Annotated in this window: 77 protein-coding genes and 1 pseudogene; 40 read left to right on the top strand and 38 right to left on the bottom strand. The window is 37.4% G+C overall.

Features of this window, described 5'->3' with window-relative positions:
• Positions 1-132 precede the first annotated feature (132 nt).
• On the top strand, positions 133-729 hold the full coding sequence (locus ASG21_RS17605) for a hypothetical protein (protein WP_056083686.1): 597 nt from the start codon (positions 133-135) through the stop codon (positions 727-729).
• A gap of 107 nt (positions 730-836) precedes the next feature.
• Positions 837-2,948, top strand: coding sequence for a prolyl oligopeptidase family serine peptidase (locus tag ASG21_RS17600; RefSeq protein ID WP_056083683.1), 2,112 nt, complete (start codon positions 837-839; stop codon positions 2,946-2,948).
• A 49-nt stretch (positions 2,949-2,997) separates the two neighbouring features.
• On the opposite strand, the gene ASG21_RS17595 is transcribed toward ASG21_RS17600, so the two are convergent.
• Positions 2,998-3,831 carry a hypothetical protein gene (locus ASG21_RS17595; RefSeq protein WP_128414350.1) on the bottom strand — a complete coding sequence of 278 codons (834 nt, stop codon included), beginning with the start codon at positions 3,829-3,831 and terminating at the stop codon, positions 2,998-3,000.
• 94 nt (positions 3,832-3,925) lie between these two features.
• Between ASG21_RS17595 and scpA the strand changes: the two genes are divergently transcribed.
• The 3 genes from scpA to ASG21_RS17580 all read left to right on the top strand — a co-directional run bounded on the left by scpA (position 3,926) and on the right by ASG21_RS17580 (position 7,347).
• Positions 3,926-6,043, top strand: a complete 2,118-nt coding sequence (gene scpA / locus ASG21_RS17590; RefSeq protein ID WP_056083677.1) for a methylmalonyl-CoA mutase — start codon at positions 3,926-3,928, stop codon at positions 6,041-6,043.
• Positions 6,044-6,159: 116 nt separating this feature from the next.
• Entirely contained in the window at positions 6,160-6,402 is a 243-nt protein-coding gene (locus tag ASG21_RS17585) for a hypothetical protein (RefSeq protein WP_056083674.1), read from the top strand.
• Between the two features lie 441 nt (positions 6,403-6,843).
• Positions 6,844-7,347: a hypothetical protein gene (locus tag ASG21_RS17580; RefSeq protein ID WP_056083671.1), complete on the top strand. Its 504-nt coding sequence runs from the start codon at positions 6,844-6,846 to the stop codon at positions 7,345-7,347.
• Positions 7,348-7,400: 53 nt separating this feature from the next.
• On the opposite strand, the gene ASG21_RS17575 is transcribed toward ASG21_RS17580, so the two are convergent.
• The gene (locus ASG21_RS17575; RefSeq protein WP_056083669.1) at positions 7,401-9,599 is read right to left on the bottom strand and encodes a S46 family peptidase; all 2,199 of its coding nucleotides are present in this window, start codon (positions 9,597-9,599) and stop codon (positions 7,401-7,403) included.
• 85 nt (positions 9,600-9,684) lie between these two features.
• Here ASG21_RS17575 and ASG21_RS17570 point away from each other — a divergent pair, with 85 nt between their 5' ends.
• Positions 9,685-10,119 (top strand): META domain-containing protein, encoded by a 435-nt coding sequence (locus tag ASG21_RS17570; protein ID WP_056083666.1) that lies wholly within the window; start codon positions 9,685-9,687, stop codon positions 10,117-10,119.
• Positions 10,120-10,210: 91 nt separating this feature from the next.
• Here the strand turns inward: ASG21_RS17570 and ASG21_RS17565 are convergent, their stop codons facing one another.
• Genes ASG21_RS17565 through ASG21_RS17555 form a run of 3 tightly spaced genes read right to left on the bottom strand, consistent with a single transcriptional unit; the run spans position 10,211 to position 13,670 of the window.
• Positions 10,211-10,630 carry a hypothetical protein gene (locus tag ASG21_RS17565; RefSeq protein ID WP_056083664.1) on the bottom strand — a complete coding sequence of 140 codons (420 nt, stop codon included), beginning with the start codon at positions 10,628-10,630 and terminating at the stop codon, positions 10,211-10,213.
• A gap of 6 nt (positions 10,631-10,636) precedes the next feature.
• The gene (locus ASG21_RS17560) at positions 10,637-13,186 is read right to left on the bottom strand and encodes a hypothetical protein (protein ID WP_056083661.1); all 2,550 of its coding nucleotides are present in this window, start codon (positions 13,184-13,186) and stop codon (positions 10,637-10,639) included.
• Positions 13,187-13,190: 4 nt separating this feature from the next.
• Entirely contained in the window at positions 13,191-13,670 is a 480-nt protein-coding gene (locus ASG21_RS17555) for a T9SS type A sorting domain-containing protein (protein WP_128414349.1), read from the bottom strand.
• Positions 13,671-13,820: 150 nt separating this feature from the next.
• Between ASG21_RS17555 and ASG21_RS17550 the strand changes: the two genes are divergently transcribed.
• Positions 13,821-15,824, top strand: coding sequence for a HAMP domain-containing sensor histidine kinase (locus ASG21_RS17550; RefSeq protein ID WP_056083654.1), 2,004 nt, complete (start codon positions 13,821-13,823; stop codon positions 15,822-15,824).
• On the opposite strand, the gene ASG21_RS17545 is transcribed toward ASG21_RS17550, so the two are convergent.
• Positions 15,804-16,511, bottom strand: coding sequence for a LytTR family DNA-binding domain-containing protein (locus ASG21_RS17545; protein WP_056083651.1), 708 nt, complete (start codon positions 16,509-16,511; stop codon positions 15,804-15,806). The two genes, ASG21_RS17550 and ASG21_RS17545, sit on opposite strands and share 21 nt — an antisense overlap.
• A 226-nt stretch (positions 16,512-16,737) precedes the next feature.
• On the opposite strand from ASG21_RS17545, the gene hflX reads away from it, so the two are divergent.
• From hflX to ASG21_RS17500, 9 genes are all read left to right on the top strand, one after another.
• Entirely contained in the window at positions 16,738-17,955 is a 1,218-nt protein-coding gene (gene hflX / locus ASG21_RS17540) for a GTPase HflX (RefSeq protein ID WP_056083649.1), read from the top strand.
• 12 nt (positions 17,956-17,967) lie between these two features.
• Complete coding sequence (locus tag ASG21_RS17535) at positions 17,968-18,594, top strand: DUF4919 domain-containing protein (protein WP_056083646.1); 627 nt, start codon at positions 17,968-17,970, stop codon at positions 18,592-18,594.
• A 15-nt stretch (positions 18,595-18,609) separates the two neighbouring features.
• On the top strand, positions 18,610-19,899 hold the full coding sequence (locus tag ASG21_RS17530) for a sodium:proton antiporter (RefSeq protein ID WP_056083643.1): 1,290 nt from the start codon (positions 18,610-18,612) through the stop codon (positions 19,897-19,899).
• Between the two features lie 6 nt (positions 19,900-19,905).
• Positions 19,906-20,616, top strand: a complete 711-nt coding sequence (locus tag ASG21_RS17525; RefSeq protein ID WP_056083640.1) for a DNA alkylation repair protein — start codon at positions 19,906-19,908, stop codon at positions 20,614-20,616.
• A gap of 48 nt (positions 20,617-20,664) precedes the next feature.
• Positions 20,665-21,300, top strand: a complete 636-nt coding sequence (locus ASG21_RS17520) for a hypothetical protein (protein WP_241773525.1) — start codon at positions 20,665-20,667, stop codon at positions 21,298-21,300.
• A 12-nt stretch (positions 21,301-21,312) separates the two neighbouring features.
• Entirely contained in the window at positions 21,313-23,421 is a 2,109-nt protein-coding gene (locus ASG21_RS17515) for a hypothetical protein (RefSeq protein WP_056083635.1), read from the top strand.
• Complete coding sequence (locus ASG21_RS17510) at positions 23,422-24,642, top strand: hypothetical protein (protein WP_056083632.1); 1,221 nt, start codon at positions 23,422-23,424, stop codon at positions 24,640-24,642. It abuts the gene before it with no gap.
• 17 nt (positions 24,643-24,659) lie between these two features.
• Positions 24,660-24,998 (top strand): DUF6122 family protein, encoded by a 339-nt coding sequence (locus ASG21_RS17505; RefSeq protein ID WP_056083629.1) that lies wholly within the window; start codon positions 24,660-24,662, stop codon positions 24,996-24,998.
• A gap of 65 nt (positions 24,999-25,063) precedes the next feature.
• The gene (locus ASG21_RS17500; RefSeq protein WP_056083626.1) at positions 25,064-26,134 is read left to right on the top strand and encodes an ionic transporter y4hA; all 1,071 of its coding nucleotides are present in this window, start codon (positions 25,064-25,066) and stop codon (positions 26,132-26,134) included.
• Positions 26,135-26,174: 40 nt separating this feature from the next.
• Here ASG21_RS17500 and ASG21_RS17495 read toward each other — a convergent pair whose 3' ends face one another.
• Entirely contained in the window at positions 26,175-26,555 is a 381-nt protein-coding gene (locus ASG21_RS17495; RefSeq protein WP_056083623.1) for a group III truncated hemoglobin, read from the bottom strand.
• Positions 26,556-26,785: 230 nt separating this feature from the next.
• Between ASG21_RS17495 and ASG21_RS17490 the strand changes: the two genes are divergently transcribed.
• A complete protein-coding gene (locus tag ASG21_RS17490; protein WP_056083819.1) occupies positions 26,786-27,274 on the top strand; it encodes a YkgJ family cysteine cluster protein in 489 nt (162 codons plus the stop codon).
• A gap of 40 nt (positions 27,275-27,314) precedes the next feature.
• Complete coding sequence (locus tag ASG21_RS17485) at positions 27,315-27,962, top strand: hypothetical protein (RefSeq protein WP_056083619.1); 648 nt, start codon at positions 27,315-27,317, stop codon at positions 27,960-27,962.
• Between the two features lie 338 nt (positions 27,963-28,300).
• Here the strand turns inward: ASG21_RS17485 and ASG21_RS17480 are convergent, their stop codons facing one another.
• On the bottom strand, positions 28,301-28,669 hold the full coding sequence (locus ASG21_RS17480; protein ID WP_056083617.1) for a DUF1801 domain-containing protein: 369 nt from the start codon (positions 28,667-28,669) through the stop codon (positions 28,301-28,303).
• Positions 28,670-28,803: 134 nt separating this feature from the next.
• Between ASG21_RS17480 and ASG21_RS17475 the strand changes: the two genes are divergently transcribed.
• A complete protein-coding gene (locus ASG21_RS17475) occupies positions 28,804-29,259 on the top strand; it encodes a hypothetical protein (protein WP_056083615.1) in 456 nt (151 codons plus the stop codon).
• Between the two features lie 135 nt (positions 29,260-29,394).
• Here the strand turns inward: ASG21_RS17475 and gdhA are convergent, their stop codons facing one another.
• The 3 genes from gdhA to ASG21_RS17460 all read right to left on the bottom strand — a co-directional run bounded on the left by gdhA (position 29,395) and on the right by ASG21_RS17460 (position 32,858).
• Positions 29,395-30,753 carry an NADP-specific glutamate dehydrogenase gene (gdhA, locus tag ASG21_RS17470; protein ID WP_056083612.1) on the bottom strand — a complete coding sequence of 453 codons (1,359 nt, stop codon included), beginning with the start codon at positions 30,751-30,753 and terminating at the stop codon, positions 29,395-29,397.
• A 191-nt stretch (positions 30,754-30,944) separates the two neighbouring features.
• Positions 30,945-32,054, bottom strand: coding sequence for a DNA-processing protein DprA (gene dprA, locus ASG21_RS17465; RefSeq protein ID WP_056083816.1), 1,110 nt, complete (start codon positions 32,052-32,054; stop codon positions 30,945-30,947).
• 30 nt (positions 32,055-32,084) lie between these two features.
• Positions 32,085-32,858 (bottom strand): rhomboid family intramembrane serine protease, encoded by a 774-nt coding sequence (locus ASG21_RS17460; protein ID WP_056083609.1) that lies wholly within the window; start codon positions 32,856-32,858, stop codon positions 32,085-32,087.
• A gap of 233 nt (positions 32,859-33,091) precedes the next feature.
• Here ASG21_RS17460 and ASG21_RS17455 point away from each other — a divergent pair, with 233 nt between their 5' ends.
• A complete protein-coding gene (locus ASG21_RS17455; protein ID WP_056083607.1) occupies positions 33,092-34,024 on the top strand; it encodes a DUF3078 domain-containing protein in 933 nt (310 codons plus the stop codon).
• A 67-nt stretch (positions 34,025-34,091) separates the two neighbouring features.
• Here ASG21_RS17455 and sufD read toward each other — a convergent pair whose 3' ends face one another.
• The 5 genes and pseudogenes from sufD to ASG21_RS17430 all read right to left on the bottom strand — a co-directional run bounded on the left by sufD (position 34,092) and on the right by ASG21_RS17430 (position 38,887).
• Positions 34,092-35,399 (bottom strand): Fe-S cluster assembly protein SufD, encoded by a 1,308-nt coding sequence (gene sufD, locus ASG21_RS17450; protein ID WP_056083813.1) that lies wholly within the window; start codon positions 35,397-35,399, stop codon positions 34,092-34,094.
• Between the two features lie 114 nt (positions 35,400-35,513).
• Positions 35,514-36,257 carry a Fe-S cluster assembly ATPase SufC gene (sufC, locus tag ASG21_RS17445; protein ID WP_056083605.1) on the bottom strand — a complete coding sequence of 248 codons (744 nt, stop codon included), beginning with the start codon at positions 36,255-36,257 and terminating at the stop codon, positions 35,514-35,516.
• Positions 36,258-36,373: 116 nt separating this feature from the next.
• Positions 36,374-36,759: pseudogene (locus tag ASG21_RS17440) on the bottom strand (GxxExxY protein).
• 140 nt (positions 36,760-36,899) lie between these two features.
• Positions 36,900-38,348 (bottom strand): Fe-S cluster assembly protein SufB, encoded by a 1,449-nt coding sequence (sufB, locus tag ASG21_RS17435; RefSeq protein WP_056083602.1) that lies wholly within the window; start codon positions 38,346-38,348, stop codon positions 36,900-36,902.
• 209 nt (positions 38,349-38,557) lie between these two features.
• Positions 38,558-38,887, bottom strand: coding sequence for an iron-sulfur cluster assembly accessory protein (locus ASG21_RS17430; RefSeq protein ID WP_056083599.1), 330 nt, complete (start codon positions 38,885-38,887; stop codon positions 38,558-38,560).
• Between the two features lie 145 nt (positions 38,888-39,032).
• Here ASG21_RS17430 and ASG21_RS17425 point away from each other — a divergent pair, with 145 nt between their 5' ends.
• The 4 genes from ASG21_RS17425 (at position 39,033) to ASG21_RS17410 (ending at position 41,732) form a co-directional block, all read left to right on the top strand.
• Positions 39,033-39,890 carry a GLPGLI family protein gene (locus ASG21_RS17425; RefSeq protein WP_056083597.1) on the top strand — a complete coding sequence of 286 codons (858 nt, stop codon included), beginning with the start codon at positions 39,033-39,035 and terminating at the stop codon, positions 39,888-39,890.
• Positions 39,891-40,043: 153 nt separating this feature from the next.
• Positions 40,044-40,625 carry a hypothetical protein gene (locus tag ASG21_RS17420; protein WP_241773524.1) on the top strand — a complete coding sequence of 194 codons (582 nt, stop codon included), beginning with the start codon at positions 40,044-40,046 and terminating at the stop codon, positions 40,623-40,625.
• 68 nt (positions 40,626-40,693) lie between these two features.
• Positions 40,694-41,242 (top strand): DUF3575 domain-containing protein, encoded by a 549-nt coding sequence (locus tag ASG21_RS17415; RefSeq protein WP_056083595.1) that lies wholly within the window; start codon positions 40,694-40,696, stop codon positions 41,240-41,242.
• Between the two features lie 55 nt (positions 41,243-41,297).
• Entirely contained in the window at positions 41,298-41,732 is a 435-nt protein-coding gene (locus tag ASG21_RS17410; RefSeq protein WP_056083592.1) for a nucleoside deaminase, read from the top strand.
• Positions 41,733-41,827: 95 nt separating this feature from the next.
• Here ASG21_RS17410 and ASG21_RS17405 read toward each other — a convergent pair whose 3' ends face one another.
• Positions 41,828-42,586: a type III pantothenate kinase gene (locus ASG21_RS17405; RefSeq protein WP_056083589.1), complete on the bottom strand. Its 759-nt coding sequence runs from the start codon at positions 42,584-42,586 to the stop codon at positions 41,828-41,830.
• A 212-nt stretch (positions 42,587-42,798) separates the two neighbouring features.
• A complete protein-coding gene (locus ASG21_RS17400) occupies positions 42,799-43,647 on the bottom strand; it encodes a neutral zinc metallopeptidase (protein ID WP_056083584.1) in 849 nt (282 codons plus the stop codon).
• Positions 43,648-43,711: 64 nt separating this feature from the next.
• On the opposite strand from ASG21_RS17400, the gene ASG21_RS17395 reads away from it, so the two are divergent.
• Genes ASG21_RS17395 through ASG21_RS17385 form a run of 3 tightly spaced genes read left to right on the top strand, consistent with a single transcriptional unit; the run spans position 43,712 to position 45,540 of the window.
• Positions 43,712-44,038 (top strand): hypothetical protein, encoded by a 327-nt coding sequence (locus ASG21_RS17395; RefSeq protein WP_056083579.1) that lies wholly within the window; start codon positions 43,712-43,714, stop codon positions 44,036-44,038.
• The gene (locus ASG21_RS17390) at positions 44,038-44,370 is read left to right on the top strand and encodes a hypothetical protein (protein WP_056083577.1); all 333 of its coding nucleotides are present in this window, start codon (positions 44,038-44,040) and stop codon (positions 44,368-44,370) included. The genes ASG21_RS17395 and ASG21_RS17390 overlap by 1 nt, the downstream gene beginning before the upstream one ends.
• A 9-nt stretch (positions 44,371-44,379) precedes the next feature.
• Positions 44,380-45,540 carry a glutathionylspermidine synthase family protein gene (locus ASG21_RS17385; protein ID WP_056083573.1) on the top strand — a complete coding sequence of 387 codons (1,161 nt, stop codon included), beginning with the start codon at positions 44,380-44,382 and terminating at the stop codon, positions 45,538-45,540.
• A 31-nt stretch (positions 45,541-45,571) separates the two neighbouring features.
• Here the strand turns inward: ASG21_RS17385 and ribH are convergent, their stop codons facing one another.
• From ribH to ASG21_RS17330, 11 genes are all read right to left on the bottom strand, one after another.
• Positions 45,572-46,087, bottom strand: a complete 516-nt coding sequence (ribH, locus tag ASG21_RS17380) for a 6,7-dimethyl-8-ribityllumazine synthase (RefSeq protein WP_056083570.1) — start codon at positions 46,085-46,087, stop codon at positions 45,572-45,574.
• Between the two features lie 3 nt (positions 46,088-46,090).
• Positions 46,091-46,801, bottom strand: a complete 711-nt coding sequence (locus ASG21_RS17375; RefSeq protein WP_056083567.1) for a tetratricopeptide repeat protein — start codon at positions 46,799-46,801, stop codon at positions 46,091-46,093.
• A gap of 82 nt (positions 46,802-46,883) precedes the next feature.
• Positions 46,884-47,420: an adenine phosphoribosyltransferase gene (locus tag ASG21_RS17370; protein WP_056083564.1), complete on the bottom strand. Its 537-nt coding sequence runs from the start codon at positions 47,418-47,420 to the stop codon at positions 46,884-46,886.
• Positions 47,420-48,598: an NTF2-like N-terminal transpeptidase gene (locus tag ASG21_RS17365; protein WP_056083561.1), complete on the bottom strand. Its 1,179-nt coding sequence runs from the start codon at positions 48,596-48,598 to the stop codon at positions 47,420-47,422. The genes ASG21_RS17370 and ASG21_RS17365 overlap by 1 nt, the downstream gene beginning before the upstream one ends.
• Before the next feature lie 128 nt (positions 48,599-48,726).
• Positions 48,727-49,743: a hypothetical protein gene (locus ASG21_RS17360; RefSeq protein ID WP_056083559.1), complete on the bottom strand. Its 1,017-nt coding sequence runs from the start codon at positions 49,741-49,743 to the stop codon at positions 48,727-48,729.
• A gap of 261 nt (positions 49,744-50,004) precedes the next feature.
• The gene (locus ASG21_RS17355; protein ID WP_056083557.1) at positions 50,005-51,336 is read right to left on the bottom strand and encodes a hypothetical protein; all 1,332 of its coding nucleotides are present in this window, start codon (positions 51,334-51,336) and stop codon (positions 50,005-50,007) included.
• 8 nt (positions 51,337-51,344) lie between these two features.
• Positions 51,345-52,046, bottom strand: coding sequence for a cytochrome c (locus tag ASG21_RS17350; RefSeq protein ID WP_056083554.1), 702 nt, complete (start codon positions 52,044-52,046; stop codon positions 51,345-51,347).
• On the bottom strand, positions 52,039-52,560 hold the full coding sequence (locus tag ASG21_RS17345) for a DUF3341 domain-containing protein (RefSeq protein ID WP_056083551.1): 522 nt from the start codon (positions 52,558-52,560) through the stop codon (positions 52,039-52,041). Before ASG21_RS17345 ends, ASG21_RS17350 begins: the two co-directional genes overlap by 8 nt.
• Positions 52,547-53,944 carry an NrfD/PsrC family molybdoenzyme membrane anchor subunit gene (gene nrfD / locus ASG21_RS17340; RefSeq protein WP_056083549.1) on the bottom strand — a complete coding sequence of 466 codons (1,398 nt, stop codon included), beginning with the start codon at positions 53,942-53,944 and terminating at the stop codon, positions 52,547-52,549. Before nrfD ends, ASG21_RS17345 begins: the two co-directional genes overlap by 14 nt.
• 26 nt (positions 53,945-53,970) lie before the next feature.
• The gene (locus tag ASG21_RS17335) at positions 53,971-57,042 is read right to left on the bottom strand and encodes a TAT-variant-translocated molybdopterin oxidoreductase (RefSeq protein ID WP_056083546.1); all 3,072 of its coding nucleotides are present in this window, start codon (positions 57,040-57,042) and stop codon (positions 53,971-53,973) included.
• Positions 57,043-57,065: 23 nt separating this feature from the next.
• Positions 57,066-58,430, bottom strand: coding sequence for a c-type cytochrome (locus ASG21_RS17330; protein ID WP_056083542.1), 1,365 nt, complete (start codon positions 58,428-58,430; stop codon positions 57,066-57,068).
• Positions 58,431-58,615: 185 nt separating this feature from the next.
• Here ASG21_RS17330 and ASG21_RS17325 point away from each other — a divergent pair, with 185 nt between their 5' ends.
• Complete coding sequence (locus ASG21_RS17325) at positions 58,616-59,149, top strand: hypothetical protein (RefSeq protein ID WP_056083540.1); 534 nt, start codon at positions 58,616-58,618, stop codon at positions 59,147-59,149.
• Between the two features lie 57 nt (positions 59,150-59,206).
• Here ASG21_RS17325 and ASG21_RS17320 read toward each other — a convergent pair whose 3' ends face one another.
• The 5 genes from ASG21_RS17320 to ricT form a co-directional block, all read right to left on the bottom strand.
• Complete coding sequence (locus ASG21_RS17320; protein WP_082482464.1) at positions 59,207-60,478, bottom strand: DUF6080 domain-containing protein; 1,272 nt, start codon at positions 60,476-60,478, stop codon at positions 59,207-59,209.
• A 69-nt stretch (positions 60,479-60,547) separates the two neighbouring features.
• Positions 60,548-62,092, bottom strand: coding sequence for a protein adenylyltransferase SelO family protein (locus ASG21_RS17315; protein WP_056083537.1), 1,545 nt, complete (start codon positions 62,090-62,092; stop codon positions 60,548-60,550).
• 77 nt (positions 62,093-62,169) lie between these two features.
• Positions 62,170-64,545: a transglycosylase domain-containing protein gene (locus ASG21_RS17310; protein ID WP_056083534.1), complete on the bottom strand. Its 2,376-nt coding sequence runs from the start codon at positions 64,543-64,545 to the stop codon at positions 62,170-62,172.
• Between the two features lie 6 nt (positions 64,546-64,551).
• The gene (locus ASG21_RS17305; RefSeq protein WP_056083531.1) at positions 64,552-65,013 is read right to left on the bottom strand and encodes a gliding motility lipoprotein GldH; all 462 of its coding nucleotides are present in this window, start codon (positions 65,011-65,013) and stop codon (positions 64,552-64,554) included.
• Positions 65,006-66,523 (bottom strand): regulatory iron-sulfur-containing complex subunit RicT, encoded by a 1,518-nt coding sequence (ricT, locus tag ASG21_RS17300; RefSeq protein WP_056083527.1) that lies wholly within the window; start codon positions 66,521-66,523, stop codon positions 65,006-65,008. Before ricT ends, ASG21_RS17305 begins: the two co-directional genes overlap by 8 nt.
• Positions 66,524-66,805: 282 nt before the next feature.
• Between ricT and ASG21_RS17295 the strand changes: the two genes are divergently transcribed.
• From ASG21_RS17295 to ASG21_RS17275, 5 genes are all read left to right on the top strand, one after another.
• Positions 66,806-68,041 (top strand): outer membrane protein transport protein, encoded by a 1,236-nt coding sequence (locus tag ASG21_RS17295; RefSeq protein WP_056083524.1) that lies wholly within the window; start codon positions 66,806-66,808, stop codon positions 68,039-68,041.
• A 13-nt stretch (positions 68,042-68,054) separates the two neighbouring features.
• A complete protein-coding gene (locus ASG21_RS17290) occupies positions 68,055-69,590 on the top strand; it encodes a G-D-S-L family lipolytic protein (protein ID WP_056083521.1) in 1,536 nt (511 codons plus the stop codon).
• A gap of 83 nt (positions 69,591-69,673) precedes the next feature.
• Positions 69,674-70,612 (top strand): ribose-phosphate pyrophosphokinase, encoded by a 939-nt coding sequence (locus tag ASG21_RS17285; protein ID WP_056083518.1) that lies wholly within the window; start codon positions 69,674-69,676, stop codon positions 70,610-70,612.
• A gap of 55 nt (positions 70,613-70,667) precedes the next feature.
• Positions 70,668-71,306, top strand: coding sequence for a 50S ribosomal protein L25/general stress protein Ctc (locus ASG21_RS17280; protein ID WP_056083516.1), 639 nt, complete (start codon positions 70,668-70,670; stop codon positions 71,304-71,306).
• 158 nt (positions 71,307-71,464) lie between these two features.
• Positions 71,465-72,685, top strand: coding sequence for a cysteine desulfurase (locus tag ASG21_RS17275; RefSeq protein WP_056083513.1), 1,221 nt, complete (start codon positions 71,465-71,467; stop codon positions 72,683-72,685).
• Between the two features lie 153 nt (positions 72,686-72,838).
• On the opposite strand, the gene ASG21_RS17270 is transcribed toward ASG21_RS17275, so the two are convergent.
• Positions 72,839-75,034 (bottom strand): glutamine synthetase III, encoded by a 2,196-nt coding sequence (locus tag ASG21_RS17270; protein WP_056083510.1) that lies wholly within the window; start codon positions 75,032-75,034, stop codon positions 72,839-72,841.
• A gap of 323 nt (positions 75,035-75,357) precedes the next feature.
• Here ASG21_RS17270 and ASG21_RS17265 point away from each other — a divergent pair, with 323 nt between their 5' ends.
• From ASG21_RS17265 to ASG21_RS17255, 3 genes are all read left to right on the top strand, one after another.
• Complete coding sequence (locus ASG21_RS17265; RefSeq protein WP_056083507.1) at positions 75,358-77,862, top strand: hypothetical protein; 2,505 nt, start codon at positions 75,358-75,360, stop codon at positions 77,860-77,862.
• Positions 77,863-78,261: 399 nt separating this feature from the next.
• Positions 78,262-79,953 carry a hypothetical protein gene (locus tag ASG21_RS17260; protein WP_056083503.1) on the top strand — a complete coding sequence of 564 codons (1,692 nt, stop codon included), beginning with the start codon at positions 78,262-78,264 and terminating at the stop codon, positions 79,951-79,953.
• A gap of 222 nt (positions 79,954-80,175) precedes the next feature.
• Positions 80,176-80,670: a hypothetical protein gene (locus ASG21_RS17255; protein WP_056083499.1), complete on the top strand. Its 495-nt coding sequence runs from the start codon at positions 80,176-80,178 to the stop codon at positions 80,668-80,670.
• 75 nt (positions 80,671-80,745) lie between these two features.
• On the opposite strand, the gene ASG21_RS17250 is transcribed toward ASG21_RS17255, so the two are convergent.
• Complete coding sequence (locus ASG21_RS17250; protein ID WP_056083496.1) at positions 80,746-81,423, bottom strand: GldM family protein; 678 nt, start codon at positions 81,421-81,423, stop codon at positions 80,746-80,748.
• A 33-nt stretch (positions 81,424-81,456) separates the two neighbouring features.
• On the opposite strand from ASG21_RS17250, the gene ASG21_RS17245 reads away from it, so the two are divergent.
• Positions 81,457-83,298, top strand: a complete 1,842-nt coding sequence (locus tag ASG21_RS17245; RefSeq protein WP_056083805.1) for a M1 family metallopeptidase — start codon at positions 81,457-81,459, stop codon at positions 83,296-83,298.
• Positions 83,299-83,396: 98 nt separating this feature from the next.
• On the opposite strand, the gene ASG21_RS17240 is transcribed toward ASG21_RS17245, so the two are convergent.
• Positions 83,397-84,125: a DUF6261 family protein gene (locus ASG21_RS17240; protein WP_056083493.1), complete on the bottom strand. Its 729-nt coding sequence runs from the start codon at positions 84,123-84,125 to the stop codon at positions 83,397-83,399.
• A gap of 598 nt (positions 84,126-84,723) precedes the next feature.
• Between ASG21_RS17240 and ASG21_RS17235 the strand changes: the two genes are divergently transcribed.
• A complete protein-coding gene (locus ASG21_RS17235) occupies positions 84,724-85,146 on the top strand; it encodes a hypothetical protein (RefSeq protein WP_241773523.1) in 423 nt (140 codons plus the stop codon).
• 69 nt (positions 85,147-85,215) lie between these two features.
• Here the strand turns inward: ASG21_RS17235 and ASG21_RS17230 are convergent, their stop codons facing one another.
• Positions 85,216-86,049, bottom strand: coding sequence for a M23 family metallopeptidase (locus ASG21_RS17230; RefSeq protein WP_056083490.1), 834 nt, complete (start codon positions 86,047-86,049; stop codon positions 85,216-85,218).
• A 242-nt stretch (positions 86,050-86,291) separates the two neighbouring features.
• On the opposite strand from ASG21_RS17230, the gene ASG21_RS17225 reads away from it, so the two are divergent.
• Entirely contained in the window at positions 86,292-86,732 is a 441-nt protein-coding gene (locus tag ASG21_RS17225; RefSeq protein ID WP_056083486.1) for a DUF6646 family protein, read from the top strand.
• Positions 86,733-86,832: 100 nt separating this feature from the next.
• Positions 86,833-88,311, top strand: a complete 1,479-nt coding sequence (gene rseP, locus ASG21_RS17220) for an RIP metalloprotease RseP (protein ID WP_056083483.1) — start codon at positions 86,833-86,835, stop codon at positions 88,309-88,311.
• Positions 88,312-88,388: the final 77 nt, after the last annotated feature.

Genomic DNA, 88,388 nt, shown 5'->3' with positions numbered 1-88,388 from the left:
TGGTTCAGAGCATCTGGTTTACACCCAGAGGGTCGGGGGTTCGAATCCCTCAGGGCCCACAAAAGTCTTCTAATTTATTAGGAGACTTTTTTTGTTCCCGGAACTTTCCTTATTTTTGAGAAACTCAAATTTATGATTAGAAAAGTTATTGTATTTTCAATTTTAATATTTTTATCAGCATTTTGCAAAGCTCAGAAAACAAAGAAGATAAAAGGAATTGGATCTCCCCAAAAGACATTAAATCCTGACACTCCTTATATTTACAAAAAAGGATACCTGAATTTTGATATTGTACCGACACCCGTTGTCCAGAATAATGATACAATAAGTCTGAATTTACTTAAATTTAATGCTGTATTTTCAGCAATGTATACACAAAAAGTTATGTATGACAAATTTGGAAAATGGACTAAAGAATTAAGACCAAATAATGAAAGGCATCCCATTTTAGTATGGAGCAAGGTAAAACTTTTTGAGAACAAAAATGAGCTATTTACTATTTATGCCAATGGTGATGAGAGTTGGGAAGAAATATATGCTTCTGTTCTGGTTTTTGATGAAAATGGCAAAGATTGTTTGTCTGAAAATAATACTAATAAGTCCGAAATCATACGTTTTTTTTCTGAAGGCATTAAGATTTTGAATAATAGTGAAAAATTTTACAAAGTCTATTTGGATGCTATTGACAGTTACAAAGTAAATCCAAAATTAAAAAGATTAAATCCTTAATCCTGTAATACAAATTCTTAAAACGAAGATATTGCATAACAAAAAAGCCTCTATCAAAGCTTTTTTTATTCCCACAACATTCCTTATTTTTGAGAAAATCCTTCATCATGAATTTTAAACCCATTTTGCTAACTGCTGGAGTATTGTTTTCAGCAACAATTTATTCTCAGAAAATGAATTATCCTAAAGCTATAAAAGGAAATCAAACCGACACTTACTTTGGAACTGCCGTTGCAGATCCGTACAGAGATTTGGAAAACGACTCCCAACCCACCAAAAAATGGGTGGATGAAGAGGTGGCTTTCAGCCAGAATTATTTATCTAAAATTCCGTTCAGACAGGAAATCGCAAAACAACTGACAGACATCTGGAATTACGAAAAGATCGGTGCACCTTTCAAAGAAGGAGATTGTACGTATTACTATAAAAATAACGGACTGCAGGCACAATCTGTTTTGTACAGAACAGATAACAAAACCAAAACAACAGAAGTATTTTTAGACCCAAATAAATTTTCTGAAAAAGGAACAACATCACTTTCAAGTCTGTCTTTTAATAAAAAAGGAAATCTGGCAGCTTATGCCATTTCAGAAGGTGGAAGCGACTGGAACAAGATCATCATCATCGACGCAATTACCAAAAAGCAAATCGATGAAACCATTGTTGACGTCAAGTTCAGCGGCGTTGCGTGGCAGGGCGATGAAGGCTTTTATTACTCAAGTTATGATAAACCGAAAGAAGGAACAGTGCTTTCAGGCATGACAGATAAACATAAGGTTTACTATCATAAATTAGGTACAAAACAATCTGCTGACCAATTGATTTTCGGAGGAGAAAAAACACCGAGAAGATATTTAGGAGCGTACCTGTCTGAAGACGAAAGATATTTGATTATTTCTGCAGCCAATGCAACCAATGGAAATGAAGTTTATATTAAAGATTTAAAAAAGAGTGGCGATTTCTTACAGATCAACAGCGGTTTTGATATCAATGCCAATATTGTGGATACAGACGGCGATAATCTCTACATTTTTACCGATAAAGATGCACCCAATATGCGTTTGGTGAAAACTACCATCCAAAATCCAGCTCCGGCAACCTGGAAAGACGTGATCCCTGAAACAGAAAATGTGTTGGGAATTTCTTCAGGCGGAGGATATTTCTTTGCAACGTACATGGTTGATGCGATTGACAAAGTTAAACAGTTCGACAAAACTGGAAAACTTATCCGGGAAATTGCTTTGCCTGGAAAAGGGAATGTTGGTGGATTCGGTGGTAAGAAAAAGGAGAAGGAAATGTACTATTCTTTCAGCAATTATATTACACCGGGAACGACTTATAAATTTAATGCAGATACCGGAAAATCTGAGGTGTATCAGAAGCCAAAAGTAAAATTCAATCCTGAAGATTACGTTTCTGAACAGGTTTTTTACACATCAAAAGACGGCACAAAAGTTCCGATGATGATCAGCTATAAGAAAGGAATTAAGATGGATGGTAAAAATCCGACAATGCTGTATTCTTACGGTGGTTTCAACATCAGCTTACAGCCTTCCTTCTCCGTTGTCAATGCGATCTGGATGGAAAATGGCGGAATTTATGCCGTTCCAAACATCCGTGGTGGTGGAGAATACGGAAAAAAATGGCACGATGCAGGAACGAAAATGGATAAGAAAAATGTATTCGAAGATTTCATAGCAGCTGGAGAATATCTTCAGGATAAAGGCTATACTTCAAAAGATTACATGGCACTTTCAGGAAGATCAAATGGTGGACTTTTGGTTGGGGCAACGATGACGATGCGTCCTGATTTAGCAAGAGTTGCTTTCCCGGGAGTTGGTGTTTTAGATATGTTGAGATACAACAAATTTACTGCCGGTGCAGGCTGGTCTTACGATTACGGAACTGCTGAAGACAACAAGGAGATGTTTAATTATTTAAAATCCTACTCTCCGGTTCACAATGTAAAAGCAGGCATCTGTTATCCATCAACGATGATTATCACGAGTGATCACGATGACAGAGTGGTTCCGGCGCACTCGTTTAAATTCGGGGCAGAATTGCAGGAAAAACAGAAATGTGCCAACCCAATTTTAATAAGAATTGAAAAGAATGCAGGTCACGGTGCAGGAAGAGCAACCGACCAGGTCATCAGTGAAAATGCAGATTTACTTTCTTTTGCGCTGTATGAAATGGGTGTGAAAAAATTGAAAAAATAAATTTTGTTATCAAAAAAAAGAGCGTCAAATTTGATGCTCTTTTTTTAAACTATTTTAAGATTAATTTATAAGTTGAAATAATAGTATTGTCAACGTTCATTTTTACTGTACCAGCAACACTACTGGTCATGTTAATTGTCATCTTTTCCAATTCTATATATTTATCTTTAAGGTTGTAAACCATTTCGCCAGTTCCGCTTCCTTTAAGATTTATTTCTGAAGATTTATTACTATTTTGAGTAATGGCAATTGAAAATAACGCAGAATTATCTTCAATTTTCGTTAAAGTATATTTTAAAATTCCCGAAACAGAAGCTCCTCCATTTTTACTTTCCATTGATCGATCAGTGGTAAAAGAATCTCCAACTTTCATATTCGTTATCTTAGGAAAGTTGTATAAGAAATATTTTGGAAGATCATTTGCAGCCTGAACATCAGAATTTTGAACAACTACAGGTTTTCCATCAATGTAATTTCCCTTAATAATAGCATTTGGAAAGCCGCCTTCCCTTTTTTGTTTTTTCCCATCACTGTCAATATCATAGCTAACATTGCTATAATAAAATTCAAAAGGAAAAGAATCTGTAAGTTTTTTCCCTGTCTTGTAGACCGACGAGTAATCTACTACATATTTCAGTTTTCTAATTTGATTATAACCAGCCTTTTTCAATGAAGCAATTTCTTGAGGCGAACCGGTAATTTTCATTGTACCAGAAGTGTTTGTGCTTTGCTCAATTACGAAATTAGAATTTTCAGGATAACTGAATTCAAAATCAATCGTTTTCTGTCCGTAAGCAAGAATCTGAACGAGAGAAAAACTAAAAGTTAAAAGTATTTTTTTCATCATAAAGTTAGTTAGAGCAAATATAAATATTTTAATCAATCAGTTCATCATGATAACTTCTTATATGTATTGAAAATCAGCACCAAAACATTCCATCAAAAATGCTTACTTTTAAAATCTTAAATCAGAAAGCATGAGAAGGGAAATTCAGAATAAAAATCCCCAATTTACCATATCAGGAAAACATTTGGAAGTCTATCAGTTCGAGAAAGACGGTCTTGAATTGAAATCAAAATACACTACTGAGGATATTAAAGATCAGTCTATCAGCGATTCTTCACCGGGAATTGCTCCTTTTTTACGGGGACCTTACTCCACAATGTATGTTCAGAAACCGTGGACGGTGCGTCAGTACGCAGGTTTTTCAACTGCTGAAGAATCCAATGCTTTTTACAGAAGAAATCTGGCAGCCGGACAAAAAGGACTTTCTGTAGCTTTTGATTTGGCAACCCACAGAGGATATGATTCTGACCACGCAAGAGTAGTCGGTGACGTTGGTAAAGCCGGTGTTGCGATTGATTCTGTTGAGGACATGAAGATTTTATTTAATGAGATTCCTCTGGATGAAATCTCAGTTTCGATGACGATGAACGGTGCCGTTTTGCCGATTCTTTCTTTTTATATTGTCGCAGCAGAAGAGCAGGGCGTTTCTCAGGATAAGCTTTCAGGGACGATTCAGAATGATATTTTAAAGGAATTTATGGTGAGGAATACTTACATTTATCCGCCGACACCTTCCATGAAAATCATTGCTGATATTTTTGAATACACCTCTAAAAATATCCCGAAATTCAATTCAATTTCCATCTCAGGCTATCACATGCAGGAAGCCGGAGCCACGCCGGTTTTGGAAATGGCCTACACTTTAGCCGACGGTCTGGAATATGTAAGAACTGGAATAAAAGCAGGAATGAATGTCGATGACTTCGCTCCAAGACTGTCTTTTTTCTGGGCAATCGGAATGAATCACTTCATGGAAATTGCTAAAATGCGTGCTGCAAGATATATTTGGGCAACTTTGTTGAAGCAGTTTAATCCACAAAATCCAAAATCTTTAGCTTTAAGAACCCATTCTCAGACTTCCGGCTGGTCTTTGACGGAACAGGAACCATTTAACAATATCACAAGAACTGCCATCGAAGCTTTATCTTCAGCTTTGGGAGGAACTCAGTCTTTGCATACTAACGCTTTGGATGAAGCCATCGCACTCCCGACGGATTATTCTGCGAAAATTGCGAGAAATACACAGATTATTCTTCAACAGGAAAGCGGAATCTGCGATGTCGTAGATCCGATGGGTGGAAGTAATCTTGTAGAAGCCTTAACTCAGCAGATGATCGAAGAAGCGATGAAATTCATTGATGAGGTAGAAAAAGAAGGCGGAATGACCAAAGCCATCGAAGCAGGAATTCCAAAAATGAGAATTGAGGAAGCTGCCGCAAAAAAGCAGGCAAAAATCGACAGCGGCGAAGAATTTATCATTGGTGTCAATTCATTCAGATCGAGTTTAAAACAAACGCCGATTGACATTTTAGATATTGATAACACGGAAGTCCGCAGAAAACAAATCGAAAGACTTGAGTCTATCAAATCAACCAGAAAGACCGAGGCAGTCAGCCAAATTTTAAATGATATTAGAAATTGTGCTAAAACTGGGAACGGAAATCTTTTAGAACTTTGCATCGAGGCAGCCCGCAGAAGAGTCACTTTGGGCGAAATGAGCGATGCTATGGAAGAAAGTTTCGGACGTTACAAAGCCAACATCAGAACAATACAGGGAGTTTACGCTATGAATGCAGGTAAAAACGAATACTTTGGAAAAGCCCTTGAGCTTACCCAAAAATTTGAAGAAGAGGAAGGCCGCCGCCCGAGAATTATGGTGGCAAAAATGGGTCAGGACGGTCATGACCGCGGTGCAAAAGTAGTTGCAACGGCTTTTGCCGACATGGGATTTGACGTGGATGTTGCGCCATTATTCCAAACTCCTGAAGAAGTAGCGAAACAGGCGGTGGAAAATGACATTCATATTTTGGGTGTGTCGTCTCTGGCGGCAGGTCACAAAACTTTGGTTCCGCAGGTTGTTGAAGAACTGAAAAAACTCGGTGCAGAAGATATTACAATTGTCGTAGGTGGCGTAATTCCACAACAGGATTATGAGTATCTGTATGCGAATGGTGCTGATTTTATTTTCGGTCCGGGAACGAATTTACCTAAATGTGCGGTGGATATTTTGAATCGGTTTTTAGATTAAGTCCAAAACGATTATTTATATTTTTATAAATTTAATTTTAAATAAAATGAAAGCACTTACTCACAAAAAATATTTCAGATAAAATAAAACTTATCCCAGACTATCTTTCTGATGAATTGTCGGACTTTGTAGATTACTTACTCTTTAAAAAAGAAAAAGACTGGGCTGAAAATTTATCAGAAGAAGAAAAAAACAGTATTGAACAAGGACTTGAAGACATCAAAAATGGACGTCTGCATTCTCATGAATCTGTAATGGATGAGATCTCAGAATACATAAAATCCGGAAAAAATGACTTAGGTCGTATGGTCGGATTTAGCGAAAAGAAATTTCAGAAAGACAATCGATTATTTATTTGAAAACTGGAGTTTAAAAGAGGTGGAAAGCTTTAAATCTAAGATTCAATTCTGACAGACAATATTTCAGCTAACACTTCAATTTGCCCAAAATCTAAAATTTTAAACTTGAGAAAGTGCTTTGTAGATAAAAATAATTCTCTGATATATTTATTTGAAAATAACATTATTTAGAGCCTGTTTAAAAATGATTAAAAACAAATTTTCAATGAATTTTTCTTTTCCCCAACCCTAAAGGGTGGAAAAATGCATTGAAAATTTCATCAAAATTAACTCCCTTTAGGGTCGGGGAAAATTAATTTTGATGAAATTTAAACAGTCTATTATATTGTGACAATTTTAAACAGCAAATCATAAAATCAATATTGAAGTTATTTTAACATTTCGTTAGACTGTAAATTGCACACCATTTGCATTTAAAGCCATAACCAAAAACAAAATATTATGGCTTATACAGTAATTTCAGTATTTCCGCCGGCAACTGACACCGAGGAAGTAAAATCACAATTAAGGAGCGAAGGATTTTCAGATGAAAATATTATCGTTTCAAAATCTAAAGTAGATGTTGATTCTGCAAATGATCTTGAAGATGATGAAAACACAAGACATTTTTGGGATCACATGTTTGCCAACGACACCGAAATGCTTGATGCCTACAGCAAAAAAAGCAGAGGAAACACCACCATCGTTCTGTACACCAGCAGCTACGATGAAGCACAGAGAGCAAAATCGATTCTCGACGGAAAAGGTGCTATCGAAATCATAAAACAGCGGGAAGGTGAAACCATCAGAAAGGAGGTTCCGGACGACATCCCTCAGGATGTAGAAAGAGGAATTATTGCTAAGGCAAAACACAATTTATACTTCCTTGGTTCAGAAAGAAATTACACCACTACACCAGAACAGGGTATGGGAGATACAATGGATGGATTGGGATCTAAAGATTAAACAAAAAAAACCGGTATGAAAAACATACCGGTTTTTTTATGAAATAATTTTGATTACTTCTTCTTTTTTGCAGGAGCTGCAGTAGGAACTTTAGATTTTCCTGTGTCTGCAGGAGTGTTTTCGTCCTTCACCAGTTTCAGCTCATCTACGATTCTTCTTGCACCGGCATACTTGTCGATTGTCCAAAGTACAAAACGAACGTCTACGCTGATGGTTTTCTGCCATTCTTTTTCGAAAACGATATCACCGCTTAAAGCTTCGCTGTTTCCGTCGAATGCAATACCGATAAGGTTACCGTCACCGTCGATAACCGGAGAACCTGAGTTTCCACCTGTAATATCGTTATCTGAAAGGAAGTTTACCGGTAAATATCCTGCTTTGTCAGCATACATTCCGTAATCTTTAGCTCCCTGAAGTGCCAAAACTCTCTGAGGAAGATCAAATTCTTCATCCTTCGGCTTGTACTTCCCTACTAAACCTTCCATTGTAGTATAATAGTTATCTGTAACTCCGAAATAGTTTCTGTCGTCTCTTACAGGCAATGTTGTAATCTGTCCGTAAGTAAGTCTCATTGTAGAGTTTGCATCCGGATAGAATTTTTTCTCAGGCATAGCTTTCATTAATCCAGCTAAAAACAGTCTGTTGTTTTTTGCAAAATTATCATCAATTTTTACAAATCTTTCAGCTGAAGCTTTTTGATCTGCCATAATTCCTTTTGCAATTTTCAATAAAGGATCTGCATCCAGCTTCACTCGGTCAGGATTCTGAAGGAAATTGGTAGCTGAAGTTTTATTGGCAAAAATTGAAGAAAATGCAATATTAGAAAGATTCTTAGCATCAAGAGCCATCAATGTCGGCGATGCAACATCTGCTTTCACTTTTGTCTGGTAAAGGTTTACCATAGAATTCATCATTTCACCTTCAAGCTGTGTGTTGATGCTTTCGTAAGTCTGCTTGATTGCATCTTCTACTTTAGGTTTCATAGCTACTCTGCCAGCGAGATCCTGAGATGCATAACTGTTGAATAAGCTTGAAAGCTGAAGTGCTACTGAGAAATATTTTGAATTTCTTGTTAAAAGAGAAGCATAGTTTCTTTCAACATTTCTGTCTGAAGTCTGCTTGTAATAGGTTTTAATTTCGTCTAAAACCATTTCATTCTCAAGATTTGCAGGTTGTATTGCCCATGTTCTGAATGTATTTTCTACATTCTGTTTGTCAGTAATTGTTCCGTTTTTGATTACGGCATCAATTGTTCCCTGTCTGTTTTTCCAGTAGTTGGCTACTGAAGCATATTGTGAAGCGTATGCCAACTGTGTGGTTTTGTCCTTGTCCATATACTTCTTCATAACGTCCATCGCCAGTTTTGAAGCTTCTACCCAAGCCGGATAGTCTTTGTTCACCATCTGATCGATACCGTAAGAAGTAAGGTAACGGTTGGTTCTTCCTGGGTAGCCTAAGATCATTGAGAAATCACCCGGCTTAATTCCTTTTAAAGAAACCGGAAGTGAATGCTTTGGCTTCAAAGGAACGTTGCTTGGAGAATACTCCGCAGGATTCCCCGCTGCGTCAGCATAAACTCTGAAAACTGTGAAGTCTGCAGTGTGTCTTGGCCATTCCCAGTTGTCTGTATCTCCACCGAATTTACCTAATGATGAAGGTGGTGCACCCACCAATCTGATATCTTTATAATCCTGATATACAAAATAGTAGAACTCATTTCCGTTGAAGAAATCTCTTACTACAACTGTATATTTTCCGTTCTCTGAATTTTCTGTCTGGATTGCTTTTGATTCGGCATCAATTACTGCTTTTCTTTCAGCAGCAGACATCCTGTTGTTTAATTTTGAATTGATTCTCTGCGTAGCATCATCCATTCTCACTAAAAATCTTACGTAAAGATCTTTAGCATTAAACTCATCTTTATCTTTCATTGCCCAAAAACCATCTTTCAGATAATCTTTGGCAGGCGTTGAAGCAGCAGCGACAGCACCATATCCACAGTGGTGATTGGTAAAAATAAGACCTCTGTCTGAAACGATTTCTCCTGTACAGAATCCTCCGAAGCTTACGATAGCATCTTTAAGACTTGAATTGTTTACAGAATAAATCTCTTCCGGAGTGAGGTGAAGACCTTCTTTCTGCATGTCAACACCGTTAAGTCTCTTGACAAGCATCAGAAGCCACATGCCTTCATCAGCTCTCATCTGAGCGAAACTCAGTAAAAAAGTGAATAGTAAAAGTATTCTTTTCATTTTCTAAATAATTTTTGTGTGGCTAAATTACTAATTTTTACGCTATCTACTGCTTAAATGGTATGAAAATGGACAGATAAAGCGAATGAAAAAGACAATATCAATATTTATAGGGTTTCTGTGTTTGGGATTGATCTTAAACTGTTCATCTGCAAAGATTAATAATGCACAAATCCAAAGACAGTGGATGTTGGTTTCATTTAAAAATTTCACTAAAGAAGAACTGGTAAATAGCAAGGCTGAAATCAATTTAACATCGGAAATCAAAGACAGAAAAATACAGGGCGGTGCATTCATGGGCTGCAACAGAATGTTTTTCACTGCTGAGATTAAATCTAAAGACAAAATAGAAATCTCCGGAGTCGGATCCACTTTAATGGCCTGTGAAAATATGAAACTGGAAAATGAATTTTCAAATGAATTTAAAAAAGTGAAATATTATCTGGTGGAAGGTCATTTTTTAACGCTGACCGATGATCAGGGTAATCAAATGAAGTTTGTAGCAGCAGACTGGGATTGAATTTAATTATAATTCAGGTAAAAAACAAGTCCGCCTCGAAAAGCGGACTTATTCATGAAAAGAAAAATGGTTATTAGTTTTTGTGTTTAGTTTAGTTTTTTGGAATTGTTTTTTTAATGTCGTAAACAGTCATTTCCGGCGTCAATACAAATCCTTTTGTTTCGGTTTTCGCAGTATTAGCCTGTTTCGCTTTTGTCACTTTCCTTCCCGGCATTGCCGCTAAAACTTCTTCCAGACTAGCCGTATTGGGCAGCAACTTTCCCGAGTTATCCTTTGGCGTTTCAGCTTTTATGTTTTTTTGCTTTTCAGCTAGCCCCTGCTCCGAAGCCAGTTCTACCAAGGGTTTCTTACTCTGATTTTCTTTCGCTTCCTGCATCATTTTCGATTCAAAGGTTTTCGATTCTTTGTATGATTCAGCTTCCTGAGTCAGATTTTCAGTAGACTTTTTATTTTCCTGAGCGTAAATATTTAAACTTAAAGCTAGAAATGGGATGATATATAGTGATTTCATAATAGTTTATTTAATGTTTACCAATACTTTAATTTTACCGATTCCGTTTTGATCGTAATCCTGAAGGGCTTTCCCGATGACCTGCCCTATTTTCACTTTTTTAGGATTGCCTTTCATTGCTATTCCTGATTTTGATGAGGTTACAATAAAATCGCCTCTCTTGATTTTTCCTCCTTCAAGACAAACTTTCGTCGGAATAACGCCTACAACTCCCATCGGAACTTTACCAATTAACTCAGAATCTATATTTTCTTCTGTTAAAAGTACGCCTGGTTTTGTAGCATAAACCCCTGCAACCAAAGTAGAATATGCTTTTGAAGATTTCTCTACTGTTCTGTCTGTGTCTGTAGAAATCACAAGAATGTCTCCCGGCTCGTATTCTGAAGTATTTCCTTCCACATCAAAAGCTTCCGCTAAATCGGCACCGCTGTTTTGTGTTCCGCCATTAAAAAATGCCTGTCCTGTTTTATTTATTCTGGCTACATTCGCACTTCCACTCTGAAATACAGCAATATTCCCTGAAGGCCCCTGATGGTTGACCAATAAGGTTGAACCGGTTCCTGTTGTAGTTACATGAACTACCGGCTGTCCGTTTGCGTTATTGAAGTTTCTGAAATATCCTGCTCTACCGGTTCCGAAGTTGGGAATCCAGCCATATATCGCAGAACCTGTTCCATCTGCTGTAGCCTCCACACCATCACCGTTTCCGCCTGCATTGGCAGTAATTCCATTTCCTGCACCCTCAGTTAAAGCCAATAAAGCCGGTCCGTTCCCTGTTGTGTTTGATGCGTAGAATAAACCTGCGTATCCACCTGTTCCTGATGATAATCCATACACGCCCGCAGTTCCGAAGTTGGCAAAAATGGAATTTACCTCGCCTTTCAATGCTGCAGAAGTTCCTGTTGTTCGGTCTACTAAAAAATTCCCGGCAATACCGTTGCCCACGGTTGTTGAGGTAATTACATCGCTTGTATTTGCGGTGTTGAAATTATTAAATTTTCCGGCCCGTCCGTTTGCGAATGTAGGAACCCAGGCATACAGGGCATTCCCGTTTCCGTCGATGTTTGTTTCTACCCCATTCCCATCTTTTCCTGCGTTGGCGCGGATGGCATTTCCATTTCCTTCAGTGATGGCTACCAAAGCGGCTCCATTTCCGTTGATATTTGATGCATGAAAAAGTCCGCCAACCCCTCCTGTTCCAGATGATACTCCAAAGATACCCGCTGCACCGAAGTTTCCGAAGATGCTTTTTACTTCTCCTCTAACCCCGGCACTTACGCTGTTGGTATTGGTATTGAGAAAAGAGGAAACATTTCCTGATGTATTATCCGGAATATTACCTGCACCATTAGATTCTACTTCAAAAGTATTTCTGTCGTTATTGGTATTACTGTTTACAAAACGTCCGGCTCGTCCTTTCCCTGAGTTAAGACCTACCTGACCAAATACCCCAACGCTTGTTCCTGAAGTATTTCCTGAGACAAAACCTCTTACACCATAACCACCCCCATCGTTTCTGCCCACTACTGCGCCGGCAATATCACTTGTGTTTCTACCTACAACTGCTTCCCCGGCACCGTTATTATCAGCGATGACCCCGGCAGAACTTTGTGCAGATGTAATTCCGTGAACAGCGAAACCGGCTCCTGTATTACTTACAACACCTGAACCTGAACCAGTAGTAGATACATTGACTACTATTCCGTTTCCTAAGCTGTTGGCATTGATAACATTATTGTTGTTGGCATTATTGGATATTGCAATATTTGCTGCGATACCATTTGTACTTGTGGCATGCAGACCTGTTCCTGTATTGCTGTTTGCATAAACACCATATCCTGCGCCTGAAGAATTTCCGTAAACCCCCAAACCTGCCGGCGATACACCATAAACTCCCCATCCGCTTCCGTTTTGAGAACCCCAGACACCGATTCCCAGACCACCGGTACCGTTATTGATTCCCCGCACCGCAGAAGAAAACCCTCCCGGAGCTGTATTGTTAACCAAACCTCTTACGGCTGCAATGCTGGAGGTGGCTGTATTATTGGTTCCTTCCAGAGAAGCTCCGTCACCGTCATTATTGATTGAAAATAAGTTACCTGCATTATTCACAGTTGCTGTGTAAGGTAAAGTTAATGCCCCACCGGAAGTTCCTCCTGCTGTCTTCGCATACATTGCATATGGTACACTCAGAAGCTGACTTGTTCCGGCAATCGAATATGTTGTTCCTCCAAGTGGATCTGTTTCAGTTTTCAGATAATAATTTCCTGAAGCCCAGTTGATGCCTGCAAAAGTTCCGGATAAGACAGTGCCTGAACCAATTTCGAGGCTTACCAATCCGTTGGCATTGGTAGTACCTGTAAGTCTTTCAGAAAATACCACCGTTCCTGTTGGCGTGCCTTGAAGTACACTTACGCGTACAGCGATATTCTGATTTAAAAGAAGTTGCCCTCCCGAATTTCTCATTACAGCCTGATAGCTCATTTTTTCAGGAGCCTGAGCAGACACCAGAATGGAGCCCAGCACAAGCCCGGCTGTTAGTAAAAGTTTTTTCATGGTATTATTTTTTGATTATTTTGAATGATTTGATGCCTTTCCCTTTTTCTACGATGTTGAATAAATACATCGCTGAAGGAAGTGATGAAAAATTAAATTCAGATTTGGAATTTTGAATCTTCTCTGTTCTTAAAAGTTTGCCGGAAGAATCAAAAAGTTGAAATTCTGCATCCTTATAATCTTTTACAGGAAAATCGAGATAGATAAAATCCTGAAACGGATTTGGATAAAGCCTGATGTCTTCTGTATTGGCAATGGCGCTGTTAACCGAAAGTGAAATAATCTCATAGCTTTGCTGCACACCTTCCATCATCGGAAGACCACTGCCTTTCTGATTAAAATCTATTTGACCAACGCTGTAGGAAACTGAACCATTGCTTCCCGTTGCACTAGTTCCCGTTGCAAGAACCGCTTTCTGAGCCTGAAGACCAATGCCCGAAAGTACAAAGAGCGGAATCAGTTTTAGAGTGTAAAAAATTTTCATGGTTATTAGTTTTATGATTATGATCAGTGTTTTGGTGGAGCTAAATTAGTTCACCGATGAAGCCCTTTCAGAAAAAATAGATAAACGACCTAAAAAATCGACAAATGACAGATGAAATGTTTGTATCTTAGTCATAAGCAAGTTATTACCATGAAATTCAGGCTGTTCATACTTACTCTTGTTCCGTTTGCACTGTGTGCACAGAGCTCACTGAAGACGGCTAATCATCAGAAGCCTCCATCCTGGCAGATTTCAGATGAAAGAAAATTTGAAATTCAGCAAAAACTTGTCGCTGTTTACAGAACTTATAATCCCGACAGCTGTCTTATATACACCAGAAAAAATCTCGAACTGATAAAAAAAAACAACTGGCAAAGCAAAAAAGGCAAGGCGCTGCTGGGTTTGGTTAGTTATGCTACCGAAAAAAATCAGATTAATGACGGCTTGAAATTCAATAAAGAATCTGAAAAACTTAACCTTAAAAACAAAGACAGTTATTCTCTGGCAGACAATTATTACATGTACGGCAGACTTTTTCATTTGAAAGCAGATCACAAAAATGCGGTAGCGAATTATTTAAAAGCTGTAGACCTTGGAGAAAAAAGCAAAAATTACCGCATTGTGAGCAGTGCCTACAGGAGTCTCGCATTCCTTTACCTGGACGAATCTGATGAGAAAAAATCATACGAAAACATCAACAGAGCCATAAGATCGGCTGAGAAAGCAGATAATTCTGATGAGCTGGGGTTTTGCTACGGTGTTTTGGCAGAAATGGAGAGAAATTTAAATAGGAAAGATAATGCACAGAAAAATTTCCTTTTAGCCGAAAAGTATTTTAAACAGAATCACAATGAATACGGCCATGCATGGCTGCTGACCAACTGGTCTCTTCTCGACATTTCTGATGTTGACAAAAGCTACTGCATGCAAAAGGAAGCACAGGAAATCTGGGACAGAATTTCACCTCATCATTACATGTCTGTAGCCAATCATTACAACACAGGATTTTCTTACATGGATTTTTACCTAAACTTTTCGGTCTACAGCAAAAAACATGGTTTTTCTAAGAAAGAACTGCTTGAAAAGGCAATGCAGGAATTTAAAATCAGTAAAGAAATTGCACAGAAAAATAATAACCAACAGTGGGTAATGTTCAATTATTTGGGAATGTCTGAACTCTATAGAATCACAAAAGATATTGATAATTACGCCAAAAACATCAACGAATACCACACTATAAAAGATTCGGTTTATTCACAGGACAGAAAAAATGAAATAGCAAAACTTGAAAGCAGAAAAGTGGTAGAACAAAAAAATAAAGAAATTGCCTACAACAGACTCGTCATTAAAAATAAAGAGAGAGAAAAACTGCTGTCACTGGTGGGTCTCGGTTCAGTAACGATTATCGTAATTCTCCTTTTCTTTCTGTACCGCCAGAGCAAAAAGAACACAGACAGACTCACGAAACTCAATAATGAACTGGAAACCGCCAATAAAACAAAAATTAAATTTTTCGGAATTTTAAACCATGACCTGCGAAGTCCCGTTTCCGGACTCATACACTTTCTGCATCTCCAAAGAGAGGCACCGGAACTGATGGATGACGAAACCAAACTCCGGCTTGAAAACAAAACGATGGATGCTGCAGAAAAGCTTCTTCTGCAAATGGAAGATCTGCTTTTGTGGAGCAAAGGGCAAATGGATCATTTCTCGCCGGAAATATCAGAAATACCAGTGCAGGAAATTTTTGATGACATAAAAGATAATTTCACGTGGGTCGAAAATATTTCTTTCAAATTTGACTTTCCTCAGGAATTAAAAATAAAAACCGATCCCGAATATCTGAAAACCATCACCCGAAATCTCACCAACAACGCCGTAAAAGTGCTGGAAGAAAAACAGGGCGAAAAAACAATCTGCTGGAAAGCTGTGGAAAAACCTGAATACATCTGCCTAACCATTTCAGACAACGGTCATGGCGCGTCTCAGGAAAAATTTAAGGCGCTTTTCGATGACAGAATTGCTGTCGGAATTAAAAAAGGCCTTGGCCTGCACCTCATCAGAGACATGAGCAAAGCCATCGGCATTTCGCTGGAAGTTCATTCTGAAAGCGGTACCGGAAGTGAAATCTCCTTAAGGATTAAAAAAATCTAAATTAGCCTTAAAAGCCCTGCCGATGGGAAGTTTGATCTGCTGAACGATCTCAATTTCGTGAGCAGATTTTTTTCTGATATGATGTTTGGGAATTGCAAAACTTCGGTGGATGCGTATGAAGTGACTGAAATGCTCCTTCTGCAAAAGGTTCCCGATGGAATCTAAAATACAGTGTTTTTTGTCTGTCGTAATGATTCTGGTGTAATCCTTTAAGGCTTCAAAGTACAGAATATCACTTATTTTAATCTGAAAAACTTCGTTTCTGTCTTTAATTTTAACAATATTTTCGCCAATCAGAGCATCAAAACTTTCTGACTTTTCTTTCATTTCAAAAAAATCGCCGAGTTTCTGCATCGCATATTCGAAGCGGGTTGCTTTTAATGGTTTGCTTATAAAGTCTAATGTGTCCAGTTCAAAAGTATCAATGGCATATTCCGGATGCGAACTGATGAAAATACATGCAGGAATGTTTTTAAAATTTTTCCGCAGTTCAATACCATTCATTTCCGGAAGATCAATATCTAAAATTAGGAGATCCACATCTGGGTTTAAAGAAGAAACCGCAGTTTCCGCCGAGGCAAAAATACCCGACACAATTATATGAGGATATTTTTTCAGATGTTGCTGAAGAACCAGCCGGTCCAGCTCGTCATCTTCTACTATGATACATTTGATTTCCCTTTTCATCTCGGTTTGGTTATAATTTTTTTTATCTGAAAAGAATTAGCAGATTAAAGATAGACATTTAATAACAAAAATTTATTTGAACAAACCCGATTTTGATGAAAATTTAGACGTCGTTCTCATATGAAAAACTCCTCTTAGCAAAATGCAAAGCTATTTTACGGACTCTTTTTTGCATCTGAAGATAAAAAATGTTATCTTGTAAATCTTATAAATTATACAGAATTTAATGCTAGAAAAGAAACAACATAATTACGAAAAGGCCATTTTGGTCGGCGTTGTTACCCAAAATCAGGATGCAGAAAAGCTGCAGGAATATATGGACGAGCTGGAATTTTTGGCTCATACTGCTGGTGCTGAAGTGGACAGACGTTTTACACAAAATTTAACTCAGCCTGACTCCAAAACCTTTGTAGGAAGCGGTAAAGCTCAGGAAATAAAAGAATACGTAAAAGAAAACGGGATTGGTACTATCATTTTTGATGATGAACTTTCGCCGTCACAGCTGAAAAATCTTGAAAAAGAAATTGAAGTCAAGATCCTCGACCGAACCAATCTGATCCTTGATATTTTTGCACAAAGAGCACAGACTTCGTATGCAAGAACCCAGGTTGAATTGGCGCAATATCAGTATTTACTTCCCCGCTTGAGCAAAATGTGGTCTCACCTTGACAAACAGAAAGGGGGAATCGGGATGCGTGGTCCCGGTGAAACAGAAATTGAAACCGACAGAAGGATCATCCGCGACAGAATCAGTTTGCTGAAAGATAAACTGAAAATCATCGACAAACAGATGGCGACCCAGCGGAACAACCGTGGAAAAGTAGTTCGTGCTGCTCTTGTAGGTTACACCAACGTTGGGAAATCTACCCTGATGAATGCCATTTCCAAGTCTGATGTTTTTGCCGAAAATAAACTGTTTGCAACGCTAGATACGACCGTGAGAAAAGTGGTGATTGGAAATTTGCCTTTCCTTTTAACGGATACGGTTGGATTCATCAGAAAATTACCTACTCAGCTTGTAGAATCTTTCAAATCTACTTTGGATGAGGTACGTGAAGCTGATCTCCTGATTCACGTTGTGGATATTTCTCACGAAAGTTTCGAAGATCACATCGAGTCTGTCAACCAGATTTTAATGGAAATTAATGCGCATCAGAAACCGATGGTCATGGTTTTCAATAAAATTGACGATTTCAGCTATGAGAAGAAAGATGAAGACGATCTTACTCCTTCATCAAAGAAAAATATTTCTCTGGAAGAATGGAAGAAAACATGGATGGCAAGATCTAAATATCCTACCGTTTTCATTTCGGCTTTGACGAAGGAAAATTTCCCTGAAATGAAAAGAATGATTTACGATGAGGTGATGAAAATTCACATTTCGAGATTCCCGTACAACGATTTTCTTTTTGAATATTTTGATAATGATGAAGAAAACAACTAAAAATATATTCAGATGAAAAAATATTTCATCCTTTTTCTGATGCTTGGTTTTGGGTTGTTTTCTGCTCAGAAAGCAACCATCGACCTCAAAGATATTAAGAAAAATCTTCAGAATAAAAAGTCAGATTTCCACTACGACAAACTGATTTTCAAATACAAAGGTCTTCCAAAATCTTTAGACAGTCTGGAGGCTCAGCATCTGTATTACGGAAGAAATTATCAGAACATCATTTCCACTTCAAGCGATGAATTTAAGAATCTTGCCAATGCTTTCAGAGATAAAGATGTTGACAAATCTATCACGCTTGGAAAGGAAATTTACGGGAAAGACCCGACCAATCTTGATGTCTTATTAATTCTGCTTCGTGGCTATGAGATGAAGCAGGACATCACCAATTTTTCGCACCACATGAATCAGCTCCGAAGCTTAACCGATGCTATTAAAAGTTCGGGCGACGGAAAATCTGAAAAAACAGCTTACGTTGTTAACTCTGTGGGTGACGAATACATTCTCCTCAACATGCTTCAGATCGGGCAGGATTACTCGCGCGGTTCTCAGGCCGCCAATGGCGCGATGTACGATGTTTGGTCAAAAGGAGATCAGAAACTCTATATAAAAGTACTTTACACAGGCTTTTAATCTTAAAATTTTTTAATGGAATTATACTATTCATTTTCAGCACTTATCGTTTTAGCATCTATATTCGCCTACATCAATTACAGGTTTTTAAAACTTCCGAGCACCATCGGAATTATGGTTATTGCCATTGTGGTTTCTATCATTCTGGTATTATTTGGTGAAAATTTTCTTCCAAAAACATTCAGTCATTTAAATGATCTGATGAACAGCATCGACTTTACAGAAGTCCTGATGGGAGCGATGTTAAATTTCCTTCTTTTTGCGGGAGGAATTCACATTAACATCAATGATTTAAAGGAACAGTTCCGGCCGGTGCTGATATTTTCCACAGCCGGCGTTATCATATCGACCTTCATTGTCGGTTTTGGAATGTTTTACCTCTTGCCTTTGGTAGGTTTGAAAATACCGTTTATCTATTGTCTGGTTTTCGGAGCTTTGATCTCTCCAACCGACCCTGTGGCAGTTTTAAGTGTTTTGAAGCAGGCCAATGTCTCAAAAGCTCTGGAGACAAAAATTGCCGGCGAGTCACTTTTCAATGACGGTATGGCGGTCGTGGTTTTCACCGTTGTATTGCAGCTGGCTATAGGAAAAGAAGTTGATTTGGGTATAGAAAATATAGGAATTTTACTCCTTCATGAAGCAGGCGGAGGTCTTCTTTTAGGAGTTGTTTTAGGATGGGTAACTTCAAGACTGATGCGTGAAGTGGATGATTACATTATTTCAGTTTTGGTAACACTTGCAGTGGTGATGGGTGGTTATCTTGTTGCACGTCAGATGCATGTTTCAGGACCGTTGACTATGGTTGCGGCGGGACTATTTATGGGTAATTTCAATGTTAAATTTAAAATGAAATCTGTCACTCAGGATTATTTAATTAAATTCTGGGAACTGATTGATGAGATTCTGAATGCTGTTCTATTCCTGTTTATCGGGTTTGAACTGTTGATGATTAAGGATTTAAATCATTTTGTCATTCCTGGTTTGATCGCTATTGTAGTTGTATTGGTTGCGAGATTTGTTTCGATTTGGGGACCCACGAAATTCATGTCTTTCAGAACAAGATTCAGTCCGCAGACGATAAAAGTTCTGTTTTGGGGTGGAATTCGTGGCGGTGTTTCCATCGCACTTGCAATGTCTATTCCGAAAGGAGAATACCACAACACGATTTTAAGTATTACTTATTTTGTGGTTGTGTTTTCAATTATCGTTCAGGGACTTACAATTGCCAAAGTCGCCAACCCGAAAAAGATTGCTGACGAAGAAAAAAGTCTTGAATCTACTGCGATGGCAGAAAATCAGAATTAATTTCTCATGCTTAAAGAACTGAAAACCGCCCTTGCAGAACTTGCCATTCCTGAGAAAGCAGCTTTTCTTCCTAAATTTTTCAAAATCGGGAAAGGTGAATACGGCGAAGGCGATCTGTTTCTGGGCGTAAAAGTTCCAGACCAGCGGGCGGTAGCGAAAGAGTTTTACACCAAGATTTCTTTAGATGAAATCGCAGAACTTCTTACCTCGAAATATCACGAGCACCGATTGACAGCACTTTTCATGCTGATTTTAAAATTTGAAAAAACAAAGGATAATTCTGTAAAAGACCAAATCGTTCAGTTTTACCTGAATAATCTTAAAGGAATCAACAACTGGGATTTGGCAGACACGAGCTGCTACAAAATATTAGGCCGCTATGCTTTTGAAAATCAAAAAGATGACCTTCTGATCAACCTCTCTGAGTCCGAAGATATGTGGCACAAAAGAATTGCAGTTGTAGGCACCATGCATTACGTAAAAAAAGGTAATTTTGAGCTTACAAAAAAACTGGTTTTGAGAAACCTATTTCACAGCCACGACCTGATGCACAAGGCAAATGGATGGCTTTTGCGTGAAATGGGAAATAAAAATGAAACTGAATTAATCCAGTTCCTGAATTCTCACTACAGAAAAATGCCCCGAACTAGCCTTCGTTACGCGATTGAGAAATTGGATGAAAACCTGAGGCAGGATTATTTAAAAGGAAAAATTTAGACATCAACACGGATTTTTTATATGAAATTAAAATACTTTTTGTTCCTGATGCCACTGCTGCTTCTTACAAGTTGCTTTGATATCTTAGACAAAGTCAACATCAAGGCCGACGGAAGCGGCGATTATACTTTGATTTTAAATGCCAGCAAAAGCAAAACAAGAATTGCTTCCCTGTCTAAAATGGAAACCGTGAACGGCAAAAAAGTTCCCAAAAGATCTGAAATTGAATCTAAAATCAGTCAGGCGGCTCAGATTTTTAAAACCACTCCCGGAATTTCTAATGTGAAAACATCGATGGATTTTGACAATTACATCATTAAACTCAGCTGCAGTTTCAAGAAAATTGAAAACATCAACACCGGACTGGAAAATTTAAAGGCTAAGAATATCATCGGAAAAATGATTCCTACGAATATGTACAGCCAGAATATTCAGAACAAAACATTTACGCGAAATAAAATTAATACTTTCAAAGAAGATTACAACAAGCTCAGTGCGGCAGACAAAGAAGTTTTTGCTACGGCAAAATACGTTTCTGTAATGCAGTTTGAAAACACCATTAAATCCCAAAGCAACAGTCTTTACCAGCTTTCGCCCAACAAAAAAGCGTTAAAGCTTGACGGAAATATTTTAGATTTCATCCTTCAGAAAAAACAGTTCCACAACAATATTCAATTTCAATAAACCAAAAACTTCATGAAAACATATTTAATAAAAACACAGAAGATCTTTTTCCTGCTCTTCGCGTTTGCATATCTCGGGGCACAGCAGAGCCCGAAGTTGCCAAAAGACGCACTTTTCTACATGGAAATCAACGGGAAGCAGCTTAATAAAAAAATAAACTGGGAGAAAGTAAATCCGTTTTTCAAGGAACTTTCAAAGGATAATGACAAGAAAACCGCTTCGTGGAATGACTTTTCCAAAACCGGAATAAAATACGACGCAACACAGTATCACTACGCTTCGGCAAATGATTCCATTTACGCTTACACCACTTACTTTACTTTAGACAACACTTCAAAATTTACCGAATTCATTAATTCTGTGAAGAAAAAAGGTCAGGAAGTCACCAAAAAAAGCAATTACGAATTTGTAGACATCGACGACAATATTTTTGTAGCGTGGAACGACAAAAAAGCCGTTCTCAAAATGATGAACTACAGCAAACCATACGATTATGATGTGTATGCAGACAGTACAATGGCAGTGGTAGACAGCGCGGCAGCAGCCGTAGACAGTGTGGCGGTGGATGCAGATTACGAAATAGAAGCAGAAAAACCGTTTGATTACAAAGAGGAAATTCAGAACCTAAAAGATGAAATTTCCTACATCAAACAAAATATCAAAGACAACAATGCTGAAATTGTGAAACTTCAGAAAGACATAAAATATCTTGAAAAGCACAAGAAATATCCTGAAGAAAAAACGATGGAAGCCATCAGAGACACCACCTATAAAGAAGGCAGCTACGAGGAGGAAATTCCGCCTCCGCCGCCTGTAGGACCACGGAAATCTGGTGAAGAGGAAGACCAGACAGAAGAAATGGATGACTATGATTATGAAGCAGAAGCCGTTGCCGACTCACTCTTCATGAAGGAAATGGATTCGATTAATATCGAGACTTTCAAAATGGTGAAGAAATTTGCAGAGGCTGATTTCGACAAATATTTCAGTTCAAATCTTGAACTTGAAGTTGCAAAAGATGTATTGAGTTTCAGAGACAGCAATTCTGACGTATTTATTCATACAGATTATGGCAAAATTTTCGGATTAAAATCTTACAGAAGCTTTTACAGAGAGTTTGATATTGAAAATCTTGTAGGAAAAATGTACAATTCCAATTCGTCATATAATCTTTATTTCGACGACGATAAGGTGAGGCTCATCAACAATTACCAACACAAAGACAGCAACATCAACAACAGTTTTGCCGCTGTGTACAAAGGTAAAAAGAACAAAAAACTCACTGCTCTCATCAATGATAAAAGCATTGGATATTATGCGATGAACCTCAACGGCTACAAATATTTTGACCTCATCTACACTTTATTTGAAAACACTGGTGACGGAAAATATCAAAAAGAAATTCAGCTGATGATGGAAACGGTGAAAATCGTTCTGGACGAAGAAGCCATCTCTAAAATCGCTTCCGGAAACGGTATTTTTGTTCTGAATGAGTTGAAATCAAAAAAAGTAGAATATACAGATTTTGAGTACGACGACGATTATAACGAAAAGGAAGTCACGAAAACCAAAGATGTAATGGTTCCGGATTTCACGTTTGCATTTGCAACGGAAAACGAAAAATACTGGAGCAGAATTTTCGACATGCTTGTTTCAAACAAAGAAACAAAAGAAAAATTCATTAAAGAAGGTGATTTCTACAGATTCAAAGAAGGAAAAAATCAGGGACCGGTTGATCAGCTGTATTTTACTGTAAAAGACGGTATTGTTTATCTGACGACGGCAAAAGAAAACATCAACCCGAAATCTCAGACAGAAATTTCAAAAAAATGGATGAAAGATTCTGAAAAATATGCAGTTTCAGGAAGATTTGACCTTCAGAAATTACTCATCGGTCTCAATCAGGAATTCAAGGATTCATCTGAAATAAAATTGCTGAATTTAATGAAGAAAAATGCCGGAGAATTCAATTACAAAAGTGAAGTGAAAGGCAACAGCATACAGACTGAGATTGACTATAAAATTAAAACGTCTGCTGAAAACAGTCTGATGTATTTCTTTAATCTGGTAGATGAAATCTATAAAATATCTGAGTCTGAGAAAAAAAATCAGCCCTTGTAAATGAAAAGACGGCTTCTTTTTCTGGTGTCTGTTATCGTACTTTTGGCGGTGTATTTCATTCTTTATCATAAAAACAAAGAACTGAAATACATTCCAGACGGTGCAGATGCTGTGGTTTTGATTGATGTAAAAAATTTCACAAGAAAATATCTTTCTGAAACAGTTCTGCATCCCTCAGTCTGGTTGAAAGAAGGTGATAAAAAAGACGGGATTTCATGGAAAGATGCCGGAATTAAAATTCCGGATTTTGTGCAGCTTTTCCATCTTAAAAATGAAAGTTTTTCAAACTGGTACACGGTTTTAGAAATTAAAAACGGGAAAGAATTTAAATCTTTTTTAAAAGACCAAAATTTTCAGACAAAAGACAACAGTCTTTATACCAACGGAAATATTTTCCTGAAGATCAACGGAGAAATCTGCATCGCCGGAACATCTCAGAGATCATTTGAAACCATTGAAACCTCTTTAAAATCAAACAAAATTCTATGGAATGCGGATGATTTTATGACTGATGGAATTGGAAGTTTAGGAATTATTAATGGAAAAAATATCGCGAAATACGCTATTCATTTGAATGATGACAGCGCTGAAATATCCAATTTTTCGGATTTAAAAAAGGCAGAAACAATACTTACACAAAATTCGGCGAACACCGATTTTATGATTGCTCAGCTTGACCAGAAAAATATTCGAACCATTTCAGGAATTTTTAAAACTGAAATTTTTTCTCATCCTGAAATCAATTCGGTTGAAATGAATGCTGATTTAAAACAAATTACAGACACCATCATCAGCTATGATTACGATGATAATTTCAATGAAGTTGAAAAAGTCAGCTATCAGAAGATCGTTCAGCCAGAGTATCTTATTCAGATTAAAACCAAAAATTCCGATGAAGTATGGAATTATTTTGAACAGAAAAAATTCATCAGTCCGCAAAAGCAGTTTACAGCGATTCCTTTTCTGCCCAACAAAATTTCGAGAGATGAGAACGGAATTTTAATTAACACTGTAAACCATCCAAAAATCAAAAACAGTTCTGATGCGAATTTTATTTTAATTAAAAACAACCCTTTACTGCTTTCATCATTTAAAAGCTTATCTCCCAAAATCACAAAAAAGGTACGTGAGCTGGAATCTGTACTGTACTGGAATGATAAAAAGCAAACTTTGGTACGGTTTCAGTTTAAGTCTGGCAATCTCCCATTAATCCTGAGATAAAACTTAAATTATATCCGATGAATGCCGATGATCTCGCTCTAATCAGAACTTTTACGCATTATTTTTTACATCTAATTTTTCCTGCTGCCATCGCGTATCTTTTCTTCCAACCTCACTGGAAAAAGGCTTATGTTATCATGCTGGCCACCATGCTTGTAGATCTCGATCATCTACTGGCCAACCCAATTTTTGATCCCAACAGAATGAGTGTCGGTTTTCACATTCTTCACTCCTACCCTGCGATTGCGGTGTATTTTTTGATGCTTTTTTTTAAAGGAAATATCAGAATTGTTGCTGTTGGTCTGCTCTTTCACATGCTTACAGACTTTCAGGACTTTATGTTTTGGCAACATTAAAATTTGATTAATGTTTTCTTTTAATATTGCCCTTTCAATAGATTTTTTGTATTTTAGAGACTGTTATGAAGCTAAAAGAATTTTTACACTACACCTACATTTTCCCTGTGCTGGCGGTAATTTATTACTTTCTGGGATTTATGGGAACCGGAGTTATATCTGACGTTATTGCCGGAATTCTTTTAACCGGAAGCGTACTGTCTGCAGTTCACCATGCTGAAGTTGTAGCACACAAGGTCGGCGAACCTTACGGAACGATCATTCTCGCACTCTGTATCACAATTATTGAGGTCGCACTGATTGTTTCTCTAATGGTAGCTGGTGGCGAACAGGCCATTACCCTCGCCCGTGACACTGTTTTTGCAGCGGTGATGATTATTCTGAACGGTATTATCGGTATCTGTGTATTGGTGGGAGGTGTGAAATATTTCGAACAGTTTTTTGCCCGCACTTCAGCAACAACTTATCTTGTGAGTATTGTCTCAATTCTTGTGATCACACTGGTACTCCCGAATTTTACCTCAAGCGTTAACGGACCTTATTATAATAATGCGCAGCTGGTATTTGTTTCTATTGCGTGTCTGGTTATTTACGGGGTTTTCCTGATGGTTCAGACGGTAAGACACAGAAGTTATTTTGTCCCGGCGGATGGTAATGCAGAAGAGTATTATATTCCTAGTAAGGCTCAGGCAATTAACAGTTTTATCTTTTTGGTCATCTGTCTTGTGATCGTTGTTTTATTAGCCAAAGGACTTTCGGGAACCATTGAAGATATGGTACAGAGCATGGGCGCTCCGAAGTCATTGGTAGGTGTTATTATTGCAGCGGTCGTGTTGCTTCCTGAAGGACTTGCCGCAATTCGTGCAGCAAGAAATAATCAGATACAGTCGAGTTTAAATTTAGCCTTGGGATCGGCTTTGGCGAGTATCGGTTTAAGTATTCCTGCGATTTCTGCGGTAAGCATTATGTACGATATTCCACTTGTTTTAGGTTTGGATAAGAAAGATATTATTTTACTTACTCTATCCGTGTTTATCGTGATGTTGTCGTTGAGCAGAGGGAAAACGAATGTGCTGTATGGAACTGTGTTGCTGGTTAATTTAGCAGCTTATATTTTTACGGTGATTGTGCCATAATTCAGGTTAAGGTTAAGGTTAAGGTTAAGGCAAAATTAAGTTAAAGTTTTCTGTCCATTTCCATTTTATAAGCCATAAGTCTAGCAATATTCTCCGATTTTGTAATCGCTATATCAGCATTTTCTCCGTCGAAATTTTCTTCGATGGTTTGCTTCCATAGTTTTAACCACTGCTCGAAATGATGTTTTTCCATGGCTTCCAATCGGTTGATCGGAAAATGTACCGCCATCGGATTTCTTTTGTAACTCATCTGTCCGAATAAAATCGTTTGCCAGAAAGAATACATTTTAGGCAGATGCTTTTTAAAATCAACATTCACAATATCATTAAAGAAAAAACCAATCGTTTCATCCTTCACAACTTTATCATAAAACGAATTGACTAGCAGTTCGATGTCTTCTCTTGATTCTAATTTTTTCATTTGATTTAAATTAAATTTAAACTAAAAATCGTCTGTCAAATTTAGTTTAATTCTTAATCGTAAAGTAGATTTTATGATTGATAAGTTTCATATAGTGATTTTTAAATTTTAAAAACGAGACCTGCAAACGCTTAAAAACCTTATGCTTCTACATTTTTAATTCATGACAGTTTCATAAAAACAATGTTTTATCTTTGCACTCTGCTTTTCAGCATTTTAAAATTAAAAAATTGAATTTAGACTTTTATAAAACCCAGGCTTTACAGAAACAGAAAGAACATAAAAAGTTTCTGGATGGTTTAAAAAAGAAACCGCCCAAAAACTTAGATTATGCCGTTCAGGAAATACATGAGGAAGTTTTTGAAAAAGTAGACTGCCTTCAATGCGCCAATTGCTGTAAAACCACTGGTCCTCTTTACACCGAAAAGGATATTGAAAGAATTTCAAAACACCTCCGCATGAAACAGGCTGATTTTGAAGCCAAATTTCTGAGAGTAGATGAAGAGAACGACAAGGTTTTACAGAATCTTCCATGCTATTTTCTGAATGAAGATAACACCTGTTCGATTTATGATGTCCGTCCAAAAGCATGCAGAGAATATCCTCATACAGACAGGAAAAAGATTTATCAGATCAATGATTTGATGATCAAAAACACCGTGATTTGCCCGGCAGCATTTGAGTTTGTAGAAAAGATGATGACGAATTTGGGTAAGTAAATACTAAAGCGATTTTTCGAGAGTTATTACAAAAATACCCATGAGAACATTACTTATTTTTCTGTTGATTTTAACATTTATTTTTAGCTGTAAAACAAAAACAACTGCAACTGTTCCCCATTTGAAAATTCAGACAAAAGAAGTTGATCGCCATTCATTTGTTTTGGAAACTGAAAAAGATTTTGACACGATTGATAAAAATTATATCATTTACATCAAAATGAATCATGGAAGTAGAAAATCAAATTTGGACTGTGACAGTAGTGAAATTGAAGAAAAATATATTTTATTCAAAAAGGAAGATAGTTCCTATATTCAAAAAGTTGTTGATGTGGCGGTTTATTATCCGACACCACTCAAATCAAATGACATAATCAACTTATATATTAATTTATTTTCAGAACTAAAAAATGAAAGAATTAAAAATTTCAGAACCATGCAAAAAAGTCAGATACTTGGTTTACATAGCATTCACAAAAATTACATATTTGTAGTTGAGCAAAACCACCCTGTCACTATTTCGTTTCCTGAATATGATTTTAAAAAAGATTATGCTGATGAAAAAAATGCAAGCTACGAATACAATAAAAATTTAAAACTTTTCAAAATTGACAGTTTACTGAACTCAGAAATTGATGAACTCAACAGACAAAATGCTTTCAGTTTCAGGAAATGCCGCAAGAATTAATATCGATCTTTAAACGTCTGCAATCTGACTTTGAACAAATAAAGTTGAGTGATGAATTTCTACTTATAAAGACATTCGAAAAGCTATCATCCCATTGATCTGATGATTAAAAACGCGATGATTGCCCGGCTGCATTTGAGTTTGTGGAAAGTATGATGAAAAAACTGAATAAATAATTTTAATCTTAAAAGGTTTTAAAATCTTTTAAATTGAGTTAAAATAAAAAAGAAAATATAATTTTATTTCTGTCCCTGCGTTTCAGAATTAAATCAATGCAAATTGGTTTGCACATAGAAGTAGTTTTTATATATGTAAATGGAGTCCTGAAATGTAATATTTCAGGATTTTTTATCTTCAATTTCTGCAATTTTATATTTCACCATTCTTTCAACCAGATCCAAAGGCAGATCTTCATTTAAAGGAAACTGTACTGCTCCTTTGGAGAATTTAAATTTTCTTACGATAAAATCCTTTTCAAAATTTTTCATTCCTTCTGAGGCAGGGTAAAAACCAATGTGATTTTTGTACGCAGCAAAGTAAACCAAAGGCTTTTTGTTATACCTGAACGCCGGCATCTTATAGCCGATGTATTCCTCCAGTTCTGGAGTCTGGGCGTGAACGGTTTTTCTTAAAGCTTCAAGCTTAGTCTGAACATCTTTGGGGAAAAGAAGAAAATATTCTTCAAAATTTGTAAATGTATTTTTCATTGCAAAGTTTTTATTAAAAATAAAAAATATGAAATTCTAAATCATTAAAAAATTAAAAAAATTATTAATTTGATTAATGATCACAGAGTTGTACGCTATTTGTATAGTATTGATTATCACCAAAATATTATATTATGAAAAAATTAATTTTAGCAGCTTTTGCTATGGGAGGTATATTTGCTGTATCTGCACAGACAACACCTCAGAAAACAAATACAGGTTCAAGCACTGTTACAACTCCATCAACAACTCAGAAGGGTATGACTATTCCCCGAGGAAACCTTAACTCAGATGTGAGAGCGTTGGATAATAATCAATTAGGCACCGGGAATAATCTGCAGGGAACTGTGAATAACAATATGGGCACCATGAATAACGGAACCATCAATTCTCCCAACCCAAACGGAACTCTTCCTTTGAGTACAGGTACTGTCGATAATAAAATTTCATCGCCTGGTACGGTCAACATCGGAACTACAGGCAGTCTCAATACAAGCGGAAATGTAAATACGGGTGTTAATAAGCCTATGCCGGGCTCAGGAACTGTTAACACCACCAGTCCGACCACACCTGTAAAAAAGACAAAATAAGACAGTTTTGTATCACAAAAAAAGCATTGAACTGGACATTCAATGCTTTCACTTTCACTATTACTTTTTCCCATTTATAATCCCGGGACAGGCTTTATGAAAAAAGGCCGGGAAAACTTCCCAACCTTTATATTTCTATACTACACCCTGAGCCAACATTGCTTCAGCTACTTTTACGAAGCCGGCGATGTTTGCACCTTTCACATAGTTTACATATCCGTCTTCTTCTTTACCGTAGTCTCTACAAGCTTTGTGAATTCCGATCATAATTTCTTTCAGTCTTGCATCAACTTCTTCTGAAGTCCAGTTGAGTCTGATTGAATTCTGAGTCATTTCCAAACCTGAAGTAGCTACACCACCTGCGTTTGAAGCTTTCCCTGGAGAGAATAATACTTTATTCTCAAGGAAATAGTTGATAGCTTCCAGTGTTGAAGGCATGTTAGCAGCTTCAGTTACACAAAGACAACCGTTTTCAACCAAAAGTTTAGCATCCTCAAAATCAAGCTCATTCTGAGTTGCAGAAGGAATTGCTACATCACACTTCACTTCCCAAGGACGTTTTCCTGCGTGGAAAACAGCCGAAGGATATTGTTTTGCGTAATCTTCAGCTCTGTTGTTTCCAGAAGCTCTTAATTCAAGAAGGAAATCGATTTTTTCACCATCGATACCGTCTTTATCGTACACATAACCATCAGGTCCGGAAAGCGTTACCACTTTACCGCCCAGTTCATGTACTTTTTTAATAACGCCCCACGCCACGTTTCCGAAACCTGAAACCGTTACAATTTTATCTTTAAATGTCTGTCCGATAGTCTTCAGCATCTGCTCAGCAAAGTAAACAACACCGTATCCTGTAGCTTCAGGACGGATCAGTGAACCACCGTAAGCAAGACCTTTACCGGTAAGAACACCTGTAAATTCGTTTCTCACTTTTTTGTACTGACCGAATAAATATCCAATTTCTCTTGCTCCAACGCCGATGTCTCCCGCAGGAACGTCAGTTTCAGGACCAATGTGCTTGCACAATTCCGTCATGAAAGCCTGGCAGAAACGCATCACTTCCATATCAGTTTTACCTTGCGGATCAAAGTCTGAACCTCCTTTACCACCTCCCATTGGAAGAGTTGTCAAAGAGTTTTTAAATACCTGCTCGAATGCTAAGAATTTAAGTACAGAAAGGTTAACAGTTGGATGAAAACGGATTCCTCCTTTGTATGGTCCGATTGCAGAGTTCATCTGGATTCTGAAACCTCTGTTCACCTGAATTTCACCTTTGTCATCAACCCATGGAACTCTGAAAATAATAATTCTCTCGGCTTCAGCCATTCTCTCAAGAAGCTTCATGCCTGTATATTCTTTTCTGGTAAGGATAAAAGGAATTACTGTAATTGCAACTTCTTTTACTGCCTGTAAAAATTCCGGTTCATTCGGGTTTTTTGCTTCTATCTTAGCAATAAACTCCTGAATTTTCTGGTCAATATTATATTGTTCCATATTAGGTAAGGTTGAATATTATGTCAACAAATTTAATTTTTTTTTCAAGATTCACAATAGCTTATTTGATATTTGCTGATAATTCAACAATAACGAATACTAATATTATTAAATTAATAATAACAATCTGAATTTTATTAAAAATTAAATGTTATATGTAAAATAATGAAATATTACGAAATCATTAATTCTTATATTGCCAAAAATTGTCTCCCTGAAAATGATTTTACTTTTCCCAAAAGCTCGAGTTCCAGTATTACAGGCAATAATTTATGTGATGGGAATGATATTTTTTCTGCCAGATCGTCTAATGTAACATGCGGATTCTCTCTGATACTTCTGTATATTAGTTCCTGATTTTCAGATAATTGAATTGTGACTGTACTGTGCGGAAAAAGCTCTCCGATTATTTCTCTGGAATCATTAAAACCGATGAGATCCAGCAAATCTTTGATTGTTGAAATTGCCGTTGCCTTATTCTGAAATATGAGATGATTGCAACCCTGGCTGTATCTGTCTGAAATTCTTCCGGGAAGTGCAAAAACATCTCTGTTGTAAGTATTTGCAAACGTTGCCGTACTGATAGAACCACCGCCAAAAGCTGTTTCCACAACGATTGTGGCTGGAGAAATTCCGGCAATGATTCTGTTTCTCTGAATGAAATTTTCCCGGTCCGGTTTTCTTGAAGAATTAAACTCAGTAAGCAAACCACCATCCTGTTCAAGTATTTTATCTGAAAGTTTTCTGTTTTTTGACGGATAAAAAGTATGAAAACCATGAGCCAAAACACCAATGGTGGGAATCTGATGATTCAGAGACTGCTCGTGAACTTCTTTATCAACACCCAATGCCAGCCCACTTACAGAAATGTATTGATGTGATTTTGTTTCTTCGAAAAAGTCTTCTATGAATTTTTTGCCGTATGAAGTAATATTTCTCGTTCCGACAAGACTTACGGTATTTAGTTTCGTGTCAAAATTTCCTTTCTGGTAAAGGATTGCGGGAGCATCATCGCATTCTTTCAGTAAAAACGGAAGTTCATTCTGATGTCTGAGATTTATTTTAACTGAATTTTTTTCGCAAAACGAAATTTCTTTTTCAGCAAATTTCAGATGTTCAGCATTTCCGATATCCGAAACTGTTTTCAGGCCTATCCCGTCTGTTTTGCTGAGTTCTTTTTTTGAAAATTTCCAGACATTCTCTGCAGTTCCGAAGCGGCGAACCAGTTTCAGAAAGTTGATATCTCCTATAAAATTGCACTCCCGCAGCGCAATAGAATACAGTTGCTCTTCTGTGTACATTTGTGTTTTATTTTCATCAAATTTAATCAATTAAGATTTATTTTTTCTTAAATCTTCCAGATAATCCCAGATATCTTCTCTTTTTTGATACGGAAGTTCCAGAAAGTCGTCCGGATGATTTTCTTTATATTCCTGCCACAGTTTGTCATCTTTTTCGCTGTAATAATTTGGAAATTCCCAAATATACTTTTTCTTTTTTTCACCTAATTTTTTAAATGAGTATGCCAAAACACTTCCTACAATGGCACCTGCAGAATGTGCCTGCCATGAGATTTTGCTGGGCTCAAGCATTTCGCTGAACATTTCTTCAGGAAACATTCCCCAGATCAGACTACCATAATACAGGACAACCAGAAGTGAAATTGTCAGTAATTTCATATTCCATCTGAAAACACCGCTGAAGAAGAGGAAGAACGCCAGAACATACACTACCCCACTCGCACCGATGGTACAGGTGTAGGTATATTCGCCAGTAAGAATATCAATTGGAGGAAGTATCCAGACTAAAAAACCAGCTAAGATCCACCCGATTACAAATACTTTATTGGCGACTTCAGGGTAAAACTGATAAAGAAGAAACATCAGAATTCCAATCGGAATGGAATTGCTTACAATATGATCTATATTTCCGTGAAGAAGCGGCGCCGTGATAATTCCTAAAAGACCTTCCGGCAGCAGAGGAATAATTGCGCCGAAGCAGCTGTCAAAAAAGCCATTCATCTGCAGCAGATATCCAAACCACATCGCAGCCAGCATCAAAAGCGGGTAAAGCAAAGCCTTTTTTGAAATTACATTATTAATCATACCTCTTAGCTCACAAAACGAAAGCCACACATAAATTTCGGAAATTTTGGCTTTTATTTTATGTTTTTAAATATTATTCAGACAGAAAGTTATTAATTATCAAAATGTTTAGGGTTATGAATTACTGATTTTGAAAAATTTAAATTTATCTCCAAAGTTTTTCATAAAGGTCTGATAAACCGGTCAATTTATATATTCTTATTTTTGCACCGAACAAATTATAAGTAAGAATTATGAGGAAGTTTTTTCTGCTATTTTTGATGTACACAGGATTGATGATGAATGCCCAGGTAATTATAAGCGATTCCACGGCAGTAGATACCATTAAAAAACCGAGACACTGGTCCATAACTGCTAAAAACAGTTTGATGTTTAATCAGGCCGCATTCTCCAACTGGGTGGGCGGTGGTGCCAACAATGTAGGATGGCTTGCAAGTGCCAATTACAATCTCGTTTATGAAAACGGCCGTAACCTTTGGGAGAATATCATCATTATGAATTACGGACAAAACACCACCAAAGGTATCGGAACAAGAAAAACGCAGGATGTCCTTAATATTTCCACCAACTACGGTCTTCAGTTTTCCAAAAGCTGGTATGTGTCTACAGGAGCGAGTGTTCTCTCACAGTTTTCAGGCGGTTTTGAAGACGGAAATAATCCTGAAGCAAAAAAGATTTCAAATTTTATGGCGCCAGGATATGTGAATGCCGGGCTCGGGATCACCTACAGACCCAATGAAAACCTTACTGTTACAATGCGACCTGTCAACGGCAGATTCACTTTTGTACTTGATAAAGAACTGCAGGTTGCCGGAACATACGGTTTAAAATCAGATGGTGATTTTTTCCTGATGCAGATGGGTTTTCTGGGATCCGCAATCTATAAAGTAAAACTGATGGAGAATATCGAAATGACCAACACTGGTTCTATCTTCTCAAATTATCTTGAAAATCCTGATCACATGGTTTTATCCTATAACATGCTTCTGAATATGAAAATCAACAGATTTATCTCATCAATTGTAACTCTGGATTTGATGTATGACCATAACCAGATCAGAAAAACCCAGCTGAAACAGACTTTAGGGGTCGGCGTTGCATACAATATTGATAATGGTGTAAAAAGATCTGACAGGAAAGACAGCCAGTTTTGGCTGAAGAAATAAATTGCATCAAATAAAAACAGGCAGTCTCAAAAGAGACTGCCTGTTTTTTATATAAGATTTATTTGAATTAAAATTCCATCGTAACTTCAAGTTTCTCAGCTAAAAGCTGCTCGATTTTTACTTTTAACGGTTCAATGTCGATATTCTGCATTGCGTCATTGGCAAAAGCGTAAAGCAATAATGCCTGTGCTTCTTTTTTAGAAATTCCTCTTGCTCTTAAATAAAACAAAGCATCTTTATTCAACTGACCAACCGTACAACCGTGAGAGCACTTCACATCGTCTGCGAAAATCTCCAGCTGAGGCTTAGTGTCGATTGTTGCGCCTTCGCTCAGTAAAACGTTGTTATTTTGCTGATAAGCGTTGGTTTTCTGGGCAATTTTATTTACAAATACCTTTCCGTTGAAAACTCCATGAGATTTATCTTTGAAAATGCCTTTGTAATTCTGGTAACTCTGACAGTTTGGAGTATTGTGGTGAACTGCCGTGTGGTGATCTACCAACTGATCTTTCCCGATAATGGTGATTCCGTTCATGAAAGAGTTGATATTTTCTCCGTTATGAATAAAATCAAGATTGTTTCTGATGATCTTTCCTCCGAATGTAAACGTATTTACCGTCGTTAAGCTGTCTCTTTCCTGCTTTGCAAAAGTATGATCTACCAGATAAGAAGTATCGCTGTCGTTCTGAATTTTGTGCCAGTCGGCTTTTGCATTCTGATAAGTGAAAATTTCAGTTACCGAATTGGTAAACACAAAACTTTCGTCAAAATTATGGTGACTTTCAATGATTTCAACTTTTGCACCTTCTTCTACAATCAGTAAATTTCTAGTGTTGTAGAATGTGTTTTCTTCCTGATTCTGGGAAAGATAAAAAACGTGAATCGGTTTTTCGATGATCACATTTTTCGGAACTTTTAAAAAGAATCCGTATTTGCAGTATGCCTGATTTAAGTTTGTAAAAGCTAAATCTTTTGCAGCAATTGTATTAAAATATTTATCGAAAACATCTTTGTGATTCTCATCATTCAAAGCGTAATTGAAAGACAGAAATTCTGCATTTTCGATAGAAATGTTCGAAAGCTCTTTGCGAAGCTGACCGTTTACAAATACAATCCAGTCAAAATTTTCTTCTCCCAAATGCAGCTCATCAAGCTGTTCTTTGGTAATGTTGTGACTTTCTTTCGGGAAAAAATTGTAATCTTTCTCCGTGATTTCTTTGATGTTGGTATACTTGTATTCTTCGTCTTTCTTGGTAGGAAAACCTTTGACTGCAAATTTTTGAAGCGCCGTTTTTCTGTCGTCATCTAAAAATCTGTGACGCAGACTCTCCAAAAATTCACTGTGATTTTCTATTGTTTGATCGTATAAAGCCATTACTGATATTTCGGCCATCACACCTTTATTATAAATTTAATTTGTATCAATACCGCAGTTTTTCACTGCATTTTTGACTAAGGATTGATAAAAAACTTAACCAAAAATATTTTATTAGTTAAGCAACCAGTCGTATCCCTTGCTTTCCAATTCTAAAGCTAAAGATTTATCACCAGTTTTAATGATTTTTCCGTTCGCTAAAACGTGTACATAATCAGGCTCAATATAATTCAGCAATCTCTGGTAATGCGTAATTAAAAGCACTGCATTTCCTTCGTTTTTAAACTGGTTTACACCGTCTGCAACGATTCTCAAAGCATCAATATCCAATCCAGAATCGGTTTCATCAAGAATCGCCAGTTTAGGATTCAGCATCATCATCTGGAAAATTTCGTTTCTTTTCTTCTCACCTCCCGAAAATCCTTCGTTTAATGATCTTGAAAGGAAATCTTTTTTAATTCCAAGCTTTTCAGATTTTTCGCGAATCATAGCAAGCATTTCTTTTGCAGGCATATCTTCAAATCCGTTGGCTTTTCTGTTTTCGTTTAAAGCAGCTTTAATGAAATTCGTCACAGAAACTCCCGGAATTTCTACCGGATATTGAAAAGAAAGGAAAATTCCTTTGTGCGCTCTTTCTTCAGGAGCATCTTCAATAATGTTTTCACCTTGAAAAATGATTTCTCCTTCCGTTACTTCGTAATCCTCTTTTCCTGCGATTACAGAAGAAAGCGTAGATTTTCCGGCACCGTTGGGTCCCATGATCGCATGAACTTCGCCCGGCTTGATTTCAAGATTGATACCTTTTAATATTTGTGCGCCATCTTCAATTCTGGCATGTAAGTTTTTAATGTTTAACATATATTTTTAATTTATCGCAAGGTTAGACAAAGATTTTTATTTTGTCTCCTGTGTTATCTTTAAGATAAACGAAGGCGCTAACGCTTAGCGAGGAAATACTATTTCTATTTTAATGTTTAAATTTGATCAAGATTATTTGCTATTCTTTTGACTCCGTTTTTAAAAAGTTGAGAGTTAAAATTTAAAAGCATGCCTAATTTAAAATTTCCTAGTCTTAAATAATTTTTTAACTGTAAAGCATGATAATTATTTAAGCTTTCGACTGATTTTATTTCTAAAACTACTTTATTTTCAATCAGCAAATCCATTTTAAAAGCTCTTTCCAGAATCAGCTCTTCATATTGGATATTCAGAAATTTTGTCTTTCGACTACTAATCCTTGTTGTTCTAATTCATAAAATAGGCAATCTTCATAAATGGTTTCAAATAAACCTACACCTAATTTTCTATGAATTTTTAATCCACTTTCAAATACAATCTTTGAAATTTCATTTTCTGTCATTTATTTGTTTTTCGCAAAGATACAAGTTGAAAATTAATTTCATTTTGTATTTCTTTCCTAAGCGTTAGCGGCTTAGTATATCTTTAAAATCAGCGGTTTGCCTTTAAAAAAATCTTTGTTTTACTTTGCGATAAAACCAATTACCCTACAGAACCTTCCAAAGAAATCTCCAATAATTTCTGAGCTTCGATGGCAAACTCCATTGGTAATTTGTTTAAAACCTCTTTACTGAAACCATTCACGATCAAAGCAATTGCTCTTTCTGTGTCGATTCCTCTCTGGTTACAGTAGAAAATCTGATCTTCACCGATTTTTGAAGTCGTAGCTTCGTGCTCCAGCTGCGCCGAAGGATCTTTAATTTCAATGTAAGGGAAAGTGTGCGCTCCACATTCGTTACCCATCAATAATGAGTCACACTGTGAGAAGTTTCTCGCTCCTTTTGCGGAAGGCATTACTTTGACCAATCCTCTGTATGAATTTTGAGATTTTCCTGCAGAAATTCCTTTAGAGATAATCGTTGATTTTGTATTTCTACCGATGTGGATCATCTTTGTACCGGTATCGGCATACTGATGATTATTGGTTACTGCGATAGAGTAAAACTCACCGATCGAACCATCACCTTTCAAAATACATGAAGGATATTTCCAGGTTACCGCAGAACCAGTTTCAACCTGTGTCCATGAGATTTTTGCTTTTGTTTCGCACAATCCTCTTTTGGTTACAAAATTGAAAACTCCACCTTTTCCTTCTTCATTTCCCGGGTACCAGTTCTGAACCGTTGAATATTTAATTTCAGCATTATCCAGAGCAATCAATTCAACAACCGCTGCGTGAAGCTGATTTTCATCTCTTGACGGAGCTGTACAGCCTTCAAGATAAGAAACATAACTTCCTTCATCTGCAATTACAAGTGTTCTTTCGAACTGACCTGTCCCAGACTGATTGATTCGGAAATAAGTTGATAATTCCATCGGGCATCTTACTCCTTTTGGAATATAACAGAAACTTCCGTCAGAAAATACTGCGGAATTTAATGCTGCATAAAAGTTATCTCCTCTTGGAACTACTTTTCCAAGATATTTCTTCACTAAGTCCGGATGATGCTTAATCGCTTCGGAAATTGAACAGAAAATAATTCCTTTTTCTGCTAAAGTGTCCTGAAAAGTTGTTTTTACAGAAATCGAATCGATAACAATATCAACGGCAACATTTGAAAGCCTCTTCTGTTCTTCAATGTTGATTCCTAATTTGGCAAAAGTTGCCAATAATTCAGGATCCACTTCGTCTAAGCTTGCCAGTTCCGGTTTAGCTTTAGGTGCAGCGTAATATTTTATCGCCTGAAAATCCGGTTTTTGATATTTGATGTTTGCCCATTCAGGCTCAGTCATTTTCAACCAGATTCTGAAAGACTCCAAACGCCATTCTGTCATCCATTCCGGTTCTTCTTTTTTAGCAGAAATAGCACGGACGATGTCTTCGTTTAAGCCTGTCGGGAAATCTTCGTAATCGATCTTGGTTTCCCAGCCGAATTCGTATTTTTTATTTTCTAAATCGACTCTTAAGTCGTCTTCAGTATATTTACTCATAATCAGTATTCAAAATCCAAAACCCAAAATTCTGAATTTCTGAATTAATTTTATCTGTATTAAATGTAGAAACTTTAAAAATCAATTACCAATGATAAAGTCTCTGTCTTTTTTAAAGCTTTCGCTTTTTATTTAAAATCAAACTTTCATGTCTGATTTATCTACAATTGAGCATCATCTCAATTTTAAATTTTAAACCTCAATCTTAATTAAAGTGAAAAACTCTCTCCACAACCACAGGTTCTGGATGCATTAGGATTATTAAATATAAATCCTTTTCCGTTCAACCCTCCGGAGTATTCCAAAACAGTTCCTGCCAGATAAAGTATTGCTTTTTTCTCAACAACGATTTTGATCCCGTTATCTTCAAAAATCTGGTCACCTTCTTCTTTTTTATTGTCGAAACCCAGCACATACTCTAAACCTGAACAACCACCGCTCTTCACTCCAACTCTTATATAATCTTCAGTAGGATTGAAGCCGTCTTCTGTCATCAGCTGAACCGCTTTCACCTTTGCCTGATCGCTTACTTTTATCATTGTTTCTATTTAGAATGAATTTAGTCTGCAAATTTACGACTAATAATCAGTAAATAAAAATCAGTGTTTTTATTTTTAACTATTTTTATCATTGATAAGTTTAACTTTGCCAGAAGATTAATATCCAACCTTAAAATTAAACAGAATGAAAAAAATTTTCTTCTTAGCGACGTGCTTTATGGCATTCAGTATCAATGCACAAGTGAACCGTTTTGTATATCAGGTCACCATGAAATCTGATGCTGAAAACAAGAATGACGTAAAAACAGAAAATGCCTACCTCGATATTTCAGCAGAGAAATCTCAGTTCTATTCCGAGAACAGAATCAAGAGAGATTCTGTCATGCAAGCCATGTTTCAGAGTGGAGGTGCACGAAACTTTAACCGTGAACAGATGGAAGGTTTAAGATCAAACATCGATTACACCATAGAAAAAGACAAAAAATCTCAAAAAACGACGTTTAAAAACAGAATCGGAAGGGATTTGTATTCATACGAAGAAGACAGACCTGTCAACTGGAAAATGTTTTCTGAAACCACAAAAATTGGTGATTACAAAGTACAGAAAGCTGAAACAGAATTTGCAGGCAGAAAATGGACGGCATGGTTTACAACTGACCTACCTTATCAGGACGGACCGTACAAATTTTCAGGACTTCCCGGTTTGGTGGTAAAAGCAGAAGATGATAAAGGAGAATATTCTTTCGACCTGATGAAGAACTACAAAATTGCAGATTTCCCGGCAATGAATCAGTTTGGAAATACAATGAAAGTAAAGCGTACAGACTACGCCAAGCAGCAGGAAAAATTCAGAAAAGATCCTGAAGCTTTCATGAGTTCACAAAACACTGGCGGCGGCGGTGGAAGTATAAGAATTGGTGCACCAAGTCCGCCGATGAGTCGTGGCGGTGGAAATCAAAATTCTGCTGAGATGAGAAAAAGAAGACAAGAAAGAATGAAGGAGGAAATCAAGCGCAACAGCAATCCAATCGAATTAAATTAGATAAAATACAGACCGAAGTTTTCACGAGCTTCGGTTTTTTGTTATCTTAAACTTTAAAGCTTAAAAATAAATAAGTTACACGCTATTTTGTTATATTTACATAAATAACCTTTTGTGAAATATTTTATTTTCTTTTTTTTAAACCTTTCAGCTATGGTTTTTTCTCAGCAGACGGAAGATTTCCGTTCTGTAAAAACCTATTATAATCAACACAGAAGCATGCTGAATCAGGAGTTCAAAAAGAAATTTGACAAGGAACAGAACAACTTCGTGAAAGCTTCCATCAAAAATGACTTTCAACTCTTCATGAGAAAGATGGACAGCATTGAAAATGTTGCATTAATAGGCGCCCTTCTGAAAACCAAAAACCTTGAAGATTTACAGCATTTCAAAGGACTGAAATTGAACCTTAACAATCATCAGGATCTTCCGCAAACTATCGATAAAAACGCAGATTATCCGGGAGGCATTAATGCTTTGAGACAGGAAGTTGCCAATCTTTTTTATTCTGATGGTGTTTATTCTGAAATAAAAGATGTTAAAACTCAGATTGCATTTATCGTTGAAAAAGACGGAAGCATTTCTAATGTAAAGGCTGAAGGGGAAAATTTCACACTCAACAGACAGGCTGAAATTGCATTATATTCTGTTGTAGAGAGATTTTCGCCCTCCTATATCAATGGAATCGCTGTAAGATCCCGCTTTAAATTGCCATTAAGTCTGAAATTTGACTAAAATTAATTAAAATTCATAAAAAAACTTCACCATGTCATGGGAATGTTTATTTTTGGCAAAAAAACTTCATGAAAAAGATTTTTACAGTTTTAACGGTTTTATTTTCAGTAATAAACCTTTTCGCACAGGATCTTAATCCAAATAATGAATCCGGTTCCCAGAGAAAAAATGACATTGTAGTAGATCCTATTCTGCTCATTGCAGTACCAATGATCAATATTTCTTATGAAAGAATTCTCAACAAAGACATGGGTGTCGGGATAAATGCAATGGTAACGCTAAGTGACGAAGTAGATGATTTCAAACAGTTTTCTCCGTATTTCAGGTATTATATGGGAAGAAAATATGCACAGGGATTCTTTTTTGAAGGATTTGTACCTGTAACAACTGACAGTTATAGTCAGTATGATTACTTTAATAACGGAAATTTTTATTATACTGAAAAGAAATTTACGACTGTAGGTGTTGGCTTTGGTGTTGGTGGTAAATGGATTATTAAAGAAAGGTTAGTAATAGAAGCAAGCGGAGGTATCGCAAGAAGATTCGGAACTGAAAACAGTGATTATTCCGAACCTGTTACCGGAAAAATCATGGGCGGCATTGGTTACAGGTTTTAATTATAATAAAAATATATCCTGAAAAGCTTAGTTTTGTACTAAGCTTTTATTTTTTATGTTTACCGACGAATATTTTATGAAAATGGCTTTTCAGGAAGCCGAACTCGCGTTTGAAAAAGATGAAGTTCCGATTGGCTGCGTGATCGTTTCAAATGACAGAATTATTGCAAGAGCTCATAATTTAACCGAAACCTTAAACGATGTTACTGCCCATGCCGAAATGCAGGCAATTACTTCCGCCGCCAATTTTCTGGGCGGAAAATATCTGATCAACTGCACTTTGTATGTCACTTTAGAACCCTGTGTCATGTGTTCGGGAGCATTGAGCTGGTCGCAGATTTCGAAAGTAGTTATCGGAGCAAGGGACGAACAGCGGGGATTTATCAACAAAAAACTCAGCCTCCATCCCAAAACAGAAATCGTCTCCGGAATTATGGAAAATGAATGTTCAGCGATTGTAAAAGAGTTTTTTAAATCGAAAAGAGGTTGAGGCTTAGGTTCAGGCTGAGATGTAAAGCTTTTCAAACTCAACCTTAACCTTAACCTTAACCTTAACCTTAACCTTAACCTTAACCTTAACCTTAGTTAAATATCTTTCCCTAAAAAGTACAGTCCTTTCAAAGTGTGAAGCCTGTCTGCAAGATGAATTTTATCAGTCAATGGCTTGTAAACGTGGGAAACGCCTCCAGTGGCGATGACGAAACAATCGTCATTCACTTCATCATTAATGCGGTCGATGAAACCCTCTACCATTCCTAAAAAACCATAAACCATCCCGCTTTGCATGCAGGAAACGGTGTCTAATCCCAAAACAGATTTCGGTTTTACCAGTTCTATTTCCGGAAGCTGAGCAGTCTGACTGATTAGTGAATTCAAAGCCGTCACAATGCCCGGAGCAATAATTACGCCCAGACATTCTCCATTTTCAGCGACGCAGCTGGCAGTAAGCGCGGTGCCAAAATCGAGAACGATTTTTTTTCTGTCCGGATACATATTATGTGCTGCCACAAGGTTGGCGTAAATATCAGTACCCATTTGTTTTGACTTGGCTACTACTCCCGAAGGCGTATTTCGGTCGACCATAATGGGCATGATTCCGTGAATCTTCCTGATCGCGGAGCTTATTTCCCTGGTCAGCTGCGGAACTACAGAACCGATAATGATTTTTTTGATTTTTTCAGGATCAACTTTATAGGTTTGATAAAGAATCAGCATCTGGCCGTGAAGCTCATCGGCTGTACGATAAGGTTTTGTATTGATGACCCACGAGATTTCGCAGTTGTCACCATTAAAAAGTCCGAATCTGATGTTGCTGTTGCCAACGTTGATTACGATTGAATTCATACTTTTTGTTTATTCAGCAGCTCTTACAAAAAGCTGATATTAATTTTTCCGGTTTAAAAGTAAGGAATTGCTGTAGAAAAAATGCAAATTTTAAAGACATCTTATCAATCTTAAAATTTTGCAATCCTGCTTTTTTAAAGTTTAATCATAAAAAAACCTGTGAAGTATTACATTCCACAGGTTTAAATTATTTAATCAAAGTTCTCTTAAGTTTATCTCAGTTGCTGGAAAGTGTTTCCCTGCTTAATATCTCCGGAGTTATAGCCTTTCATAAACCATTCTTTACGCTGTGCTGATGAACCGTGCGTAAAGCTCTCCTGGTTCACATATCCCTGAGATCTTTTCTGGATATTATCGTCGCCCACTGCTTCTGCAGCTTCTACGGCAGACTCAAGATCGCCTGGTTCTAAGAAACTTTCTCTTTCGTTGGAATATCTTGCCCAAAGTCCGGCATAAAAATCGGCCTGAAGTTCTGTGGCTACAGAAATTTTATTGAGCTCAGATTCAGAATAGCGGCCACTCTGTCTGGCGTTATGGGTTTCGTTTAAAACACCTAATAGATTCTGTACGTGATGTCCCATTTCGTGAGCCATTACGTAGGCAATCGTAAATTCTGTGACTTTGGCTCCGAACTTTGTCTGAAGTTCTTTAAAGAAACTCATATCCATATAAACCGACTGGTCTGCCGGGCAGTAAAAAGGTCCCATGGCAGCCTGTGCCGTTCCACAGCCGGATGAAGTTGCACTCTCAAACAACACTACTTTTGCAGGTTTATACTGCATATTGTTTTCGGCGAAAATCTCCGTCCAGGTTTGCTCGTTCTCTTTGGTAATCATCTGAATGAAGCTCCTTACATTAAGCTCTTCTTTTGAAAGTTCTCTCTGTTCAGTCTGCTGCGTAGAGCCTCCTCCCGAAGAAAGAATCGCGGAAGGATCGCCTCCCAGGAAGAAAACAATCGCTGCAATGATAATGGTTCCAAGACCACCTCCTACTGCCATTCCGCCGCCGCCGAGGCCTCTCCGGTCGTCTACATTGTCACTTCTGTCGTTCGTCCATTTCATATCTGTAATTTTTTGGGTAAATTTAGAATTTTAAATAATATTTTTGTAGAAAAATATAACTAAAGTGAGAAAATTTAAATTATGTCTTTTAATTTTTGGTTTAATTACGGCAACGGCTTGTGATGATACTGAAGAAAAAGAAGATGAGGTACAAAATGTAGACAAAAAATCTTCTGTGGAAACTGAACTTTCTGTACAGCATATCGATACCGCTGATGTTCTGATTACCAAACATAAGATCTGGAAAGACAATAAACTCTTCCGAGAAATTATTAAAAGGGATACAATTCCTGCGCTGGGAGACTCTCTGCAGGTTGTAGAAGATGAAAACGGAAATGAGCACAGCACAAAAGTGAAAAAGGATTACGAATTTTATATCACCGTACAGTAATGAAGAAATCGAAATCTATAAAGCTCCTTTTCGTTACCGGAATTCTAGCCGCCTGCTCGCAGGAGCCACCAAAAGGACAGGCGCAAAATGAGAAAAAAGTGTATATGCGGTCAGATACCACAGCTTCCTATTCTCCGACGCATGGTTTTATGACAGGATTTTTGCTGTACCACGCCTTCCGTCCGTATGGAGCTTACAGCAACGGAGCTTATCAAAGGTCAGGATATTACAGTGATGCCATCAGCTCAAAATCAAATATCGGGAGAAGCACGCACAAGGGAAATGTAATAAGAGGCGGACTGGGCAGAAGCGGTTTCCGTGCATCATCTTAGAATTTAAAAATGAAAAGAATCGCCTCATCATTCAGAAAAAACTGGGAACATAAGCTTGAAAACCTTGGTTTTGGCTATCATTCTATGGAAGATCTCTATTGGGATGAAAGTCATTACTATGAATTTTCAATGGATGAAATCAATACAATTGAACGGGCAACTGCGGAATTATGGCAGATGTGTCTTGAAGCTGTAGATTATGTGATTGATAAAAACCTTTGGGACCGGTTTAATATTCCTGAATATTTCAGAAAATATATTGTGACGAGCTGGGAAGAAGATCATCCGTCAATCTACGGAAGATTTGACTTTGGCTTTGACGGAAAAAATTTAAAACTTCTTGAGTTTAATGCCGATACGCCGACCTCTCTTTATGAAGCATCGGTGATTCAGTGGTATTGGCTGCAGGAAATGTTTCCGGGGAAAGATCAGTTCAATTCAATCCATGAAAAACTGGTGGATTACTGGACGTATCTTAAAAAGTACATGAATCCGCATTATATTTATTTTGCATCATTAACGAATATTGAAGACGTCACCAATGTGGAATATCTGCGCGACTGTGCTACACAAGCCGGTTTTGAAACAGAGTTTATTCCCGTTCAGGACATCGGCTGGGCAGAAGATGCAGGAGAATTCATTGCAGCTGACCGAAGTGTAATGGAATATATTTTTAAACTTTATCCTTACGAATGGATTCTGGATGACGGTTTTGGCGAAAAACTGGTTAAAAATAATTTCAGATCTCAATGGATGGAGCCTGCCTGGAAAATTCTTCTTTCCTCAAAAGCTATTTTGCCGATTCTCTGGGAAATGTACCCAAACCATCCTTATCTTTTAGAATCTTATTTTGAACAGAGAACTCTGACGGATTTCGTTAAAAAACCAATCTATTCCAGAGAAGGAGCGAATGTGAGCCTGCACAAAAACAGTGTTTTGGTAGAGAAAAATGAAGGCGATTATGCCAAAAACGGTTTCATCTATCAGCAGTTGTTTGAACTTCCCAATTTTGAAGGAAATTATCCTGTCATCGGAAGCTGGGTCATCGGTCAGGAATCTGCCGGAATCGGAATCAGGGAAAGTGTCAATTTAATTACGAATAATCAAAGCCGGTTTGTGCCGCATTTAATTGATCAGAATAAACTGTATATAAAGGAAAAGGAGCTGTAAAAGCTCCTTTGTTATTCAAATATATTCCGTTTTATTTCCCAAAACCAATATCTCCTTTTTTCTCTGAAAGATTCTTTTTAAAATCAATCATTCTTAAAGCCGTCACTGCCGCTTCCACACCTTTGTTACCAAGATCGCCGCCACTTCTTGCGATCGATTGCTCCTTGGTATCGTCAGTTAAAACGCAGAAAATAGTTGGAGTATCGGTCAGGATATTACAGTCTTTAATTCCTTGCGCTACTGCGTCACACACAAAATCAAAATGAGGCGTTTCTCCACGGATAACGCATCCGATTGAAATTACAGCATCAAACTTACGCTCTTTGCAAAGCTGCATGCTCGCATAATTCAGTTCAAAAGCTCCGGGAACTGAGTATAGTTTTATGTTTTCTTTTTTTACGCCTTCTTTTTCAAGAATTTCAAGCGCTGCATCACGAAGGTTGTAAGTTACAAAGTCATTCCACTCAGAAAAAACAATGCCGATAGAAAAATCTTCGGCATTGGATATATGAAGTGGCTTGTAATCTGAAAGATTAACTGTTGCCATGTTTTAGTTTAAATATTTAGACATTTCAATGTAAGAATCAGACATTCCGTTGTCGTAATCCTGGTATTTTTCGTCAATTGTAGTAAAATATTTTTTAGCCTCTGCATTTTTCTTTAAACCTAAAGCCAAAATACCTGCTTTTCTTGTAAAATAATACGTTGTATAAGGGTCATTTGATGCAGAAACTGCTTTGTCTAAAAGGCTTAAAGCTTCAGTATTTTTGTTCAAACCAGACTGTGCATCTGCCATTACACCATATTTCATTGCCTCTAAAGTCTTATTGTCTGAAGAAAATTTGTCCATCAGATCGTAAGCTTCCTGAAATTTTCCTTCCTTGAATTTTAAAAGAGCCGCGTTGTAACCAGCCAGTTTACCAACTTTAGTAGAAGAATACTCGTTGTAAGTACCTAAAAATCCCGGATTTGCTGCAGATTTTCCACCTAAGGCTTCTTTATCTTTACCTTCTGTAAGATTTTTCTGTGCAGAAAGATAGGTTTTTACTGCCTCAGCATTTTTTGGAGCTACCACAAACTGCTGGTATCCGAAAAATCCTAATACGCCTAAAACCAATACACCAAAAGCAATACCTAACGGTTTTGAATATTTTTCAAGGAATCTTTCTGTGTTTAAAGCTTCTCTGTCAAGGTCTTTAAAGAATTCCACTGTTTCTTTACCTTCCTGCTCGTTCGGAGCCTTATTTCCCAATTTTGCCATAAATTCTTAAAAATTGAACTGCAAATTTAATTGTTTCTGAATGATTTACAAAATACTTTGCGAGTATTATTAGTTTTAAATTTTAATATTCTAAAGTGCGGTAAATTTCCGCATTGAATTTCTTTAATTTTTCATCTCCTTTAAGGTCTTTTAAACCAATCAGAAAGCTGCACTGCGAGACTTCTGCACCTTGTTTTTCAACCAGTTTTGCAGCAGCTTCGGTAGTTCCGCCCGTTGCCAGGAGATCGTCGTGAATCAAAATGCGCTGTCCTTTTTTAATCTGACCTTCACGGGTTTCAATCACGGCACTTCCGTACTCGAGGTCATAGCTTTCTGAAATGACCGGCGGGGGCAGTTTTCCTGCTTTTCTGATTAAAATGAATGGAACTTCAAGTGCTGTGGCAATCGCAATTCCAAACAGATAACCACGGCTTTCAATTCCGCAGACTGCATCGATTTTTCCTTTGCTGAACTGTACAAAATCTGCGATCACATCTTTGTAAAGCTGATGATCGAGAAAAATGGTGGAAATATCTTTAAACTGAATTCCGTCAATAGGAAAATCAGGAATATTTTCTATGGTCTGGTTTAATCTCTTTACAAGTTCCTGAGACGCCATTAAGGATTGATTTTATAGCTTGAAATTTTCCAGTCTCCGTTTACGTTTTTCAATCCGAAAGTTACTTTCAGAGCGGTTGTTTTTCCGCTTTTATCGGTGACATCGTAAGTAGCATTCACGCTTGCAGAATTTGGCGTTGATGCATTCGTACTTATATTTTTTACGGAAACATTTTTCACTGCTCCAAAACCTGAGGTAGGATTTGAAAAAGCATCATAACTTCCCCAACTTGGGTTGCTTGATGCGTCAAATGCGGCTTTCAGATTTTGAGAACTTACATTATTCAAAAATTTATTTACTGTAGATTTTGGGTCTGCAGTAGGTTGTTTTGGTGTAGCAGGAGTTGTTGTTGAAGGATCTGTAGGTGTTCCTGTTGGTGTGGTTACATCCGGGAAAGTTGGTTCTGTAATCGCTGTGGAATCTACTTTTGGCGGTGCCGGCATTTTTAAAGCGGAAGGATTGACATCCAAGCCGATTTTTGTCATTTTTAAAGTCTTCGCAGAGGTTTTTACTGATACGGTGATATCAATTTTACCATCGTTCACCCTTTCTGCCGAAAGCGAAGAAAATTTTAAATAAAATCCTTTAAAATTATTATCCAGCATGATATTTTTTGCGGTAGACAGTTTTACACCATTATTGAAAACTTCCAGAGTAGTCTCCAAAGTGGCACCACTGAAAGAAACCGGATTTCCGGATGCATCTACCAGTTTCGGGATGATCTGTACGGCAGTCGGGCCGCTTCCCGTGTCTCCGGAATATTTTGTGATAAGATTTACAGAGCTGGCACGCACGTCATTTGAATCTACTTCTTTCGGATTGAGATCTCCGAAAATATCCATTTCACCTAAAGATGGCGGAGCTGTGCTCGTCCAGTCCATATTGTTTTTCTGTGCCACCTGATCGGCGAGAGAAAGAATTTCAGGTACTTTTTTACCGTCAATCAGTTTGCCTAATGCTTTCAGTTCATTAATGTCACCTTCAGCCTCTACACCGAAAGTTTTGAGTACGTATAAAGCTTCATTAAATTTAATCTGCTGCAGTGTGTTCAGACTCGACGTCATATCGTTAATGCTCGACTGCAAAGACTGTGTGGAACTTGCGTCTACATGGTCTTTCTTACACGATGTAAGAAGTGCGAGACCGGCAATCAGTAAAAAGAATCTAACCTTTTTCATATGTACGTATTTATTTTTTTCCTGGCCACATGCAATCGCTATATCATGTTTGTTTCTCCAAATTACAGCGATTTCAATGGATGGTGGTTTGTTGCAAATTTAAATAAAACCTTTTATATGAGCGTTTTTTATTTGGCGTTTTGTTTTTCCTTTAAATCATCTTTAAAGAATGAACTGAAAACAGTCTGCATATTCGGAAATGAAGGCTCTTCCCAGTATTTTGTGCTGTAGTTGCTTTGGTTTTTGTTGTATTTTACTTCTTGCACATTATCTTTATCGGCATAATCGAGTTCTGTTGGGTGAAAATTTTTGTAGACAATCACCTGATTATAGTCAGCCTCGCTTTTGTGCTTCAGTTTTATGTACATAATCTCGTTATATTCTGTAAAATCTCTCAGCTGTTTTTTTGATTCTTTTTCAAATGAAAGGTTCATGACTGATCTGAGGTCATAGATTCTGTAGCCCAGGAAAGAAAGTTCTTTTTCCTGAAATGCCTCTCCCGTAACTTCAATCTCGTCTTTGAATGTGCCTTTAAGTTCTTTTATTTTAAATCTTCTTGTCTGATAGTCTTCATAATTTCCTACATTCTTCATTTTTGGCATTTCCATCCACGAGTTGTAATCCCACGATCCTGTTTCTTTCTTCTCATTGGTAGCACTTTCAAGACGGAAAATCCTGTACTGCTCAACATGAATGTCTTTAACCTTTCTTGTTTTATTGTCGAAAACATAGGTTGCAACACCGTCTACATAGCAGTTAAGCATATTGTTGACCGTCACATAAGCATTAAAATTTCCTTTGATGAAAAGATATTTGGCGGGTTTTGATTTTTTAATGACTACAGCTTCTATTTCTTTTACTTTATCATTTAGTTTTACAACATCTTTATTGATTTCTGCATAAGAAAGTTCTGCCAATACCAAATTGTCATAGATAAGTTTAAATTTTTCCTGTTCAGGTTTAACAGCAGATTTTTCAATTTTACCATCAATGTCAGAAAAGCCGAGAATATTTCCGTCTTTGCCGAAAACAGAAACTTTGGTAAGTGGTTGTCCGCTTCTTTCAGAAACGAAAGTAATGGTTTGGGCAAAGAAAAAGTTCAGCACAAAAAGCAGCAGAAAGGAAGTTTTAATTTTGAAATTCATAGTTTATTTGTTTTTTTAATATTTATTATAAAGACGAAGAAAATCCGGAATAGTTGTCTTGAATTTATAATTATTTAATGAGTGCTCTCAATTTAGTTTTTGTTACGGGAGATTTATTTTTTGTTAAGAGTACAAAAATAAGTTTTCATTGTGAGCGATGGATAACTTCCAGCATCCATCTTCCAATATCCACTCAAATATTCATAACAAAAAAGACTGATCCGAAGATCAGTCTTTTGTAATATATTCTGTGACGAAACCTTAGAAAGGATATTCGTAGATTTCAGATTCGTGAAGGTAAGGGTTACCTGTAGGAATCAGTTTCAGTTTAGACAATGCAGAAAGCACAGTAAACATAAACAGTCCAACTACAAACAATACCGCTCCTGCTACCAATAAAAGTAATTCAGGTGTTTTCCAGAAAGGACCAACTGTTCCCGGCATTACCATATTGAAGTAATCTAAAAGGTGACCGAAGATAACGATGCAGGCCATTGTAGTTACCACTTTGTAATTTCTCTTGATGCTGCTGCTTACCAATACCAATAAAGGTAAAAGGAAGTTGAATACCAACATAGGAAGGAAAGTAGGCGAATAGTGCTGGAATCTTCCGAAGAAATAATTTACCTCTTCAGGAATGTTTGCGTACCAGTACAACATGAACTGTGCAAACCATGTATACGTCCAAAGTAAACTTGTAGCGAAAAGGAAAACTCCTAAATCGTGTAAGTGATTGTCATTAAACTGTGGAAGGAAACCATTTTTCTTAAGATAAACACTTAGTAAAATAATAACCGCAACACCACTTGAAAGACAGCTTACCATTGAATACCAGATATACATTGTAGAATACCAGTGAGGGTCAATAGACATCAACCAGTCCCAAGCCCATGCTGCAGAAGCAAATCCGAAGAATGCAATGTAACCAACTGCCCATCTGTAAAGGAACTGATACTCAACCAAAGATTTTGTATCGTCTACTTTTTTAGACTGTGCCTTAAGTTTCCATGCAAAGAATGATGCTCCACAAACATAGATAAATGTTCTGATCGCGTAGAAAGGAATATTCAGGAAAATTTTCTTTTCAAAAAGGATTACATCAAAGTGTGCTGATGTAGGATCTGTTAAATCCGGATCCATCCAGTGGAATAAATGTCCCTGGTGGAAAATGTTAAGTAACATAATCACAATCAGGATTGCTCCACCGAAAGGAATGTATGAAGCAATAGCTTCCATTACTCTCGTGATGATAATTGGCCATCCAGCATGAGCTGCGTGCTGAATACAGTAGAAAAACAATACTGCAGCACTGATTCCGAAGAAAAATACAGCTACAAAGTGAATAGATGCCAAAGGCGAATTGTGAATCTGCATTGTTGCGTGCTCAAGATGAGCCTGCTCGTCCTGCGGACCCACCTGCTGGCTTGAGTGCGTAGGTGCATCATGACCTGAAGCGTGTACTTCATGCATCATGTGCTGAATTTTCTCAGTAGATAAACCGCTATTCAGGAAATAACCGGCTATGAAAAGAACCAAACCTACAACAAGAAGTATGAGAGAAGTTGATTTTAATTTTGGTGAAAAACTATACATTTCTTTTCTTATTTTTTAGTTTCAGTAGATTCAGTAGTTGTTGCTGCTGGCGTAGCCGCCGGAGTTGCTGCAGGTGCCGGTGCTCCTTTTTTGAAAGCATTCATCACATACATTGCCACTCTCCATCTGTCGCCAGGGTTCAGCTGTCCTGCATAAGATCCCATGGCATTTCTACCGTTTGTTAATACATAATGCACAGATCCTACAGTGACTTCTCTGTCTGCATAATTTGGTACACCGGCGTAAGCTCCGCTCTGTACGATTGGACCCTGACCATCACCTCCTGTACCATGACAGGCAGCGCAGGTACGCTCAAATAAGAATTTTCCTCTTTCGATATCTTTTTCGGCGTTTGCAGGATTCAATGGTGATGTTGTTACTGCTTTTGAAGCATCATAACCTGCATTATACTCATCCGGATTTTTTGGAAGTTTACCTTCAGCGAAAATTCCGTCTTTATTCTGAGCAACTGATCCTTCTACAGGAGAAAGACCTGTTGCACCGTTATTTTTTACAAAAGCAGGAATTTCGTTTTCATGATCTGAATAAGCATCCTGAGCCTTCATCAAAGGATCGTAAGCTACAGGAAAATACATATCCGGAAAATATACCAAAGGCGTACTGTCTTTTGGTCCGCATGAAGTAAACAATGCTGCTGAAAGACCTAAAACGGCTGTAATTTTTAAAATATTATTCTTCATCTTAAGCATCTTTTACAGTTATCTCTTCTACACCGGTCTCAATAAGAAGCTGCTTTACAGATTCCACATCGTCTGTTACAAATTCCATTAAGAATTTATCGTCAGTAGTTCTCGGATCAGGATTCTGTGCCGGAGCTCCAGGATACATTTTATTTCTTACAAAGAAGGTTAATGACATCATGTGAGCCGTACAGAAAACCATCAGTTCAAACATCGGGTCGATGAAAGCAGGGAAGTTATTCACCCAAGTGAATGCCGGCTTACCACCGATATTCTGTGGCCAGTCGTGGTTCATGATGTACCATGATAAAGTAATACCAATGGTTACACCATAAAGAGCAAAGATAAATGCGGCATCAGAAATTCTTGTTTTCTTTAATCCCAAAGCTTTATCAAGGCCGTGAACCGGGAAAGGAGTATAAACTTCGTTTATAGAGATCCCTTTATCGTTGAATGCTTTAACGCCGTTCATTAAATCGTCGTCATCAGCATAAAGTCCGTATACAATTTTAGTGGTGCTCATCTCCTTCTTTTACTTTATAGGTTTCACCTGAAATTTTTAAGATACTCTTCAATTCAGCCTGTGCAATTACAGGGAATGTTCTTGCATATAATAAGAATAATACAGAGAAGAATCCGATTGTTCCTAAATATACTCCAACGTCAATGATGGTTGGTTTAAACATCGTCCAAGATCCTGGAAGGTAATCTCTCGAAAGGTTGATTACAATGATGTCAAAACGCTCAAACCACATACCGATGTTGATAATTAAAGCAATAATAAATGTTGCAATGATGTTTGTTCTTACTCTCTTGAACCAGAATAATGCAGGAACAACAAGGTTACAGATAATCAATGCCCAGAATGCCCACCAGTAAGGTCCTACTGCAGCACCCGGAGAAAGATAAGTAAAGTCTTCGTATCTTGAACCGGAATACCATCCGATGAAATATTCAGTTGCGTAAGCTACAGTTACCATACCGCCAGTCAATACGATTACGATGTTCATAATTTCGATATGATACATAGTAATGTAATCTTCAAGGTGACAAACTTTTCTTGCGATTAACAATAGCGTCTGTACCATTGCAAATCCTGAGAAGATAGCACCCGCAACGAAGTAAGGAGGATAGATCGTAGAGTGCCATCCTTTAATAACCGAAGTTGCGAAGTCAAAAGATACCGTAGTGTGTACCGAGAATACAAGCGGTGTTGCCAAACCTGCAAGAACCAAAGATACCTCTTCAAATCTCTGCCAGTGTTTTGCTTTTCCACCCCATCCGAAAGACAGTAATGTATAGATTTTTTTAGTCCAAGGAGTTTTTGCTCTGTCTCTGATCATTGCAAAGTCAGGAATCAAACCTATGAACCAGAATACGGTAGATACTGAGAAATAAGTTGAGATTGCAAATACGTCCCAGAATAGTGGTGAGTTGAAGTTGGTCCAAAGTGTACCAAACTGGTTAGGAAGAGGGAAAACCCAGTATCCTACCCAAACTCTACCCATGTGAATTACCGGGAACAAAGCTGCCTGTACAACCGCAAAGATCGTCATCGCCTCTGCAGATCTGTTTACAGACATTCTCCATCTCTGTCTAAATAATAATAATACTGCTGAGATTAGAGTACCGGCGTGACCAATACCTACCCACCATACGAAGTTGGTAATATCCCAACCCCAGTTAATAGTTCTGTTAAGCCCCCATGATCCAATACCTGTTCCGATAGTGTATGCGATACAGCCGAATCCGTAGATGAAAAGAACTAAGGCTGCATATAGTGAAATCCACCATAGTTTTCCTGCTCTTTCTTCGATAGGTCGTGCAATATCTTCAGTGATATCGTGATAAGTTTTGTGACCAATAATTAGAGGTTCTCTTATCGGAGCTTCGTAATGTCCTGACATTTTTTACCTATTTATTATTTATAACTTTATTTTTCTACTCTGTTTCTTACTTTAGTGTGATAGAACACGTTTGGTTTTGTGCCGATCTCTTCAAGTAAATGATATCTTCTGTTGCTGCTGTACAGCTTTCTAACTTCAGATTCTTTGTCATTCATGTCTCCAAATGTCATTGCTCCGGTAGAACAAGCAGCTGCACAGGCACAAGAATTTTTAAATTCGTTGTCTGTTACTCTTCTGTTCTCTCTCTTCGCAGCTAAAATTGTAGCCTGAGTTTCCTGGATACACATAGAACATTTCTCCATTACCCCTCTTGTTCTTACAACAACATCCGGATTCAATACCATTCTACCTAAATCGTTATTCTGATTAAAATCAAAACGGTCATTTAAGTTATAAGTAAACCAGTTGAAACGTCTTACTTTATAAGGACAGTTGTTTGCACAGTATCTTGTACCGATACATCTGTTATAAGCCATGTGGTTCTGTCCCTGCTTACCGTGTGATGTTGCCGCTACCGGACAAACAGTTTCACAAGGTGCGTGGTTACAGTGCTGACACATTACCGGCTGGAAGATCACATCAGGATTTTCAGCTGGATTTTCCAAAGAACCTTCAATTCCAAGAACTTTGCTTCCGTATAATTCAGGAACAGCTTTATCTTGTGCAAGACCGTCATAAACAGTTAAAGTTTCTTTTGAAGAATAGTAACGGTCAATTCTCAACCAATACATATCTCTAGACATTCTGATCTCTTCTTTTCCTACTACAGGAACGTTGTTCTCAGCCTGACAAGCAATGATACATGCTCCACAACCAGTACAAGAGTTCAGGTCAACAGATAAGTTGAAGTGAGGTCCGTCTGTATCATCAAAAGCATCCCAAAGGTCGATTTTAGCTGCAGGAAGTGCTCCGCTGATGGTGTGATATTCCAAAGGCTTGTTCCATCCTTTGTGCTCATCATCGAAAGGTACTTTGATGAAATCTGCCAGAGGAACTTCTCTTGCGATTTCGTAACGGCCCATTAAAGTATTCTGAAGCTGTACTCCCGCAAATTCGTGGTCTTCTCCCGTCTTATCGATTTTTACACCGGAAAGAACTAGGTTTGATCCATCAAATAAAGGATAAGCATTTACTCCTGTATCAGCAGTAGCTCCGGAATTTTTCTTTCCGTAACCAAGCGCAAGACCTACAGATCCTTCTGCCTGACCCGGCTGTACAAATACAGGAACGTTTTCTAATTTTACTCCGTTTACTGTAAGGTTTACGTAAGAACCGTCCAGCTGCATTCTTGCGTTAAGATCATTTTTAATCTCAAACTTTTCAGCATCTTTAGGAGAAATGGTAAGGTAGTTATCCCAAGACATTCTTGTAATAGGATCCGGTAATTCCTGCAACCAAGGGTTGTTTGCCTGAGTTCCGTCTCCCATCGCAGTTTTGGTATACAATACCAATTCTAATTCAGCAGGTTTGAAGTTTCCTAATTCTGCTAAAGCCTGACCAGCGTTTCCGCCAGCGTAAGAAAGCATAGTTGAATTTGTAGAAGCTACAAAACCGTTATATAAAGCTTTGTTGAATGAAGTTCCTCCTAAAAGAGAACCTGCATTTGCTTTTAAATAATCGTAATAGTTATTAGCAGCATTGTTTTTTCCATTCTTCCAAACCAATAAAGACTCTTCAATCTGTCTTGATTTGTAGATTTTCTGGATTGTTGGCTGCATTAATGTGTAGGCACCTGTCTGAGGTTCCATATCTCCCCATGATTCCAACCAGTTGGCTACAGGAATCACAGCTTTCGCTGCTTTGTACATTTCGTTTTTCTTATCAGCAACAGCAACGATGTACGGTACTTTTGCCAAAGATTTTTTGAAATCCTGACCTTTGTGGTAGGAGTAAATCGGATCTACATTGTTTGTGATTAAAACACCAACCTGTCCGCCGTTTACCCATCCTAAGAATTCTTCAAATCTTGCTTTGTCAAATTCCTTAAGGAAGTTTGCTTTACCTGTGAAAGCTACAGAACCTAATTTCTGATTGATTAAATGAGCTAAAACCTGAGCCGCTTTAGAACCGTCAGCCAAAACTAAAGCTTTGCTTCCTTTAGCCTGAAGTTCTTTTACGATTTCTGCTGCTGTTTTATCAGCCGGAGCAGTTCCTCCAACGATAGCATTGTAAACTTCAACTAAAGTTTTGTTTACAGCACTTGGCTTTAATCTGTATCTTGAATCGGCGTTTGCACCGGTTAAAGACATATTAGATTCAACCTGAATGTGTCTCAACATCGTTGCTCCCGGAGTTCTTGCAGCAGCGTAAGAAGTTTCAAGGCTTGAAGCATTAAAATCTCCTAAGAAGTCTGCCTGGAAAGCTACTACCAATTCTGAACCTTTAAGGTCATACACCGGTAAAGCTCTTGTTCCGAATACTTCCTGAGCTGCATCTAAAGCTGCGTTGTGAGGGAAAGCATCGTAAGTTACCAACTCTGCAGTCGGATATTTTGCTTTAAATTCAGCAAATAATTTTTTGAATGTAGGTGAAGCGAAAGACTGAGATAAAAGAACAATCTTTTTACCTGAAGCCTGAGCCTCATTTAATCCTTTAATAACGAAATCATCAACTTTATCGAAAGTTTCGTCTTTCCCATCTAGTTTCGGCTGCTTTACTTTATCATTGTCATACAGTGAAAGTACTGCTGCCTGAGCTCTAGCATTAGTTTTACCTAAATCGCCTGCTGCCGGGTTCGGATCAATTTTGATTGGTCGTCCTTCTCTGGTTTTTACCAAAACACTTGCGAAATCGAAACCGTCAAAATATGTTGAAGCGTAGTAATTGGGTACCCCAGGAATAATATCGTGTGGCTTTACTACATAAGGAATCGTTTTGATTACCGGAGCTTCACAAGCCGCTAAAGTTACCGCAGCTGTTGAGAAACCTAAAAGTTTTAAGAAATCTCTTCTGGTTGTACTTGCATCGCTGGTTTCCGCTTTGTCGAGAAAATCTTCTACCGGAATTTCTTCCTGGAACTCTTTAAGAGCCAGCTTACCGTTTAAGGCAGGGTCTTTAAGTTCGTGAATACTTCTGAATTGTATTTTATTTGAAGCCATTTATACTTCTAATTTTTTAGTTATTAATAATGACATTTACCGCACTCAAGACCTCCAATTGCATCTACAGTGATCTTACCACCATCCTGAGGATATTGTTTTTTCAACTTATCGTGTAGATTTTTGAAGTAATCTTTATTATAACCGTTGGTCATATCTATTTCCGTAGTTCTGTGACATTCGATACACCATCCCATTGTGAAATCATTTGCCATCTGTACAACGTTCATGGTATCAATTTTACCGTGACATGCTTTACAGACTACATCGATTTTGCTGTCAGGATTCTTCTTGTTGAAAGAATTGATGATCGCTTTTTCTCCGGCAACAACGTGCTGTGAGTGGTTGAAGTAAACGAAATCAGGCATATTGTGAATTCTCGTCCATTCTACAGGTTCTGTTTTTCCTGTGTATTTCTGTGCAGCAGGATCCCATCCGGTAGCAGCATAAATCTTCTGGATTTCTCCGTCGTAGAATGCTTTGTCTTTTCCTGGCTCCATGTATTTACCTTTATACTCAGAAATTGTTCTGTGACAGTTCATACAAACGTTCATTGAAGGGATTTCAGAAACCTTACCGTATTTTGCACTTGAGTGACAAAGCTGACAGTCGATTTTCTGTTCTCCTGCGTGAATTTTGTGAGAGAAATAAATCGGTTGCTCTGGCTTATATCCTTTGTAAACACCAATCCACATAATCCAGTTCCAAACACCGTAAGCAGCAAGGATTGCAAGAACTGCAAGAAGGCCTTTACCTACCATGTGGTATTTCTCGTAGATTTCGCTGAAAGATTTTACTTTAGACTGATTGTAATCAGATAATTCGTCAGACTGACCTAATTTTACCAATTGTCTCAATTTCAACAAAATCCAGACTAAAAGTCCGGCAATTGCCAAAAGTGATATAATCATGATTGTTGTAACGCTTTTATCAACAGGAGCTGCGGCTGCAGTTCCGTCTGCGTTGGCTGCACCTGCACCAGCTGCAGGTTTTGGCTCTTCTACAGGAGGATTAGTTGTATAAGCTAAGATGTTATCAATATCCGCATCTGAAAGATTTGGAAAGACCTGCATTTCAGTCTTATTGAATTTTTCAAAGACCTCATTGGCATACTTATCGCCGGAAGCTCTAAGTGCCTTGTTGTCTTTAATCCACTTATGAAGCCATTCTGTATCCAGGCCCTGCTCAGACTTCAGTCGTTCTACAACACCTTTCAGTGCCGGTCCTACTACCTGCTTGTCTAAAGCGTGACATGCTGTACAATTTGCTTTGAAAAGTGTCTCACCTGCTTTAGGATCGCCATCTTGCCCGTAAATTGAAGCACTTGTCGACAGCAACATACCAATTGCAATCAACGTTTTTTTGTAATGCTTTCTCCAACTAATCATTTAAATTATCTTATATTAGTAATTATTGAATTTGTAATCAATCCCGCAAAAATAAGATTTTTAAGAAGATTTTAACGACTGCTGTAAAAGGTAAAATGTCATTTCCGTTTAATTTGTAACTATTCTAAATAACCTTGCTTGCTATGTTTTTTATTATTTATAACTTTGCAGAAACAAGGTTTTAAATGAAAAAAATTATTGCGACATTTTCTGTTCTTGCCTTATGTGGTATTAATACTGTTGATGCACAGCAAGTTGTAAAGAAAGATACGATCTCCGGAACTGAGCTTGTTTTGACGATGGATTCTAAAGTGAGCGATGCTTTGGGCAATCTGGAAGAGCGTTGCGAGAAATCAACCTACGGCAAATCTTTTGAAGATCCGGACAGCGAAGTGAAAAAACCCGCTAAAATATATGTTCCGAACCGTGAACTGACAAAAGCTGAAATCTGTGCAAAAAACCCAAGGATTTTAGGTTTTAAAATTCTTATTACTACTGTAAAATCGAATGAAGAGGCCAATGAGGTAAAAGCCTATTTCAGAAAGAGATTTCCTAATCTGAAAGTGGAAACTGATGCCTCTTTAAGACCAAACTATAAAATTTTAGCTGGAAGTTATTTCTCTAAACAGAGTGCTTCAAGCGATCTTTCAAGAGTAAGGGAATATTTTAAATCTGCTACCTCAGTTCAGTACAGAATCTTCTGTTCTGAAGCGAAATAGAAAAATTTAACTTAAAAATAAAAACGTCTGCAGTGTTGATTGCAGACGTTTTTTTTGTTAATAATACCGGTTTACAAAATCGAAAAATTCTGTCATCCGGTAAAAATTATTTAAACCTAAATACAGGGTCATAATAAAGATTGAGCAAGCTAAAAATGAAAGTGTTTTAGGCTGATTTCTGTAAATGAAAAACAGCCATCCCAAAATCATTGGATAGACAAAAACAAAGTGACCGCCGTAAATATAGGAAGTATGAAGGCCAAATCTGAAAATGCAGTGAATTGCGATGTCAACAGCAAAAGAAATCATCAGAATCTGCACGAGTTTGTTTTTGAAATTTTTAAAATAACTCCAGAATATCAAAACAAGCAGTAATCCGATGAAAATATACGGAACAGCAGAAGTGTACACATCCATGAACAAAGCTTTGTAATAAAAACCCTGCATATTGTGTTTTTCTCTGATAAAGAAACTTGGGAACAGAATATTTCCGCCAAAAAAGTAAGAATAAACCATATCCCAAACCGGAGTGGAATTTACATTCGAAAACTTTTCATACTGCTCACCAGATTTAGAAAGAATATTTTCATACTTAAAACTGATTCTGTTTAAATACAGCAAAATAAAAATGACACATGAAATCCCGACTCTCAGCGCGGCAAATCCAAATTTTTTCCAGTTTTTAAAAACATCTTTTTCAAATAAAACAGGGATGAAAATCTTAACAATATTCGTGACCGTCAAACCTCCCACAACCGTTGATCCCAAAACCAGTGAAAGTCCTGAAATTTTGCCGTCATTTTTGAGTTTTACAGCTGAATAATAGTTGAATGCCGTGAGCAAAAGCAGAGTGTAGGTGTAAGTCTCCGGTGTGAATGATAAAAGAATGCACGTTGAAAATAAACTGAAGAACAAGACCAGAAGCAAATTGATGAAAAGCGGTGTCTGAACAATGTTTTTTAAATATTTATAAACCTGAACAATGCTTAAACTCACAATAAAATTGCTGATCCAGACCAGAAAGAGTCTGAATTCCATTCCCATTTTCCCGTTGGTGAAAAGGAAAATAAATTCTCTGATCCAGTTGAAAAAATACCACGAAAGCGGATGCCTTTCAAAGCTTCCACCCGTCATCACAATCGCTTTGTTATCAAAACTGAAATAGGCGTCCCACGGAATTCGGCTGTCGAAAACAATTTTGTAATGCTGAGCCAGAAAAGTCCCGAAAATCCCGTAAGCTGCAAGAAAAAAAATGAAAATTCCCAATTCCATTAGAGTGGAAGGAAAAATCATTTTAAAAAAGTGAATGAGTTTTGATTTGATAGACATTCAGTATAAATTTCTGCAAAAATAGGATTTACAAAAGTCTTTACCGAAGTCTTCGAGGTTTAAATTTAATTATGAACTGCACGAAAGCATCGAACAGCCCGCTACACCTTCAAAACCATCAGGTCTTTTCACTGAAAATTCGGGGAATTTTTCTTCGTAAGGGTTTTCTAAAGCGGTAATCAGTTTTTCAAGTAGATCTCTTTTGCCCTGTTCAAGCTCTTCGATGCATTGGTACAAAAGATAATTTCTTAAAGTGAATTTCGGATTATTTTCCTGCATCAGTTTTTTAGATTCCTCGGAAGAAATTGAGTTTTGAGATAATCTCTTTTCATATTCAGACAAAAAACTGTTGAATTTTTCAAACTTTTCTTCGTCGATTAATCCATAAGAAATTTTCTGAAGCTGTTCAGAAGTTGTTTTTTGGTTTAAATGACTTTCAAGTTGATTAAAAAACAGGGTGTAATCTAATGAAAGTTCCTGCATCAGGCTTTGCCATTGTGAAAAGAAATCATCATCGCCGGAAATCAGTTTTTCAAAACCGAATTTTCTGCACAACATTTCATCATGCTTTTTCCAGAAGTAAGTTCCAAATTCGTTTAAGGTTTTTTCTAAAAATTTTTCATCTTCAATCACCTGAAACAGCGAATTGGCAAGCTGCCACAAGTTCCACTGGGCAATCTGTCCCTGCTTTCCGAAAGCATATCTTCTGCCCGGCAAATCTGTGGTGTTTGGGGTGAAATTCAAATCATACTCATCCAACATTGAATATGGGCCAAAGTCGATACTGAGACCTAAAACCGACATGTTATCGGTATTCATCACACCATGTACAAAGCCCACGCGATACCATTCAACCATCAAATCGGCAGTTTTTGTACAAACTGTTTTAAAGAATTCCTGATATTTCTGTTCGCCCTCAGATTTTATTTCGGGGATATAATTTTTAACAGTGAAATCAAGTAATTTTTTTAAAGTATCTGTTTCTATCTGTGCGGCAAGAAGTTCAAAGTGTCCGAATCTTAAAAAGCTTTCGGCTGTTCTGATGACCACTGCTCCCTTTTCGTATTGAGGATTTCCGCTGTACATGATGTCGCGGACTACACTTTCTCCGGACAATGCCAAACTTAAAGCTCTTGTAGTCGGAACTTTTAAGTGAAACATCGCTTCACTCATCAGATATTCCCGGACGGATGATCTCAGGACAGCTCTTCCGTCTGCGTGTCTTGAATACGGCGTGGCACCGGCACCCTTCCACTGGATTTCATTTTTTTCACCTTCTTTATTTTCAATTTCTCCTGCAAAAATGGCGCGCCCATCACCGAGTTGTCCTGCCCAGTTTCCAAACTGATGTCCGGCGTAGGCAGTTGCGTATGTTTTTACATTTTCAGGCAAATCTGTACCGACAAGAAAATTTAGATCAGATTTTTCATTAAACTGACCGAGACCGATTTCATCAGATAATTTTTGATTAAACAAAATCAGTTCTGGATTTTCAAAACCTGAAGGTTCAACAGTTGAGAAAAGTATTTTTGGTGTCTGCCGCTGCATGGTGTCTCCGGAAAAATCTCCCGGAAAATGTTCTGTGAAAGGTTGTTTTATCTGATCGAGATTCATATTTCAAAATTAACCAAAAACTTCATAAAAAAAGACCTCCCAATATGGAAGGTCTCTATAGTTACAGTTGAGTATTCTTATTTATTAAAGTCGATTTCTTCAGACTTATTAAGATTCTCGTTTACATTTTCTTCTTTTCTGCCGGGTTGTTTAGTCGTGTTGTCGGCAGGTTTCGGATTTTTGATCTCGTCTATGGTCTGTAATCCGCCTTCATCACCGTATCCTGAACTTAAACCTTTAAGATTGCTGCATCCGTCTTTCCATTCTGACGGTTTTACGAATTTGTCATCAGGTGAGATTTTCAGAGACTTGTCTGCCCAAACTTTCTTCATAAAGATAGCCCAGATCGGCAATGCCATTTTCGCACCCTGACCTTCACCGGTTCCGAGAAAGTGGGTGGCTCTGTCTTCCCATCCTACCCATGCACCGGTAGCTAATTTTGGAGTGATTCCCATAAACCAACCGTCTGAGTTGTTCTGAGTTGTTCCGGTTTTACCTGCAATTTCAACTGCTTTAGAAATTCCTTTTCTTCCCAATTCTCCTGAAGCGGTTCCGTATTGTGCAACACCTTTCATCAATTCAATCATGGTGTATGCGTAATTAGGATTCATTACCTCTTTAGGCTCAGCATTAATTTCCTTGATAACTCTGTTGTTGGCATCTTCAATTCTCCAGATCATCTCCGGTTTGTTGTAGTTTCCGTAGTTGGCAAAAGTACTGTAAGCACCCACCATTTCGTAGATTGTAATATCTGAAGCACCTAAAGCCATCGGTAAACTCGTAGAAATATCCTGAGTTACACCTAAATCCCGTGCAGTCTGAATAACACTCTGTGTTCCTGCCATTTCAGCAAGACGAAGTGCAACAGGGTTTTGAGAGTGTGCCAATGCATCTTTTAATGTCAGCATTCCACCACGTCCCGGTACACTGTAGCTTCCTTTGGTAAATGTTCCGTTGGAAACTACCGAACAAGGTGTCATTCCCAGTTTCATAATTGCTGTCGCATAAACAAAAGGTTTGAAGGTAGATCCTACCTGTCTTTTTCCCTGCTTGATGTGATCGTACTGGAAGTGCTGCCAGTCGATACCACCTACCCATGCTTTGATTTCACCTGTTCCGGGAACCACAGACATCAAACCTGCCTGAGCAACCTGTTTGTGCCATCTGATGGAGTCCCATGGAGACATCTCAACTTCTTCTTCGCCATTCCATGTAAATCTTGACATTTTAATAGGCTTGTGGAATTCCATCATGATAGAATCTTCCGGCATATTTTCAGCTTTCAGAAGTCTGTATCTTCCGGTTCTCTTCACTGCCTGCATCATCACATTGTTTACCTGCTCATCGTTAAGATAGTAGAAAGGTCTGTTTTTCCTTCTGTTCTGCTCGGCATCAAATCTTTTCTGAAGATCGGTAAGGTGTTCTTTGATTGATTCTTCGGCGTATTTCTGCATTTTAGAATCCAGAGTAACGTAGATTTTTAATCCGTCTTTATAAAGATTCAGTTTTTTTCCTGTTTCTTTTTCGTAATCGTCAAGATATTTATCTATTTCTTTTTTCAGATAAGATTTGAAATAGGCTGAATATCCCTGTGTAACATCTTTGATAGGATGATAATCTACCACAACAGGAGTTTCTATCGCTTTCTGATAAGTTCCGTTGTCGATATATCCTGTCTTAAGCATCTGCTCCAAAACAACGTTTCTTCTTTCTTTTGCTTTTTCTGGATATCTGTGTGGGTTGTTTTTGTTCGGGTTTTCCAGCATTGCTACAAAGGTTGCAGCTTCCGGAAGAGTAAGCTCAGAAGTCTTTTTATTAAAGTAAATTTTAGATGCCATCTCAATACCGTTGGCATTAAAAAGGAAATCAAATTTATTGAAATAAAGCTCAATAATTTCCTGCTTGGTATATCTTTTTTCCAAACTTACAGCAACTACCCATTCTTTCAGTTTTTGGGTACCTCTCTGTATTTTATTTCTGGAAGCAGTTCCTGTAAATAAAAGTTTGGCAAGCTGCTGCGTAATCGTAGATCCACCACCACGCTTACCTCCGTATGCAACGGCTCTTACAACAGACTGCAAATCGATTCCTGAGTGCTCAGAAAAACGCTCGTCTTCTTTTGCCTGCAATGCATAGATAAGATAAGGAGGAAGCTCCTGATATGTAATTGGCTGTGTTTTCTCTTTTTCAAATTTACCTAAAACCACGCCGTCTGATGAGATGATTTCTGAAGCCACAAAAATATCGGGATTTTCAAGCTCTTTCACATCCGGCATTTCTCCCAAAAATCCTTGGGAAACTGCAAAGAATAAACCTGAAATTCCTAAAACAACAGCTAAGAAACCGATCCAGACGAATTTCACTCCTCTTTTCCAGCGGGTATCTTTCTTTTTTTTAGGCGGAAGCGGAAAAGTTTTCCCTTTGCCTCCGGAAATGTTTTTATTTTCTTCCATGTATGATTACGGTTTTGCCGTTTCTACTTTAATTCCTAAATCTTCAATACCCGGCAGATTATCATTTCTCATAGCCTGCGTCACATTGATCTCATACTTTCCGTTTTTCGGAAATCTGTAGTTTACTTTATACAGAAACAAAGTCTCCTTAGTATCTCCAAAACCAGTTCCCAGCCACTCGCCGTTGGGCTTTGCAAGAATGTAATTTAAAGTGTCAACATTACTTTTTTTGTTCTGAAGATCCTTGAAATCAACAATAAATCTGAGATTGCTGTAAGGATAACTATCGTTGTTTCTCACAACAAATATAATATTTTTAGGATTTTGATTATCAGAAATACTCACATTATATTTCTGCACTGTTTTTCTGTTCCATTTTCCGTTTACGGGATTCATAATGACGTCTTCCGATGAAGAGCCACAGCTGATGAACAGGGCAAAAAATAATAAACCTAAAAATTTATGCATTATTGTTGTTGTCTTTTTTTGGAGGATATTTCTTCTTAAAATTCTTTTTGTTCGGATTAGGATTCTGAGGTTTAGGCTTGTCAGAATTTACTGCATTTTCCACCTTTACCACTTTTTCCGGACGTTCAGTTTTTTCATTCTGACCCTTTGGCGGCTGATTTTTCTGAGGTCGCGGATTGTTTTGATTTTGATTGTTCTGATTCCTGTTTTGCTGATTTCTGCCTGAATTTCTTTCAGTATTTTTATCTTCTGCAGGACGTTCATTACGTTCAGGTCTCTCAGTGCGTTCAGGTCTCTGAGGGCGTTCAGTTCTTTCCGGACGGTCCGTTCTTTCACCACGGGGTTTGTTTTTCTGTCCGCTGTTTCTGTTTTGATTACTGCCCTGTCCCGGATTTGAGTTTCGGTTTCTGTTGTTTCTGCCTTTCTTTTCAAAACGGTCAACACTGTTCTCCTGAATAAGATCTACCGATGTTACTGAGAGTTCAGGTATTTTAAGATCTTCAAGCGGAGGTGCTTTTTCACCTTTCTTGTTCTTGGCAATCAGTTCTTTAACCAAATCGATATCGAAATCGTACCACGCCATAGAATTATCTACGTAGGCGAACCACATTTTCTTTTTGAAAACGTCGATTTTTATACAGAAAGCTCTTCCTTTTTCAGTGTCTAATGTTGTTGAAGAAGATGGAAAATGGCTTAAGGCATCCAGATAACTGTCGAGCTCGTAGTTAAGACAGCACTTTAATTTTCCACACTGGCCTGCCAGTTTCTGCGGGTTGATGCTCAGCTGCTGGTATCTTGCAACGTTTGTATTAACCGATCTAAAATCTGTTAACCATGTTGAACAGCACAATTCTCTTCCACAAGATCCGATTCCTCCCACTTTTGCAGCTTCCTGACGGAAACCAATCTGTTTCATATCAATCTTTGTACGGAATGCTGATGCATATTCCTTAATCAAAAGTCTGAAATCCACTCTGCTTTCTGCAGTATAGTAAAAAGTTACCTTTGAGCCGTCTCCCTGGTATTCAACATCAGTTATTTTCATCTCAAGACCAAGTCTGTGAGAGATTTTTCTGGCTTCAACCTTGATGGTTTCTTCCTTTTTTCTGGCTTCCTGCCATACTTCGAGGTCCTTTTGGTTGGCCTGTCTGTATATTTTAAGAGCAACATCTTCGGGAGCTCTCTTTTTTTTCATCTGAATCTTTACCAATTCACCGGTGAGACTTACTACGCCCACATCATGCCCGGGGCTTGATTCTACCGTTACTACGCTACCTATATGTAAAGGAACACTGTTTACATTTTTAAAAAATGCTTTCCTTTCATTTTTAAATCTAACTTCCACAAAGTCACATCGTTCTGATGTAGGATTTTGAACGTTAGACAACCAGTCGAAAACACTTAATTTATAACTATTACCACAGGTATTTACACTTTCGCAGCCACTGGCGGTTTTTTTAGGTCCGCACGAATGGGTAGAATCGCCGGACGTTTTACATCCACAACTCATATATTGTATATTAATTTAATTTGCAAATTTATCGATTTTTATTTTTACACAATTCCAAAAATAGCATTTATTCTGTTTGTTAAATGTTTAAGTTTAAACGGATGTATAATAATTTTTACATTTTAATCATAAAAGTCTTGTTAATAGTTACTTATCTCAACTATTCGGGGAATTGTTATTTTAAACATAGTTTTCTTTTAACCTAATGTTTAAAAATTATACTTTTATTAACAGACGTTGCCAAAATAATTTTATATTTGACTTAATTAATAATAATACCCTATGAAAAAAATATTAGTATCAACGGCTTTGCTGGCTGGGGTCTTATCTTATGCAGGAGGCTTCAGGGTTTCACTTCAGGGAGTAAGACAATTGGCGATGGCACATACCAGTGCGCATACGGAAGATGCGAGTGTTGCATTCTTCAATCCGGCGGGAATGTCTTTCATACCTTCTAAGCTAAGTATTGTTGCGGGAGGTTTTGGAGCAAGTAATAAGGTTACATTCCAAAATCTAAACACGCTTCAGAGTACAGAAACAGATAATCCTATCGGAACACCTATTTATGCTGCTATTGCTTATAAGCCTATTGAGAATTTATCTGTAGGTTTCAGTTTTTCGACCCCGTTTGGAAGTACAATTGAATATCCTTATGATTGGGAAGGCCGCGAAATGGTGCAGATGCTGGAACTGAAAAGCTTTTATTTTCAGCCAATGGTTTCTGTAAAAATGGCTCCATGGCTGTCTTTTGGTGCGAGCTATATCTACGCATCAGGAAAAGTAAACTGGGATAAAGCTGTAACGCAATTCGGTGGAGACGTAAATCTGAAGAGTGAGGATGCCAGTGGCCACGGATTTGGTTTTGGTTTCTATTTTAAGCCGGACGATAAGTTTGAAGCGAGTGTTGCATACCGCTCACCGGTAGATATGAAAGCTGAAAATGCTACTGCAACATTCAGATTCCCATCACAGTCAGTTTATGGACTTTTAGGATTAGGAACAGACGGTATTGACAATTTTAACGCTACCCTTCCTCTTGTTGACGAGTATACAATCGGTATGACCTATAAAGTAACACCAAAATGGCTTGTTTCCGCAGATTTCAACTATCACGGATGGGAAAGATATTCAAAACTGACTATCGATTTTGCTAAAGCTCCGGCGGGGAATCAGGCAGATCCAACAGTTTTGGTTGCGCCGAAGAACTTCAGAAATTCTAAAACTTTCAGACTGGGAACTCAATATGCCTTCTCAAATATGATCTACGGAAGATTGGGAGGTTACTATGACGAATCACCTTACACAGACGAAAATTTCATCCCTGAAACTCCGTCATTCAATACATTTGTACTTACCGGTGGTTTAGGATTTAAACTTAAAAAATTCGGTGTAGATGTAGCCGGAGGATACACATTCCCACAAAGCAGAAGTGTAAACAACAGCTACTTAGGATTTAACGGACAGGCAAAAGCGCAGGCTTTCTACTTCGGTCTGGGACTATCGTATAACGCCCTTTAATTTTGATTATCTTATGAAAAAAATATTAATATCTTCTATAGCTGTTTCAGCATTGTTTTTTACAACAGGCTGCGAAACAGATTTTGAAAATGACGTAACAGACATTGCCGTAACAAGCGGTGAGGCCAATTTTACCACGTATGTAGCACTAGGTAATTCTTTAACGTCAGGATACAGAGACAACGCTTTGTATATCGACGGGCAGAATGAATCTTACCCGAGTATGATTGCAGCACAAATGCAGCGTGCCGGCGGAGGAGCTTTTGTACAGCCTCTTATGGCAGACAACAACGGAGGACTGGTTTTTGGGACAACGCCTATTCAGGGAACAAAACTTTATATTAAATCTTTTGTAGACGGATCTCCGGTTATTGAAAATGTGGCTGGCGCGCCTACAACCAGCGTTACAACAAAAGTAACAGGATCTCTGAATAATTTCGGAGTTCCGGGTGCAAAATCTTTCCACCTCATTGCTCCGGGATATGGTAATGCTGCCGGACTTTTATCCGGAACTGCAAACCCTTATTATGTGAGATTCTCATCCAGTGCAACTTCTACAGTCGCTGATGATGCTGCTAACAGAAATCCCACTTTCTTCTCACTATGGATTGGAAACAACGACGTATTGAGTTATGCAACAAGCGGAGGTTCAGGTATCTATCAGTCATCTGCAACTACCAATCCTGCAACTTATGGTTCTAATGATATTTCGAATCCGGCGGTTGTGGCAGGCTCCATTCAGACAGTACTGGAAAAGCTGAAAGCAAAAGGAGCAACGAAAGGAGTGGTGGCTAACATACCTTATGTTACTTCAATCCCGATGTTTACTACAGTTCCTTACAATCCGCTTACACCAGCTGCTTTAGGAGCCAATCTTAATACTTTAAATACAAGTTTATACGGGCCTCTTAAGCAGGCTTTGACAGCTTTTGGTGCAGGTAACAGAATTAATCTGCTTTCATCTACGGCATCAAACCCTGTTTTAATTAAAGATACATCTCTTACAGATCTTTCTGCACAGCTTACTGCGGCTCTTACTCCTTCTTTAGGATTACCAACAGCAACAGCTTTCGGCCAGATTTTCGGACAGGCAAGACAAACAACAGCTGAAGATTATATTCTTTTAACGTCAAGATCAGTTATCGGAACTACTTTTGCAGGAGCACCGGCACCTGTGAATGTCTACGGCATCTCTTATCCTTTACAAAATCAGCATGTTTTAACTAAAACTGAAGCTGCTACTGTGAAAACAGCTACTGATGCTTACAATACTTCAATTAAAACGCTTGCAGATACTTACGGACTTGCGTTCGTAGATGCCAACAAAAAAATGGTGGAACTCAACGGGGCTTCCGGGATTTCTTTTGACGGCGTGAAGTACACAGCTAAGTTTATTACCGGAGGAACTTTCTCATTAGATGGTGTGCACCTTACAGGAAGAGGCTACGCTGTAGTCGCCAATGAGTTTATTAAAGCGATCAATCTGAAATACAAATCTACCTTACCTCAGGTTGATGCCAACAAATATTCAGGAGTGAAATTCCCTTAAAAGGACGAAAAATAAAAAATGAAAACCACAGGATTGATTCTTGTGGTTTTTTTTTAAATTTGCAAATCTTTAAAAATGTAAAAATGGCCGATCAGTTAAGTTACCTATTTTCTACAAGAACCAGTAAAGAGCTGGCAGAAAAAATTGCCCAGCATTACGGGAAAGAATTAGGAAAAATCATTATTCAGGAGTTCAGCGACGGGGAATTTGAGCCTGTTTTAGACGAATCTGTAAGAGGAGGAAGAGTTTTTCTGATTGCTTCTACATTTCCGCCGGCAGACAATCTTTTAGAACTGCTTCTGATGATTGACGCTGCCAAAAGAGCTTCTGCAAAAAGCATCACAGTTGTTTTGCCTTACTTCGGTCTTGCAAGACAGGACAGAAAAGACAAGCCAAGAGCACCAATCGGAGCGAAACTGGTTGCCAATCTTTTGACAGCTGCCGGAGCTACCAGAATTATGACAATGGATCTTCACGCAGACCAGATTCAGGGGTTCTTTGAGATTCCTGTGGATCATTTGTATGCTTCTACAATCTTTGTAGATTACATCAGAGATCTTAATTTAGAAAACCTTACAATTGCTTCTCCGGATATGGGAGGTGCAAAAAGAGCGAAAAACTATGCAGGTCACTTAGGTGCAGATGTGGTAATCGCTTATAAAGAGCGTAAAAAAGCCAATGTTGTAGAAGAAATGTTCCTGATCGGGGATGTGGAAGGTAAAAATGTAATCCTTATCGATGACATGATTGATACTGCAGGAACACTTTGCAAAGCTGCAGATATTTTGATGGAGAAAGGTGCAAAATCTGTAAGAGCCATGGCCACTCACGGAGTGCTTTCCGGTAAGGCTTATGACAATATAGAAAACTCACAATTGTTGGAAGTTATTGTAACTGACTCAATTCCTGTGAAAACTAATTTGTCAACTAAAATAAAAGTGCTATCTTGCGCCCCATTATTTGCTGATGTTATGAAGATGGTGCACGAGCATCAGTCAATTAGCAGTAAATTCGTTATCTAATTGATAATTAATTATTTGCAAATTAAAACGAAACAATTTTTTTAAATTTTTATAAATGAAATCAATTACAATTCAAGGTACAAAAAGAGAAAGCGTGGGCAAAAAGTCGACAAAAGCTTTACGTGATGCTGAATTAGTTCCTTGTGTTGTTTACGGAGGTGGCGAGCCATTGAACTTCTCTGCATTGGAGAAATCGTTCAAAGGTTTAGTGTACACTCCTGAAGCACACACGGTATCTATTGAAGTTGACGGACAGGTAATTCCTGCAGTTCTTCAGGATATTCAGTTCCACCCAATTACAGACAAGATCATTCACGCAGACTTCTACAGATTATCAGATGATAAGCCGGTAGTAATGGAAGTTCCTGTAAGAATCACAGGTCGTTCTAAAGGTGTTGTAGCTGGTGGTGTTTTACGTCAGACTTTCAGAAAACTGAAGGTAAAAGCTATCCCTGCAAACTTGCCGGATGAGGTAGTGGTAGACATTACTCCGCTTAAAATCGGTAACAAACTATACGTTGGATCAATCAAAGCTGAAGGTTATACTTTCATGCACCCTGACAACGCAGTTGTAGTAGCTGTTAAAATGTCTAGAAATGCAGCGAAAGGTGGTGCTATGGCTGATGATGACGATGAAGAAGAAGTTACAACTGAAGGAGAAGCTCCTGCAACTGAAGAAGCAGCAGCAGAATAAGAATTTCTTATCCTAAATAAATTAACCTGTCAGATTCTGGCAGGTTTTTTTGTTTTTAGATTAAATCTATTATGGCTGTAAGCATCAAATCTTTTCATAAAAAAGCCGTAAATTTGACGTGTTCTAAATAATGAACGTTTTAATTAAAATTTTAATAAATGTTTGACATTCAGGAAATCAGAAGTCAGTTTTCTATATTAAACCGCGAAGTGAACGGTAAGCCATTGGTTTACTTAGATAATGCAGCAACATCTCAAAAACCTAACTCAGTTCTTGAGGTTTGGAATGAATATTATACAGAGCTTAATGCCAACGTACACAGAGGAATTCACACTTTGAGCCAGCTGGCAACTGAAGAAATGGAGCTTTCGAGAAGAAAAATCCAGAAATTCATCAATGCCAAAAATGATTTCGAAGTAATTTTTACCAAAGGAACTACAGAAGGTTTAAATCTTATCTCCTATATTTTAACTTCGAAATTAAAACAAGGTGATGAAATTATCATCTCTTATCTGGAACATCACTCGAATATCGTTCCGTGGCAATTGCTGTGTGATAGAACCGGAGCTAAACTGAGAGTAATTCCGATTGATGAAAACGGAATTTTACAGTTGGATTATTTAGATCAGTTTTTAAGTGAAAAAACGAAAGTTGTTTCCGTAAATCAGGTTTCCAATGCTTTGGGAATTGTAAATCCGATTGAGGAAATTATTGCAAAAACAAGAGCTAACTCAAATGCTTATATTGTAATTGACGGTGCTCAGTCTGCGCCACATTTCAGTATTGATGTTCAGGCTTTGGACTGTGATTTCTTTGTTTTTTCAGGGCACAAAATGTATGCTCCGATGGGTACAGGTATTTTATACGGAAAGCAGGAAATCCTTGAAGATCTCCCTCCTTTTCACGGCGGCGGAGAAATGATTGCCGTGTGTTCGTTTGATGGAACAACTTACGCCGGTTTACCCTTTAAATATGAGGCTGGAACACCCAACGTAGGTGGAAATATTGCTTTGGGAGCTGCGGTCGATTTTATGAATAAAGTAGGGCATCAGAATATTCAGAATCATGAAAATGCATTGCTTGATTATGCTCAAAAACAGCTTTTACAAATAGAGGGCCTGAAGGTTTATGGCGAAAATGCGCACAGAACCGGCGTTGTTTCTTTTAATTTGGAAGGAGTTGGGATTTCATCCGACGTCGGAATGATTCTCGATAAAATGGGCGTTGCCGTCAGAACCGGACATCACTGTACCCAGCCGATTATGGATTTCTTTAATATTGCCGGAACAGTACGCGCAAGTTTTGCTGTTTACAATACTTTTGAAGAAATTGACCTTTTGGTAGAAGGAGTGAAAAAAGCACAGAGAATGCTGTCTTAGTTTTAAATAGAGAATAATTAAAATATTTTAAATACATCAACCCTGCCAGCGTTTGAAACGCTGGCAGGGTTTTTTGAATCTGCAGATAAGATCAAAAACAAATTCCCCGTCTGAGAAGGCGGGGAATTTTAATAATATGGAACTTTAAAGATGTTATCTTGTAAATAACATTTCTCTGTATTTCGTCATTGGCCAAAGCTCGTCATCAACCATCATTTCAAGATTATCAGATGCTTCTCTGATTCCCTCAAATAACGGGATTACTTTCGTGCAGTAGTCTTCTGCCTGAATTTGGCTGTCAGATACTGATTTTGCAGCTTCTCTTGCTTTGATCAAGTCTTCAACACCCAATTTAATTATTGAAACATTTTCAGAAATGTTTGTAATCAAACTCATCTGCTCTTTTGCCAGTGTTTGGAATTCTTTTTCTCCGAAGATTTCTTTAAGACCCTTTACGTTTTCAATCAGTCTGTTCTGATATTTCAAAGCGGAAGGGATAATGTGGTTTCTTGCGATATCACTTAAAACTCTAGCTTCAATATCAATTACAGTTGAATATTTTTCTAATTTGATTTCGTTTCTTGCTTCAACTTCTCTGTGGTTAAAGATTCCGATTTCTTCATAAAGATCAAGGAATTTCTGATTCATTTCCTGTTTCAAAGCTTCAGGAGTTGTTTTCCAGTTGTTCAAACCTCTTTTTTCAGCTTCCAAAGCCCAATCATCAGAATATCCGTCACCTTCAAACATAATGTTTTTACACTGCTTGATGTATTCTCTTAATACATTGAAGATCGCTTCGTCCTTTTTAAGACCGGTTTCAATTAAAGCATCCACTTCTATTTTGAAATCGCTTAACTGTTTTGCGGCAATCGTGTTCATTACGGTCATAGATTCTGCACAGTTTGCAGAAGAACCAACCGCTCTGATCTCGAATTTATTTCCTGTAAATGCAAATGGAGAAGTTCTGTTTCTGTCTGTGTTATCCAACAGAATTTCAGGAATTTTCCCAACTACATTTAATTTTAAATCTGTTTTTTCGTCTGGTGAAAGTTTCCCTTCTGTTACTTTTTCAAGCTCTTCCAAAACTCTGAACAGTTGACTTCCGATAAATACAGAAATAATTGCCGGTGGAGCTTCGTTTGCACCCAGTCTGTGGTCGTTGCTTGCAGAAGCGATGCTTGCTCTTAAAAGATCTGCATATTCATGAACAGCTTTGATGGTATTCACGAAGAATGTTAAGAACTGTAAGTTTTTCTTTGGGTTTTTTCCCGGGCTTAAAAGGTTTTCGCCAGTATCAGTAGCCAAAGACCAGTTGTTGTGTTTTCCGCTTCCGTTTACACCTGCGAAAGGTTTTTCGTGGAATAAAATGTGGAAATGGTGTCTGTGAGCAATTCTTGCCATAACGTCCATCAACAGAGAGTTGTGATCAACAGCAACGTTTACTTCTTCAAACATCGGAGCCAGCTCAAATTGGTTTGGAGCCACCTCGTTATGTCTTGTAGTAACAGGAATTCCCAGTTTCATACATTCAACTTCCAGTTCTTTCATAAAGTTCATAACTCTTGTAGGAATCGAACCGAAATAATGGTCATCCAACTGCTGTCCTTTTGCAGGAGAGTGTCCTAATAAAGTTTTACCTGTTAAAACCAAATCCGGACGGGATTGATACAATGCTGAATCAACCAGAAAATATTCCTGCTCCCAACCTAAAGTCGGCGTTACTTTCGTTACATTTTTGTCGAAATACTGCATTACATTCGTTGCAGCTTCGTCTACAGCGTTCAAAGCTCTCAAAAGAGGTGCTTTATAATCTAAAGTTTCGCCTGTGTAAGAGATAAAGATTGAAGGAATACAAAGAGTAGTTCCCATAATAAATGCTGGAGATGTAGGATCCCAAGCCGTATAACCTCTTGCTTCAAAAGTGTTTCTGATACCACCATTCGGGAAAGAAGATGCATCCGGCTCCTGCTGAATCAATAAGTTTCCGCTGAATCTCTCGATCGCTCTGCCGCCTTCAATTGGCGTGAAGAATGAATCGTGTTTTTCTGCAGTGCTTCCTGTTAATGGCTGAAACCAGTGTGTATAATGCGTTACACCTTTGCTCATTGCCCAGTCTTTCATTGCTACAGCTACCTGATCTGCGATGTGTCTCTGGATTTTAGTTCCTTTTTTCATCGCATCCAAAATAGATTGGAAAGCTTCTTTCGTTAAGTATTCTCTCATCGTTTCCTCAGAGAAAACATTCTGGCAGAATAATTCTGACAATTTTACAGGAACTTCAATAGAATTATCTTTTCTGAAGTCCTTGAATGGTAAAGTTTCTAACGCTTTGAATCTTAAAGTTGACATATAGGTTGATTTTTACGGGGCAAATTTACAAAAAATATAAATCAAAAATGATATACCCCTAAATTTTATGATAATTTAAAGTTAATTTAAGTTTAAATTAAGCCTTTGTCTTATTTTCAACAGGGGTGTTTTAAAATATTTAGTTATTTAAATTGGATAAGAGTACCGTTTTGTATAAATGATATCTTAAATCACATTTTAAATTTACAATTCATAAAATCTCTCTTCATGAATACTTATTATTTGCCATCATAAAATACATGTTTGTAAATATCAGATTGAATCCAAACTAAAATTCCTATTTTTGAATAAATCGAACTCAAATGACAAAAAGAATAATTCTCATTATCTCATTTCTGATATCTCAGATTTATTATTCCCAGAAAACTGAACTTATTTACTACGATAAAGACTGGGAAATTACCACAAAAGCAAACGCTTTATTTTATAGATTAATGCCCATGAAAGAAATCGGTGAACTGGTTCTGGTTCAGGATTTTTATATGAATGGGACACCGCAGTTTGAAGGTTATGCTCTGAAAAGTGATAATGATTCTTATGTAGGTGATATCATCTGGTACGACCAAAACGGAAATGACGAAAATTTCAAACAGTATCGTAACGATACAAAAAACGCTACCCTATTATATTATCATCAGAATGGAAAACTTCGGAAGAAAGTGCAGTATAAAGAAGGTGTTAAAGATGGCGAAACAATTATTTACGGAACCGATGGATCAGTTTTAATGAAAGGGATTTATGTAAATGGGAGACCCGAAAGCGGAAGTTTCGAAAAGGTAAAACACAGTGATAACTACGATTACAACACAAAAATCGAGCAAGTGGATATGATACAAGGGGTTGGCGAAGTGATAAGTGATAATGTAAGAATGGTTCCACCACCACCACCTCCAGCCCCTCCGGGTACTGATGGAAGGCAACTGCAAATGACTGTGCCGCCAGGCGAATATGAAGATAAGTATATTGCCGAGAGTAAAAAAAACCGAAAAACAGTAACTGAGAAAATATTTTGGGCAAACTCAAAACAACTGGCTCAGGAAACGGTTTTTGTAATTGGATCCTATGACTTTAAACCTGTTTCCCGCAAAAATTATGATAAATCCGGAAAGCTAATTCAATCTTTAAATGAAACTCAGTTTAGGAAATACGGAGATGGTGTTGAAAATGGATCTGAATACGAATATTATCTTCAGAATAATTTTGCGACCAATCTAAAATCTGTTTCAAACTATATTAAAGGCGAAAAGTCAGGGAAAGAGATCGTTTATTTTCCAAATGGAACTATTTCTTTAGAAACAAACTATAAAATCAGATATAAAGAAGGTGAGGAAATTGTCTTTAACGAAAATGGATCTTTGAAAAGCAAAAGAGTTTATAAAAAAAACGAACCATTTAACGGAAATTTCGACGTAAGAGTGGGCGGAATGCTTGTCAATCAAAATTACACAAACGGTGTAAAAGAGGGAGAAGCTATCGTGAAAAATGAAGACGGGGAAGTTGTTGGAAAAGGAATTTATAAAAACGGAAAACCTTTTAACGGAACTTTCATTGAAGATAATGAAAACCGGTCTGATACCTACGAATTAATCAATGTTGAAAATTTCAAAAAAACCGGGCTGCAGAAGGTGTTTGGTTACAGACTGGAGAATTTAGAAAGAACCTACACCATCCAAAATGAAAAACTCAACGGAATCACTACTTTCTATGATGACGGAAAAGTCGTGGGAACTTTAGAGTATAAAAATAACGAACCGTACAACGGAAACCTGGTTGAAAGTGAGAAAACTTCGGTTTTCAAAAACGGAAAAATTACAGAAGAAACGTATTTTGAAGATACATATAATAAGGATAACATTCGGAAGCAAAAACTGTATGAAAATGGAATTCTGGCAAAAGTAAAAGATTATTCTTTCACCATTTCAGAAAAACCTCAGGAAATTTATGAAGGTGTTTTTAAAAATGGCAAACCGTTCTCAGGATATTTTGAAACTGATGACAACCATGAATTTAAGCAGGTCAATTATTACGAAAATGGGGTTCTGAAATTTCAGTATTCAAATGATTACCTGAAAAACATGGATAATTATAGACATCAGCCTTATGATATTAAATCTACTTACAAAGACGGAAAAATATACGATGGCGTTGAGTATGTTTTGAACGAAAAGCAGTTTACGTCCAAATATTGGAAAAATGGAGTCCTGCAAGCCTTTGATTGGGATTTGTTTGCAATGCATTATTTTAACAGACTTCACTTTGAACTGAAAAATAATTCGATCGAGATCAGCGATATGCAGGCAAAGAAAAAGGCTGAAATTAAAATTGACCCATCCAAAAACACGTTTAACAAACAGCTTTCTATCGATGGAAAAGTAGTTGACGGTACCAGAAAAGATTATTTAGATTCAAAGTATAAAGAAAGCATTATTGTTTATCACGAGAAAGACGGAAAAATTGTCTCAAGTACTGTAAATCCGGTTGATGAATCGATGGAGCCGATGGAAGGAACTGAATTATTCTACAAAGTTTATACGCTGGTGAATGAAAGTTCAGATCTTCAGGAGAATTTCAATAGGTTGGCTGAGAAAATTTCAGGCGACAAATTTATTGAAGACACTGATGAAAACCGTATCATTACGGGAATTCAGATGGATGCTGAAGGTAAACCAAAAGACGGACTTCTGATTACTCCCACCCAAAATAATACGTATACTGTACAATTCTACATGAATAGAAAACTGATGAAAACCGTAGAAAAAGTCACCGTAGAAAAAATGGAGACCGTCATTAAGAATATAGATAATTAATCTCAACTGCATTTTGAAGCTTTGTATTTCGGAAATAAGTGAAACGGCATTGTTTAGCTTAGTCTCAATGCTTATTCTCATGAATTCTTTGTGTATCCTTGCGTTTTAAAAAACAAAAGCATTTCAAGTATAAATTTTACAATTTCCAAAATTATAAAGTTAGCAACTAGATGCGGTGGAGATCTTGAGGTTAAAATTTGACGCATATTTAAGATCGATTAATGCGTAGAAGCAATATGAATAAAACTTATTCCAAAATTCTTTCTCAATAGAAACGTAAATATTAATTTTAAATCGTTTAAAAATTTAGTTTAAAAGGTAATTGTTTGGTTTAAAGCTTTTTAAATCATTAAAATTATTTTCCGTAACTTAGCAGACTTTTTATAAAAAATTTAATATATGACAAATTCTAGAGCAAGAGAAACTACCGAGGCAATTGAAAGACTATACATTTCTATGAGACACCTGTTCTATAGAGGTTTTTTCAAGCCAAGCGGAGTTTCCGGAGAAAGCATTAGAAGTTTGTTGAAAACGATCAATCCCGAAATTTACGGTACCATGAGCGTTCCAAGCAAGTTGGAGCTTGATGGTTTGATGTATGTTTTAGACAGACTTCCGGAAGGAATAGAAGAATGTGCTTTCATTCATCTTACATCAGACGAAGGTTTTGATAAAGGAAGTTTCGAGCCGATTGTTCCTAAAAAGAGAAGGAGAAACTGTTACCGTATCGACGAACATCAGATGAATATTGAAGTTCTTTTGGGGCGTTCAGAAATCTACGATATCCTTACCCACTTAACGTTCTTATTTATAGAAGCCGATAAAATCCGTAATCTCGCATTTATTCAGGATGAAAACTGGAAGCCGACACGTGCTTTCAAAATCATCGAAGAAGTGGTAAAAGGCGAGAAAAAATTCAGCAGAAGAGAAAAAGAAGTCGCTCTGATTCATCTTTCTTCTTTAATAGGAAGAACTTTCGATGAAACCTTAAATGCGTATAATACTTTTGGTGACGATGAAAATCCGGACAGGTTATTCAAAATCATTTACCATTTAGGAAAAGTGAGTCTGGAAGATGCCAAACAAAGCCGTGAGCGCGAGATTTATTTCAGTGCTATTTTAAAGGAAAGAGTCGGGCATCACTATTTCGGTGAAAAATGGGCTCACAAAGTGAAAGAAGTTTTATTTGAAAACGATCTTCACATGCGTCCGTTACATATTATTTCCGCGAATATGCATTCGGTGAAAAATATGCTGTACAGCAATGATGCTTTAAAGAAAAAAGATCCGAAAGACGTTGATTACAAACTCTACGGAGAAATTTCAGATAAAAAAGATCTTCGCGACAAAGTTTCAAAATACGCTTTGGAAGAAGGTTTAATTTACATCAACGACAAGAGCGGAAGTAATATTGACGTTCAGATCATTGATTTAAGTAAAACCAATCTTAAAAATACACCATTCGGTCACTTGAAATATGACGGAGACGATGTGATCATGGTTTTCGATTATGCTTTTGGCGAACAGGCCTTTGAGGTAATGGATGAACTGCTGAGACCTTTCGAACAGAAAGGAGAAGTATACATGATGAAAGTAAAATCTGTTTCCATCATGGGGAAAGCGGGAATTCTTGCTGGTGGAAAAGGTGATATTATGATTCCTACTTCCCATATCTTTGAAGGAACGGCAGATAATTATCCGTTTGAAAATGCTCTGAAGCTGGAAGATTTTAAAGATGATGAACTGCAGGCATTCGAAGGACCGATGATTACCGTTTTAGGAACGTCACTTCAGAACAGAGACATTCTTTCTTACTTTATGAATACCTCATGGAAGGCCATCGGACTTGAAATGGAAGGTGCACATTATCAAAAAGCGATTCAGGTAGCATCTAAAATCAGACATCATATCGCGCCTGATCTGTTTGTAAGTTATGCTTACTACGCTTCAGATAATCCTTTGGAAACTGGAGCTACCCTTTCTTCAGGAGGATTAGGATTGACCGGTGTAAAACCCACGTATCTGATTACTTTAAGAATCCTGGAAAAGATTTTACAAAGCGGAAAGAAAGAAATTTCTTCAAAAAAATAAGTCTGATCACTCAGAATACATTTAATCCTTCAAGGTTTTAGAAACCTTGAAGGATTTTTTTTGGATTTAATCGTCACGAATCTTGTCAAGGTAAATTAGAATAAATGATATTGTTTCATTCGTGAATTCGTGGCAATAATTATTTTGCTGTTTTTAAAAAAATCAGTGTAATCAGTGTGAACTCAAAAAATATTATCTTTAAGATATCTAAATGTAAAAGAAATGAGCACACCCTCACAATTAGCCAAAAGATTCCGTGAAGTTTTATTGGATGGAACATGGATTGCCAATACCAATTTTAAAGATCAGCTTTCAGACTTAACCTGGCATCAGGCAAACACTAAAATTGCCGATCTCAACACCATTGCAATGCTCACATTTCACATCGACTATTATATTGCCGGAATCCTCAATGTTTTCGAAGGTGGCGATCTGGAAATCAGAGATCAGTTCAGCTTTGATCTTACACCGATTGAATCTCAGGAACAGTGGGAATCTCTTTTACATAAACTGTGGAATGATTCTGAAAAGTTCGCAACATTATTAGAACAGATGTCCGATTCTAAATTAAATGAAGTTTTTGTCGACGAAAAATATAATACTTATCTGAGAAACGTGGACGGAATGATTGAGCATTGCTATTATCATTTGGGACAGATTACTTTAATTAAAAAGATAATTCATTTCAACGCAAACAACACGGATGCTTTTCACTGATTGGTACAGTTGCATTTTGAGGTTTAAAAGTTTGAACCTATTCAAAGTTTTTGAAACTTTGAATAGCAATTAGTCTTATTGAATAATTATTATTAAAGCGTTTACCTTTTTATAATCTATGTTGGGTTGTTCATTTTCTAATGAAAGCTCATCAATAACTATAGAATCGCCAGACTTCGTTTTTAAAATTCTATCTTTTGCAGATTGGTTAAATTCTTCACCATAATTAATCAATGGTTCTTGTTGATTTATCTGATATTGGAACTTTCCTACTTTTGGTAATTCGTAAACCAGTTGAGGAATAAAATATTTTATTTTAGAAACAGCAAGCTCTTCACTGGTTAGTTTAATTTGTATTGTTTGGTTATTTATACTTGCATACGGTCTTCCAATATTAAGGATTCGGAATTTTCTTTTGTCTGTAACCACTTTGTCTCTAATAAAACCAGTAATGATAATTTCGAGAGTGGTACCAGTTGTAGGAACTATGGAGTATCGGTTTTTTCCTTCTTTTTTAACGCCTGCTCCGCTTATCTGTATGCTGTCAGATTGCGGAATATCAATATTAAGATGATTTTGTACGCCTCTGTATAAGATGTTAAGTTGTCTATTCTCAACAATAGCTTTGATATCAGACTTTTTATTAAATGTTTTTGTTGAAGAGCAATTCAAACATATAATCAAAAGGAGAATGAGGTAAATTGTTTTTTTCAAAATATTGAATTGTTTATAGTCAAATATATTAATTTTCAAAATTTACTTACCTTTAAAAAAAATAAATCTTCAATGAAAAAATCGTTTGCAATACTCTTTGCTTTGATCATTTCGCAGTTTCAGGCGCAGCAGAACGCTTATTATCAGCAGGCTGCCCAATACAAAATGGATATTGATGTCAATGCAGAAAAATTTACCTACGAAGGAAATCAAACTTTAAATTATTCCAATAACTCGCCGGACGAACTCAATGTCGTGTACTTCCATTTATATTGGAATGCTTTTAAACCCAATTCAATGATGGATCAGCGAGTGGCCGGACAGGGAAGAAACGGAGATTCGAGATTGCAGAAAGACGGCGTTTCAAGACTGGCATCCATTCCGAAAGATCAGGAAGGCGCACAGAACATCCACTGGATCAAACAAAACGGAAAGAATCTGAAGTTTGAAATTCAGGAAACGGTGATGAAAGTTTATTTAAATGAATCTTTAAAACCCAATTCCAAAACCACTTTCACAATGGAGTGGGATGCTGTAATTCCTCAGCAGATCAGACGCAGCGGAAGAAATAACCGTGAGGGGGTCGATATGACGATGTCTCAATGGTATCCGAAAATTGCCGAATACGATTACGATGGCTGGGCAACTTTCGATTATGTGGGAAGAGAATTTCATGCACCTTTTGCGGATTTTGATGTTACCATTAAAATCAACAAAGACTATATTGTTGGCGCAGGCGGAACACTTTTGAATCCTACAGAAGTGAAAGGTTACGACGCTTCAGCAAAAATTAAAGCAGATAAAAACAAAGCTACATGGAAATGGTCAGCCAAAAATATGCTCGACTTCGCATGGGCGGCAGATAAAGATTATTCAGTAGAAAGTTTTGATGTTCCGCAAGGCCCGAAAGTGTTTTTTGTATATCAGAAAAATGACAAAACTAAAGTCTGGGGCGAGGCAAAACCTTTAATCACTAAATATTTCCAGATTATGAATTCTCGTTTCGGGAAGTATGCTTATCCATCTTACGCTTTCATTCAGGGTGGCGATGGAGGAATGGAATACGGAATGTGTACGATGATTTTAGGTGAAGCAGAGGGCATTGAAGATTTAATGGGGCTGATGGTTCACGAAGGTTCGCACTCGTGGTATCAGCAGATGCTGGCGACCAACGAACCGCTGAGACCGTGGATGGACGAAGGTTTTACAAGTTATGCCGAAAGCATCGTGATGCATCAGCTGTTTCCTCCGAAAGATGAGCGGCCAAACCCATTTGTGGATAAAATCAATGCATACCGAAACATCGTAAAAAGAGGAATTGAGGAGCCTGCCGTTTGGTTGGGCGATCATCATGACAACGGCACGGCTTACAGTTTTGCAAGTTATGTGAAAGGTGAATTGTATCTGGTGCAGTTAGGCTACATCGTTGGCGAGCAGAATTTAGAAAAAATAATGAAAGAATATTTTGATCAGTGGGCAATGAAACACCCTACCGACAGAGATTTCCTCCACATCGCACAGAAAGTTTCGGGAATGGATTTAAAATGGTTTCAACATTACTGGATCAACACAACCAAAACCATCGACTATGGAATTAAAGATGTAAAGTACGACGCAAAATCTACAACGATAACTTTAGTTAACAACAGTCAGATCCCGATGCCTATTGACTTCAGCATCATGACAAAAGACAATAAAATCGTTACTTACCAAATCCCGATGAACATGACCCGCAATTGGAAACAACAGGACGGCTACGGCGATTTCAAAACAGAAAAATACTGGCCGTGGACACAGAAAGAATATATTTTTACAATTCCTTACTCAAAATCTCAATTATCAATGTTGGGCATAGATTTGAGCCAAAGAATGGCGGATGTAAATCCGACGGATAATTTTGTTGATTTGAGATAATTTTTGGATCAGAGTTAAATTGAAAAGCCCTGAAAGGACGACATCAAACCAATCCCCGAAGATTAACACTTCGGGGATTTTGTTTTAAAATTAAAAAATCACTTCATTTCGTCAGGCGGTAAACCACTCTCTCTTTTCATCAACAAAACATTGTACTGGTCTATTAATGCATTCAGCTGATTAATGAGTTTGCTATAAGGCGATTCCGGACTTTCTGTCAAGGTGTGCAGTGCATCAATGCGGTCGCGTAAAGCGTAATACGCTACATTTGTTTCCTCCCTCTTAGATTTTATGGTTTCAGGATTGGCATCTCCATATTCCTGCGTACGGGTAAGAAACTGAACATTAAATTCAGTATTTGCATCGTTCAGTTCATCCAGCCATGGTGCAAGATTAAGATAAATCACAGCATCCATCAAGTCGGGTTTGGTAGTCCAGTCTCTGTAAATATTGTTGAGCGTTGCAGTTTCAGACTGATAATTCATTCTGGCAATTCCGCTGCCATAGAGGGTGAGATTATCCCGCAGAAGCTGGGCATTTTTTCTGGTTACAGATTCAAAATGATAGCCTAAGCTTTGTACATATCCCGTTAATCCGTTGATGGCATTGTCCCGTCTTTCATCCAGCTCCAGGACGGTTTTCGTTTTGTCGCTGGCGAGTGCTTTCTTAAATAAATCCTGCAGTTCACTGCTCTTCGTTTCAAAAGCGGAAAGTTTGGCGTCAATCTGCAGAGTTGTAGGATCGTTTAGATGGATAATCGCTGCATAATCTTTCATGAACTGCAGGTACTCTGCGTTTCGAAGTAATTTTAAATGAATTGCATTCATGCTATAATGTGTTTTAAATGTTTTTTTTCGGGATAAAACAAAGCTGGCGTGCATCGCATTGTCGACAGTTGGGGAAAGTGTGCTGCCGTCTGCAGGAGGTTTTCCCGCTTAGGGGAAAGTCTGTTCACGCGTGCAAGGAACTTTCCCCTGAAGAGATTTTGTTATTACAGGGTTGCGACGGCTTTTCCCGTAATTTTTATACTTTAAATTAAATCTGATTTAAATTCAATGAAAAACTTACACCTTTAAAAAGGATAAATTTTCTAATAATGACGCAGGTTGTAGAACTCAAGTAACCTACATTTTTGCGGAATTTTGCAGGGATAATTTTCATTTCTGTGTTTGTTTTCAAAACAAATATATAAATTAATTTAATTTTTCGGAAAGTAACGGTGACGGGTGATAATTTTAAATTGCGGCAAAAAGTAAAAGCAAAGTAAAGGAATTCGCCAACTTTCTCTGATCCCTGTGAAGCTATAGTATTAATAAAAACCTAATACTTTCAAGACGTCATTATATTTTGAAGATTAGTCTCTGTTATTATTAATAGGTTAGTCTTTAACGGTATATTTGAAAGTTGAACTAACCAGAATAAGTTATGATGAATTATAAGTATTCTATCTGTTATCCCAATCAAAAGGAAATTGAGCACAGAAATGAGGTAATTTCTGCAAATGAAGTTATAAGTATTGCCAAAAATTATCCATGGGAAGATCAATTAATGTTATTAGACAGCTTAAAAGAAAATTCTGTTTACTACAATCCGTCATTGGACTTTATTTGTTTATCCAATAAAAGAAGTTTTGGGTTAACGGCAGAATTCAGTAAAAATAAAGAACTCGAATTTTCTCTCTGGTATGACAGACCTAAAAAAGTAAGATTTCTTTTTGGTATTTTAGGCCATAAAGAAAGAATGGTCTTAAATGAAGTAAGCTCGGTTGATTTTGAAATGTCATTAATGTATCTCGGGCATTTCGTGAAAGGTAACTATTTAATGCTTGAAAAGTTATATCATAAGTAATGCTTATTAATAAGTGGTCTAGCTTTTAGCAATTGAATTTATATTGACTGATTTTTCTTTAATCTAAACCTAGTACCCTCTCGCATAAGACTTCTTTTCCTCCAGATATTCCACCTTATCACCATGTCCGGTTTTAAAAAGGGTCTTCACTGTTATTCTCTGTTTCTCGCCTGTGGAACTCGGGAGATAGGTGACGAAATGAAGATGCGGCCCGCTGCTCCAGCCTGTATTACCGCTTTGGGCAATGGGCTGGCTTTTGGTAACGCTATCACCTACTTTCACTTTAGCTCCGTTTTGCATTAAATGAAAATACTGCGCAATAGTACCGTCAGGATGTAAAACAGATACGTAACTTCCAAAGGCAGCACAGTTTTTTGTAGGACAGCTTTTGTCGTTATGTTGTACAATATCAATCACCAATCCGTCTCGGGCTGCCAAAATCTCGGTGCCTTCAGGCATGATGAAATCTAATGAATTTTCATTCTGATGAGAAAATGTGCCATTATACCCCTGATGAATCCAAAACGCTTTTCCTTTCCCGAAAGGCAGATCATACTGGTAGTTCTTGTCGTATTGCTTTATGGTAATATCTCCGATGTAAGACTGGTAACCAGGCATTTTTTTCAGATTCCAGCCTTTCTTCTTATCGTTCACTACGAAATAGGTAACGCGGTATCTGCTGGTTTTGCCGGGAATCACCTGAGTGGTTTTAAATACATCGGGTTTTCTCAGGTTTTCTGCTTCGGGCTGACCATTAAATACTAATGATACAGGATAAATTTCATTGTTATCAACATAAAATGTGAGAGAATCGCCTTTTCTTTCGTTGTACATTTTGATATTTTTTTGAGAATATGCGAGAAAATTCAGCAGAAGAAAGGCAACTGTAATAAATAATTTCATTTTAGTAATTTTCGAATTTAAAGATAGTTCTTTTCGTAATAATTTTATGCTACTGACCTGTGCTGTTATCAAAAATGTAAGTCAGTCAGGAAACCAAAGATATACAGACAAATATGGTTTACAGCAAATTTCTTAATTTTGACAGTGGGCCTGGTAATAATTTAAAAATTAAAGGAAAAGTTCCCTGATTAAAAAAGCCTGAATCAAAACTGATAAAATTTATTAAATTTAAAAAATAGACTATGAAGAAATTGTTTTTAATGATGATTTTAATGTTTTTCGGAGTGGCAGTGAGTGCACAGGCATACACCGGAAGTGGCGATCAGAAAGTGAATGCGGGGCTCAGCGCCTGGGGCTACGGAACCGGAATCGCAGGAACCTATGACTACGGTATCAACGATTTGATTTCTGTAGGAGCAGGATTGAATATCTACTTCGAAAATTTTAAGGATAACAACAGTGACAACAGATTTTTTGCTTTCGGAAGAGTTAATTTCCATTTAAACAAAACACTGGAATTACCTGAAAAACTGGATATTTATCCCGGTGTAGATGTCGGAGTTCTGCATAAGGAATTCGGAATTGGTGCTCATATCGGCGCAAGATATTTTTTCACACAGAACATCGGCGTGTTTGCGGAAGTCGGCAACAATGGCAGTCTGGGTGTTTCATTTAATTTTTAATTCCCGGCATATCTGACAAAGCTTCTCATTTAGAGGAGCTTTTTGTTTGGCATCCTTTTGATAATTGTTACCTTTGCAAACTATAATTTAAAAATAATTAATGGAAATAGCAATTAAAGTGTTTCAATTTATTTTGAGCATTTCTATTTTAGTCATTCTTCACGAACTTGGGCATTTCCTGCCCGCCAAATGGTTTAAAACCAAAGTAGATAAATTCTTTTTATTTTTCGACCCTTACTTTTCCATCTTCGCCATGAAGAAGATCAATGGAAAATGGAGATATCAGTTTTTAAGTAAAAACCAACCGACCGAAGAAGAGGTAGAAGTTGACGGTAAAAAGGTGCTCAAGCCTATCGACGTTTCTGTACTTCCTGAAAGTGACTGGAGAAGACATGAAGGCGTAAAATACGGAATCGGATGGCTTCCTTTCGGAGGTTATGTGAAAATTGCCGGAATGGTAGACGAAAGTATGGACACCGAAATGCTGAAACAACCTGCAAAACCATGGGAATTCAGAGCAAAACCGGCATGGCAGAGATTGATTATTATGTTGGGTGGTGTAACAGTAAATTTCTTTTTGGCCTGGATCATTTTTGGAAGTTTATCTTTTTTTAACGGAGAAACCTCATTTGACACAGCTAAAGTGAACGCTCCGATGAATTATACCAATATTGCCAAAGCAATGGGTTTCAAAGACGGAGATAAAATTCTGAAAGTTGACGGAAAAACCCAGAACAATCTTGACAAATTAGCATTAGACGTTCTATTGAGCGACGAGATTACTGTTGTAAGAGATGGAAAAGAAGTAACATTCCCGACAAGTGATGACGGAAAAGCTTTAGCTTTCAGAGATGAAAATCCGAGAGCATTTCTTACACCGAGATTTCCGGCGGTAATAGATTCTATTTTCAATACTACAACAGAACATGCAGGTCTGAAAGTTGGTGACCAGGTAGTTGGTGTGGATGGAAAGAAAATTACTTATTACGACGAATTTCAGGAAATTGTAAGAAGCAGCGCAGGAAAAAACATTAATGTTGATGTACTGAGAAACGGGACCACTACTCCACTTGCTTTGACTGTATCGAAAGAAGGAACTTTAGGATTGGCTTCTTATAAGCAGATGAAAAAGTTTTATGAAACCAAACATTTCACATTCGGACAATCTATTGGAAGAGGTTTTACAAGAAGTATTGAAAGTTTGACCTATCAGGTGAAGCAGTTTAAACTGATCTTCAATAAAAAGGTGAAAGGCTATGAAAAAGTAGGCGGCCCGTTGGCCATCATCAACAAAATGCAGGTAGATAAAGCAAAAGATGGCAGTCTTTCTATTGACTGGACCTGGTTCTGGAGTTTTACAGCAATGTTCTCCGTTTGGCTGGCATTCTTAAACTTAATTCCTATCCCTGGATTGGATGGCGGACATGTTATCTTCACTTTGTACGAGATGATTGTTGGAAAGCCAGTGCCACAAAAGATACTGGAAAACGCTCAGATGGTTGGCGTTATCTTCCTGCTTGGATTGATGTTACTGATTTTCGGAAATGACATTTTTAAAATGATAACCGGAGGATTTTAATTTTTTTTTAAAAAATTAATTTAAAAACTTGCGTGGTTTAAATATCCGTCCTATATTTGCACCACTTAAAAATAAGG

It is taken from the genome of Chryseobacterium sp. Leaf394 (assembly GCF_001424105.1).
Classification (GTDB): domain Bacteria; phylum Bacteroidota; class Bacteroidia; order Flavobacteriales; family Weeksellaceae; genus Chryseobacterium.
This window is presented reverse-complemented; position numbering and strand designations above follow the sequence as displayed.

Excerpts from the sequence above, each read along its gene's own strand:
- ASG21_RS17605 (WP_056083686.1), top strand. The coding sequence starts at position 133 with ATGATTAGAAAAGTTATTGTATTTTCAATTTTAATATTTTTATCAGCA.
- ASG21_RS17600 (WP_056083683.1), top strand. The coding sequence starts at position 837 with ATGAATTTTAAACCCATTTTGCTAACTGCTGGAGTATTGTTTTCAGCA.
- scpA (WP_056083677.1), top strand. The coding sequence starts at position 3,926 with ATGAGAAGGGAAATTCAGAATAAAAATCCCCAATTTACCATATCAGGA.
- ASG21_RS17580 (WP_056083671.1), top strand. The coding sequence starts at position 6,844 with ATGGCTTATACAGTAATTTCAGTATTTCCGCCGGCAACTGACACCGAG.
- ASG21_RS17575 (WP_056083669.1), bottom strand. The coding sequence starts at position 9,599 with ATGAAAAGAATACTTTTACTATTCACTTTTTTACTGAGTTTCGCTCAG.
- ASG21_RS17570 (WP_056083666.1), top strand. The coding sequence starts at position 9,685 with ATGAAAAAGACAATATCAATATTTATAGGGTTTCTGTGTTTGGGATTG.
- ASG21_RS17565 (WP_056083664.1), bottom strand. The coding sequence starts at position 10,630 with ATGAAATCACTATATATCATCCCATTTCTAGCTTTAAGTTTAAATATT.
- ASG21_RS17560 (WP_056083661.1), bottom strand. The coding sequence starts at position 13,186 with ATGAAAAAACTTTTACTAACAGCCGGGCTTGTGCTGGGCTCCATTCTG.
- ASG21_RS17555 (WP_128414349.1), bottom strand. The coding sequence starts at position 13,670 with ATGAAAATTTTTTACACTCTAAAACTGATTCCGCTCTTTGTACTTTCG.
- ASG21_RS17550 (WP_056083654.1), top strand. The coding sequence starts at position 13,821 with ATGAAATTCAGGCTGTTCATACTTACTCTTGTTCCGTTTGCACTGTGT.
- ASG21_RS17545 (WP_056083651.1), bottom strand. The coding sequence starts at position 16,511 with ATGAAAAGGGAAATCAAATGTATCATAGTAGAAGATGACGAGCTGGAC.
- hflX (WP_056083649.1), top strand. The coding sequence starts at position 16,738 with ATGCTAGAAAAGAAACAACATAATTACGAAAAGGCCATTTTGGTCGGC.
- ASG21_RS17535 (WP_056083646.1), top strand. The coding sequence starts at position 17,968 with ATGAAAAAATATTTCATCCTTTTTCTGATGCTTGGTTTTGGGTTGTTT.
- ASG21_RS17530 (WP_056083643.1), top strand. The coding sequence starts at position 18,610 with ATGGAATTATACTATTCATTTTCAGCACTTATCGTTTTAGCATCTATA.
- ASG21_RS17525 (WP_056083640.1), top strand. The coding sequence starts at position 19,906 with ATGCTTAAAGAACTGAAAACCGCCCTTGCAGAACTTGCCATTCCTGAG.
- ASG21_RS17520 (WP_241773525.1), top strand. The coding sequence starts at position 20,665 with ATGCCACTGCTGCTTCTTACAAGTTGCTTTGATATCTTAGACAAAGTC.
- ASG21_RS17515 (WP_056083635.1), top strand. The coding sequence starts at position 21,313 with ATGAAAACATATTTAATAAAAACACAGAAGATCTTTTTCCTGCTCTTC.
- ASG21_RS17510 (WP_056083632.1), top strand. The coding sequence starts at position 23,422 with ATGAAAAGACGGCTTCTTTTTCTGGTGTCTGTTATCGTACTTTTGGCG.
- ASG21_RS17505 (WP_056083629.1), top strand. The coding sequence starts at position 24,660 with ATGAATGCCGATGATCTCGCTCTAATCAGAACTTTTACGCATTATTTT.
- ASG21_RS17500 (WP_056083626.1), top strand. The coding sequence starts at position 25,064 with ATGAAGCTAAAAGAATTTTTACACTACACCTACATTTTCCCTGTGCTG.
- ASG21_RS17495 (WP_056083623.1), bottom strand. The coding sequence starts at position 26,555 with ATGAAAAAATTAGAATCAAGAGAAGACATCGAACTGCTAGTCAATTCG.
- ASG21_RS17485 (WP_056083619.1), top strand. The coding sequence starts at position 27,315 with ATGAGAACATTACTTATTTTTCTGTTGATTTTAACATTTATTTTTAGC.
- ASG21_RS17480 (WP_056083617.1), bottom strand. The coding sequence starts at position 28,669 with ATGAAAAATACATTTACAAATTTTGAAGAATATTTTCTTCTTTTCCCC.
- ASG21_RS17475 (WP_056083615.1), top strand. The coding sequence starts at position 28,804 with ATGAAAAAATTAATTTTAGCAGCTTTTGCTATGGGAGGTATATTTGCT.
- gdhA (WP_056083612.1), bottom strand. The coding sequence starts at position 30,753 with ATGGAACAATATAATATTGACCAGAAAATTCAGGAGTTTATTGCTAAG.
- dprA (WP_056083816.1), bottom strand. The coding sequence starts at position 32,054 with ATGTACACAGAAGAGCAACTGTATTCTATTGCGCTGCGGGAGTGCAAT.
- ASG21_RS17460 (WP_056083609.1), bottom strand. The coding sequence starts at position 32,858 with ATGATTAATAATGTAATTTCAAAAAAGGCTTTGCTTTACCCGCTTTTG.
- ASG21_RS17455 (WP_056083607.1), top strand. The coding sequence starts at position 33,092 with ATGAGGAAGTTTTTTCTGCTATTTTTGATGTACACAGGATTGATGATG.
- sufD (WP_056083813.1), bottom strand. The coding sequence starts at position 35,399 with ATGGCTTTATACGATCAAACAATAGAAAATCACAGTGAATTTTTGGAG.
- sufC (WP_056083605.1), bottom strand. The coding sequence starts at position 36,257 with ATGTTAAACATTAAAAACTTACATGCCAGAATTGAAGATGGCGCACAA.
- sufB (WP_056083602.1), bottom strand. The coding sequence starts at position 38,348 with ATGAGTAAATATACTGAAGACGACTTAAGAGTCGATTTAGAAAATAAA.
- ASG21_RS17430 (WP_056083599.1), bottom strand. The coding sequence starts at position 38,887 with ATGATAAAAGTAAGCGATCAGGCAAAGGTGAAAGCGGTTCAGCTGATG.
- ASG21_RS17425 (WP_056083597.1), top strand. The coding sequence starts at position 39,033 with ATGAAAAAAATTTTCTTCTTAGCGACGTGCTTTATGGCATTCAGTATC.
- ASG21_RS17420 (WP_241773524.1), top strand. The coding sequence starts at position 40,044 with ATGGTTTTTTCTCAGCAGACGGAAGATTTCCGTTCTGTAAAAACCTAT.
- ASG21_RS17415 (WP_056083595.1), top strand. The coding sequence starts at position 40,694 with ATGAAAAAGATTTTTACAGTTTTAACGGTTTTATTTTCAGTAATAAAC.
- ASG21_RS17410 (WP_056083592.1), top strand. The coding sequence starts at position 41,298 with ATGTTTACCGACGAATATTTTATGAAAATGGCTTTTCAGGAAGCCGAA.
- ASG21_RS17405 (WP_056083589.1), bottom strand. The coding sequence starts at position 42,586 with ATGAATTCAATCGTAATCAACGTTGGCAACAGCAACATCAGATTCGGA.
- ASG21_RS17400 (WP_056083584.1), bottom strand. The coding sequence starts at position 43,647 with ATGAAATGGACGAACGACAGAAGTGACAATGTAGACGACCGGAGAGGC.
- ASG21_RS17390 (WP_056083577.1), top strand. The coding sequence starts at position 44,038 with ATGAAGAAATCGAAATCTATAAAGCTCCTTTTCGTTACCGGAATTCTA.
- ASG21_RS17385 (WP_056083573.1), top strand. The coding sequence starts at position 44,380 with ATGAAAAGAATCGCCTCATCATTCAGAAAAAACTGGGAACATAAGCTT.
- ribH (WP_056083570.1), bottom strand. The coding sequence starts at position 46,087 with ATGGCAACAGTTAATCTTTCAGATTACAAGCCACTTCATATATCCAAT.
- ASG21_RS17375 (WP_056083567.1), bottom strand. The coding sequence starts at position 46,801 with ATGGCAAAATTGGGAAATAAGGCTCCGAACGAGCAGGAAGGTAAAGAA.
- ASG21_RS17370 (WP_056083564.1), bottom strand. The coding sequence starts at position 47,420 with ATGGCGTCTCAGGAACTTGTAAAGAGATTAAACCAGACCATAGAAAAT.
- ASG21_RS17365 (WP_056083561.1), bottom strand. The coding sequence starts at position 48,598 with ATGAAAAAGGTTAGATTCTTTTTACTGATTGCCGGTCTCGCACTTCTT.
- ASG21_RS17360 (WP_056083559.1), bottom strand. The coding sequence starts at position 49,743 with ATGAATTTCAAAATTAAAACTTCCTTTCTGCTGCTTTTTGTGCTGAAC.
- ASG21_RS17355 (WP_056083557.1), bottom strand. The coding sequence starts at position 51,336 with ATGTATAGTTTTTCACCAAAATTAAAATCAACTTCTCTCATACTTCTT.
- ASG21_RS17350 (WP_056083554.1), bottom strand. The coding sequence starts at position 52,046 with ATGCTTAAGATGAAGAATAATATTTTAAAAATTACAGCCGTTTTAGGT.
- ASG21_RS17345 (WP_056083551.1), bottom strand. The coding sequence starts at position 52,560 with ATGAGCACCACTAAAATTGTATACGGACTTTATGCTGATGACGACGAT.
- nrfD (WP_056083549.1), bottom strand. The coding sequence starts at position 53,944 with ATGTCAGGACATTACGAAGCTCCGATAAGAGAACCTCTAATTATTGGT.
- ASG21_RS17335 (WP_056083546.1), bottom strand. The coding sequence starts at position 57,042 with ATGGCTTCAAATAAAATACAATTCAGAAGTATTCACGAACTTAAAGAC.
- ASG21_RS17330 (WP_056083542.1), bottom strand. The coding sequence starts at position 58,430 with ATGATTAGTTGGAGAAAGCATTACAAAAAAACGTTGATTGCAATTGGT.
- ASG21_RS17325 (WP_056083540.1), top strand. The coding sequence starts at position 58,616 with ATGAAAAAAATTATTGCGACATTTTCTGTTCTTGCCTTATGTGGTATT.
- ASG21_RS17320 (WP_082482464.1), bottom strand. The coding sequence starts at position 60,478 with ATGTCTATCAAATCAAAACTCATTCACTTTTTTAAAATGATTTTTCCT.
- ASG21_RS17315 (WP_056083537.1), bottom strand. The coding sequence starts at position 62,092 with ATGAATCTCGATCAGATAAAACAACCTTTCACAGAACATTTTCCGGGA.
- ASG21_RS17310 (WP_056083534.1), bottom strand. The coding sequence starts at position 64,545 with ATGGAAGAAAATAAAAACATTTCCGGAGGCAAAGGGAAAACTTTTCCG.
- ASG21_RS17305 (WP_056083531.1), bottom strand. The coding sequence starts at position 65,013 with ATGCATAAATTTTTAGGTTTATTATTTTTTGCCCTGTTCATCAGCTGT.
- ricT (WP_056083527.1), bottom strand. The coding sequence starts at position 66,523 with ATGAGTTGTGGATGTAAAACGTCCGGCGATTCTACCCATTCGTGCGGA.
- ASG21_RS17295 (WP_056083524.1), top strand. The coding sequence starts at position 66,806 with ATGAAAAAAATATTAGTATCAACGGCTTTGCTGGCTGGGGTCTTATCT.
- ASG21_RS17290 (WP_056083521.1), top strand. The coding sequence starts at position 68,055 with ATGAAAAAAATATTAATATCTTCTATAGCTGTTTCAGCATTGTTTTTT.
- ASG21_RS17285 (WP_056083518.1), top strand. The coding sequence starts at position 69,674 with ATGGCCGATCAGTTAAGTTACCTATTTTCTACAAGAACCAGTAAAGAG.
- ASG21_RS17280 (WP_056083516.1), top strand. The coding sequence starts at position 70,668 with ATGAAATCAATTACAATTCAAGGTACAAAAAGAGAAAGCGTGGGCAAA.
- ASG21_RS17275 (WP_056083513.1), top strand. The coding sequence starts at position 71,465 with ATGTTTGACATTCAGGAAATCAGAAGTCAGTTTTCTATATTAAACCGC.
- ASG21_RS17270 (WP_056083510.1), bottom strand. The coding sequence starts at position 75,034 with ATGTCAACTTTAAGATTCAAAGCGTTAGAAACTTTACCATTCAAGGAC.
- ASG21_RS17265 (WP_056083507.1), top strand. The coding sequence starts at position 75,358 with ATGACAAAAAGAATAATTCTCATTATCTCATTTCTGATATCTCAGATT.
- ASG21_RS17260 (WP_056083503.1), top strand. The coding sequence starts at position 78,262 with ATGACAAATTCTAGAGCAAGAGAAACTACCGAGGCAATTGAAAGACTA.
- ASG21_RS17255 (WP_056083499.1), top strand. The coding sequence starts at position 80,176 with ATGAGCACACCCTCACAATTAGCCAAAAGATTCCGTGAAGTTTTATTG.
- ASG21_RS17245 (WP_056083805.1), top strand. The coding sequence starts at position 81,457 with ATGAAAAAATCGTTTGCAATACTCTTTGCTTTGATCATTTCGCAGTTT.
- ASG21_RS17240 (WP_056083493.1), bottom strand. The coding sequence starts at position 84,125 with ATGAATGCAATTCATTTAAAATTACTTCGAAACGCAGAGTACCTGCAG.
- ASG21_RS17235 (WP_241773523.1), top strand. The coding sequence starts at position 84,724 with ATGATGAATTATAAGTATTCTATCTGTTATCCCAATCAAAAGGAAATT.
- ASG21_RS17230 (WP_056083490.1), bottom strand. The coding sequence starts at position 86,049 with ATGAAATTATTTATTACAGTTGCCTTTCTTCTGCTGAATTTTCTCGCA.
- ASG21_RS17225 (WP_056083486.1), top strand. The coding sequence starts at position 86,292 with ATGAAGAAATTGTTTTTAATGATGATTTTAATGTTTTTCGGAGTGGCA.
- rseP (WP_056083483.1), top strand. The coding sequence starts at position 86,833 with ATGGAAATAGCAATTAAAGTGTTTCAATTTATTTTGAGCATTTCTATT.